Here is a 115,343-nt window from a genome sequence, read left to right on the forward strand (position 1 = left end):
TGTTACTGTTTTATGCCAAAACTTTTTATTAATACCTCGTAAAATTGTTCGCCATTTTTTATCATTATCTATTAAATAACGAATTGTATGCAACATGTTAGCACCTTTATAATACATATCTCCAGATCCTGTATTATTAACACCATAAACACCTATTATTGGTTTATCGTTTTTCACACTTTTTCTAGTACCTATTACATATTCTGAAGCTGCTTTTTTACCAAAATAATAGTTTAAATATAAACTTTCTGAATAAGCTGTAAAACTTTCATGAATCCACATATCTGCAGCATCTTTATAAGTAATATTGTTGGCAAACCACTCATGACCAGATTCGTGAATTATAATAAAATCGAACTTTAACCCCCAACCTGTACCTGATAAATCTCTACCTAAATAACCGTTTTTAAATTTATTACCATAAGTTACAGAACTTTGGTGCTCCATACCTAAATAAGGTACTTCTACCAATTTAAAACCATCTTCATAAAAAGGATATTTACCAAACCAATGCTCAAAAGCTTTCATCATTTTTGGTGCTTGTTTAAACTGCTTTTTGGCTTTGTCTAAATTATAAGAAAGCACATAATAATTCATATTTAATAGACCACCTTCTCCTTTAAATTCTTCATTAAAATGTACATAATCGCCTATATTTAAATTAACTCCATAATTATTAATAGGGTTTTTAACAGACCAATGATAAGTGGTTGTATTGTCTTTATGAATTTCAGTTTCTACTAACTCTCCATTAGAAATATTCATTAAGTTTGATGGAACTCGTACACTTATATCCATATTTTCAACCTCATCATACATATGGTCTTTGTTAGGCCACCAAACACTTGCACCTAAACCTTGACAAGATGTTGCTATAAAATCATTTCCGTTTTTATCTTTTTTCCATGAAAAACCACCATCCCAAGGTGCATTTTTTGCTTCTTGTGGTTTACCTTCATAATAAATATCAATAGAATTAACGCTACCTTTTTTTTGTTCATCAAGTAAATGAATATGATGCGCATTACCTTCTGAAACTACTTTTAACTGTTTATTGTTTTGTACAACTTTTGTGATTTTTAAAGGTGCTTGTAAATCAATTTGTAAAGTATTATAAGGCTTTAAAACCGTATATTTTACGGTATTTTTACCTTTAATAAATTTTGTTTTAGGAAAAACTTGAATGTCTAAATGATAGTATTTTAAATTCCACCAAACACGTTCTGGAGTTATAGATCCTCTAAGTGTATCCTGTTTTGTAAACTTATCATTTTGTGCAATTAATGAAATATTATTAAAAAATAACGCAAATAATAAAAGGTAAAAGAATTTATAAATCTTCATTTAAACAGGTTTATTAATTATAATTTCAAAAGTAATACTATTTATTTTTGATAGAAAATATTAACAAATTATTAGTAATTGTTTATTCTGAATTTTTCAATAATTTAGCCTTTTAATAAAGAAATCTATAAATGAAAAATATTGCATTACATAAAGTTCACGAAAATTTAGGCGCAAAAATGGTACCTTTTGCTGGTTATAACATGCCAGTTTCTTACGAAGGTGTTACAGCAGAACATCTTACAGTTAGAAATGGAGTTGGTGTTTTTGATGTAAGTCATATGGGTGAATTTCTAGTTTCTGGTGATAATGCTTTGGCACTAATTCAGAAAGTTACTTCTAATGATGCTTCTAAGTTAGCTATTGGAGATGCACAATATAGCTGTTTCCCAAACACAGAAAACGGAATTGTAGACGATTTAATTTGTTACAGAATTAAAGAAAACACCTATTTATTAGTTGTAAATGCTTCTAATATTGAAAAAGATTGGAACTGGATTAGTAAATATAATGAAGAGTTTGGTGCAGAATTAAGAGATTTATCAGAAGAATATTCATTATTAGCCATTCAAGGTCCAAAAGCAGTTGAAGCTATGCAATCTTTATCTTCTTTAGATTTAGCTGCAATTCCTTTTTATAAGTTTAAAGTTGGTGATTTTGCTGGAATTGAGCACGTTATTATTTCTGCAACTGGTTATACAGGTTCTGGTGGATTTGAAATTTACTGTAAAAACAACGAAGTTGAACAAATCTGGAAAAAAGTTTTTGAAGCGGGTGCCGATTTTGACATAAAACCAATTGGCTTAGCTGCTAGAGATACTTTACGTTTAGAAATGGGGTATTGTTTATATGGTAATGATATAGATGACAAAACCTCGCCAATTGAAGCTGGTTTAAGTTGGATTACAAAGTTTACCAAAGATTTTGTAAATGCAGGTTTCTTAGCCAAACAAAAAGAACAAAAACCTACAAAACGTTTGGTTGCTTTTGAGTTAAATGATAGAGGAATTCCAAGACAAGGTTATGATATTGTAGATGGTGAAGGAAATATTATTGGTAATGTAACTTCTGGTACAATGAGTCCTAGTTTAAGTAAAGGAATTGGTTTAGGGTATGTACCTACTCAATTTGCTAAATCTGGAACAGAAATAAATATTAAAGTTCGTAAAAAAGCAATACCAGCAACTATTGTAAAATTACCTTTTTATAAAAATTAACAACTATTTTGTAAGGAATATAATTATAAATCGATTACACAAAGATTGTATCATTCAACTAAACAAATAAAAAAATGAAAAAAATAATCATTACAATATTCGCTAGTTTATTATTTATAATTAGCTGTAAAAAAAACTCAGCAACAACTGAAACATCAGAAAAAACTGAAATAATTAAAACAGAGAAAACATTTGCTGAAAAAATTGAAATTGCACACAACAAAAAAGATTTCTTAAAACAAGAAGCAATACAATTTGATGCTTTAATAGAATTTGGTGGTAATGAAATTTTTGATGCAAATATTACTATTTCTACAACTTCTGATTTAGCTAAGATTGCTTACAAAAACGGAGATTTTATTTATGTAGATAAACAAAATGTATTTGTGTCTCCTAGTTTAAAAGACAACCCAGGAGTTCGTTTTCATGCCTATACTTGGAGTTATTTTTTCTTATATCCTTATAAATTAAGTGATAATGGAACAAAATGGGATGATAATTTTAAAACTCCTGAAGCAAATAATACCTTTAATACTGCAAAATTATCTTTTGAGGCTAATACAGGTGATGCACCTGATGATTGGTATATAATTTATGCTAATAAAAACAATAATATGTTAGATCATGTTGCTTATATTGTTACTGCTGGTAAAACTAAAGCAGAAGCAGAAGCAGATCCTCATGCTATAAAATATTTAGACTACAATCAAATAGATGGTATCCCTTTTGCTACAAATTGGGAGTTTTTAGAATGGGGATTAGAGAAAGGATTAACAAAGAAAATTGGTAGTGCTAAAATTACTAATATAAAATTTGTGAACGGTTTTAGAGATTCTTTTTCCATACCAAAAGATTTTATAAAAAAATAAAAATATACTTAAATTAAATAAAACCTCAGACTTTCTGGGGTTTTTGTTTTTTTATAAAGTAAATTCGTCCGCTATTATTTCAATGTAAAGATGTATATGAATTGTTTATTAACTGGAGGAACAGGAATTGTTGGTAGTCATATTATTTTTGAATGGTTGCACAAAGCAATTGTAGAAAAAAAAGTAAACCATCTTTTTGTTGTTATTAGAGACACAAACAGAACTGCAACACAACGTTTGCTAGATATTTTACAAGATGAATCTCGTCCTGATTTTTTAAATCAATTTTCTTTAGAAGAATGTTTAGAGAGAATTACAGTTATTTCTAGTGATTTATCAACCTTAAAAAAAGAAACTTTACATCAATATAATTTTACCACAGTTATACATTGTGCAGGCTCTACAAATTTGTTAAACACCAACGATTCTAAAGAGACTGTACATACTCAAAACTATTTAGTAACTAAACACCTTTTAGAGGTAATTCCTAATTTTGTAAATCGTTTTTTGTACATCAGCACAGCATATTCTTTCGGAATTCAAGATGATAAAGTAAATGATACTATTGCAGATTATAAGGTTACTAATTTTAGAAATCCTTATGAAAAATCAAAATATGAAAGCGAACGTTTTGTAAGAGAAACCTGTAATCTAAAAAATATTGAAGCTCAAATTTTAAGACCAAGTATAATTTGTGGGCGTTTAATTGATAAACCTTTTTTCGAAACTCCTAAATATGATGTTTTTTATTCTTGGGCCATATTTTTAGATAAATATGCAAAAAAAGCAAAAGATAATTTTAGGATTTGGGTTGATAAAAAAAGTGGATTAAATATAATACCTGTTGATTTTGCTGCCAAAGCAATTTTATACGCGTTTTTAACACCAAGTATAAAAGAAATGAATATTGTAAACCCCAAACAAATACTACATAATAATTATGTAGGTGATGTTTTAGAGGCTTTTAATATTCAATCTTATGAATATGTAGACCAGAAACCAGAAAACTTAAACGGTTTTGAACAATTGTATTATAAAAGTATTGGTAGTTTATTCGAAAAATATATTTCTATACCCGATTTACAATTTAAATCTGAACAAATATTAATTCTGATAAATCAGTTGCAATTAGATGTTACTTTAGGTGTACACGAAAACTTTATGAATTTGATTAATTTTTCCGTAGAAAAAAAGTTTAAGAAAAGTTATTAATTAATAAAAAATAAAAAAATTGGATTCGTTAACGCAAATTGTATTAGGTGCAGCAGTTGGAGAAGCCGTTTTAGGAAAAAAAATTGGCAATAAAGCTATGCTATATGGTGCTATTGCTGGTACAATTCCTGATTTAGATGTGCTTTCTTCTTTTTTTACTGATAAAGTAACTGCCTTAGAAATGCACAGAGGTTTTACACACTCTATCCTATTTTCTATACTCTTTGCTCCTATTTTTTCTCTTATAGTTAACAAATACGAAAAATATAAATCCTTTAAAAATTGGTCTTGGCTTTTCTTTTGGGCTTTTATTACTCATCCCATTTTAGATGCACAAACCACTTGGGGAACACAACTTTTTTGGCCTTTTGATATTCGATTGGCTTTTAAAAATGTTTTTGTTGTAGATCCTTTATACACGCTTCCGTTTTTAGTTTTTTTGATTTTAGCTATGATTCAAAAGAGAGCATCTAAAAAAAGAAGGTTATATAATAATTCAGGATTAATTATTAGCAGTACTTATTTAATAATTACATTGATTTTAAAAGGAGTTTCTTATCAAAAATTTACCAAAGAACTTGCATTACAAAACATAACCTATTCTGATATTAAAACAAAACCAACTCCATTAAACACAATTTTATGGACAGCAAATATTGATACCCAAAATGCTTTTTTAATTGGTAATTCATCATTTTTTGATAAAAACCCAATTCATTTTTCTAGCTATCCTAAAAATCATCATTTGTTAGGAGATTTAAAGCATCATGAAAAAGTAAAACGAATGATTGCTATTTCTAAAGGATGGTATACAATCAACAAAAAAGAAGGTGTTTTATATTTTAATGATCTTAGATTTGGCACATTAAGTATAAAACCAAACGCAACCAATTTTGTTTTTAAATATAAGATTATTGTTGATGAAAATGGAACTCCATTTTTTAAAGAAGTACCAAAAAATAAGAGTGATGCTAAAAAATTAGTATCTGAATTATGGCAAAGAATTAAAGGGAATTAACAAATTCTATAAAGACTAGGTTATAATTAATTTTAAATCTTTATAATCAAATAATTTTGTTAAAAAAGTATTAGTAGTTTATTCGAGAAATATGTTTCTATACCCGTTTTTCAATTTAAATCTGTATAAAACTATTAATAATTGTAAATCAATTAGAATTAGATGTTATACTGGTAGTTCAAGAAAACTTTATGAGCCTCAATAACTTCTGTAGAACATAAGTTTAAGGCAAGTTATTAATTTTATAATTTTGTTTTGTAAAATTAATCTTTTTTAGGATAACTATATTTTCACTTTTGCTAAAGCTCTTTGGCTTTCATTTATTTTTAATGCTCCTATTATGTTATTCATTAAGACAAAAAATGCAAAACAAGCAACAGTTAAAAGTGCATAATCTATAAATAAAGAAGTAAATGCTTTTAAAGAAACTAAGTTTAAGATTTGAGAAAACATAATATTTATTTTTAAGGTTACTCAAAAGTAATATTTATCTAAAAGGCAATATTATTTATTATACCAATGGTAATCTTTTATAGACGAATGGAAATATTTATGGGTTTGTTGAAAAGCTAAACTTTATAAAAACTCTGGTTCAACACATAAACTCAACAAAAATTTACTCAATAAACTACTATTAAAATGTCAAGAGACATCTAAAATCTAGTTAACTCTAGTTTTTGGTAAACTACAAGTTATTTAATCAAGATAGAAAAAAAACTATTAAAAATGAAGTTAACTATATTTTTACTTTTACTAAAGCTCTTTGACTTTCGTTAATTTTTATCGCTTTAATTATGTTATTCACTAACACAAAAAATGCAAAAAAAGCAACAGTTAAAAGTGTATAATCTATAAATAAAGAAGTAAATTCTTTTAAAGAAACTAAATTTAAGATTTGAGAAAACATAATATTTATTTTTTAAGGTTACTCAAAAATAATATTAATCTAAAAGGCATTATTTTTTATTATACGAATGGTATTTATTAATAGTTGAATGGAAATATTTAAAAGTTTAAAAAAATTAGTTTCAGTTAAAGTAGCCTACACATTAAATCTAAAGTGCATTACATCTCCATCTTTAACAATATACTCCTTACCCTCTACTCTCATTTTACCAGCTTCTTTTACTTTAGCTTCTCAATTAAAAATATAAGTAGTGCTTTAAAAAAAATCTATACCTGATTTACAATTTCAACTAGGTTTTATTTAAAATAACTTTATCTACCAATTAAACTACAAAAATTTTCTTGGTCAATTTTATCTTTCAAAAATTTAATCTCGTTACCTTTTATTGCTATTTGTTCTCCAGTTAATTCAAAAACTACATAACTTGTCTCATCTTCTAATAATGGTACTACACTTGTTAATCTTCCTTCGTTTATTAAACCATAAAGAAAAAGTCTTGATGGATTATTTGAATTTAATTTATAATAAAAAATAGAATGACTATCTAATGAATAACTTTCGTTTCTACATTCTAAATTCATATCTAAATCTACAAATTCAGATGGCTGATTTGGTAAAGTAACATCTATTTCTGTTTCATTTAAACTACAATTATTATAATTTTGATCTAACACAACTACAGAAGTTCCATCAATTAGCTGTGCAGTAATTTTTAACCTTGCCTCTGTTGGAAATTGTTGAAAAGAAAATTGACGATTAAATCCTGTAAAATTTTCATCTCCTAAAGCATCTCCTGTAATTTCAAAAAAATTATTATGAGCTATAAAAACTTCTTCATAATCTAGTAATCTTTCTGGTGCTAATGTACTTGCAACCTGTATTAAATATTTAGTAGCTATACTTGTGTTTTTAAACTTTACATTTAAATTACATGAAGGTATACTTACACCTAATACCCAAAAACTCGATGTTAAATTAGAACCTATGATAGAATCCCCTCCTTCAACAATAACTCTATTGGGTTTATTCGAATCAATATTAGGAATAAATTCTCCATGTAAATCAAATTCATCATTAAAAACAAACATACTAAGGTCTTCCTCTATTTGAGATTTTCTGTTTTCTGAAGATATTTTTGAAGAATTACTAATTTCTTCTGTAGGATTTGGAACTGAAATTTTAAAGGATTTGCTTAAAAACACATCTTCTCCATTTGCTTTTAAATCTATTTTAAAAGTTGAAAAAGGAACTAATTGTTCTCCTTTTTTAGGGTTTAAAAAAGGAGTTATTTCTGAAACAGCACTAAAATTATCATTTTCTAAACCTGAAGCATTAGTATCAAAAGTCTGTAAACTAATAGAAAGATTATTTGTTGAGATAGTATTACCTTCTTTATCTTTTATTAATGTACCCTTTTCTAAAGTAATTTCTAATAAATTTTCAATTTCATTTGGATTTTCTACTTCTATAAGTACTTCTTCTTTTATAACGCCGTTCTCTAAAACAATATCTTTCTCTATAATTTGAATACTTTCTGGAAGGTTTGCTTTTTCTAAAATAGGGATGATAATATTTTGTTCATCCTCTCCATTAAAAAGTAAAGGAATTTCTTTAGTTATAAAACCATCTGCTTCAATTTTCATAATAACAGATTCAGGATTATCAATACTAACTAAAATCCCTCTTTTTAAACCAATTATTACAGAATTATTTTCTAATGAAGATACTCTTTTACCTAAATTAGAAAAAATATCATCTTTTACATTTCCTGAAAAACTTAAATTTATGTTTTTGGGTGATGTCCCTTGAGAATTAGCATTTACAAAAAACAATTGCTTTTTATTTTGAACAACATCTAAGGATAATACAGTATTAAATTCCCCTAAATTTTCAGAGAAATTACAACTAATTGTTAAAACAAATATTACAGAAATAATTAATGAATAAAAAAAATATTTTGAATTCTTCATATTTTAAAATTTATAAGCAAGTTTTAAATTAAGATTAGGGATAAATTTAGCGTCTTGAAAAGTATCTCTAACTAATTGTGCGTTTTCTTCTCCAGATGGGGTTAGTAAACCTCTAGCTGTAAAATTAACCTCTGGGTCAGCTAGATAAAAAGCACCTAATTCTACAGAAATTCCCAATCTTTTTTTAGGGATAGCTCTACCAAAACCAATTCCTAAATACGGTGCTATTCCAGACCATTTTGCATCGGTTATAAAGCCACCTAATTCGTCTTTAGTAAAAGTAATCTCGCCTATAATAATTTCATCATCATAAGCAATATCTAAGTTGATATGTGTTTCAGAAATATAACCTAAACCACCAACTAGCTTAAATGAATATTTCTTAAAAGGGAAATATTCTACAACTACATCGAAAATTTGAGATTCAATATTTGTAGTGACATCAAAATTTTCATCATCTAGAGTAACATCATCAATAACAAAATCTGATATTTTTAAAAAATTACCACCAAATATTAACGTGAAATTTTCGGAGATATTTCTTGCATATTCCACACCATAACCAAGTGAACCAATTTGAATACCTACAGCGTTTTTACTTTCTTTTAAAGGTTCTTGAGCATAAAAAAAAGATGCTATTAAGATAAAAGTGGATAGTAGAAATGATTTTTTTATCATAAATGTAGTTTATAAAACACCAAAATAAAAAAAAACAATGAGATAGTTATATCAATTTCTTACAAAATTAAAAAGGAATTTAACCTACACATTAAACCTAAAGTGCATTACATCTCCATCTTTAACAATATACTCCTTACCTTCTACTCTCATTTTACCAGCTTCTTTTACTTTAGCTTCGCTACCAAAAGTTACATAATCTTCGTAAGCAATAGTTTCTGCTCTAATAAAACCTTTTTCAAAATCTGTATGTATAACTCCTGCAGCTTGTGGTGCAGTAGAACCTATAGGAATTGTCCATGCTCTTACTTCTTTTACACCAGCTGTAAAATAAGTTTGTAAGTTTAATAATTTATAAGCAGAACGTACTAATCTAGAAACACCAGCTTCTTCTAAACCAATATCTTCTAAAAACATTTGGCGTTCTTCATAGTCTTCTAATTCTGTAATATCTGCTTCTGTACCTACTGCTAAAACAATAACCTCGGCATTTTCATCTTTTACAGCTTCTTTTACTTTATCTACATAATCATTACCAGAAACTGCTGAATTTTCATCAACATTACAAACGTATAAAACAGGTTTTGCTGTAATAAATTGCAAAGATTGTACAAACTCAATCTCTTTTTCGTTAAAATCTAAAGCTCTTACAGAAATACCTTGTAATAAAGTTTCTTCTATTTTCAAGAGAACAACTAATTCAGCTTGTGCTTCTTTATTTCCTGTTTTGGCAGTTCTTTTTACTCTTTCTAAACGTTTTTGAACCGTTTCTAAATCTTTTAATTGTAGTTCAATATCAATCGTTTCTTTATCTCTAACAGGATCAATAGAATTATCTACGTGAATAATATTATCATTATCAAAACAACGTAAAACGTGTAAAATAGCATCTGTTTCACGAATATTTGCTAAAAACTGATTTCCTAAACCTTCTCCTTTACTTGCTCCTTTTACCAAACCAGCAATGTCTACAATCTCTACAGTTGCAGGCAATACTCTTTCTGGATTTACCAATTCTTCTAACTTTTCTAAACGTGTATCAGGTACATTCACAACACCTAAATTTGGTTCAATAGTACAAAAAGGAAAGTTTGCACTTTGCGCTTTTGCATTAGATAAACAGTTAAATAAAGTTGATTTTCCTACGTTTGGTAATCCTACAATTCCAGCTTTCATTTAATAATAATTTTGCGAGTGCAAATATAAACGAAGTTTCATAAAACAATGAGTATTAGAAAAAAAACTGATAAATGAATTTGATAAAAACGAAGCTCTGTAAATTACATTATATGTAACAAAATTCAAATATAAAGCAATTTACAATGTAGTTACCAAACAATCTATTACATAAAATTCATCGATTATCACTTTTTTGTAAAAAAAATTAAATTTTAAAGAGTATAATTTTAATCTACAAGTCTTATTAAAAATAAGAAAGGCTAAGTTTTATTTAAAATTTAGTTTAAAACAATTCATTTTCTAATTAAAGTTAATTTTTATGAAACAAAATCAAACATTAAAATTATTTACTATTTTCTTATTTATGATTCCTTTATCATTCTTAGCACAAAATATTAAAGGAAAGGTTACAGACATTTCTGGTGCTAGTTTACCTTTTATAAATATTATAGAAAAAGGCACGTCTAATGGTGTTGTTACAGATGATAATGGAGAATTCTCTATTACAGTAAAAAGTTTACCTACAACATTTGTAGTATCATCTATGGGGTTTGAAACTAAAAACATCAAGGTGAATAGCAATACTTTTTTATCTATTGTTATGAGTGAAGACAATGCTTTAGATGAAGTTGTAGTTGTTGGCTCTAGAAATTCTAAAAGAACTGCAGTAGATACTCCTGTACCTGTAGACATTATTGACGTTCAAGAATTAGCAACAAAAAATGGTAAAGTAGAAGTAAATGATATTTTACAATTTGCTGCTCCTTCTTTTAATGCTACAAAACAATCTGGTTCTGATGGTGCAGACCATATTGTACCAGCTTCATTAAGAGGTTTAGGTCCAGATCAAACTTTAGTTTTAATTAATGGTAAAAGAAGACATCAATCTTCTTTAGTTAATATTTTTGGTACAAGAGGTCGTGGTAATTCTGGTACAGATTTAAATGCAATACCTGCAGCTTCAATTAAAAGAATAGAAGTTTTAAGAGATGGTGCTTCTGCACAATATGGTTCTGATGCAATTGCAGGGGTTATTAATATTGTTTTAAATGATAATACTGATGGTATTTCTGCAGGTATTACATATGGAGCTTACAGTACTGCTGTAGGTGGTGATTATGCACAAGAAATATTTGACACACAAGATGGCTGGGAACCAGAACTTTATAATATAGAAGGAAAAAACAGATTAGATGGTAAAGACAAAAGTTTTGATGGTGAAACCGTTAAAATTGATTTAAACTATGGTGCAAAAATTAATGATTTAGGTGGTTTTGTAAACTTTACAACAGAGTTTTTAACTAAAAATAAAACTTTAAGACCTGGTTTTACTTGGCGTCAAGGTTATGGTAGTGCAGGTTTAGATGGTTTTAATTTTATGGTTAACTCTATTATTCCTGTTTCTGATAAAACTGAAGTTTATGTGTTTGGTGGTAGAAATTATAGAGATACAGACGCTTATGCTTTTTCTAGAAGTAGTTTTGATGATGGTGATAATAGATCTGTACCAAGTATTTATCCTGATGGATTTACACCTAGAATTACATCAATCATTGTAGATAATTCAATCTCTGGAGGTTTAAAACATACTTTAGATAATGGTTGGGAAGTTGATTTTAATAATACTTTTGGTATGAATAAGTTTCATTATTTTATTAAAGATTCTAATAATGCATCTTTAGGTGATGCTTCTCCTACAGATTTTGATGCTGGTGGACACAGTTTATCTCAAAATACAACAGGAGTAGATTTTAGTAAATATTTTGAAGATTATGCTGATGGTATAAACTTTGCATTTGGTTTAGAATACAGAACAGAAAACTTTCAAATTTTTGCAGGTGAAGAATCCTCTTATGGTTTATATGATGATAATGGGGTACTTTTAACAAACCCAGCTATACAAACTGTAGCTACAGATTCTAATGGCGATGTTTTATCTGGTGGTTCACAAGGTTTTCCTGGTTATAGTCCAGATAATGAAGTAGACAGAAGTAGAACAAATTTAGGTGTGTATTTTGATACAGAAATAAACCTAAGTGAAGCTTTTTTATTAAGTGCTGCTTTACGTTATGAAAATTATAGTGATTTTGGTAGTACATTTAACTACAAACTTGCAACAAGATACAAAGTAAATGACAATCTTTCTTTTAGAGGTTCTGTTTCTAGTGGTTTTAGAGCACCATCTTTAGCTCAAATTTATTACAACTTAAAATTCACAAATATTGTAGCAGGTACTTCTGTTCCTTCTTTATTATCAGCAAATAATAGTACAGTTACAAGAGCATTTGGTATTGGAGACTTACAAGAAGAAAAAGCAATTAATACTAGTATTGGTTTTACCTATAAGAAAAACGGTTTTACAGCAACAATAGATGCTTACTCTATTGCTGTTGATGATAGAATTATTTTAACAGATAACTTTACAGATCAAACTATATTAGGTCCTTTAAATGTAGATGCTGCCCAGTTTTTTGCAAATGGTGTAGATACTAAAACAAGCGGAGTTGATATTGTATTAAATTACAAAACTACTTTTGGTAATGACCATAAAATAAACATAGGTTTAATTGGTAATTTAAACGATTTAGAAATTAAAGAAATACATAATGGAGATTTGAATCCGTTTACTTTTTTTAGCGGATTTTCTCAAGCGTATTTAGAAGCTGCTGCACCAGATTATAAGTTTGGTTTAAACTTAGGATATTCTAAAAACAAATTCAATGCAAATGTTACTTTAACTAAATTTAGCGAAGTTCAATTACAAGATTTTCAATGGGTAGATGCTCCACCAACTACACAAGCAGAAGCAGATGCTTTGTATACAGTTGCAACAGATACTTATGAGTCTTTAATTACAACAGATTTAAGTTTAGGATACAAAATTTCTGATAAAGTGAACATTACATTAGGTGCAAATAACCTTTTTAACATCTACCCTACTTCTCAGTTTGATGGTTGGACAGATCAAGGTGGTTTAGCAGATTCTGTTCAAATGGGATCTGATGGAGCTTATTATTTTACAAGAATTAACTTTCGCCTATAAGCATTTAAATAGTCTCCCCAAAAAAGCCTGAACATAAAATGTTCAGGCTTTTTTATTTTAATACTTGCAAATTAAATTTTCAAGCAAGTTCTTTATTTAAAAGATAAATAGTGATAGCTATTTTGAATATATTATTTCATGTAAATCTAAATAAGAAGAAATAATAAAACTCAAGATAGAAAACCGCTTATTAAGATTAAGTTTTTAATTAGTTATAATGAAAACTTAATAGTCATAAAATAATACGTTTCTAATTTATGATTGCAATTTGAAAATCTAACAGTTGTTTTTTTATCAAGAAATAACCTCTAGAAACTAAGTATTGATATTGACTAACTGCTCTAAAAAGCAATTGTAAATTTTCATCAAAATAAGCTTGATTACCAAAATATGACCATTTTTTTGAAAGGTAATTTTCTAAATCATTTTTAATTTCTAACGTAATTACATATTCATAATGCGGATTTTTTAAAATTTCTTTAATTTGTTCTTTCAATATCTTTTCAAGAGGTTCAATACTCGCAAAATTGGATTTAATTTTATCATAAGGCATATTTTCTGAAACAAATTGTAACTTATCTATAATTTCATTACTAATTTCAGTTTTCTTATCAAATTTTTTATCGTACTCAAAGAAATCTCTATACTTGTTTCTAAGCATTAGCTTATCTATTTCTAATTTACAATTGTTATGAAAAAAATTAAAGATATTTATATCATGCTGTTTTTCTTGTGCTATTTTTTCTTTTAGTTCTAAATCTAAATTTGTTAATAATTGTTCTGCTTCTTTCTTTTTATATTTTATTCCATCATAATCGAAAGTCTTTATTTCTGACTCTTTAGTATTAATAAACTTTAAAGTTTCTATATCCGTTTTTAAAGCTAACAATTCATAATTTTTATTTACTTTTTCAATTGAAAACAACTCATCAAAAGTAAAATTAATCTCATTTTCATCTTCTCTTATATCAAATAATATTGGATTTTTATTATCATAAAATTTATTATACCTCTCAGAAAAAGACTCTTCAGAAAAATCTTTTAGCATATTTTCTTTGAACTTATCTAAGGTATTTACTGTTGGTTGTTGTGAATATGTGATAGCTCCAAATATTTTCTGTGTAATGCTTTCTTGCAATTGGTTAATATTATGAAACAAGTTAGATGCTGGATTGTTATTTTCTTCTTTATTTAAAGTATTTACAGTTTCTAAACGCTCTATTCTTTGTTCTATACTTGGGTGTGAAGCCCACTGATTTTCAACATTTAATTTTGACTTGTTGTATTTTGTATACTCTTCTAAAGTAATATCTGGTAGATCATTTTTTAATGGTACTTTATCGTGTTCAGCAATTAAACTCATCAAATAATGATGCTCAAGGTATATATTATTACTTCTAATACTTTCTACAATCTTACCATCATAAAAAGATAAGACATTGTTAAAAGCAACTTCGGCCAATTCTAACCTTAGTAAAGAAGTTTTTAAAGGTATATAACCCGTTATTTGAGCAGCAATTGAATCAGCATGAAACTCCATTTCTTTTGATAGTCCTAAATAATTCTTGTTAAGAAAATTATACAATTGTTTTAGTAGCCACTGAATGCCTTTAATTATTTGAATAGCTATCATTACAAAAATTACGAAATAACCACTAGTCTCCCCAAATTTTCTTACTGATGCATCATAACTATCATTATCATACAACAAGTTAAAAATAATTTGATTTAAGTTGTGAACATAACTACCAACTTTCATTGTTTTCTGACTAAAATGCCCCATTTCATGAGCAATAATTGCTTTTAATTCACTTTCTGTAGTAGCATTAACTAATCCTAGACCAATAAGTAGATTTTTTTTTACAGGAAAAAACATACTCCAAAAACTTGAATCATAAAACACTGCTGCAGTTACATCAGGAGCCAAGTAAACTTTTTTAGGAAAAGACGTATCTACTTCATTAACAAGTTTTTCTATTAACTCAAATAATTTAGGGTGTTGTTTTCTTGTGATTTCTGTAAGATTAGATTTATCTGTCTTATTAGACTTAAACATAAACTTTATTAAAAAAAACAAGACTAATAAGCCTAAACTCCCCAAGCCTAAACCTAAAGCTAAAGTTATTAGACTTGGCCTTAGCATTACAAGTCCTAAAGCTCCATATCCACATGCAATTGTTAGACCAATAGCAAATAAAAAAATAAGAGCATAAACAATTATGAAAATAATAATTGAAATTACAGCTTTTCGGGCATTTGATTTAAATTCTTGAGATAATTCGATTTCTTTATTCATCAATTTTTTTTTTGCAATATATTAAATGTAAATAAAATTTTAGAAAAGGAATCGTATAACTATAAATTTTAATCCATTAATAAATTAACAAAAGCAAACTTTTTGAGTTATAAATAAAAAAAATCCCGAGTTTTAAGCTCGGGATTAATAATTAAAAATAATAATTTAATTTATTCATTATGCATAAAAGCTTGTTTTTCTAATAAAAACTCTTCTGTTTCTACAACATCTTCATCTGGCACACAACAATCTACAGGACATACTGCTGCACATTGTGGCTCATCATGAAAACCTTTACACTCTGTACATTTATCTGGAACAATGTAGTAAATTTCATCCGAAACTGGTTCTTGATCTTCGTCTGCATTTGCTGCTTTTCCTCCTGGCAAAACAACATCACCACTTAAATCTGTACCATCAGAATATTTCCAATCGTCTGCACCTTCGTAAATTGCTGTATTAGGACATTCTGGTTCGCAAGCCCCACAATTTATGCATTCATCTGTTATTATAATTGCCATAATTTTCTTTTCTGTTTTTGTACCTTTGCTTTTGCAAAAATAAAGCCAAAATTATAGACAACCAAAATAAATGAATAGTATTCAAAATAGAATTACTGCATTTGCAAAATTAGGCCACTTTTTAAGTCAATTTTCTGTTGATAAAATAGAAAAACAAGATAATATTGAATATAATGAAATCTTTTTTGATGGATTTTTACATCAAATTAAATTAGCACAAGAAAAAAACTCTTGGTTTACTAAAGATAATATTTTATTCAGTTTAAATAGTTGGTCTAAAAGCTTAACAAAAAACAATTTAATTGATTTTTCTAAAAGCACAAATTTAGATAAAATTCAACCTAAAAAAGTAGCCATAATAATGGCAGGAAATATTCCCTTAGTTGGTTTTCACGATTTTTTATCTGTGTTAATTTCTGGGCATGCTGTGTTAGTTAAACAATCTTCAAATGACAAACATTTATTACCATTCTTAGCTAAGTATTTAGAATATGTAGATGAAACTTTTAAAGGTAAAATTACATTTACAGAAGAAAAATTATCCAATTTCGATGCTGTAATTGCAACAGGTAGTAACAATACTGCTCGTTATTTTGAGTATTATTTTAAAAATAAATCAAATATTATTCGAAAAAGCAGAAATTCTGTAGCTGTTATTACAGGCGATGAAACAATTGAGGATTTTACAAACTTATCTAATGATGTTTTTCAATACTTTGGTCTTGGTTGCAGAAGTGTTTCTAAATTATTTGTCCCTAAAAATTACAATTTTGAAACATTTTTTAACGGAATGTATGCAAAAAAAGAAATTATCAATAATGCAAAGTATGCTAATAATTACGACTATAACAAAGCTGTTTATTTAATGAGTGAATTTGATTTGTTAGAAAATGGTTTTTTAATGATAAAAGAAGATGAGAGTTACGCCTCACCTATTGCTACCATTTTTTATGAATATTATAACAATGAAATCGATCTTAAAATAAAATTACATCAAGATAGAGAAAAAATTCAGTGTATTGTTGCCAAAAACTTTATCGAAAATGAAGTTGGTTTTGGGCAAACTCAACATCCGCAGTTAACAGATTATGCAGATGGAGTGAATACTTTAGATTTTTTAGCTACCATTTAACAATGATAAATACAAAGTTGTAAGATCTTCAACTTTGAAAATTGAATATATAATATTGAACATAAGAGTATGAAAAAACATAATTTTAGTGCAGGACCTTGTATTTTACCACAAGAAGTATTACAAAAAGCATCTGAAGCTATACTAAATTTTAATGATGATAATTTATCGTTAATAGAAATATCTCATAGAAGTAAACCTTTTGTTGCTGTAATGGAAAAAGCGCGTTCTTTAGCTTTAGAATTATTAGGCTTAGAAAACAAAGGTTACAAAGCTTTGTTTTTACAAGGAGGAGCAAGTACTGAATTTTTAATGGTTGCTTACAACTTATTAAATAAAAAAGCTGCCTATTTAAACACAGGTGCATGGTCTGACAAATCTATAAAAGAAGCAAAATTATTTGGTGAGGTTGTAGAAGTTGCCTCATCTAAAGATAAAAAATTCTCATACATTCCTAAAGGGTTTAACATTCCAGAAGATGCAGATTATTTTCACTGTACAAGTAACAATACTGTAGCTGGTACTCAAATACACGAGTTTCCAGAAACGAATGTTCCTTTGGTTTGCGATATGAGTTCAGATATTTTTTCTCGTCAATTAGATTTTGAAAAGTTCGATTTAATTTATGCTGGTGCTCAAAAAAATATGGGTCCTGCAGGTACAACTTTAGTAATTATTAAAGAAGATATATTAGGTAAAGTAGAAAGAGAAATTCCTTCTATGTTAAACTACCAAATTCATATAGACAAAGACTCAATGTTTAATACACCTTCTGTTTTTGCTGTATACGTTTCTATGCTAACATTAGAATGGTTAAAAGATTTAGGTGGAATTAAATTTATAGAAGAAGTAAACAACAAAAAGGCAGCTTTATTATATTCTGAAATAGATAGAAACCCTTTGTTTAAAGGAATTGTAGCAAAAGAAGATCGTAGTACAATGAATGCTACTTTTAATTTAGTTGATGAAAGCCAGAAAGAAACTTTCGATAAACTTTGTGCAGAAGCTGGTATTAACGGAATTAATGGCCATAGAAGTGTAGGTGGTTACAGAGCAAGTATGTATAATGCTTTACCTCTTTATAGTGTACAAGCTTTGGTTGATGTAATGCAAGAGTTAGAAAGAATTTCTTAAGTATTACAAAACAAAAGAAGCTCTTGATTAAAACATAATAATAAAAACAATAAATAAAACTCCTTCCCTTTGGAAGGTTGGGATGGGCCAATGAAAATATTAGCAAATGATGGAATTTCTAAAAGCGGAATAGACGCTTTAGAAAAAGGAGGTTTTGAAGTAATAACAACAAAAGTAGCTCAAAGTCAGTTAGAAAATTATATAAACGATAATAATATAGATGCAATTTTAGTTAGAAGTGCAACACAAGTTCGTCAAGAATTAATAGAAGCTTGCCCTTCTTTAAAATTAATTGGAAGAGGTGGTGTTGGTATGGATAATATTGATGTAGAATATGCTATAGACAATGGTTTACATGTTATAAACACACCAGCTGCATCTTCTAGTTCTGTTGCAGAATTAGTTTTTTCTCACTTATTTGGTATGGTTCGTTTCTTACATTCATCTAACAGAGAAATGCCTTTAGAAGGCGATACTCGTTTTAAAGAATTAAAAAAGGCTTATGCTCAAGGTATTGAATTGAGAGGCAAAACTTTAGGTATTATAGGTTTTGGTAGAATTGGTCAAGAAGTAGCAAAAATTGGATTAGGTTTAGGTATGAATATTATTGCTACTGATGAGTTAGTAGAAAGTGCACCAATTACCTTAGATTTTTTTAACGGACAAAAAATTAGTTTTCAGATTGATACTATTGATAAAAATGAATTACTAAAAGAGGCAGATTTTATTACATTACACGTACCTGCTCAAGATGATTACATAATTACTGAAACAGAATTCGATAAAATGAAAGATGGAGTAGGTATTGTAAATGCTGCTAGAGGTGGAATTTTAAACGAAGTAGATTTAGTAAAAGCCATAGAAAGTGGCAAAGTACAATTTGCTGGTTTAGACGTTTTTGAAACAGAACCTACACCTGCAGTACAACTTTTAATGAATACAGAAATTTCTTTAACACCACATATTGGTGCAGCAACTAAAGAAGCACAAGACAGAATTGGTATAGAATTAGCCAAACAAATCATTGAATTATTAAGATAATTATAAAAATTCTCGATACAATTTTTGGATCAAATCATTATTTAAATGATAATATAAAATTGTATCGAGATTAATTTTAAAGTTTTAAATGATAAAAGAAAATTTAGAGAATATAAAAGCAACTTTACCAGAAAATGTAACTCTAGTTGCAGTTTCTAAAACCAAGCCTATAGAAGATTTACAAGAAGCTTATAACACTGGTCAGCGTATTTTTGGAGAAAATAAAATTCAAGAAATGGTTGATAAATATGATGCTTTGCCAAAAGACATTAAATGGCATATGATTGGCCATTTACAAAGTAATAAGGTAAAATATATGGCTCATTTTGTTGATTTAATTCACGGAGTTGATAAATTAAAGACGCTAAATGTAATTAACAAAGAAGCTAAAAAACACAATAGAATTATAAATTGTTTATTACAAGCTAAAATTGCCAAAGAAGACAGTAAATTCGGTTTATCATTTAATGAAATCGAAACAATTTTATCAGCAAAGGAAACAGAAGCACTAGAAAATATTAAGATTGTTGGTTTAATGGGTATGGCTACTTTTACTGATAACAAAAATCAATTAAAAGAAGAATTTTTATCACTCAAAAACTTATTTAATCAACTAAAAACCAAATACTCAAGTTTAGAAATTCTTTCTATGGGAATGAGTGGAGATTATAAACTAGCAATCGAAAATGGAAGCACGATGATAAGAGTTGGTAGCTCAATATTTGGTCATCGTAATTATAATCAGTAAATTTAAAAAAAATTAAAGAAAAAGAATTTGTACGCTATTTTAGATATTGAAACCACAGGTGGTAAATTTAATGAAGAAGGCATAACTGAAATTGCAATTTATAAATTTGATGGTCACGAAGTTGTAGACCAATTTATATCTTTAGTAAACCCAGAAAGAGAAATACAACAATTTGTAGTAAAACTTACAGGCATCAACAGTAAAATGTTGAAAAACGCTCCGAAATTTTTTGAAGTAGCTAAAAGAATCGTAGAAATTACAAAAGATTGTATTTTAGTTGCTCATAATTCTGCTTTTGATTACCGAATTTTAAAAACTGAATTTCAACGTTTAAGTTTCGACTATCAAAGAAACACTTTATGTACAGTAGAATTAAGTCAAGAATTAATTAAAGACCAACCTTCTTATAGTTTAGGTAAATTAACTAGGTCTTTAGGAATACCAATTGCTGACAGACACAGAGCAAATGGAGATGCTTTAGCTACAATTCAATTATTTAAATTATTATTAGAAAAAGATACTAAGAAAGAAATTATTCAAAACTCTATTAAATATTTTGATAAAAGAGTTGAGAAAGAAAAATTAAAAACTTTAATAGAAGAAATTCCAAGAGTTTTAGGTATTTATTTCATTCATGATACTAATGGAAAAGTAATTTTTATTGGTAGAGGAAAAAATATAAAATCAGAAATAAATAAACTTTTTCTAAAAACTACGAGACGTGCTGTAAAAATTCAAGAAAGAGCCACTTCTGTTTCTTACAATAAAACTGGTAACGAATTATTTACACGTTTAAAATACTACATAGCTTTAGAGTCTATATCTCCAAAATTTAATTTTAAAAAGAAGTTTAAGCTTACCCAAGATAACTTTAATAATGATAATTTTTTAATTATTGAAAAAGGTAGAGAGCTAGAAGAAAATGCTGTTATTCTTATTGAAGATAATACAATTTGTTGTTATGGCTATACAAATTTAGCTTATCAAGAGAATAATGTCGATATTTTAAAATCTGTACTTACAAATATCGATTATAAAGAAATTGCTAAAACTATTGTTAAAAATTACTTAGATAAAAATAAAGTTCAGAAAATTATCAGGCAATAAAAAATGAAAAAACTACCTCTAATTCTATTATTACTTGTTACAATAATAGTAAATGCGCAATCAGAAAAATCATCTAAAATGGGACAAACAACCATAGGTGAATTACAAATGAAGGTTTATGATAAAGATTCTACTGCAGCAGCTGTAGTTTTATATGAACATGCCAATGTTTATTTAGATCCAAAAAACGATTACAAAACAAGAACAGATTATTATTATAGAATAAAAATATTAGATAAATCTGCTTTTGATTTGGCTAACATTACTTTAGAACTCTACAAAGAAAAAAAAGTTTCAGATATAAAGGCAATTACATACAATAGTTCTGAAATTGGTTCTTTAAAAAGAACATATTTAGCTAAAGATAAAATTTTTAAGGTAAATGAAACCGAAAATTGGACTACACATCGTTTTACTTTACCAAACATAAAAGAAGGTTCAGTTATTGAATATTCTTACAGTATTATTTCTCCTTATTTTGGTATTTCTGATTGGAATTTTCAATCTGATATTCCAAAAATAAAAAGCGAATTTGATGCTGCAATTCTTGGAAACTATAAATATAACATTAGAATTATCGGTTTTTTAGAACTAGATAAAAACGATTCTTCTATCAAAAAAAATTGTGTAGATATAGAAGGTTTAGGTCCTGGTGCTTGTAGAGTTTATTCTTATGGTATTAACAACATACCTGCTTTTAAAGAAGAAGATTATATGTTAAGCAAAAAAAACTACGTATCTCGCTTATCATTTGATTTAGAATCTTATACTAGCCCAAGAGGAGTTATAGAAAAATACACAACCACTTGGAAAGAGGCTGACAAAAAATTAAAGAAAATATTTTTAAACAATCAAACTTCTAAAAAAAGTTTTTTTAAAAAGAGAATTCCAGAAGAAATTTTATCTATGAATAATAATTTAGATAAAGCAAAAGGTATTTATAAATTTATACAAAATCATTATACTTGGAATGAGAAATACTGGAATAATGAAGATGAAAAAGTAAAAAAAGCTTTTGATAATAAAATTGGTAGTGCAGGCGAAATTAATATGTCTTTATACAACGCTTTAAGTGCTGCAGAAATTCAAGCAGATTTAGTAATTTTATCAACGAGAGAAAACGGAATTCCTACAAAACTTTACCCTGTAATTTTTGATTACAATTATGTAATTGTTAAAGCAACCATAAATGAAAAAGAATATTTTTTAGATGCAACTGATCAATTTTTACCTTTTGGTGAGGTTCCTGTAAGAACTTTAAATGGAGAAGCAAGAGTTATCAATTATAAAAAAGAAAGCAGTTGGGTAACCTTAAAACCTAAATACAAATCTTATAAAAATGTAACTGCTAAATTAACTTTGAGTGAAGATGGTGAATTTTCAGGTAATCTTTTAATTAGAAAGCAAGGATATTCAGCAAAAAAACAAAGAGAAAAATTAAGTTCTTTAACAGAAGAAGATTATTTAGAAGAATTTGAAGACGACAACCCAGATGTAGAAGTAGATGATTATAAAGCTAGTTTTCTAGACGAATTAGATAAACCATTACAAGAAATTTACACTGTAAGTATTATGATGGATGAAGATTTAAGCAGAAAAACAAGAATAAACCCTTTCTTTTTTGAAAGAATGAAAGAGAATCCATTTACTTTAAAAGATAGATATTATCCTGTTGATTTTGGTTATGCAAGTAAAAATAATTTTGCATTGAGTTTAAAGATTCCTGAAACTTACAAAATTACTCAACTACCTAAAGAAGTTGCAATTTCTTTGCCAAATAAAGGTGGTATGTTTGTTTTAAAAATAGTTAAAAAAGAAAATATTATAACTATTTATACTCGCATTAACATCAGTAGAAGTTCTTTTAGCTCTAATGAATATTTTGCTTTAAAAGAATTTTTTAATCAAATAGTAATTGCAGAGAGCTCTTACATCATTCTAGAAAAAAAATAATTTTATTTTTATTAATATAATAAGGCTATTTCTATTTTTATAGTATTTTAGCTACATATAATTTATGAGTCAAGAACAATTAATCTTACAATTTCAGCAAAAGGACGTAAAGGCCTATGAAAAACTATACAATATGTATTGTGATAGTATTTCTGGAGTTGTAAATAATATTGTTAAAAATGATGATGTTACTCAAGAAATTACTCAAGATGTTTTTATAAAAGCCTGGAATAAAGCTGATACTTATTCTTCTAAAAAAGGCCGTTTTTTTACTTGGTTATTAAACATAGCAAGAAATGCAGCTATAGATTATACCCGTTCTAAAAAATTTAAACAATCTAAACAAAACCTTAATGCAGATTTTTTCGTAGATATATTAGAAACCAGTAGTAACTTAGATAAATCTACAAATACAATTGGTTTAAAAGAATTTGTAACAAAATTAGGTGAAAAATGTAAAGCTGTAATTGAGTTGATATACTTTAAAGGTTTTACACAAAAAGAAGCATCAGAAGAATTAGATATGCCTCTTGGTACCATAAAAACAAGAAATAGAACTTGCATTGGCGAATTACGTACAATGTTAGGAGAATAAAAATGGATAGTAAAGACTACATAGCATCTGGAATTTTGGAACTTTATGTTGCAGGATCACTTTCTGAAAAAGAAAATCAGGAAGTATACGAAGCTATGCAAAAATATCCTGAAGTTTTAGCAGAAGTACAATCCATAGAAAATGCGATTGTTAAATTAACTGCTTTTTCTAAAAAGGATAGTGCTTATTCATTTGATAGTATTAAAAATCAATTAAAAGTTGAACAACCTAAAGTAATTCCGATTTCGAAACCAAAAACAAATTGGTTACAATATTCTGGTTGGGCAGCATCTCTATTAATTGGTAGTATTTTAATTTTTACACTTTCTAAAAACAATCAATTAAAACAACAAGTTGCATCTGAAAAAGAAGTATTAGAAGCACAAATTGATAGTGCATCTACTAATTTAGCTGCTGCAGAAAAATTAATTGAAGTATTTAGAGACAAAGACATAATTTCTGTACCATTAGCTGGGCAAACAGTTTCACCTACGTCTTATGCTAAAGTATACTGGGACAAAAAAACAAACTCTATTTATTTAGATGCTAAAGGTTTACCAGAACCACCAAAAGGAAAAGTTTACCAAGTTTGGTCTTTAAAACTAAGTCCATTAACACCAACAAGTTTAGGTACTTTAGACAGTTTTACTGCGGATAATAATAAAATATTTACCATTACTAATGCAAACGAATCTGAAGCATTTGGTATTACTTTAGAGCCAGCAGGTGGTAGCCTCTCTCCTACTTTAGAGCAATTGTACACATTAGGTGCAGTTTCATCTTAAAACCTTTTTCACTTTTTTTATTGTTGATTATAGCTTCATCTTTAAAATGATTTTATAATACAAGTAAATCAATTATTATTTCTTAACATCTATATATCAAAAGATTCAATCTGTATTATTTAATATTTTAACTATAGATTTTATGATCTGATACATCACAAACCATTAACGCAACTTAGTTGCATTAAATAATTTTTAGATATATTTGTTCCTTAAAATTAGAATCAAATAAATTGAAAATAAATATGGAAAAAAGAAAAGTATTTGATGTTGTAATCATTGGGGGTAGTTATGCTGGTTTATCAGCTGCAATGGCTTTAGGTAGGTCTTTAAGAAATGTATTAATTATTGATAGTGGAAAACCTTGTAACAGACAAACACCTAACTCACATAATTTTATTACTCAAGATGGCGTAAAACCGATAGAAATATTTCAAAAAGCAAAAAGTCAGGTTTTAGAATATGATACAGTACAATTTTTAAATGATTTGGTAATTTCTACTACTAAAATTTCTGACGGATTTGAAATAGAAACCAAACTAAAAGAAAAAATTAAGGCAAAAAAAGTCCTTTTTTCTACTGGTGTTAAAGATATTATGCCAAATATTAAAGGCTTTTCAGATTGCTGGGGAATAAGTATTCTACACTGCCCTTATTGCCATGGTTATGAAGTAGCTAACAAAGATTTAGGAATTATCGCCAATGGTAAAACTGCATTTGAACTTTGTACACTTATCCAAAATTGGTCTAAGAATTTAACATTATTTACCAATGGAAAATCAGAATTAACAGAAAAACAAATCGAAATTATATCAAAATTAAAAATTACAATTGTTGAAAAAGAGATTGAAGAATTAATGCATTTAAATGGTAACATAGAAAAAATTTCTTTTAAAGATGGTGCTAAAACTAAAATAGATGCAATATTTTCTAGAGTCCCTTTTAATCAGCATTGTAAAATACCAACAGAAATAGGATGTAAAACTAATGATTCTGGACATTTTAAAGTTGATTTTTTTCAGAAAACAAATATTGAAGGTGTTTATGCTGCTGGTGATAATACATCTCCTTTTAGAGCAGTTTCTTTAGCTACATCTTCTGGCACAATTGCTGGTGCTGCAATAAATATGGAATTGATAAAAGAAAGTTTGCCTTTATAAAAAATAGATTTATAAATTAAAAATGCCTATTACAAATTGTAATAGGCATTTCATCTAAAATCAAACTAACCAAACTTAATTTAAATTTTTATAATTTAAAAAAATGCCCATTACAATGAAGTAACAGGCACTTCCATCCAACTAAACTAACCAAACAACAGGTTAACTTTTTTATAATATTTCACTATTTTTATTTTGATAACTTTTCAATTCTTGAGTTATTTATACTAAAATTGATATGTAATTGTTGCTTTTGCAAAAAATGGTGTACCAGGTGTAAAATGTATTTCTTCTACTGAATTTACTTCATTTTGTAATCTACTTTCTGTTGCAAATTGTGTCTCATTCCAAGCTACATCAAAAAGGTTTTCTACTGCAACACCAAAAGTTATATCATTTACTTTGTAATTAACATTTAAATCACTCACAAAATAACCTTCTGCAATTATACTATTGTCTTCATTTGCAGCTCTATCTCCTAAATATCTATATCTTAAACCTCCTGAAAAATTACCAAGATTCGAAAAAGATATTCCTCCAGACATCGTAAAATTCGGTGCTAGAGGAATGTAATCTTCTCCAACTATGTTTTCTAAGCTTTTTGCTTTTGTATAAGTTGCATCTGTATCAAAATAAATATTATTAGTTAACTGATATCTTATTCCTAAATCTACTCCAAAACGTTCAGATTTTCCTGATGGTTCTACAATACCAGCATCACCTACGTACACAAATTCTTCTTCAGAAAACAAATACCACAAAGCAGTATTTAAAACCAAATTTTTAGTAGGTTTCCATATATTACCTAAATCTACACCATAAGCTCTTGGTAAAACTTTATCTGCATTTTGCTGTAAAACAACTCTTGCATCATTAGAATGAAATCCAATTCCTGATTTTAAAAACCATTGTAAATTATCGTTTTGAGTGTATAAAAAATTTAACTTCGGATTTACAATTGCCTTGGTTTTACTCAATGTTTCGTAAGTTGTACTTAAATTATCATTGTATAAAAACTTAAAATAATCGAACCTTAATGCTGGTGATATTTTAAATTTACCAATTTCAAATTCTGAATTAAAAAAAGCATAAGCATTAGTTTGTTGTACATCTCCAAACTGAATTCTATTTAGTAATTCACTTCTATTTTTGGTATGTGATAATTCATTGTCTTTAATATTATCAAAACGTAAACCTAAACCTTTGGTAAATTTTGCATCTACATTTCCATATTTTTTTTCTGTGATGATTTTTGCATTCATTCCGTAGATATTTCTATCCTCAAATTGTTTTATTTGATCTCCATTTATAGGATCTTCCAAGAAAAATGTAAAGTTAGAATACAACTCAAAATTATAATTTGAATAAAATGCATTGGCTTTAAAAATTGATGTATCATCTAAAGTTTTTTGCAACTGTACATTTATATTAGATCTAGAAGTATAACCACCTTCAGTATCATCAATCGAACCAAAACGTGTAATGTTACCATTTGCAACTTCTCTTTCTGGTATTTGCCCAGAAGCATCCCAAGCACTTGTAAAATGAGATGCTGTTAAAGTCAGCTTGTCTTTTCCGTTTAAATACGTATTGTATTTTGCAAATAAATTTAGTCTGTTAAAATTTTGTGGCGATTCAAATGGGCCATCAAACTCAATATATTCTACAGCTACATAAGCATCATCATTTTTTGCATTTTCTAATAAATTGAACATTGCAACAGTTCTTAATGAGTTAAAATCTCCATAACCTACAGAAACCATATTTTTGTTGATGGCAGTTTTTGTAGTAAAATTTACATAACCTGCTGTATTAAAATCACCTTGATTTGCATAATAAGGTCCTTTACCAAAATCGATATTTTTAATGGTTTCTGGAATTACAAAATGCAAATCTGAATAACCTTGACCATGTGCATGCGAAACCATATTTATAGGCATACCATCTACAGAAAGGGTAATATCTGTTCCATGATCTATATCAAAACCTCTTAAAAAAATCTGTTCAGCTTTTCCTCCTCCTGCATGTTGCCCAATAAATAAACCTGGCACTTTTCTTAATATTTCTTGCGAATTATTTACAGGGTTTAGCTGTAAATCTACTCTTGCAATAGTTTGTAAAGCATTTATTTCTTTACGCAAAACCAATTCTTCTAATTGAAAAATTTTGGTTTTTAAAGTGATTGTTATTCCATTTTTTAAATGCTTTGGCATCACTTTAATTGTCATTTTTTCGTACCCAAGAATACTTACTTGAATGCTACTATTAATCTGTGTTTTGTCTAACGTAAAATTTCCATTTTCGTTGGTATGTGTATGTGTATTAGATGCTTCGTTTACCACATAAACATTTTCTAAAGGCTCATTAAACGGATTTATTATTTTTCCTTTTAAAGTTTGTCCTATAGTTTGCAAACTGAAGATAAAAACCACGAATAATATGAATCTATTTTTCATTTTTTATAAATTTTTCGCGAATTTAAATGTTTTTTACCTCAATTTCTGTTAAAGGACCTAACTCATAAACACTTTCTAATAACTCGTTTTTTATCTCTTTAGCTTCAAGTATTTTATCATTATGTTTTAAAATAAAAGCAGTGTGCAACAAAGCTTCTGGCTCATAAGTTTTACCAATTACATGTTTTTCTGAAATCTGTAATGCTTTTTTAGTTTCACCATTTTTATAATAAGCCCAAGCCAATAAATCGTAAGATTGTGCTGTAGGTCTTTCTTTAACCTCTTTTTTTGCAATTTCTATGGCTTCCTTCTTTTTATCATTACTATCTGCAAATAAAATAACGTTGTATTTGGCATACATTGCACCATATTTTTCGTTAGAAACAGCTTCTAAATATTTTTTGGTTTGCTTTTCTTTTTCAGCAATATTCCCCATAAAATCTGCAATTTCTAGCTTTAATAAAAAGTAATCTGGAGAAGTATTTTCTTTTTGAATTTCATTTAAAATTCTTAAAGCTTCTTCTGGATTTCTCTCATAAGAATACACAATCCATGCAATTCCTTTTTTTGCATAAGTATTGTTTGGGTTAATTTTTAATGCATTTATATAAGCATTATAAGAATCTTTAATTCTACCTGCATGACCATAATAATCTGCAAGATTTGTGTAGTTCCACTGAATTAAAGTTTTATTTTTAGTAGTCTTTGCAATCTTTAAAGCACTTTCTAAATATTTAATGGCATTATCTAAATTACCTAAATGATCATTGTATTTAGATAACCTTATTAAATAATCGAAATTATTAAAGTTTTTTACTTTGGATAAATATGCTGTAACTTCTTTGTAACTACCCAATTCTAAATAAACATCAACCAACATAAAATGGGTCTGCTTTAAGTTTTCTCCATTTTTTTCTGCTTTTAACAACAACTCTAAAGCTTCTTGAAAACGATGTTGAGAAATGTAATTTCTTGCTAAACTTCTTAAATAACCAGCGTTATTAAAATTAGTTTTTTTGTTTGCTACTAATAAATTTTCTTCGGCTTTTTTTAATTGAGTAATATTACCTGTTAATTTAAAAATTTGAGAATTTGCACTAGCTATTTTTGAATGATATGGATATTGATTAGGTGATTTTTCTAACTTGTTTGCCCAAAAATTTAATTCTTTATTTACACTTTCTAAAGCACTGTTTTTATTTAATTCTAAATACGCTTGATATTCGTATGGATTTGTTATTTGTTTGGTTTGTTCTTTATTGCAACTGATTGTTATAGAAAAAGTTACAAATACTAAAATAAGTTGGATGTATTTCATGATTTGTAGTTTAAAGTTGTTTTATAAATAACTGGCGTAGTAAAATACGCCAGTATTTTTTTTAGGGGTTGATTTTAAATATTACCGAATTTGGGGGGAATTCTTTTAGGTAAATTTTAGATTATTAATCTACCAAGGTGAAGCCAAATAAGGGAAAGAATCTGAAAATTCTTTATCATTTGCATCTACATTATCATTAGATAAACTAGGGTTTTCAGAAAAATCTTCTCCACCAAAAATCAATAATAATTCAACAGTAATTACATCATCTGCTAAAGCTCTACCTGTTAAAACGTTAGTACCATCATAAAAAGTTGTAGTACCATCTAAAGACACATTTAAAACGTCTGTAGCTAATAAACCTGTAAAAGTAGCAGCGTCTAAACCTAATGCATTTGCATCACCATCATTTGCATAAGCAGGACTTAAACCTGTTAAATTAGCCTGAAACATTGACTGAAACATTGCTCCTTGTTGAGAAGGTATTGTAGTATTAAAAGCATCTTTACTATCAGAAGAAACAAAAACTGTATTTACTGCTGGTCTACCCATTTGATCTTCTTGAACAAAAGTTCCAGAAAAATCAATTGAAGTTTCTTCCATCATGTTATCATCATTATTACAGCTTACCATAAGAAGTGATGCAACTGCTATTGCTATATATTTTATTTTAAAAATTTTCATAATTCTATATTTTAAATTGTTAGTTAGTTTATTATTGTTTTGATTTTGCCTCTACCCAAGTATTAATTGTACCAGAACCACCAATTTCACTTTTTGGCACTTCTACAACTATAGACATTACATTTGTACCCGCAAAAGTATCTGAACCAGGGCTGTTAAAACCAGATGCATTACCACCTATAATTTCTCCATATTGTGCAAAATCCATAAAGAAAGGATCATCTCTTGGTCCTGCAAAAAATTTCATTCCATTTTGATTAGCAACAATTGCAGAAGAAGATGAAATTGCTACTTCAGATTTTGTAGCCAATTCATTAATCATACTATTTAGTCCTGTTGTTGTTGGTGCATAAGGACCAAAGAAATACATTTTACCATCTCTTGGTATTGCTTGTATAACCAAATCTTCTACTTTGTCATCATTGGTATCAATATTAAATTCTACCATAACATTTTCACTAAAAGAAGCTGCAGTAGTTGCATCCGGACTTAATAATCCTTGTACGTTTGCTACAAATACTAAATTGTTTGTGTCTTCTCCTTGAAAAGCATAGAAGTCAGTAATGTCTGCTGATGTTCCACTTACTGCAGGAGCATCAATATGATCTGCTGCAATTGTAATTAAACCGATAATTGCTGCGAAAACAGTTGCAGCTAAAATTTTTGTTTTTTTCATTGTGTGAGTTTTTTAAGTTATTTTAATTGAATCTCACATATACTTACGAGGTAATTGTAAGTACGGTTTTAAAAAAGTTTGTTTTTTTTCAAAAAAAAATCAAATTCCTTATAAACAAAGAGAAAATGAGGTAAAAAAAATTATAAATCCACTAAATATTTGTAGTATTGTAATAGAAATTTAGACAAAATTTGAAGAATTCTACTAAAAAAACTTCTTGGAAATTTCGCCTTCATGAAATAATTTATGAAGCAGATACCCCAGAAGGAAAGTTATTTGATGTTATTTTATTGATTGCCATTATTGCTAGTATACTATTAGTAATGCTAGAAAGTGTTGTAAGTTTTGATGCAAAATACCATGATGCTTTATATATTGGTGAATGGATTATTACCATTTTATTTAGTATTGAGTATATTTTAAGAATTATTTCTATAAAAAAACCACTTAAATATGTTTTTAGTTTTTATGGAATTATAGATTTTTTATCAACTATACCAATTTACCTATCATTTATTTTTGTAGGCTCGCAAGGTTTAGTAGCTTTAAGAGCTTTACGTTTGCTTAGAGTTTTTAGAATTTTAAAATTAGCCAGATATATAGGTGCATCTAACAAATTGCTTTTAGCATTAAAAGCGAGTAGAGCTAAAATTGCTGTTTTTTTATTTTTTGTTTTAATTGTTTGTATCATTTTAGGAACAGTAATGTATATGATAGAAGGTGCTGAAAATGGTTTTACAAATATTCCGAAAAGTATTTATTGGGCAATTGTAACATTAACTACTGTTGGTTTTGGAGATATTGCTCCACAAACAGCTTTAGGACAATTAATTGCAAGTGTAATTATGATTTTAGGATATTCTATTATTGCAATACCAACAGGAATTGTAAGTTCTGAAATGACAAAAACGGCTAACGAACATCATACAAATACGCAATCTTGCCCAAATTGTTTAAAAGATAATCATAAAGAAAATGCCACTTTTTGTTATCATTGTGGTAGTATTTTAAACGAATGACACAACACAAAAACACCTTAATTACAATTGTTGGACCTACAGCAATTGGTAAAACTGCTTTAAGTATACAATTGGCAAATCATTTTAAAAGTGATATTATTTCTTGCGATTCTAGACAGTTTTATAAAGAAATGACCATAGGAACTGCTGTACCAGAACCAGAAGAACTAGCAGCAGCAAATCATCACTTTATACAAGACAGAAGTATTTTTGACGACTATAATGTTGGGCAATTTGAAAGAGATGCTTTAGCCAAGTTAAATGATTTATTTTCAGAGAACCATGTACAGATTATGGTTGGTGGTAGTGGTTTATATGTAGATGCTGTTTTAAAAGGGTTAGATTATTTTCCTGAAGTGGATAAACAAATCAGAATAGATTTAACCAAAGAACTAGAAGAAAAAGGAATTGAGTATCTACAAGAAAAACTAAAGAAATTAGACATAGAAACTTACAACACCATTGCAATCGATAATCCTCATAGAATAATGAGAGCTTTAGAAATTTGTATTGGTACAAATACACCCTACTCTACTTTTAGAAATAAGCCAAAAGTACCTAGAAATTTTAATAGTATTAAAGTAGGTTTAACTGCAGATAGAGAAATTATTTATAGCAGAATTAACCAAAGAGTAGATCTAATGATTAAAAATGGTTTATTAGAAGAAGCAAAAGCATTACATAAACATAAAAACCTAAATGCCTTGCAAACTGTTGGTTACAGAGAATTATTTTCTTATTTTGATGATGAGTTTACCAAAGAATTTGCAATTTCTGAAATCAAAAAAAATACAAGACGATTTGCAAAAAGACAAATAACTTGGTTTAAAAAAGATGAAAAAACTTTAAGGTTTGATTATAAAACGGACATCAACACTATTATTAAAACCATAGAAGACACCACTGTTTCAGAAAGTTAAATTTTTAACTTTTTTTATGAACAACTCACTTTCATAAATCATTCGCTTTTATATCTTTGTTACTCACAAAATTAAAATCATGAAATTAAAAATTACAATTCTTTTTATTGCTTTTATTAGTACATTATCTATTGCGCAAACAAAAACTGGTACCATAAATAGCGATTATATTATAAATATAATGCCAGAGGCAAAAATTGTTATTAAAAAAACGCAAGAATATGGAGTAAGATTAGATTCTTCTTTTTCAATTAAAATGAAAGAATATCAAGATAAAGTTGCTGATTATAAAGAAAAAGAGAAAGAAATGGGTGATTTAATGAAAAAAACAATCATTAAAGAATTAACTGAACTAGAGCAAAATCTTAATCAATATCAGGCAAATGGTAAAAAATTAATGCAGTTAAAACAAAACGAATTAATGAGACCATTGTATAAAAAATTAAGCGACGCAATTAAAGTAGTCGTAAAAGAAAATGGCTATACTCATATTTTAACAGTAGCAGGTAATGAATTTGCTTATGTAGATGAAAAGTATGATATCACTAAATTAGTTATGGCTAAATTAGGTGTTAAAGAACCAGAAGTAAAAGAATAATTTATTCTTTAAACAATATTTAAAAGTCTCATTTTTATGAGGCTTTTTTTTATTTTTATATATTACCTTCTAGTTTTAATTACACTCTAATTATATGAACCTTGATACATCTATACTATCACAAATTTTTAAAAATGTTTCTTTTTCTAAGGATGAAAAAATATGTATTGAAAATAAGCTAGAGAAACTTACCTTAAAAAAAGGAACTACAATTCTAAAAGCTGGTGATACAGTTTTTAATCAATATTATGTTTTTGATGGATGTTTAAGAACCTATTATATAGATAATTCTGGTAAAGAACATACTTTGCAATTTGCCATAAATGATTGGTGGATTAGTGATTACACTGCTTTTTTTACATCTTCAAAAGCAATAATGCATATAGAAACCATCCAAAATGCTACGCTATATAAAATATCAAAAGAAAATATGGAGATTCTTTACAAAGAGATTCCTCAATTAGAAACTTTTTTCAGAAAAAAAATGGAAAGAGCTTTTACTAGTTTTCAAAAAAGAATTTTGGCTAGTTTATCTCAATCTGCCAAAGAAAGATACCTTTCATTTATAACTACTTATCCTAATATAGAACAGAATGTAAAAAACTTTCATATAGCTTCATATTTAGGAATTACTACAGAAAGTTTAAGTAGAATTAGAAAAGAAATAGCGCAAAATTAATTTATTACCATACATCAATTTTTAGTGTTTCGTTTGTTAATAATTTTGTTGTCATAAAAACAAAACTACATTCACAAATGAAAAAAATATCAATAATTATTACAGCTATAGTTTTATTGTCTGCTTGTGCAAAAAGTATAAAAGAAAATAAATCTGTAGATAATAACTTAAATAATAACACAGAAAAAAACACTAAAATGAAAAACGTATTATTTGTACTAACAAGTCACGATAAATTAGGTACAACAGGAGAAAAAACAGGATTTTGGATTGAAGAATTTGCTGCACCTTATTATTTATTAAAAGATAAAGGTATAGCAATTACAATTGCATCTCCTAAAGGTAGTCAGCCTCCTATTGACCCTAAAAGTAATGAAGCAGATTTTCAAACTCCTGCAACTATAAGGTTTAATAATGATGCAGAAACGAAAGAAATTTTATCTAAAACCTTAAAATTAGAAACCATAAATCAAGAAGATTTTGATGCTATTTTTTATCCTGGTGGTCATGGTCCTTTATGGGATTTAGCTGAAGATAAAAATTCAATTAACTTAATAGAAAGCTTTTACAATAACAATAAACCTGTTGCAGCTGTTTGTCATGCTCCTGCAATTTTTAAAAACACTAAAAAAACTGATGGAACTTATTTAGTTGATGGTAAAAAAGTAACTGGTTTTACAAATACAGAAGAAGAAGCTGTACAATTAACAACTGTAGTTCCGTTTTTAGTAGAAGATATGCTAAAAGAAAATGGTGGAATTTACTCAAAAAAAGCAGATTGGACTTCTTATGCTGTGGAGGATGGATTGTTGATTACAGGTCAAAACCCAGCTTCTTCAGAATTAGTTGCAGAACTTTTATTGGAAAAATTAAAATAAGAATTATTAAATTTATTAAAAAAGCCTCATGCAATTATGAGGCTTTTTTATGCAATTATTTCTCTTTATTTCATTGAAGTTTATTAAGAAACCAAAAAAAAGAAAATTAAAATATTATTCAATAATTTTCTTTAAAATACTAAAAACCTTTTTTTCAATTACATCTACAGAACCATCAGCAAAAAACACATTTTTAATATCTCTAATTAAATCGTCTTTTTCGTTTTGACTAAATTTATTTTCTGATAAATATTGCTGAATTTTGTTTAAGTTTTGTTCATCAGAATCTACAACTACTTCTGTATGAATTTTATGATATGTAATTTTATCTACTCTAGATAAAATATATTTTTCTTCTTCTTCTGACTCAAAAAAATTACAATGTGCAGCATACAAAAGCACATAGGCTTCAAATTCCTTTTTTGTCCAATCTAATTTTTCCATTATTTTTCTATTGGTAAATTATTTGTAGAACCCCATTCTGTCCAAGAACCATCATAAACAGCACAATTTTTATTACCTGCAATTTCTGCACCTAAAGCCAAAACTGAAGCTGTTATTCCTGTTCCACAAGAAAATATTAACTCTTTATTTTCTGGGTTTATTTTTTTAAAAATTAATTTTAATTCCTTTTCAGATTTTAGTTTTCCACCAGTTAATATATCATTAAAAGGCAAACTCACTGAATTTGGTATATGCCCACCTTTTACATCTTCTCTTGGTTCTGGAGCAGTTGCGTAAAATCGTCCTTTAGATCTTGCATCAGCAATTAAAAGTTTATTATTGTTGATAGCAGCTAAAACATCATTAGTGAATTTTAATTTTTCAGGTTTAAAATTGGCTGTAAAATCACCTTTATCTCGCTGCTTTTCTTTTGGTTTTTCTATAGCATATTCTTTTGATACCCAATCTGGAAAACCACCATCTAAAACAGCAATGTTTGTAAAGCCCATCAATTGAAACAACCACCAAACTCTTGGTGATGAATAAATGCCTAAATCGTCATAAACAACAATACAGCTATCTTTATAAATACCTAAGTTTTGAGCTTTATGTTCAAATTCTTTAGCTGATAAAACTGTATTCGGAAAAGGAGCATTTACATCAGAAAACACCTTTTTAATATCAAAAAAAACAGCATTTTTAATTTGATATTTTTCTTGAATAACCTCTTTTTTTAGAGCAGTTACTTTTGGTAAAGTTGCATCTAAAACAATTAAGTTTTTATCTTCTAAATGATTAAATAACCATTCTGAAGAAACTACAGGTTTTTCTATTTTTAAAGACATTTTACTTTACAGCTTCGTAATTATCATCCCAATTTTTAGGTTTAGGATCGTGTAATTTATCTAGAGATTTTGCTACAATCATTGCTACAGTTGCATCTCCAGTAACATTTACTGTTGTTCTACACATATCTAAAGGTCTATCTACTGCAAAAATTAATGCAATACCAATTGGTAGTAATTCTGCAGGAAAACCAATCGTTTCTAAAACAATAACCAACATTACAATACCAGCACTTGGCACAGCAGCACTACCAATAGAAGCTAAAACTGAAGTTCCTATAATTACCAATTGATTGGTTAACGTTAATCCTTCTGGCCATAAAACCTGCATAATAAATACAGCTGCAATACCTTGATACAAACTAGTTCCATCCATATTTACGGTTGCTCCTACAGGTAAAACAAAGCCAGAAACTTCTTTATCTACACCTAAATGTTCTTCTACACGTTCCATAGTTACTGGTAAAGTTGCAGCACTTGAACTTGTAGAAAAGGCAAGTAATTGAGCAGGACTTATTTGTTTTAAAAACCAAGCTGGCGATTTTTTGGTATACACATAAACTAATAAAACATAGAAACCTATCATTATTGCTAAACCTCCAACCACACACAATGCATAAGCTAATAATTTTACTAAAATTTCTGTATCATCGAAAGCAATAATAACATTTGCTAGTAAAGCAAAAACAGCATATGGTGCAAAAAGCATAATTAAGTCTACCATTTTCATTACCACTTCATTTAAAGAATCAAAGAAGCTTGTTAATGGTTTTGCTTTTTCTTCTGGTATTAAGAGTAAACTAATCCCTACAAATAAGGCAAAAAAGATAATTTGCAACATACTTGCTTCTGTAAAAGCTTTAAAAATATTACTCGGAAAAATATCTACCAAAGCTTGTAATGGTCCAGAATCTTTTTGAACAGAAGCTTTTGCTAACTTATCAGAAACATCGCTAGAAGTTTCATACTTTGCTTTAATTTTTTCTATGGTATCTGCAGGCATTCCATTACCTGGTTTAACAGTATTTACAATACCTAAACCTATAATAACTGCAACTAAAGTTGTAAATATATAAATTGAAATGGTTCTAAATCCCATTGTTTTAATTTTAGAAATATCTTTTAAGTCAGATATTCCTTTAATTAAAGAAGCTAAAATAAGTGGTACTGCAATTAATTTTAAAAGATTGATAAAAATTGTTCCAAATGGTTTAATCCAATCTGTTACAAAATCTTTACCTCCATCAACAGTATTCATAATAAAACCAAAAATGATTCCTAGTACCATTCCTATTAAAATTTTCCAATGTAAAGCGAGTTTCTTCATTAAGTTGTTTAAAATTTAAAAAATAAGCTGAAAGATAAAAAAATATTTAAAATTAAAGTGACTTTATTGTTATATTGTGTCATATTTTTAGTGAACTTATATATTAATTATTAAAAACATAAAATGTCAGGAATATTAGATTTATTAAATAGCGATTTAGGTAAACAAATAGTATCAGGTGTAGCTGGTTCTACAGGTAACGATTCTAGCAAAACAAGTAGTGTTTTAACTATGGCTTTACCTCTGTTGATGAAAGGAATGGAAAGAAATGCAGCTACTCCAGAAGGTGCTGCAGGTTTAATGAATGCATTAAACAATAAACATGATGGTAGTATTTTAAATAACCTTAGTGGTTTATTTGATGGTGGAGTTGATGAAACAGTAAAACAAGATGGTGCAGGGATTTTAGGTCATATTCTAGGTGCTAAACAAAGTGGTGTAGAACAAGTAATTGGTCAAAAATCTGGATTGGATGCAAGTTCTGTTAGTAATATTTTAAAAATTGCAGCACCATTAGTAATGGGTTATTTAGGTAAAGAAAAACAATCTAAAGATTTATCTAATTCTGGTGGCTTAACAAGTCTTTTAGGAGGAATGTTAGGTGGTAATGATACTAAAAGCGAACAAAATTTCTTAGAACAAATTTTAGATTCTGATGGTGATGGAAGTGTTGTAGATGATGTTGCTGGTATGCTTTTAGGTGGCAGTAAAAATAGTTCTGGTAGTGGAATTGGTGGAATGATTGGTGGTCTTTTTGGAAAATAAGGAAACCATTTATTTTTTAAATAAAAAAAAACTCAAAATCTAAGATTTTGAGTTTTTTTTATGTTTTATTGAACTTCACTTTTATAACAAGACTTATAAATGTATTCATAAACTGGTAATATGTTTTGCAAAGAAAAACGTTTGGTAAATTCTCTTGCGTTTAACTTAAAACATTCTAACACATCATCATCTTTTAATATAGAAATGGCATTTTTAGCCATATCTTCTATATCACCTAAATTGCTTAAAAAACCAGTCTCTCCATGTAAATTTACTTCTGGTAAACCTCCTGTATTAGTAGAAATAACTGCATTTTTTGCAGCCATTGCTTCTAAAGCTGCTAAACCAAAACTTTCGGTTTCAGATGGTAATAAAAAGACATCTGAATAACATAAAATTTTATCGATTTCTGTACTATTCCCTAAAAAGAATACTTTGTTTTTTATGCCTAATTTTTTAGTTAAGAGTTCCGCTTTTTTTCTTTCTGGCCCTTCACCAATCATTAATAATTTAGCAGGGATTTCTTTTTGAACCTCATAAAAAACCTTAATTACATCTTCTACCCTTTTTACTGGTCTAAAATTACTAATGTGTGTTAAAATTCTTTCATTAGATGTTGCTAAAGCTCCTCTTTGACATTCATCTTCTTCTGCTTTACTATATTTTTCTACATCAATAAAATTATAAACAACTTGAATTTTTTTATTAATATTAAAAAGTTCATTGGTAGTTTTTTTTAAGTTATTTGATACTGCTGTAACAACATCAGAATTATTTATGCTAAACTCAACTGCAGCTTTATAAATAGGATGACTACCCACCAAAGTTATATCTGTACCATGTAAAGTAGTTACAACTTTAACATAAACACCTTTTTCTTTAAGCATTTGTTTAGCCATATAAGCTGCATATGCATGGGGTATTGCATAATGTACATGCAACACTTCTAAATCATACTTTTTTACAACCTCTACCATTTTGGTTGATAATGCCAACTCATAAGGCTGGTATTCAAATAAAGGGTATTCTTCTACTACAACCCTATGAAAATGTAATTTATGTGATAAATAATCTAAACGAACTGGCTGATTATAAGTTATAAAATGAACTTCATGACCTTTATCTGCCAAAGCCATTCCTAATTCTGTTGCTACTACTCCACTTCCTCCAAAGGTTGGATAACAAACAATACCTATTTTCATTTATTATATTTTATTAAGAAAGTCGTAAATATAAGTTTAATATTACATTTCGTTTCTAAATGAAATCACAAAAAAAGCTTCTCAAATAATTTGAAAAGCTTTTTAAATATTTAAAAAAAGTTTTTTTTTAATAATCGCCTAAAGTTGTAGGATTTTGAGCCAAAGCATTTTCTAATTGCTCATCACTTGGTGCTTTACCATGCCAAGCATGGGTGTGCATCATAAAATCTACTCCATTACCCATCATTGTTTCTAATAAGATACAAACTGGTTTTCCTTTACCTGTTAATGATTTTGCCTCGGCTAAACCTGCTAAAATAGCATCAATATCATTACCTTCTTTAACTTCAATTACATCCCAACCAAAAGCTTCGAATTTTGCTTTAATGCTTCCCATAGGTAAAACATCATCTGTAGCACCATCAATTTGTTTTCCATTTAAATCGATAGTTGCAATTAAATTATCTACTTTTTTTGCAGATGCATACATAATTGCTTCCCAGTTTTGCCCTTCTTGCAACTCACCATCTCCATGTAAAGAATAAATTAATTTATCATCTCCATTTAACTTTTTTGCTTCTGCAGCACCTAAAGCAACAGACATTCCTTGTCCTAAAGAACCAGAAGCAATTCTAATACCTTCTAAACCTTCATGCGTTGTTGGGTGCCCTTGTAAACGAGAATCAATTAATCTAAACGTATTTAATTCTTCTACAGGGAAAAAGCCACTATGTGCCAATACACTATAATAAACTGGAGAAATATGACCATTAGAAAGAAAAAACAAATCTTCGTTTTTTCCATCCATTGTAAAATCTGTAGAATAATCCATTACTTCTTGATACAAACAAGTAAAAAACTCTGCACAGCCCAAAGAACCTCCTGGATGACCAGAACTTACTTTATGAACCATTCTTAATATATCTCTACGTACTTGTTGTGTAAAATCTTGTAATTGTTGTGTTGTAGGCATTGTATTCTTTTAATTTAACGACAAAAATACAAAAGTGATTGAATTAGTAGAGGATTAAATTTAATATTTATTTAAAATTTATGAAATAGATATTATAAATGTAAATCTTGTTATTTTAATGAAACAAATTTTAAGTAAAGCCTCTGTTTTTTAAATAAAATAGAATCGTTTTTTAAATTTAAAACCTATTTGATTTATAAATCAAATAGGTTTTAAACATTTGCCTACTTTAATAGCTTTTCGGCTTTTTTTAATTAAAAATTAATGCAATATTTAAATAAGAATTTGATACTCTGCACAAACTCTACATTAAATAATGATAATTATAATTATCTTATTGAGGGATATTCTTTTTCACTTAACTTTCCCATTGTTTACATAAAATGTAAACATTTTCTGATAGCACGAAAGTAGAGTTCGTCTTTAGAAAACACTAATATATACACACGATATTTATGAAAATCGAGTGATTTAAGAAATTATTCTTTAATTTTGGAGTTCATAAATACTATATGAATAAGAAATATCTTTATCTGCAATTTATTTTTATATATTTTTTGTTAAATGGTCTAAATGCGCAAACTAAAAACACGTTAATAGACTCTAGTTTTAACTTTTTATCTAATAAATATTATGAATATAAATTCGTAGATTCTATAAAAGCAAAATCATTTGCAGATATTTATTTATACAAAGCTAAAAAAGAAAAAGACACTATAAATAGTATAGATGGATACTACTATTTAGGTGAGGTTTTTAAAAATGATTCAATTTATTTAAATTATTTAGATGATTTAATCTTAAAAACAGAAAAGAAACCTACAAAAATGTTTCCTGCATATGCTTATATGAATAAAGGTTGGTATTATATTGTAGCTAGAAAAAACAATAAATCTTTAAAAAATTATCTTTTAGCTCTAAAATATTCCAATAAAAACGATAGTCTTAAATTTATTATTAAACAAAGAATTGGAGTTTTAAAAATAAAAAATAAAGAATTATCGGCAGCTAAAAAACTTTTTTTAAAATCTTACAATTATTACAACCAAAACAAACAAAAAATTGATGATGATAACTATTTTTCTTTACTAGAGAATTTATCTACACTTTACATTAAAACAAAGCAGTATGATTCTGCTCTTTACTTCAATAAAAAGGTTCAAGAATTTGGGGCAAAAATTAATAATTCTATAATTATTGGTTACTCATATCGTACACAAGGACATATAAGTTATAAACAAAAGAATTATAAATCTGCTATTAACAGTTATAAAAAAGTCGCACCTTTATTTATAGACAATGAAGATTACCCAAACTTATCTTCCATTTATAATTTTATAGCTAAATCTTATTCAAAATTAAATCAGCCAGAAAATACTTTGTTATACAATCTAAAAATAGATTCTTTATATCAAAAAACAAATATTACACTATCATCTCAAAAAAACAGTTACAATTTTTTAATAAATTATTATAAGAATAAAAACGACTTAAAAAATCAATTAAAATACATAGAAAAATTAATAAAAGTTGATAGCATTCTGCATATTAGAAGTAAAAATCTTGCTAAAACATTTACAGAAGAATACGATAACCCCAAATTAATAGCTGAAAAAGAAGCGGCTATTAAAAAACTTAAAGCAGAAGCTCATACTTCTAACATTATTAAAATTATTTTAACAAGTATTGCTTTATTTGCTCTAATTTTAATGGTTTATCAATATCAAAAAAGAAAAGGCTTAAAAAAACGTTTTTACCAATTACAAAAAGAACTATCCATTAAAAAAGAAAATACAGCAGAGAAAATTATTAAAATAAAAAAAATAGCTGTTCCTGAAGAAGTTGTTACCAAAACTTTAAAACAATTAAAGATTTTTGAAACCAAAAAAGAGTTTACAAATATTTCGATTACCTTAAATTCTTTAGCTAAAGGTTTAGGAACTAATTCTAATTATCTATCAAAAATAATTAATCATTATAAAGGTAAAAGCTTTTCTGCTTATTTAAATGAGTTGAGAATTAATCATACTCTAGACATCTTACAAAGAGATTCAACCATACAAAAATATACGATTAAAGCAATTGCAAATGAAGTTGGTTTTAAAAATGCAGAGTCTTTTTCTAATGCTTTTCATAAAAAAACAGGTTTAAAACCTTCTTATTACATTAAAGAGTTGAATAAAAAAGAAGCTGTTTAAATCTTTTTCCTAGTTGCATATAAAAGTTGGCTTAAGTTTTTTGCTTCTTCTTTTTAGCTGCAGGAAATAATACATTGTTTAAAATTAAACGATAACCAGGTGATGTAGGATGCAAATCTAATTCCGTTTTTGGATCTCCTACTCTATGCGTATAATCTTCTGGATCATGACCTCCATAAAAGGTAAACATTCCTTTTCCTTTTGTACCATGAATGTATCTTGCCTCTCTATTTGTTTTATTTTCACCTAAAACCAAAACATTCGATTTTACAGTATTTCTATCAAAAGAAGTGGTTTGCCCCATAAAACCTTTTACCAATATTGTATGATTTTGTGTTAACATTGTTGGTACAGGATCCCATTTTGCAGAGAATTCTATCAAAGAAAAATAATCTGAAGTTTTTGGTATTCTGCGTTTACGTGTCATATCTATAGAAGAAAACTCGTATTTAGTTGGACTTCTTTCTAATTCGAAATTGGTAAAAGCAAAAGTTTTATTGTAATTTATTTTAGATTGATAATTAGGTGTTGTAGCATCACCATCAAACATAGCTTCTGCAATATCTACACCTTCTGCAGCCAAGGAAATATCAAAACTATCTGTTGCAGAACACATTGCAAACATAAAACCACCACCAACTACATAATCTCTAATTTTTTTTGCAACTGCTAATTTTTCTTCGGATACTTTATTGTAACCTAATTCTTTGGCTAATTTTTCTGCATTTTGTTTGCCTTTTACATACCAAGGTGCAACTCTAAAAGAACCATAAAATTTACCATATTGCCCTGTAAAATCTTCATGATGCAAATGGAGCCACTCATAAATCAATAACTTATCTGCCAAAACATCTTTATCATAAATAACATCAAAAGGAATTTCTGCGTAGGTTAACACCATTGTTACTGCATCATCCCAAGGCATTTTATCCAAAGGTGAATACACTGCAATTTTTGGTGCTTTTTCTAAAGAAACTGCTTCTTGGTTTGATGATGGTGAAGAAATTTCTTGCAAAATTAATTGTGCTTTCGCATCAGAAATAATTTGATAAGAAACTCCTCTAATTTTACATTCATTTTCTATGGCTTTGTTATTTTCTATCAAAAATGCACCTCCATCATAATTTAATAACCATTTCGATTTTAAACCTGCTTCTAAACCAAAATAAACAATTCCATAAGCTTTTAAATGATTTTTCTGATTATCATGATTCATAGGCACATAAATAAAAGATGCCCAAATAGAGTTTGTGATGATTAAGAAAAATAGTATAGTAAAAAGCTTCTTCATATTCCAAATGTAATGATATCCTTATAAAATTTATATTTTATGGATAGATATTTTTATCTTACAAACATAATAAAGTCTTTATCTTAGATTTTGTTAATGACTACTTAATTTTTAATCTTTTACTGTTATAAATGGATAAAATAAACTGGGGTATTATTGGTTGTGGAGATGTTGCAGAACTAAAAAGCGGACCTGCTTTTCAAAAAGTTAACAACTCTAATTTAGTAGCTGTTATGCGTAGAAATGCAGAAAAATCAAAAGATTTTGCAGAAAGACATCAAGTTGAATTTTGGTATAATTCTGTAGATGACTTATTAGCAAACACTAAAATTAATGCAGTTTATATTGCTACACCACCATCCACTCATTTAGAAATTATAAAAAAATGTTTAGACGCAAAAATGTTGGTGTATTTAGAAAAACCCATCACTATAAATTATAATGAAGCTTTAATTTTAAATAAAATTTTAAAACCTAATGATAAAGTGGTTGTTGCTCATTACAGAAGAGAATTGCCTAATTTTAAAAAAGTTAAAGAATTGATAGATACAAATAGTATTGGAAAAATTTTATTTGCTGATATCCAAATTCTACAATCTAAAAGCAACAAAGTTATAAATACTAGTAGTGATTGGAGGTTAAAACCCGAAATTTCTGGTGGTGGTTATTTTTATGATATTGCTCCTCATCAATTAGATTTGATGTATCATTATTTTGGTGATTTTAAAAATGCAAAAGGTTTTGCAACATCATCAGAAAAAAATGGTGTAAATGAAATTGTTAACGGAATTATCGAATTTAAAAACGGAATTCATTTTAGAGGAATCTGGAATTTTAACGCATCAGAGAAAAACACAAAAGACGAATGTAAAATTTACGGAGAAAAAGGTGTTATTACGTTTTCTTTTTATGGCGAAAATGTTTACTTAAAAACAGATGATTCTGAAAGTGAATTCTATTTTTCGAATCCTGTAAACATTCAAGAACCAATGATTCATAAAACTGTAAACTATTTTTTAGGTGAAGGAGAAAATCCATGTACTGTAAAAGAAGCTACTAAAGTGATAGAAATTATGGATATTTTTGCAGGTAAAAGATGAGCCAAGTAATTTCTAAAATACCTTTAATCAAAAAGTAGTTTTTATTAAAATTTCTTAAATAAATTTATTGTTTTTTTTCCAATTAATAAATTTTTTATTAATGTAGATAAACAACTAGAAAGGCACATCATCTCCATCATCACCAAAAGCATCTTTTGGCTCAATTCTTTGGTTTATAGTGTTATCATCATCAAAAGGATTGTTCATAGACGATTGAAATTCTGAACTAAAACCTTCTTCTAAATCAGAGAATTTTGCTAAATGCCCAGTAAATTTTAAACGTATATTATCTAAACCACCATTTCTGTGTTTTGCTACAATAAATTCTCCTTGACCTTCACAAGGTGTGTGTTCATCATCATCCCATTCTGTCATTCCATAATATTCTGGTCTAAAAATGAAACTTACAATATCTGCATCTTGCTCAATGGCTCCAGATTCACGTAAATCTGATAAAAGTGGTCTTTTAGATCCTCCACGAGTTTCTACTGCCCTAGATAACTGCGATAATGCAATTACAGGCACAGATAATTCTTTTGCTAAGGCTTTTAAGTTTCTAGAAATCATCGAAATTTCTTGCTCACGATTTCCTCCTGCTTTTCCTCCTGCTGTCATTAATTGTAAATAATCAATCACTAAAATTCTAACATTGTGTTGCGATACTAAACGTCTTGCTTTTGCACGTAAATCAAAAACAGAAAGAGATGGAGTATCATCTATAAAAATAGGCGCATCAGATAAACGTTTTACTTTAACATTTAATTGTTCCCATTCATGTGGTTCTAAATTACCTTTTCTTAATTTTTCTGATGTTAAACCTGTCTCTGAAGAAATCATACGAGTTATCAACTGAACAGAAGACATTTCCAACGAGAAAACAGCAACTCCATGATTAAAATCTATAGCCATATTTTTTGCCATAGAGATTACAAATGCAGTTTTTCCCATACCTGGTCTTGCTGCAATAATTACTAAATCTGAAGGTTGCCAACCAGAAGTTAAAGCATCTAATTTAGTAAAACCAGTTGCTAAACCAGACATACCTTCTTGATTACCAATTTCTTGAATTTTCTGTAATGCTTGTTTTACAAGTGAACCTGCATCTTCTGAACTTTTCTTTAAATTACCTTGAGTAACTTCAAAAAGTTTAGCTTCAGCTTCATCCAATAATTCAAAAACATCTGAACCTTCGTCATAAGCATTTTCAATAATTTCGCTAGAAATTGTAATTAATCTTCGCTGAATAAATTTTTGTAAAATAATTCTAGCATGGAACTCAATATGCGCAGAAGAGGCAACTTTTTGGGTTAATTTAATCAGATAAAAATCGCCACCTACAAATTCAAGTTTACCATTTTTTCTTAATAAATTAGAAACTGTTAAAATATCAATTGGTTCAGAATTTTGAAACAATTCATATATTGCAGCATATATTTCTTGATGTTTAGATTCATAAAAAGCTTCTGCACTTAGCACATCAATTACATCATCAATCCCTTTTTTATCAATCATCATTGCACCTAAAACAGCTTCTTCTAATTCTACTGCCTGTGGTGGAATTTTACCTTTTTCAAGGCTAATGATTTTGGACTTGTCAATCTTTTTCCCTGCTATCGTGTTCGTTTTTTCCATTATCACAAATGTACTTTTTTAGGTTGATGTTAACCATAAATATTAAACTTTAATTTGTTGACAATTATTGTAAACAAAATTGTTATTATCTTGTTAATAACCAGTCAACTTCTATTTTGATTCCCTATTTTTACACAAATGAAATGGAATAAAAGACACATTTTCTTAGCAATATTATTGCCTATTCAAATGCTTTTAATGCAAATTATAAGCAATAATCCTGCTATTATTGAAAGATATTATTCCAATGGAATTTATCCATACATTTCATCATTTTTCAGAATACTTTTAGGCTGGATTCCTTTTTCTGTGGGCGATTTATTAATAGCTTTTGCACTCTTTATTTTCGTCCGTTTTATTTTTATATTGATAAAATCTAAATTCAGAAATTTTATTCCAAAAATTGTTCACTTTCTAGCAGTTTTATCTGTAATTTATTTTTGTTTTTATCTTTTCTGGGGATTAAATTATTACAGAGAACCTTTGGCAAAAAACTTAAATTATCAGCAGCAAAAATATACTACAGATCAACTTACAAAAGTTACCAAACATATTATTGAAAAGCTTAATTATTATCAATTAAAAATTACAAAAAGCGATACTTTAAAAGTAGTTAACCCCTATCAACAAAAAGAAATGTATAAAATAGCAATTTCTGGTTATGATAATTTAGCAAAAGATTTTCCGCAATTAAAATATCAATTTTCATCGGTAAAGAGTTCTTCAATGAGTTTATTACAAACTTATAATGGTACTTCTGGTTATCTAAATCCGTTAACAGGAGAAGCTCAGATAAATGATAAAATACCTAAAACCAGTTATCCAACTACAACATGTCATGAAATGGCGCATCAAATTGGTTTTGCTGCAGAAAATGAAGCTAATTTTGTAGGTTTTTTAGCTGCCAATTATAATGATGATATTTATTTTAAATATGCAAGCTATAGAATGGCTTTTGGGTATTGTATTTCAGAAATTCGAAAACGAGACAGTAATTTATCAAAAGAGCTTTGGTTAACAGTAAATAAAGGTATTGCCAAAGATTTTAACAATAGTTATTTATTTTGGCAAGCCTATAAAAATCCTTTTGAGCCTCTTGTAAAAAAAGGCTACAATGCTTATTTAAAAGCAAATAAACAAACCAAAGGTGTAGCATCTTATAATTATGTGGTAGATTTATTAATCTCTTATTTTGAAGTTTCTAATAAATTCTAAGTTTAATATTGATACTAAGTAATTCAAAATTCTATTCCATTTATATATTATTAACTACTATTTTCAATCAGTTTTTATAGTATTTATTTCTTTGTTTAAAATACTGAATTTCAAAAACCTAGACTCCTTCGTATTTGTCAATTTTCTTAAAAATTTGTTAAAAATAACATCCTTTAACATTTTACAAAATGCTTATCAATAAATTTATAGTTAATTCAAATTATTAAAAACACATGAAAAAACTATTATCCTTACTCTTTTTCTTGTCGCTTTCGGTCATACATGCGCAAGATTATTTTCCTACGGATGCTGGAGTAAAAACAACTGAAAACACAACCTATGCATTTACCAATGCAACCATTTATGTAACTCCAACAGAAGTTATAAAAAAAGGTACTTTATTAATTAAAGATGGTAAAGTAGTTGATGTAGGTAAATCTGTAAAAATTCCTAATGGCACACAAACCACAGATTTAAAAGGTAAAACAATTTACCCTTCGTTTATTGATGTATATTCTGATTTTGGAATAACAAAACCTACTAGAGAAAGAGGTAGATTTGGTGGCTCTCAATATGCTTCTGAAAGAGAAGGCTATTATTGGAACGACCATATTAGACCAGAAACAAACCCAATTAATGGATTTAAATTCGATGCTAAAAAAGCAAAAGGTTTTATTGATGCTGGTTTTGGAGTTGTAAACACACACTTACAAGATGGTATTGTTCGTGGAAATGGTTTACTTGTAGCTTTAAACCCTAATTCTACAAATGCTTACAGAATTTTAGATACAAAATCTGCACAGTATTTATCTTTTCAAAAAAGTGCAAAATCTAAACAAATGTACCCAAGTTCTAGAATGGGTGCAATGGCTTTATTACGCCAAGTTTATAATGATGCAGATTGGTATGCAAAAGGTAATATGAAAAATAAAGATTTGGCTTTAGAAGCTTTTAATAGTAATAAAAAACTTGTACAAATCTTTGAAACTGATAACCATTTAGATGCTATAAGAGCAGATAAAGTTGGTGATGAATTCTCTGTACAATATACTATTGTTGGTTCTGGAGATGAGTACGAACGTGTTGCAGACATCAAAGCTACTAATGCAAATTTTATTATTCCCATAGATTTTAGTGTTGCTTATGATGTTTCTAATCCGCTTTTGGCAGAACAAATTTCTTTACAAGATATGCGTAAATGGAATCAAGAGCCATCAAATTTAAGTGTACTTGCTAAAAACGGAGTGAATTTTGCTTTAACAACGCATAAATTAAAATCAGTAAAATCTTTCCATAAAAATTTACAAAAAGCCATTAAATATGGTTTTGATAAAGAAAAAGCCTTAGCTGCATTAACAACAATTCCTGCAAGTATTATTGGTAATTCTTCTATTGGAAACTTAAAAACAGGTAGTTATGCAAACTTTATTATTACTTCTGGTGATGTTTTTGATGCAAAAACTACAATGTATGAAAACTGGGTACAAGGTGCTAAAAATGTAATTAATGATATGAATATCAAAGATATTACAGGTACTTATATGCTTTCTGTAAACGATAAGAATTACGATTTAACAATTTCTGGTAAAGGTGCTAAACAAACTGGAACCGTTAAAATGGGTGACGAAAAAGTAAAAGCTAAATTTTCTTTTAAAGATGATTGGGTAGCTATCACCTTAACCGAAAAAAATAGTTATACTAGAATGATGGGTAAAATTGTAAATCCATCTAACGTAATGCAAGGTATTGCTTACGATACTAAAGGAAATGAAACTACTTGGTCTGCAAGTAAAAAAGTGGTAAAAGTAGATAAGAAAAAAAGTGGCAAGAAAAAGAAAGCTGATGAAGCTGTTGCAGTAATGCCTGTAAGTTATCCTAATATTGGTTTTGGAAATTTCGCCCAACCAAAATCAGAAATACTTTTAATTAAAAACACTACTGTTTGGACTAGTGAAGCTGATGGAATTCTAGAAAACACAGATGTTCTTTTAGTTGATGGTAAAATATCTAAAATTGGTAAAAACTTAAAATCAAGCAAAGCAACTGTTATTGATGGTACAGGTAAACACTTAACAGCTGGTATTGTAGATGAACATTCTCATATTGCAGCATCTGCTATTAATGAAGGTGCACAAAACTCATCAGCAGAAGTTACTATAGAAGATGTTGTAGATCCTACAGACATTAACATTTACAGAAATATTTCTGGAGGTACAACATCTGCTCAAATTTTACACGGTTCTGCAAATCCTATTGGTGGTCGCTCTGCAATCATCAAACTAAAATGGGGAGAAAATGCTGAGTCTATGATTTATGATGATTCGCCTAAGTTTATAAAATTTGCTTTGGGTGAAAACGTAAAACAATCTAGAAGTAGAAATGGTACTCGTTTTCCACAAACAAGAATGGGTGTTGAGCAAATGTTTATCGATTATTTTACAAGAGCAAAAGAATATGATGCTTTAAAGAAAAGTGGTAAACCTTATAGAAAAGATGACGAAATGGAAACTTTAGCCGAAATTTTAAACGGAGAACGTTTTATTTCTTGTCATTCTTATGTACAATCAGAAATTAATATGTTAATGAAAGTTGCAGATAAATTCGATTTTACTATAAACACTTTCACACATATTTTAGAAGGATATAAAGTTGCAGATAAAATGGCAGAACATGGAGTTGGTGGTTCAACTTTTTCTGATTGGTGGGCTTACAAATACGAAGTTAATGATGCAATACCTTACAATGCTGCAATTATGCACAATGCTGGTGTTACAGTTGCTATAAATTCTGATGATAGAGAAATGTCTAGACGTTTAAATCAAGAAGCTGCCAAAACTATTAAATATGGTGGAATGTCTGAATTAGAAGCTTGGAAAACAGTAACTATTAATCCTGCAAAATTATTACATATAGATAATAAAGTAGGTAGTATTAAAGTAGGTAAAGATGCTGATGTAGTTTTATGGAACAATCATCCAATGTCTATTTATGCTAAAGTAGAAAAAACAATTATCGACGGAAAAGTATTTTTTGATAGAGCTATAGATGCTAAAAAACGTGAAGCGATTAAAGAAGAAAAAAGTACTTTAATAAAGATGATGTTAAAAGAAAAAACAAGTGGTGGACAAACTAAGGCCCCAATGAAAAGAGGTGATAGAGATTTTCACTGTGATACTTTAGAAGAACATAAAAGCTAGAAATGATGAAAAAAATAATATATAGTTTACTGTTATTCTTAGCATTAGGAAACATAAACGCACAACAAACACCTGCAGATAAACAAAGTACAGCTATTTCTATAGAAGGTGCAACTGCACATTTAGGTAATGGTAAAGTAATAGAAAACTCATTAATTATCTTTAATGATGGTAAAATTACTTTTGTAGGTTCTGCAATGATGAAAATTGCAAGACAAGGAACAGTAATAAAAGCAGAAGGTAAACACGTTTACCCTGGGTTTATTGCTGCAAACTCAACTTTAGGTTTAGTAGAAATTGATGCTGTAAAAGCAAGTGATGATCAAAGAGAAATTGGTATTTCTAATCCACATATTAGAAGTTTAATCGCTTACAATGCCGAAAGTAAAGTTGTTGAGTCTATGAGACCAAATGGAGTTTTAATGGCACAAATTACACCAAGAGGTGGTACAATTTCTGGTACTTCTTCTATTGTACAATTAGATGCTTGGAATTGGGAAGATGCTGCTCTTAAAGTAGATGATGCAATTCATATGAATTGGCCAGGTAGTTTTACAAGTGGTAGATGGTGGTTAGGAGAAGACCCAGCATTAAAACCTAATCCTAAATATGCAGCTAGTACTACTGAAATTAAAGATTATTTTACAGATGCTAAAACTTATTTAGCTAGTAAAAAAGAGAAAATGCATTTACCATACCAAGCAATGGAAGGTCTTTTTAATGGTTCTCAAAAATTGTTTATCCACGTTAGTGGAGCAAGAGAAATTACAGATGCTGTAACAATTGCAAAAGCATCAGGAATTGATAATATTGTTATTGTTCGTGGTGAAGGTTCTGAAAGTGTTACAGATTTGTTAGTTAATAATAATATTCCTGTGGTATTGAATAGACCTCACAGAAACCCGAATTCAGAAGATGATGCTTACGATTATACGTATACTATTGCAAAAACTTTAACAGATAAAGGTGTTGTGGTTAGTATTGGTATGGAAGGGCAAATGGAACGTATGAATACTAGAAACCTTCCTTTTTATGCAGGTACTTTTTCTGCACATGGTTTAGATAAAGAAGTTGCTTTGCAATTAATTACATCTAACTCAGCTAAAGTTTTAGGTATAGATGATACTACTGGAACTTTAGAAGTTGGTAAAGACGCAACATTATTTATTTCTGAAGGTGATGCTTTAGATATGAGAACTAACCAATTAACAAAAGCTTATATACAAGGTAGAGATATTAGCTTAGAATCTCATCAAACAAAACTTTGGAAACGCTATTCTAATAAATACAAAACTGAATAATAGTTTTATTAAATTTGATAAAAAGCTCTGATGAAAATCAGGGCTTTTTTAATATGTATTACATTTAATAATCAAACATTTATCTTATTTCACACATTTTATTAAGAAAAGAAAAACTATTCTATTAAATTCTTATAAATTAAGAATAAAAAAGACTCGAAAAATTCGAGCCTCTTTTATCAAAACAAATTAAAATTTTCTTTTTCTTTATAACAACCTTCCTTTAAAATTATGCAAACATTAACTTGGTTCCTATGCATCAAATATTATATTTATTTTGCTTTAGAACAATACCTACATATAGGTATTTTACAATAATAAAAGAATCATAATTTATTTTAATATCGTGTTAAAAGGTATATTTGCAACAATGAAAGAAATTACTAGCATTCATAATTCTTATATTAAAAACCTTATAAAACTTCAAGAGAAATCTAGAGAACGTAAAAAACAAGGTTTATTTATTATTGAAGGCAAACGTGAAATTAGCTTGGCAATTGAGTCTAATTATAATTTTGAAACTATCCTTTTTGATGAAGATCTCATATCAGAAAAAGAAATTTTAACACTATTTAATTCAAATATTAATCGAATAAGAATATCAAAAGAAGTTTATCAAAAATTAGCCTATAGAGAATCTACAGAAGGTATTATTGCTGTTACTAAATCTAAAAGTTTTTCTTTGGATAATATTGAATTTAAAAATGAAAAACCTTTAATTCTAGTTGCAGAAAGTATAGAAAAACCAGGCAATATTGGTGCTTTGTTAAGAACTGCTGATGCAGCTAATATTGATGCTGTTTTTATTGCAGATCCAAAAAGCGATTTATACAACTCAAATATAATTAGATCTAGTGTTGGCTGTTTGTTTACAAATCAAATTGCAACAGCAACATCCGAAGAAATTATAAGTTATTTAAAGAATAATAAAATTGATATTTATGCTGCTACCTTGCAGAATTCTAATGAATATCATAAAGAAAATTACACAAAAGGATCAGCAATTGTTGTGGGTACAGAAGCAACAGGTTTATCAGAAATATGGAGAGAAAAAGCGACTCAAAATATAAACATACCAATGCAAGGTAAAATCGATTCTATGAATGTTTCTGTTGCAGCTGCAATTGTTATATTTGAAGCTAAAAGACAAAGAAAATTTAAATAAAACCTAACAATTCAGCTTTTATATTACTTTAATTTTAAAAAAATAATATATTTTAGAAGGATAAAACAATAAGTAATATTCACAAATTCGCTGGATAATAAATCATAAATTTAAAATATTAAGAATGAAAATATTAGGATTTGATATTGGAGGATCAGGAATAAAAGCAGCAATTGTAGATACTAAAACAGGAGAATTAATTTCTGAAAGACATAGAATAGATACACCAAAACCTGCTACTCCAGAGGCTGTTGCAAAGGTTGTTAAAGAAATGGTAGAACATTTTAATTGGAAAAAAGGTGTAGGTTGTAGTTTTCCTACCACAATTGTAGATGGGCAATGTATTCATTCTGGTAATTTAAGCGAAAAATGGTTAAATGTTAAAGTAGATAAACTTTTTAAAAAAGCTACTAAACTTCCTTTTTATGTAAGTAATGATGCTGATTTAGCAGGGTTAGCAGAGGTGAGTTTAGGAGCTGGTAAAGACCAAAAAGGTGTTACAATTGTAATTACAATTGGTACAGGTATTGGCTCTGGTTTGTTTTATAACGGAACTTTAATTCCTAATTTAGAATTAGGTAAAATGCTACATACTAATGGAAAAATCATTGAATTTTACACTGCAGATTCTATCAGAAAAAAAGAAGATTTAACGCTAAAACAATGGGCTTTACGTTTTGATGAATTACTAAATTATGTTAGAATTGTTTATTCGCCAAGTTTAATAATTTTAGGAGGTGGAATTAGTAAAAAATACGACCAGTTTAAAGAATATTTAGAAACTGATGTTAAAATAAAAGTTGCTGAATTTAGAAACAATGCAGGTATTATTGGTGCTGCAATGCATGCGCATAAAAATCTAAAAGATTAATGCAACCCACTACTCTATTTTATGTACTTATTTCGATAATTATCATCAGTTTTATTATTGATAAAATTTTAGATGCCTTAAATGCTAAACATTTTGATGATAAAATACCAGAAAAATTAGCTGATGTTTATGATGATGACGAATATAAAAAATCGCAAGCCTACAAAAAAGAAAACGAAAGATTCTCTAACTTAACATCATCATTTTCAATAATTTTAACTTTAGTATTCTTTTTTGCTGATGGTTTTAAATTAGTAGATGATTTTGCAAGAAGTTATACAAATCATCCAATTTTGGTGGCTTTAATTTTCTTCGGCATAATAATGTTAGGTTCAGATATTTTAACAACACCTTTTTCGTATTACAAAACATTTGTAATCGAAGAAAAATTCGGATTTAACAAATCAACCAAAAAAACATTTTGGTTAGATAAAATCAAAGGTTGGTTAATGTCTTCGATAATTGGAGGAGGAATTTTAGCACTCATCATTTGGTTTTATCAATTTTCAGGAGAAAATTTCTGGATTTACGCCTGGGTTTTAGTAGCCGTTTTTTCTTTGTTTATGAATATGTTTTATGCAAAATTGATTGTTCCTTTATTTAACAAACAAACTCCTTTAGAAGATGGAGAATTAAAATCAGCCATAGAAAAATACGCAGCAAAAGTTGGTTTTACACTTAATAATATCTTTGTAATTGATGGTTCTAAAAGATCTACAAAAGCAAACGCTTATTTTTCTGGTTTTGGTGCACAAAAAAGAATAACACTTTTTGATACCTTAATTAATGATTTAGAAACTGATGAAATTGTGGCTGTATTAGCACACGAAGTTGGGCATTACAAAAAAAAACATATCATTTTCAATTTAGTTTCTTCTATCCTACTAACAGGATTCACTTTATTTATTTTATCTCTTTTTATAAATTCATCTGTTTTATCAGAAGCATTAGGTGTTTCAATTCCTAGTTTTCATATTGGTTTAATTGCTTTCGGAATTTTATATTCGCCAATATCAGAAATTACAGGTTTATTCATGAATTATATGTCGCGTAAATTCGAATATCAAGCAGATAATTATGCTAAAGAAACTTTTGCTGGCTTACCATTAATTACATCTCTTAAAAAATTATCAAAAAATAGTTTGAGTAATTTAACGCCTCATCCTGCTTATGTTTTTATGCATTATTCACATCCAACTTTGTTGCAAAGAATTATAAATTTAGAAAAGTAATTCTTTGGCTGTTAAAATTAATTTGCTAACTTCACTTAAGTTTTAAACTAAGCCTTTAATTGAGTTTATGGAGTATAACGCAACACCAGAAGAAGAAAATAAGGAAATAGCAAATCGTTACAAAGATTTGCTAAAAGGTACTTATGAGGTGTTATCTAAAGAAGATAAGGAACTCATAAGAAAAGCCTTTGAAATTGCAGTAGATGCACATTCTAGTCAGCGAAGAAAAACAGGAGAACCTTATATTTTCCATCCAATTGCAGTAGCAAAAATTGTTGCTATGGAAATTGGTTTGGGTGCAACTTCTATTGCAGCAGCTTTATTGCATGATGTTGTAGAAGACACAGATTATACCTTAAATGATATGGAGCAGTTGTTTGGAGAAACAATTGCAAGAATTGTAAACGGACTCACAAAAATTTCTCGTTTAAATAAAGAACAAGACGCTTCTATACAAGCAGAAAATTTTAGAAAAATGCTCTTAACATTACATGATGATGTTAGAGTTATTTTGATAAAAATTGCAGACAGATTGCATAATATGCAAACTATGGACGCAATGCCAGCTCATAAACAAGTAAAAATTGCATCAGAAACTATTTACATCTATGCTCCTTTAGCACACAGATTAGGTTTATATAATATTAAACAAGAATTAGAAGATTTAGGCTTAAAATATACTGAACCAGAAGTTTACAATAGTATAATAACAAAAATAAAAGAAAGTAAAGAAGAACAACAAGGTTACTTAAATCGTTTTGCTGAAACATTAGAAAATGGATTAGATAAAGAAAACTTTACCTATGAAATAAAAGGTAGATTTAAATCTATTTTTTCTATCCGTAGAAAAATGCACAAGCAAAATGTTACTTTTGATGAAGTTTTTGATAAATATGCAATTAGAATTGTATTTAAACCTATTTCTGAGGATGAAAAACACGATGCTTGGAAAATCTATTCTATTGTTACTGATAATTTTAGACCAAACCCTGCACGATTACGAGATTGGATTTCGCAACCAAAAACTACAGGTTATGAAGCCTTACATATAACAGTTATTGGTCCTAATGCAAAATGGGTAGAAGTTCAAATTCGTTCTGAAAGAATGAACGAAATTGCAGAAAAAGGTTATGCTGCACATTTTAAATACAAACAAAACCTAAAAAACGAAAGTGGTTTAGAAAGTTGGCTAAATAAATTAAAAGAAACTTTAGAAAACCATAACTTAAATGCAGTTGATTTTGTAGAAGATTTTAAACTAAATTTATATGCAAAAGAAATTTATGTTTTTACACCTAAAGGTGATTTAAAATCCCTACCAAAAGATGCTTCTGCTTTAGATTTTGCATTTTCTATACATACAGATATTGGTTTAAAATGTAGAGGAGCAAAAGTAAATGGAAAATTAGTACCATTAAGCCATATTTTAAAAAGTGGAGATCAGATAGAAGTAATAACTAGTTCTACAAACAAACCTAATGCAAGATGGTTAGATTTTGTAATAACTGCCAGAGCAAAAACAAAAATTAGAGCTGCATTAAAAGATGAAGAAAAAGGAATTGCAGAAGAAGGTAAAGCTATTTTAACCAGAAAACTACGTCATTTAAAAATACCTTTTAACGATAAAACTATTAATGAATTAGTTGTTTATTTTAAATTAAGAACAAGTTTCGATTTGTTTTATAGAATTGGTAATGGTGCTTTAGACAACACACAATTAAAAGCATTTGTAAACCAAAGAAATAGTACAATTTTAAATTTCTTTAAAACAAAATTAAGAAGAGTTCCAAATACTCACGAAGAAATAAAAGAGAATTTAGACGAAGTTACTAACAAATACGATGCATTAGTTTTTGGTAAAGAAGAAGAGAAATTAGATTACACTTTGTCTAAATGTTGCAGCCCAATTCCTGGTGATCAAGTTTTTGGTTTTTTAACAATTAATGATGGTATAAAGGTTCATAAAAAAAACTGTCCCAATGCAATTTCTCTACAATCTAATTATGCATATAGAATTATGCTAGCAAAATGGATAGACTCTACTAAACAAGATTTTAAAGCAGTTTTACAAATGAGTGGTGTAGATCATTCAGGTATTGTTAACAGCGTAACTCGAATTATAACAAATAGTAATGGAGTTAATTTACAGAGAATAAACATCTCTGGAGATGAAGGTATTTTTGATGGAAAAATATCATTAAGCGTTAAAAATAGTTCGCAATTAAACAACTTAATTAAGCGCATTTTAAAAGTAGAAGGCGTTAAAAAAGTAGAACGTGTTAATAGAATGTAAATATCATTCTTAGAAAAGTGTATTTTAATTAAGAAATAACTGTAAATTTGTTTTTTTGTAAAAGTTAATATAATGAGTAATTCTCTTGAAAATCAAGACGTAGTTAAAAAAGTTTTTACCACCTATTTACAAGAGCATAAGCACAGAAAAACTCCTGAACGCTATGCTATACTTCAAGAAATATATGATGCTGAAGAGCATTTTGATATAGAATCTTTATATATCAAAATGAAAAATAAAAACTATAGAGTTAGTAGAGCAACATTATATAACACAATAGATTTGTTGTTAGATTGTGGTTTGGTGCGTAAACACCAATTTGATGGGCAATCTATGGCTCGTTATGAAAAAAGTTATTTTGATAAGAACCATGATCACGTAATTTTTACTGACACAGGTGATGTTAAAGAGTTTTGTGACCCAAGAATTCAAATTATCAAAAAAACGATCGAAGAAATTTTTGAGATTGATATTCATAATCATTCCCTTTATTTTTACGGAACAAAAAAGAAATAAACAGTTTTCAACACACAAATAAAAGATTAAAAATTACACAACTAAATAATTACACAAAAATATAATGGCTGTAGATTTATTACTAGGATTGCAATGGGGAGATGAAGGAAAAGGTAAAATTGTAGATGTTTTAACCACAAACTACGACATCATTGCTCGTTTTCAAGGAGGTCCAAATGCTGGGCATACTTTAATTTTTGATGGTTATAAACACGTTTTACACACAATTCCTTCTGGTATTTTTCATAAAACTGCCTTAAACGTTGTAGGTAATGGAGTAGTTATAGACCCTGTTATCTTTAAAAAAGAACTAGAAAATTTAGACAAACATAATATAGATTATACTTCTAAATTATTAATTTCTAGAAAAGCACATTTAATTTTACCTACGCATAGATTATTAGATGCAGCTTCAGAAACATCTAAAGGTAAAGCAAAAATAGGTTCTACTTTAAAAGGAATTGGCCCAACTTATATGGACAAAACTGGTAGAAATGGAATGCGTGTTGGCGATTTAGAATTAGAAAACTGGAAAGAAAAATACGATGCTTTAACAGAAAAGCACATTAAAATGTTAGAATTCTTTGATGTTCAAATAGAATATAATTTAGAAGAATTAGAAGCAGAGTTTTGTAGAGGAATTGATAAATTAAAAACTTTAGAATTTATTGATAGTGAAGCCTTTTTAAACCAAGCTATAAAAGACAAAAAAACAATCTTAGCAGAAGGTGCTCAAGGATCTTTATTAGATATCGATTTTGGTACTTACCCATTTGTAACATCATCTAACACAACTGCAGCAGGTGCTTGTACAGGTTTAGGTGTTGCTCCAAATAGAATTGGCGATGTTTTTGGTATTTTTAAAGCATACACTACAAGAGTTGGTTCTGGCCCCTTTCCTACAGAATTGTTTGATGAAGATGGAGCAACAATGGCTAAAGTTGGTCATGAATTTGGTGCAACAACTGGTAGACCAAGAAGATGTGGTTGGTTAGATTTAGTAGCTTTAAAATATGCAGTAGATGTAAATGGAGTTACTCAATTAATGATGATGAAAGGAGATGTACTTTCTGGTTTCGATACTTTAAAAGTATGTACTTCTTACAACTATAAAGGCGAAGAAATTACGCATTTACCATACAATATAGAACCAGAAAATGTTTCTGTAAATTATACTGAATTTAAAGGTTGGGAAGATGATTTAACTAAAATGACTTCTGCTGATGAATTACCACAGAACTTAATGGACTATATTTCTTTTATTGAAAAAGAAACAGGTGTACCAGTAAAAATTGTTTCTGTTGGACCTGATAGAAAACAAACTATTAACAGATAGTTTAATCAAATCATAAAATAAAAAAAGCATCTTTAATTTCTTAAAGATGCTTTTTTGTTTCGTTAAATTATAAATTTATTTTAATTTATTAATTTCTTCACCAATTAAAATTAATTTAGATTCTTCAAATTTTAGTGCATTATATAAAACTTCTTTCTGACTGATAAAAGATTCTTTACGCTCTAAAAGAACCTCATTATAATACTGAATTCCTTTGTCTAAATTATTTTTAAACTTAACTAAATAACGAAGTTGCTTTTTATCAAAAGATAATTTTAAATCATTCAATTTTTCTTGTAAATTAGATGTATAAAGAGATAATTCTTTGATAAATACATTAGGTCTATCAATTCTAGAAACCATATTTTTTCTTCCATAAATATGATCTGTAATTCCACCTAAACTCATTATTTTATTAAAATAAGCCATATTAGGACCTGGACATACAGAAACCCCATCTCCTGTTTTATTAGTATCCAATTTATTTAATATTAAAGTAGAAGTACCTAAACCAACACATATACAAGATTTCTCTACAATTTTATCAAATTCTTTCTTTTTATCATCAGCATTTAAATCCAAACTATCTAATTGTTTTAATTTTAAATGTTGATATTCTCTTGATGCAACACACAATCCAGAATCTTTAAACTCTTTATTCAATTGAATAAATTTATTTGGGCAAGATGTACCTGGTCTGTTTTTTTCAATAAGAGCTTGTTTCTGTATATCTTTAGTATTACCTCTAAGTGTATTAAAAGGCACTCCTAAAGGAGAAGTATTGCTTAAATACAAATCCTTTTCTTTAGCATTTGCTAGTTTTTCTATTGTTTTATTGTCTACACTTGTAGCTTCTGGCACTAATAAAAAAGGACTTCCCCAACCAATAGAATCTAAATTATATTCTTCTAATAAAAAAGAATGTTCTTCCTCATTACCTACACCTCCTTGTGCAGTGATTTTTAAATCCAAATTAGTTATTGGTAACACTTTGTTAGCTTCTTTTAAAGCCGCTAACAATAAAGTTTTGGTTTGTTCAACTAAAGTATTTTTATTCTCTTTAAACTCATTTAAAACAGGGCCAATTAAAAAACCATCTGTGGCAAAAGCATGACCACCACAATTTAAACCAGATTCTATTCTGTATTCTGATACCCACAAACCTTTTTTTGCTAAAAATTTACCTTGTATAAATGCAGATCTAAAATCACTAACTTTTAGAATAATTTTCTTTTTAATATATCCTTTTTCATCAGGAAAAAAATCGTTAAACTTACTGATATAAGTATATAATTTAGGATTCATTCCTGCAGAAAGTACTAATGAAGATGCCAATTTACTTTCAGCAAAACCACGCAAAGCAGCATGAGCATCATTATATTCTACAGGTAACATTTCTTTATTTAGGTAGTTCTCTTTATCAACTTTTGTCATGATGTTTACATCAATACTCCCCTTTTTTAAATTTTTATTAGCCCATTCTTTTAATTTGTTAAAATCAACACCATCTTCAGTAAGTTTAAAAAAATCTTTTTTAACTGTAGAATATTCTGGTAACATATTGATGTAAGTTCTTAAAGCTGAACTTTTTTCTGAAGTTATATTTTTTAACTGATTAAATTTTTGCTCAGTTTGCTCATGTAATAAGTTTAAATAAGATGTAATTCTTTTTGCTCTAAAATCATCAACTTTATCCGATATTTCTTGATAAGGAATCTGAAACTTTTCGCTATAAAGTTTACGCATTTTTTCTACTAAAATATCATCAACCAAAGAAATTACAGAGTCAATACCATATTGCGCTACTTTTAAGGGTGAATCTATTGTAAAACCTATTCCCATAACAGGTATGTGAAATGAATGTACGTTTTTCATTTTTTAATTTAATTGTTTAATTAATTTGCAATATATTTCTATTATACACTGTAAAAGATGACTATTATCATAAGAAAATGAAAAATTGGAGTTCATAAAAGGCTTACTTATTAAAATTTAACTTTTACTTTTCTTTAGTAATCAACTATATTCTTTTCATTATTTTTGTGGCAAAACAAATCATTTGAAAAAAATATTTTTTTTATACCTTATCTTTTCTTCTTTAACTTCTATTTCTCAAGAAAAAATTGATGGAAAAGAAAAACCAAAAAGAAAAATTCAATACAAGGCTGAAATTCAAGAAGCTGACGAAGAAAAATACCCTGGAGCTACAGTACTTATAGGTAATGTAGAAATGAATCACGAAGGTATAGATTTAACTTGTCAGCAAGCATTATACTACAGAAAACAGAATTTTTTTAAAGCTATAGGTAATGTATTTATAAAACAAGGAGATACCATTACACAAACTAGTGATTATGCTGATTATGATGCTAATTCTAAACAAGCACTTTCTTGGGGAAATGTAGTGTTAACAGACCCTACAATGACTTTAACTACGGATACTTTACAGTTTGACAGAATAAATCAGAAGTTGTATTACCAAAGTTATGGTACTATTAAAGACGAAACAAATACACTAAAAAGTAAAAATGGAAATTACTATTTAGAAAACAAAAAATTTACTGCCACAACTAGAGTAACAGTTGTAAACCCAGAACATAATTTAGAATCGAACCATTTAGATTATTATACCAATTCTGGTGTAGCTTATTTATATGGACCATCAACCATAACAAATATTCAAAACGAAAATAAATTATATTCAGAAAAAGGTTTTTACAATACTAAAACAGATATTTCTCATTTTACAAAAAATGCAAAACTCTTTTTAAAAGAAAGAACTGTAGAAGGCGATAGTTTGTATTATGATAAAAAAAGAGGCTTTGCTTCTGCAACCAATAATATTCAAGTAATAGACACTGTTCAGAATTTTATTTCTAGAGGACATTATGCTGAATTATTTGAGAAAAAAGATTCACTTTACATTATAAAAAGAGCAGTAGCCATTTCAATTATAGAAAAAGATTCTATGTTTATACATGGAGATACTTTATTAATAACAGGTAAACCAGAAAAGCGAATTGTAAGAACATATCATAATGTAAAAATCTTTAAATCTGATTTACAAGGCAAATGCGATTCTATACATACAAATCAAGTAACTGGTTATACAAAAATGTATAGAAGCCCAGTAATCTGGTCTGAAAAAAATCAAATTACTGGAGACAGTATTTACTTACAATCTAACCTAGAAACTAAAAAATTAGATTCTTTAAAAGTGTTTAACAATGCCTTTATTATTTCTAAAGATTCTTTAGCAGAAGATATTTTTAACCAAATAAAAGGTAGAAATATGTATGGTAAATTTTTAGACGGTAAGCTAAAAACTTTATTAGTAAAAGGGAATGCAGAGTCTGTTTATTATAATAGAAATGAAGAAACTCAAGTTTTAGAAACTATTACAAAAGAAATTTCTAGTAATATTGATTTTATGTTTGAAGATAGTGAAGTTGTATCTATTAAATACCTTAAAGAATCTGATGGAAAAACATATCCGCCATCAAAATTACCAGAAGACATAAAAAAATTAAAAGGTTTTATTTGGAGAGAAGATGAGCAACCCAAAACTAAAAATGATATCTTTATTATAGATAAAAACACACCTAAAAGAGATCCTCTAGGAAAAAAATCTAAAGAAAAATCGAAAGCTATTTTAAAAGATAAAAAGGATAAGAAAAAAAGAAAATCTCCAAATGCATTAAAACAGCAATAAAATGAAAGAAGATTTTTTTAAATATCAAGCACAAACCTCTCCTCACCCACTTGCAATAGAAATTTCTCACGCAAATGGATCATATATTTACGATACTACTAATAAAAAATATTTGGATTTTGTTGCTGGAGTTTCTGCAAATAGTTTGGGTCATAATCATCCAAAAGTATCAGAAGCAATTAAAAATCAGGTTGATACTTACACACACGTAATGGTTTATGGAGAGTTTATTCAAAAACCACAAGTGGGTTTATGTAAACTTTTAGCATCTACTTTACCTAATGAATTACAATCAGTTTATATTACAAACTCAGGTACAGAAGCTACAGAAGGAGCTTTAAAATTAGCAAAAAGAGTTACAAATAGAGCAGAAATTATTGCAGCAAAAAAATCTTATCATGGTAATACTCAAGGATCAATGAGTGTTTCTGGAGTAGAAAAACAAAATGCTGCTTTTAGACCCTTAATACCTGGTATTAAATTTATTGAGTTTAATAATTCTATAGAATTAAATAAAATATCAGAAAAAACTGCAGCCGTAATTTTAGAAACCATTCAAGGTGGAGCTGGTTTTATAGAACCAAAAAATGATTATTTATTAAAAGTTAAACAACGTTGTAAAGAAGTTGGAGCATTATTAATTTTAGATGAAATACAAACTGGAATTGGAAGAACTGGAAAGTTTTGGGGTTTTGAAAATTATAACATAATTCCAGATATTATAATAACTGGTAAAGGTTTAGGTGGTGGAATGCCAATTGGTGCTTTTATTGCTTCTTATGAGCATATGAACTTACTTAAGGACAATCCAAAATTAGGTCATATTTCTACGTTTGCTGGGCATCCTGTAATTGCAGCTGCTGCAAATGCTACTGTTACTGAAATTTTAGATAAAAATTTAATATCAGAAAGTAAAAGAAAAGAAAATATCATCAGAAAAAAACTACAACATTCTGCTATTAAGGAAATTAGAGGTAAAGGTTTAATGTTGGCTGCAATTGTAGAAACTCCGGAATTAGCTTCTAAAATTATTTTTAAATGTTTAGAAAAAGGCTTAATTCTTTTCTTTCTTTTGTTTGAAGGAAAAGCAATTAGAATTACACCTCCTTTAACAATTTCTGATGAAGAACTTGACGCTGGTTGCAATATTTTTTTAGAAGCTATAGAAGAAGTTCTTTAAAAACAAAATTATACTTTTTAATACACCAAACCTTATTTTTACAAATATGGAATCTATAAAACAGACAACAAAAAAATTACAGAAAGCTACAGCACAAGCTATACAACAATTTACAATGATTGCTGAAGGAGATAAAATAATGGTGTGTTTATCTGGTGGTAAAGACAGTTATACTTTGTTAGATATGTTATTATATTTTCAGAAAGTTGCACCTATTTCTTTTGATATAATCGCAGTAAATCTAGATCAAAAACAACCCAATTTTCCAGAAGAAGTATTACCTAATTATCTAACCAATTTACAAGTAGATTACAAAATTATTGAAAAAAATACTTATAAAATTGTGATGGATAAAACTCCAGAAGGCAAAACTACATGTAGCTTATGTTCTCGTTTACGAAGAGGAACTTTATATGAGGCCGCAAAAGATTTAGGTTGTAATAAATTGGCTTTAGGTCATCATAGAAATGATATTTTAGAAACCTTTTTCTTAAACTTCTTTTTTGCAGGTAAAATGGAAACAATGCCACCAAAATTTAAAAATGATGCTGGTGATTTAATCGTTTTAAGACCTTTAGCTTTTTGTAAAGAAAGTGATATAGAAACATACTCAAATCATCAAAATTTTCCTATAATACCTTGTAATTTATGTGGCTCTCAAGAAAATTTACAGCGTAAAAAAGTTAAACAAATGATTACAGATTGGGAGTCTGAATTCCCTAACAGAAATGCAATTATGATGAATGCCTTGCAAAATGTTTTCCCTTCGCATTTGTTAGACCAGAATTTGTATGATTTTGATAATTTAGAGAGTAAAGTTTCTGAAAAATTTTCTATTATTGATTAATTTACTTCTAAAAAGTTTAAATGAATTCGTTAAAAAAGGTATTAAATTGGTTAAAATCGAACAAAAAAGATTCAAGAAGATTAGTTAAAAATGAGGTTTTTGAAATTAAATATAATACTGAATTAACTACGGATGTTTTAGTTCCAAATATTCAAAATAAAAGTTTTAAAATCTCTAAATGGTTTGTAAATGTTGGAGATTTAATCAAAGAAGGGCAAATAATTTGTGAATTAGAAAACAATTCTATGTCTATAGAATTTGAAAGTTTAACAACAGGAAAACTTGTTTACATTACAAAACCTAAAAACAAATTACAGCCTAATGACTTGATTTGCAAGATTGAAGAATTACAATAAAATTAACATAGAGTTTAAATATAAACTCTTAAATTAGCAAAATACTCTAGATTTTTAGAGTAAAAAAGTTCTATTATTAACTTATTCCCCCAAATATGCTTCTAAAAGATTTCAAAAAACTAGGAAATTACTATAAAGTAAATAATAACAATGTCTTTGTTATTGATTTAGGAAATCATAAAAATACTGTAGTTATAATTAGTGGTTATCCTTTAATTTCTTACGATTTTCATAAAATTATCCTTCAATTATCAGAATTTTACAGAGTTGTTATTCACGATCATTTTGGTTTTGGCCTCACAGAGCTGCCTAATTCTTATTGCTATTCAATTATAGATCAAGCAGATGTTTGCATAAAAATTTGGAAAAAATTAAATTTAAAAGAATTTCAAATCATTGCATCTAATTATGGTGATAAAGTTGCAAAAGAAATTTTATATAGAAGCAATGTAAACCTACTACCCTTTAAAATAACAGGAATAACAATATCTAATAGTAGTAACAAAGATTACTTTGTAAAGCTAAAAACAATCAGCAAATTAATTAATAATAGCAAAATTTCTAAATACAAAGAAGTACTTAGAAATTATTCAACTAAAAATTTCTTTAATAATAAACTACTTGAACAAAAAGAAAATGAAAAAATAGAACGCATTTGGCAGAAGTTTAATGAGATGGAAGGCCAAAAAGAAACTTTAGTTTTAAGCAGTTTTAATGAAGAAAACTTTTTGTATTGGCACAGATGGGTTAAAGCTTTGAAAGACTCAAAAATACCGATAAAAATATTTTGGAGAAAAGATGATATAGCAAACATAAAAGACTTACTACTAAATTTAGCAACTACTCAACCTAAAAATGTAGAAATTATTGAAAATAAAAAGTGTTTAGTAATTGAAAACAATCCTCTTAGATGGTTGCTGATGATATTGAAAGAAATAGATTTAAGAAATTATAATTCTTTGAAAACACTGTATATTAACTATTAATTAATTTTTAAAATGATTAATTTAAAAGAGTGGGAAGAGAAACACAAATCTATTATTTTAAGTAACGAAAAATTATCTTTTATAGATACCGAAATTAAAAAAAATACACTTCTAATTATTCATGGTTTTGGATCTAGTTCTTTTGAATTTTATAAAATAATTTCTGATTTAGAAAAACATTACAGAATAGTTATTGTAGATTTAATTGGCTTTGGGTTATCTTCTAAACCAAAGAATTATTACAATTCTATTCTAGATCATGCACAAAATATTTTAGAATTAATTAAATATCTAAACATTACAACTTTTTCGGTTTTATCTCATGGTTTTGGTACATCTATTTTTTGTGAACTATTAAATATCGTAGAATCTTACGCATTAAAAATAAAAATTGAAGAGATCTTTTTACTGAATGGTAGCTTAACAGTTGAAGCTACCAAGAATAAAACTGCTCAAGATATTATTGAGAATGAAATAACAAATAAGTTTATAAAAATTACGATTTCTTATGAGTTCTTTAAAAAATATTATAAAGAATCTTTAGGTAAAGATGATGCTATTTCTGATGAAGATTTTAAAATTTTATGGCTATTGCAAAATAAAAATAATGGTGGTAAAGTTATAAGTTTTATTGATTATAGCATTAAAGAAAGAAAACTTTACAGCGAAAAATGGATTAATATTCTAAAATTACATCATAATAATATTCATATTATTTGGGGAAATAATGATGTTTTAAGCCCTGTTTTATCTGCACAAAAGCTTCAAAAATATTTAAATGTAAATAAAATTAATTTTATTGAAGATTGTGGGCATTTTCCGATGTTAGAAAAACCAAAACAACTCTCCGAATTTATTTTAAGTTTAAAAAAATAATTAAAAAGAGAATTTGTAATTTTTAAACTCTGATAATTCGAAAATCTAAAAATAAGCAAACAAGTCTAGCCCTGATTGTAGCATTTGTTTGAGCTCTTTTTATTCTTTTTCAGAATAAAAAAGCGAGTGCGTAAAGCAGGAAATAGCTTCTAAAAAAATACTCGATAAATCTAAATGACTAAAATTTTGGTTTGTTAACTTGCTTTGGTTTACTCTTCTTCTTCTGAATTGCTTTTTCTTGGCTTAAACTTACGAGTACCTTCGTACAATTCGTACTTTACAAACTTACAATCTAAATCTCCATTTTTTAAGGCAATTCGTTTAGATGTTCTTAACCCAACAGATTTTAAAGCATCTGTATCTGAAGTAATTAACCAAGCTGTAGAACCTGGATAATTGTGCTTTAGAGTATCACCTATTTTTTTATAAAACTCGTGTGTGTCTATGTTTAAACGTTCTCCATAAGGTGGATTGAACAAAATTGTTGTGTTACCAAAAACTTCTTTTGTTGAGTTAAAAAAGTTTACATGATGTACGCCAATAAACTCATCTAAATTTGCATTTTCTACATTGGCTTTTGCTTTTTGTACGGCAGATGGTGCTTTATCAAAACCCATTATTTTAAAATGAGAAGAACGAATTTTCTTTAACAATGAATCTTGAATAGTAAAATATAAATCTTCATCATAATCTTTCCAATGCTCAAAAGCAAAAAGTTTTCTGTTGATGTTGGCAGGAATATTATTGGCAATCATTGCAGCCTCTATTAAAATTGTACCTGAACCACACATTGGATCTATAAAATTTTCATCGCCAGTGTAACCTGATAACAAAATCATACCTGCAGCTAAAACTTCGTTTATAGGTGCAATGTTTGTTGCAGTTCTATAACCTCTTTTATGCAAAGAATCTCCAGAAGAATCTAAAGAAACTGTTAACCAATCTTTTTGAATATGAATGTGTACTTTAACATCTGGGTATTTTAAATCTACATTTGGCCTTTTATGATATTTGTGTCTAAAATAATCTGCAATTGCATCTTTAGATTTTAAAGAAATATAATGCGAGTTGCTTGTAAAATTCTTAGAATTTACAACTGCACCTATAGCAAAAGTACCATCAGCATCTAAATAATTTTCCCATTTTATTTTCTGAATAGCTTCGTATAAATCTTCTTCATCATAAACTTTACACGTTTTTATGGGTTTTAAAATTCTTACAGCAGTTCTTAAAGCAATATTTGCTTTGTACATAAAACCTTTATCACCTCTAAAAGAAACGCTTCTTACTGCTTCTTTAACATCTTGCGCTCCTAATTTCTTCAGTTCATCTGCCAAAACACCTTCTAAACCAAAAAGTGTTGTTGCTGTCATTTTAAAATCTCTATTCATACTGCAAAGTTAAATATTTAAAGTGGGATGTTTAAGGTTTGAAGTTGGAAGTTTAGAGAATATCTATTGTTATTAATTAGCTCTAATAAGTTATCAAAAAAGATTATATAAAAGACAACTCCTTACTCAATATTAAAAACTTGATACTTATATTTTAACATTTCGTTTTATGACTAGTAAGATTTAGTTACTTTTGCAGACTTAACAAAAAGATGAAACAAAAAGATTGGTTTACAGATTGGTTTAACACACCTTATTATTTTATTTTATACAAAAATAGAAATGATAAGGATGCACAGTTATTTATGAAAAATATAACTGAATTTTTAGCTTTGCCAAAATCGACTCATATTCTTGATTTACCTTGTGGTAAAGGACGACATTCTGTTTATTTAAATTCTTTAGGATATAAAGTTACTGGTGGTGATTTGGCTGCCAATAGTATAAAAATTGCTAAAGAATTTGAAAATGAATCATTAAATTTTAAGGTGCATGATATGCGTGAACCTTTTAATAATAAATATGATTCAGTTTTTAATTTGTTTACCAGTTTTGGTTATTTTGAAGATGATAATGAAGATCTTTTAATTTTACAAAATATTAAAAACGGAATTAAAAACAACGGTTATTTTGTTTTTGATTTTTTAAATGCAGATTTAGTAAAAGCTACTTTAGTACCTAAAGAAACTAAGGTTGTAGATGATATTACTTTTCATATAACAAGAGAAATTAAAGATGGTTTTATTTTAAAGAACATCTCTTTTTTTGCTGATAATGCCCAACATTCTTACACTGAAAGAGTAAAATATTTAGATGTAAATAAAATGAAAACCTATTTTGAAAAAGTAGGTTTTACCATTACAAATATTTTTGGAGATTATCATTTAAATGATTTTAATAGCCAAACTTCTAATAGGTTAATTTTAGTTGCCAAGTGAATTACATCTTATTAATTTTATCTGTTTTTGTTGGTTCTTCATTAATATTGATTAAAAAGCCAAGTAAATTAGTTGTTAGATTATTATTAGCATTTAGTGGTGCTTATTTATTATCAGTAACCATTTTACACCTATTACCTGAGGTGTATAAAAACAATACTGATGTAAAAATAGTTGGTATTTTTATTTTAATTGGTATTATTTTACAATCTGTTTTAGAGTCTTTTTCTAAAGGTGCAGAACATGGACATATTCATATTCATTCTGATAGCAAAGAATTCCCAACATTATTATTTGTTAGCTTGTGTTTACATGCTTTTTCTGAAGGGTTACCTATACATCATTCAGGAGACAATTTATTGTGGGCAATTGTTGTGCATAAAATTCCGATAGCAATTGTATTAACTACATTTTTAATCAACACAAAATATTCTAAAAAAATAGTTTTTTCTTTTCTTTTTTTCTTTGGATTAATGAGTCCTTTAGGAGTTTTATTAGGTGATAAAATTCATTTTTTTACAGAATATCAAACAGAAATAACAGCTTTAATAATAGGAGTTTTCTTACATATTTCTACCATCATTCTTTTTGAAAGTACCGAAAATCATAAATTTAACTTACAAAAGTTTATTGCCATTCTTTTAGGGATAATTCTGACTATAATTACTTTGTAGCTTTTTAAATATTATTTAGTAGCCTAAAAATACCTAGCTATAGGTATGCTGATTGATAAACTAAATGTTTAAATTTATGCGAAATTAAATTACTGAAAAATGAAATTATTAAAAATTCTATTTCTAACGCTTTTGTTTTGTTCATGTACTGTAAGCAAACAGAATAGTAATGACGAAGATCCTAAAAAACTTATTGAATATTTTAACACTAGTATTCATTCTAAAAAAAATCAAGTAGTTCATCTTGGTACAATTACAGACAAAACAAATAACGAAATTCCGCATGCATTATTAATTAAGTTTGATGCCAATAGAAATGGTATGTTTTCTAGCCAATTTACGTTAAAAGACATTGAATTTAATCTTGTTAACTTTACTACAAAAGACCCTAAATTAATTATAGAAAAAATAAGGTATTTTAAAGACGAGAAAAAATTTGAACTTGATGTAAAAATCGATGATAAAAAAAGTATGCTAGAAAATAGTCCTATAGATAAAAACTCTGATGATTATTTTTTAAATAACAAAGATTACAAAACTTTCTTTTCGGGTAATATTGTAATTAAAAAAGGAACTGTTTTGGATTTTCATATAAATTTTACAAATGAACTTGCTACAGATTTTGATAAAGAAACTCCAGAAATTGAATGCAAACTCAAGGTGAACTAATTAAAAAATATTTATTTTTAATATTTATCTTATTCATAAACGGTTACTCTTTCTCTCAAAAAAAAGAGGATGACAATCTGTATTATAAACAAGTCTATAACAATTTAAACTATTATAATTTTCTTAAAGCTTCAGATGCTTTATCAAAAATTAATAGTAAAGATTCAATTTATTTAGCTAATTATTATATTACAGATTTTTATCTTAAAGGCTTAAAAAATAAAATTTTAGACAATAAATTTTTAAAAACTACCAAAGATTTAAATCTAAAACTTAATTATACAGATTATCTAAATTATTCTACCAAAAACAACGATTCTATAATCTACAATAATTATTTAGAAGTTTTAAATGTTGCAAAACAACGGAAAGATACTCTACAAATAAATGAATCTTTAAGAAGAATATTATATTATTTTTTTAAAAGAAACAACTCGTTAAACTATAATAAAGTAGACAAATATTTAAGTGAATTTAAAGCATTAAAAAATTCTGATTGGGACAATTTTTGGTACGAATATTTAAACAACGGATTTGAAATTTCTAAAGCCTATTTTAACAAAACTGCATATCCTAAAGCCAAACATTTTAAAAATTGCTTAAGCTTTGCAGAAAAAACTCAAAATAAGTTTGCAAAAATAAAAGCAAATCAAATAATTGGAGCTACCTATACATTACCTGGTAATAAAAATAGTGATAGTGCTTTCTATTATTTTAATAAAAGTAAATTGTTGCTATTAAAAGAAAATAGCTTTTTTTTTAAGGAAATTCTAAGTCAGATTTATTTTAATTTTGGTAGAATTGAATATGATAAAAAGAATTTTGCAAAAGCTGTAAATCTTTTTAAAAAAGCAAAAGAAAATAAACAATATGCAAACCAAAGCAAACTAAAATACTACTTATATATCTCTAAAGGTTTTGAAGAAAACCAACAAAAAGATAGTGCTTTTTACTACTTAAAAATTCATAATAAATTAAAAGATAGTCTTAATTTATTAAATCAATCTATTGCTATATCAGATATTAAAGAAAAGTACAATACTTTAGAAAACGAAAAGCAAATTCTACAATTAGAAAAAGAAAATTTACAAATAGAATCTAAAAGAAAACAAAATTTTAATCTTTTAATAATTGCCTTATTAACTATAATTACTGGTAGTTTTATATATATTCTTTCTTATAAAAACTCGCAACGTAAACGAAAACTGGCAGAACAAGAAAAAGAATTAGAAACAATAAAAAACCTAACACTTTTAAAAGAACAAGAAATTACTACCATAAATGCTATGGTAGATGGTCAAGAAAAAGAACGCAAACGAATTGCAGAAGATTTACACGACAATTTAGGTTCTGTTTTAGCTACTTTAAAATTGCATTTCGAAAACTTAAAAATCAATAGAGAAAAAAAGAAAATTGATCAAAAAGAACTTTTTAATAAAACAGAAAATTTAATTGATGAAGCTTATTTAAAAGTTCGAAGAATTGCACACGCTAAAAACGCAGGTGTTATTGCAAACCAAGGTTTGTTATTAGCTATACAAATGATGGCTGAAAAAATTTCATCTGCAGATAAAATTCAAATTGAAGTTATACATTTTGGTCTAGACAAACGTTTAGAAAATACTTTAGAAATTACACTTTTTAGAATCATTCAAGAGTTGATAACCAATATAATAAAACATGCTGATGCAAAAAATGCAACTATAAATATTTCTTTGTATGATAAAAATCTGAACATAATTATTGAAGATGATGGAAAAGGTTTTGATATTAAAAAAGTGAATTTAAATAACGGAATGGGTATAAGTTCTATAAAAACGAGGGTAGAACATTTAAATGGTAATTTTAAAGTAGATTCCACTTTAGGAAAAGGAAGCTCTATTATTTTAGATATTCCTGTTTCTTAAATCTTTACCTAATATTTTTTGATTATATTTAGCTAACTTAGATATACCTAATTATATGTATGAAATTGCTACAAATATTTTTGATATTTGGAAAATAACTAACCAAATAAAACTTAAAGAATGGAAAATTTAGAAAATTACACAACTACTATTGATTTAACTGGAACTAGAGCAAAACAATTTGTTTTTGCAGGACAACTATATGGAACCTTTTTTGCAATTTTTGCAACTTTTAATTTAAATAAAGAAAAAAGTTCTGACACAAAAAAAATTATCGATTCAATTTTATTGGATATTATCAATTACAAAGGTTTGGTAAATATCGGAATTGTAGGCGCAAAATTAGATACAAGTACTAAATCTTATTCTTCTGTATTACCAAATTCGAATACCATTTCTATTAATTTACAAGCACTCTGTAATAATAAAAAAGATGTAAATGTAACCGGGGTTAAAGATTTGGACTTAACTAAAGGTTCTTGGTTAATCTTTGATAGAAAACTAACTAAAATCGATAGAACAATAAATCCAGATGTTTGGGATCAAGAATTTGATTACAGAGATGGAATTTTTGAGAAAAAAAATATAAAGCGATATGATGATGAAGCTAGAAATTTATACATACAGCAAACTTTATCTTCTCAACAAATAATTGAGTCTAAAACCTCTGGAGGATTAATTGATAAAGGTGAAAATATGATAGATGATGTAAACGGATTAATAGGAAAAGACGAAAACTTAGGTCAAATCAATTCAACAAAAGGTGTAACACAAATTTGTGTTGTAGGTCAATCTAAAATTCTATTTTAATTTGTGATAAGAATAAATATTCTCATCTTTTTATTCAGCATATCTTTATTTTCTCAAAAAAAGAATTTAGACAACACATCTTTACTAAATTCTTTTTTTGATGAAATAGAACAATTAAATATTTCGTCTGCAGCAGGTAAAATGTTTTTTATAAAAGATAGCATTTTACAAAAAAAAGTATCAATCTATTTCGATTTAAAAAAAAATAATGGTTTTAAATTTCATTCTTCCGTAGATTATATTAACAATATAAAACTAGATCGTAGAAAAAAAGATATTTATTATTTATTAGATCTACTCATTATAACAGAAAACGAACGCGTTTATAATAAAAATAGAATTAAAGCATTTGATATTGCCCAAAAAGGATATCATTTATCAGAAGAATTAAACTATAATTTTTTAAAAAGAATTTTCACTTTACAGATATTAAAAATTTATAAATCAGGAATAATTAATCCCGATGATAATGTCAATTTTTATATCGATGAACTTTTTTCGCTTAGTAAAAATAATAACATTTACTTGTTTAAATATTATTTATACAAGATTTACTTGAATGAAATGGGCGTTTTAAAAGGTGATGACAATACTAAAATTGAAACTGTAAATACAATTTCTAACAAACTAATTTTAAAATTAGACAGTTTATCAAATACATTTAATTCTTACAATAAATTAAGAATAGAATATTATCATATTAAAGGTTTAAAATCAATTCTGAAAATAGGTGGAAATTCTATCTATTGTTTTCAAAAGGAATTAGACCTCTTAGAAAAAGAATCTCATGTTTTTTACAACAAATACAAATACGAGTTATATAAAGAGATTGCAAGAAATTATACTATAAATCAACAATATGAATTAGCTGTTGCTAACATAGAAGAAAGTAAAAAATACGAAAGTAAAATTACTCCCTTAAGAAATGACTTTGTATATCATTTATATAAAAGTGATATGTATTATGGTTTAAATAATAAAGACTCAGCCTTTATAGCGTTAAAAAAAGCATTTCAAAACAGTTTCTTAATCAATTTTAAAAATCAAAATAATCTAATTTCTTCATTAGAAATTAAGAATAAAACAGTAGAAAAAGAGAAGCAAATTTTTGAACTAGATTCTAAAAGAAAACAAAATTTAAGCTTTTTAATTGTCACTCTTTCTTCACTTATTTTAATAAGTATTATTGCAGCCCTATCACTAAAAAACTCCAAAAGAAAAAGAAAACTAGCAGAAAAAGAAAAAGAACTAGAAACTATAAAAAACCTTACACTTTTAAAAGAGCAAGAAATTACTACCATAAATGCTATGGTAGATGGTCAAGAAAAAGAACGCAAACGAATTGCAGAAGATTTACACGACAATTTAGGTTCTGTTTTAGCTACTTTAAAATTACATTTCGAAAACTTAAAAATTAACAGAGAAAAAAAGAAAATAGATCAAAAAGAACTTTTTAATAAAACAGAAAATTTAATTGATGAAGCGTATTTAAAAGTACGCAGAATTGCACACGCTAAAAATGCAGGTGTAATTGCAAATCAAGGTTTATTGTTAGCCATTCAAATGATGGCTGAAAAAATTTCATCTGCAGATAAAATACAAATAGATGTTATACATTTTGGTCTAGACAAACGTTTAGAAAACACTTTAGAAATTACACTTTTTAGAATAATTCAAGAGTTGGTAACCAATATTATAAAACATGCTGATGCAAAAAATGCAACCATAAATATTTCTTTATATGATAAAAACCTAAATATAATTATAGAGGATGATGGAAAAGGTTTTGATATTAAAAAAGTGAATTTAAATAACGGAATGGGTATAAACTCTATAAAAACAAGAATAGAACATTTAAATGGTAGTTTTAAAGTAGATTCTACTTTAGGAAAAGGAAGTTCTATTATTTTAGATATTCCTATTTTATAAATCATTACTTGTAGGTATTTTTAAACGTATTAAAAATTGTATTTTTAATAAAAAAAATAAAACTATGATAACAATAATAATGGCAGAAGATCATCAAATGTTAATTGATGGAGTAAAATCGTTTTTTGAGTTTGATGAGAATATAGACATTATTGGTGCTGTAAATAATGGTGAAGAATTAGTAAATTTAGTTGGTTTAAAACAACCTAAACTAGTAATTACAGATATTAGAATGCCAATTATGGACGGTATTCAAGCCACAAGAATAATTAAAAAAAAAATGCCACATATTAATGTTTTAGCAATGACAATGTTCGATCAACCAGATGCTATAAAACAAATGTTAGATGCTGGTGCAACTGGTTATATCTTAAAAAACTCAGGAATAAAAATGTTGTCTAAAGCAATAGCTACAGTTGCAGAAGGTAAAACTTTTTTTGATCCAAATGTAGCCTTCAATTTTATGAATAATTATATTGAAGACAATGTAACCATTGGTAAATCTGATAAAGTTATATTATCTAACAGAGAAAAAGAAATACTTAGTTTAATTGCAAATGGTAAAACATCCAAAGAAATTTCTGAAATATTATTTATTGCTAAAACAACAGTAGATACTCATAGAAAAAACATGATTCGAAAATTAGATTTAGCTTCTGGTAATGAATTGGTTAAATATGCAATTGATATGAAATATCAGTTTTAATTTCCTACTTCATTAATAAACTTAATACGCATTAAACGTAATTCATCATCATCATAATCACCATCAAACTCGTCTAAGGCATCTTGAATTTTATCAGTTTCTGCTTCCATAAAATATTCATGAATTTCTTCTTGCTGATCTTCATCTAACAAATCATCTAAAGCATAATTAATATTTATTTTTGTACCAGAAAAAATAATTCTTTCCATTTCCTTTATCAAATCACTCATTTCCAAACCCTTAGATTTCGCTATATCTTCTAAAGGTAATTTTTTATCAGTATTTTGAATAATAAACAACTTTAATCCGGAGTTAACACCAGTACTTTTTACAATTAAATCATCTGGTCTTAAAACATCATTTTCATCTACATAAGTAGCAATTAATTTTACAAAATCTTTACCAAATTTTCTAGCTTTTCCTTCTCCTACTCCATGTACTTTCGATAATTCTTCTAAAGTAATTGGGTATTTTAAAGCCATATCATCTAAAGACGGGTCTTGAAAAACTGCAAAAGGTGGTACTCCTTGTTTTACTGCTACTCTTTTCCTTAAATCTTTAAGTAACTTCACTAACTTATCATCAGAAACACCTCCAGAAGATTTTGAATTGGTAATAATAGAATTATCATTTCCTTCATGATAAGAATGGTCTTCTGTCATCATAAAAGTGGTTGGTTTTTCTAAATATTTTTCACCATGTTTAGTTAATTTAATAACTCCATATTGTTCAATTTCTTTTTTGATAAAATTAACCACCAATATTTGACGAATTAAAGCCATCCAATAAGAAGGTGCTTTTTCTTTACCAATACCAAAAAATGGCTGTAAGTGAGTTTTATGAGAAGTAAGTAAAGCATTTTCTTTACCTACAATTGTATTTACAACTTCTTTAGCTTTGTATTTTTGTAATGTATCTTTTACAACTTGTAAAACAATAGCAACATGTTCTTTAGCTTCGTGCTTTTTCTTCGGATTTCGAGAATTATCATCCATATCTGCACCTTCTCCATTTACTTCATCAAATTCCTCACCAAAATAATGCAATAAATATTTACGCCTATTCATAGAAGTTTCTGCATAACCAACAACTTCTTGTAATAATGCATGTCCAATTTCTTGTTCTGCAACTGGTTTACTAGACATAAATTTTTCTAATTTTTCTATGTCTTTATATGCGTAAAAAGCCAAACAATATCCTTCTCCATCATCTCTACCAGCTCTTCCTGTTTCTTGGTAATAACTTTCTAAACTTTTAGGAATATCATGATGAATTACAAAACGCACATCAGGTTTGTCTATTCCCATACCAAAAGCAATAGTTGCCACTACAACATCACAATCTTCCATTAAGAACATATCTTGATGTTTAACTCTAGTTTTTGCATCTAAACCTGCATGATAAGGCACAGCTTTTAAACCATTAACTTGTAAAATCTGAGCTACTTCTTCTACTTTTTTTCTACTTAAACAGTAAATAATTCCAGACTTACCTTCTCTTTGCTTAACAAATCTTATAATATCTTTTTCTACTTCTTTAGTTTTAGGTCTAACTTCATAAAATAAATTAGCTCTATTAAAAGAAGCCTTAAAACGATTTGCATCTGTAATACCAAGCGTTTTTAAAATATCTTCTTGTACTTTTTCTGTTGCTGTAGCTGTTAAACAGATTACTGGCACACTATCAATAGCTTTAATAATGTGTTTTAAATTTCTATATTCTGGTCTAAAATCATGACCCCATTCAGAAATACAATGTGCTTCATCTATGGCTACAAAAGATATTTTTTGAGTTCTTAAAAAAGTAACATACTCTTCTTTTATTAAAGATTCTGGTGCAACATATAACAATTTTGTAATTCCGTTTGCAATATCGTCTTTAACTTGTGCTACTTCAGTTTTATTTAATGACGAGTTTAATACATGTGCAACTCCATTATGTTCAGAAATACCTCTAATAGCATCTACCTGATTTTTCATTAAGGCAATTAAAGGCGAAACTACTATTGCAGTACCTTCTGCCATTAAAGCTGGTAGTTGATAACAAAGAGATTTCCCTCCTCCTGTTGGCATTATTACAAAAGTATTATGATTGTTAACAATACTCTTTATTACTTCTTCTTGTAATCCTTTAAATTTATTAAAACCAAAGAATTTTTTAAGAGGACTATGTAAATCCATATAAATATTAAATTATCATTTTAGAAAATGCAAACCAATTACTATATTGTTTGTTGAAACTTATTTTTATAGTAAATTTGCCTGTTTCGTATATCTAAAGATATAACTTTTTTTTATTCTGATAAAAACATAAAGCTTGAAAGATAATACCACCATAATTGCAAATGCAAAAAACACAATTATTGCAGAAAGTAAAGCTATTGCTAACTTAGCGAATTTTATAGATAGTAGTTTTGAAAATGCTGTGAAATATATTCACAATTTTAAAGGTAGAGTTATAATAACTGGCGTAGGTAAAAGCGCCAATATTGCAGCAAAAATTGTTGCTACATTTAACTCTACAGGTACTCCTGCTGTTTTTATGCATGCTGCAGATGCCATTCATGGAGATTTAGGTAATGTTTTAGATGATGATGTAGTAATATGTATTTCCAAAAGTGGAAATACACCAGAAATAAAAGTTTTAATTCCGTTGATAAAAAATTATGGAAATAAAATTATTGCAATTACTGGTAATGTAGATTCATATTTAGGTAAAAATGCAGATTTTACTTTAAATACTTTTGTAGAAAAAGAAGCTTGCCCAAATAATTTAGCACCAACAACAAGTACAACTGCTCAATTAGTAATGGGTGATGCTCTTGCTGTTTGCTTGTTAGATTTAAAAGGATTTACAAGTAAAGACTTTGCAAAATATCATCCTGGAGGTGCTTTAGGCAAACGCCTATATTTAAGAGTTACTGATTTAATCAGTAATAATGAATTACCTCAAGTCACTAAAAATGATACGATTGCAAAAGTAATTATAGAAATGTCTGAAAAGCGTTTGGGAGTTACAGCTGTTGTAGAAGAAAATAAAGTTATAGGTATTATTACTGATGGTGATATTAGAAGAATGCTAAGTAAAACTACAAAAATTGATGATTTTGTAGCTAAAGACATTATGAGTAAAGACCCAAAAACGATTCATAAAGATGCAATGGCTATAGATGCTTTAGATACACTAGAAAATAATAGTATAACTCAAATTTTAGCTGTAGATGATTCAAATAATTATGCAGGAGTTGTACATTTACATGATTTAATTAAAGAAGGGATTTTTTAATGGCAGAACAACAAAAAGAAATGTCTTTTTTAGGACATTTAGAGGAATTAAGATGGCATTTAGTAAGAAGTGTAGCCGCAATTTTTATTTTGGCAATTACATTTTTTGCATTTGCTCAGCAAGTTTACGATCATTTTTTACTAGCACATATAAAGCCTGATTTTATCACCTATCAGTTATTTTGTGATTTATTTCAGTTATTTGGTATTGATAGTGCGTTTTGTAATGTTAGTTTTGCTGATAAAAAATTACAAAGTATAAAAGTAACATCGCAATTAATGAATTCTATTTGGTCTTCATTAATTTTAGGTTTAATCATTTCTTTCCCTTATTTATTATGGGAAATATGGCGATTTGTAGCTCCTGGATTAACAGATCAAGAAATTAAAAAATCTAGAGGTTTTATTTTTATAGCATCCTTTTTATTTTTTATTGGTGTACTGTTTAGCTTTTATGTAATTGCACCTATATCAATTCATTTTTTATACAATTACCAAATTACAGATGCTATTGAAAATAGTTTTACCCTAGAATCTCATATTGGTTTGGTTACAAATATGTTATTAGGTGTTTCTATTTTATTTGAATTACCTGTACTCATCTATTTTCTTACCAAAATTGGATTAATTACACCAGAATTTCTAAAAAAATATAGAAAACATGCTTTGGTTGTTGTATTAATTTTAGCAGCTATTATTACACCACCAGATGTTGCAAGCCAAGTTATAGTTGCAATTCCTATCTTAATATTATATGAAATAGGAATTAGCGTATCAAGAAGAGTTATTAAAAAACAAGAAAAGAATGCCAACAAAAGTTAAAGAATTTAATGATTATCGTGCAAAAATGAACGATAAAATCTTAGCTTCAGATAATAAAGTTATCAAAAGAATATTTAATTTAGACACTAATGCTTTTAAAGAAGGACATTTACCTGTTAAAACAAAAGAACTATTAGGTTTAGTAGCATCTATGGTTTTAAGATGTGATGATTGTGTACAATATCATTTAGAAGCCGCCATGAAAAATGGTGTTAGCAAAGAAGAAATGATGGAAACTATGTCTATTGCCAATTTAATTGGTGGTACAATTGTTATTCCACATTTAAGAAGAGCTGTAGAATATTGGGAAGCTCTAGAAGAAGAAAAAAGTTTAACTGAATAATGGTTTAAGAGTGTTTTAAGAACTTTCTAAATTAAGTTAAATACATTTACATAATTAAACAGTTCAAACAATTATATATTTTTGATAAAATGATTTTAAAAGCAGAAAATATTCAAAAACTTTATGGAAGTAGAAAAGTTGTAAAAGGCATTTCTTTAGAAGTTCAGCAAGGTGAAATTATTGGACTTTTAGGACCAAATGGAGCTGGTAAAACAACTTCTTTTTATATGATTGTTGGTATGGTTAAACCTAATGAAGGCCATATTTACTTAAATGATGAAGAAATAACCAAAGATGCCATGTACCAACGTGCACAAAAAGGTATTGGTTATTTAGCACAAGAAGCTTCTGTTTTTAGAAAATTGTCTGTAGAAGATAACATTATGTCTGTATTGCAATTTACAGGTTTGTCTAAAAAAGAACAGAAAATTAAGTTAGAATCTTTAATCGAAGAATTTAATATTGGTCATGTTCGTAAGAATAGAGGCGATTTACTTTCTGGTGGTGAAAGACGAAGAACAGAAATTGCACGTTGTTTAGCTTCTGATCCAAATTTTATTTTGTTAGATGAACCTTTTGCAGGTGTAGACCCAATTGCTGTAGAAGATATACAAAGTATTGTTGCACAATTAAAAAACAAAAATATAGGTATTTTAATTACAGATCATGATGTGCAAGCAACGTTAGCCATTACAGACAAAACCTATTTAATGTATAATGGTAGTATCTTAAAAGAAGGTACTCCAGAAGAATTAGCTGCAGATGAAATGGTTCGTAAAGTGTATTTAGGTAAAGACTTTGAGTTAAAAAAGAAGAAAATCTTTCAATAGAAATTCTTTTAAATTTGGTTTTTCTATTTATTGAAACATCCTATATGCCAAAGAATACCAGAAGGATCGTGTAAAAAAAATTCTTGTCCCCAATCATTTTTAACAATTTCAGAAAGTTTAACCTTTGGATACTTTTTTGTAAGATTTTTATTTTTTATTTCAGCTAAATAAAGCTCTAAATCCTCTACTTCTAAAAAGAGCATTGAATTATCTACCCAATCTTTTACATATGCTTTTTGTAAATAAAAACTTAACTTTTCATCAACCTTAAAAACAGATAAATTAGTAGATAATTTTATTTCTGAAAAACCTAAATCTTTATAGAAGTTACTAGAAGATTCAAAATCTTTAGCTCCAATAAATGTTCTTATAGATTTAAACATTATTTTTAAATAATATTATTGTTCAATTACTTCTTTTTTAGAAAAATGAAAAAAGAAACACACTCCTTTTTTACCATCTTCTCTATTTTGCAAGAAAATTTCTCCTCCTAGTCTTTTAATTATAGATTTTACTGTAGCCAAACCAATACCCGTATTTTGACTATTGGTGTTGTTTAAAGTTTCAAACATTTCAAAAACTTTACTCCAGTATTTTTGTGCTATACCTGGTCCATTATCTCTGTAAATAAAATGATAATGCTCTGCAGTTTCTTTAAAATCAATTTCTAGTTCTACTTTTTCTTCATCAGAATATTTTCTAGAATTTGATATTAAGTTCTGAAAAACTTGTACAAAACCAATTTTAGAACTTTTTATAGAAGTATCTAAAGCATTAGAATTTAAATATATTTTGTTTTCAAAATCTATATTTTTAATGATACTATCTAAATACATTTTAATATTAATATCTTCATAAACAATATTTTCTGTGTTAACTTTAGTATATTCTAAAATATCATCTATTAAAGTACCCATATAAACCATTCTATTAGAAATTAAACTTATATGTGATTCAGCTTCAGTATTTTTAAACAAATTTCCATGATCTTCATTTAAAACATCTAATAAAAAGTTAACTCCATTTATTGGCGATTTTAAATCATGTGTTAAACGATAAGCAAAATCATTTAAGCGTTCGTTTAGCTTTTCTGTTTTATTACTTGCTTTTTTAAGTTCGTTATTTTTTTTTCTTAACTCTAAAAGGCTAATTACTTGTTTTGCTAAAAGTTGTAAAGCTTCTTTTTGAGAATCATTTAAATTGTTGGGCTTATTATCAATTACACATAAAGTTCCTAAAGGATAACCTTCTGGCGATTTTAATGGTGCCCCAGCATAAAAAATTACATTCGGATCTTTAGTAGTTAAAGGATTATCATAAAAACGTTCATCTTTTGTAGCATCATTAACAATAAATAACTCATCTGGGTTTAAAATACTATGTGCACAAAATGCCAGTTCTCTTGGTGTTTCTGTTGCATCTACTCCATGATGAGATTTAAACCATTGTCTTTTTTCATCAATTAAAGAAATTAATGCTATTGGTGTATTACAAATACTAGATGCAATTTTAGAAAGTGCATCATAATCGTCTTCTGGTAAGGTATCTATTATTTTATAATCTTCTAAAGCTTGTAATCTATCTACTTCATTTTTAGGAATTTCTGCTGACTCCATAATATTAAATTTTGGGGGTTAAATTTTTTATTATTGATAAAAGAATGTACAAGGTAATAATAATAGGTATTGACAAGTAATTTATTAACAAAATTAACACTAAAGAAAATGTTAAAAATAAATAGGTTACCCAATTATTTTTTAAAGAATAGTCTTTAAATTTTAATGAAAATAGAGGTATATCTGCATTCATTAAATAAGTTAAAACCCATGTTATAGCAATTAAAAAATAATTATTATGAATTAAATTATTAATAAATTCTATATCAGAATATTCTTGAATTAAAGGTAATGATATTACAAATAAACACATTGCAGGTGTTGGTAAACCAATAAAGGAATCTGTTTGTCTAGTATCAATATTAAATTTACCAAGCCTATAACAGGCTCCTAAAGTTAATATTAAACCTATTAAAGAAACATCAAAAAACGAATTATCAATAGTATTAAAGTCTTTAAGCAAATTATTCTGAATTAATTTTAACATAATAATACCAGGTACAACACCACTTGTAACCATGTCTGCCAAAGAATCTAGTTGCTTACCTAACTCTCCTGTTACTTTTAATAAACGTGCAGCAAAACCATCAAAAAAATCAAATAAAATTCCAGTTAATACAAATATACTAGCGTTAACAAAATCTTCTTCTACAGCATAAATAGCTGCAACTGTACCACAAAAAAGATTACCTAGTGTTAATAAATTAGGTATATACTCTATAATTTTCATCTAAAAAAGCTTCAATTAAAAGCTAAAATAAGAAATCATAATTAGTCTATTTTCTAAATTGTTATTTATTTAAGATATTTGTAAGACTACAGAAAATATATGCCAATATTATCATCTAACTTTTTACCTACAATTCCTTTTAGAAATGGTCATTTTAACACAATGTACAGACCACTTTTTATGAAGGATAAAGCAATTTATACTAGAAAAAGAGTTGTTACTTGGGATAACGATTTTATAGATTTAGATTTTTCTTTTGTAGGTTCTAACACTTTAGTTTTACTAATACATGGTTTGGAAGGTAGTTCTGAATCAAAATATATTGCATCTAACACTAATAACCTAAATAATAATAAAATAGATACTGTTTGTTTTAATTTAAGAGGTTGTAGTGGAGAAGATAATTTACTATTAAGTACTTATCATAGTGGAAAAACGGAAGATGTAGATTTTGTAATTAATCATCTTTTAGAAAACTATAATTACAAAAATATAATAATTGTTGGTTTTAGTTTAGGTGGTAATTTAACGCTTAAATATATAGGAGAAAAAAGTGATGGAATATCTGCAAAAATTAAAGGCGGAATTGCAGTTTCTGTTCCTATTGATATTGAAAGTTCTGAAAAAGAGCTAGATAAATTAAAAAACAAGTTATATATGGAAGTGTTTTTTAAAACCATGAAAAATAAGATTTTAGAAAAATCTCATAAATTTCCAGATTATAAATTAGATAAGGACAAGTTATTTAAAGCAACAAAATTTAAAGATTTAGAATATTTATATACTGTGCCTGTTTTTGGTTTTGATAGTCCAGAAGATTATTGGCAAAAAGCAAGCTCAAAACCTTATTTACCCAAAATTAAAAAGCCAACTTTACTAATTAACGCTAAAGACGACACTTTTTTATCAACTGAATGTTATCCTTACCAAGAAGCAGAAAATTCTGATTATTTCTTTTTAGAAGAAACAAAATATGGTGGTCATTGTGGTTTTATGACATCATTTAAACCCAATGAAAATAATTGGTTAGAGCACAGAATTTATCGTTTTATAAAAGAAAATATACAGATTGATATTTAATAAACAATATCTACCAAAAACAATAGTTAATTTAATAGGATTTAAGATATTTGTTATTGATAAATTATAAGCTATTGAAATATAAATTTTTACTTATTTTAATTATTTTTCCACTGTTTTTAAATGCACAAGTATTTAGAAACTACTCCAATGAATTTTTAAATATTGGGGTTGATGCTGCTGCTCTAGGGATGAGTAAAGCTGTTGTTGCAACCACAAATAATGTAAACGCAACTTACTGGAACCCTGCTGGTTTGGTGGGTATAGAAGATTATCAAGGTTCATTAATGCACGCTTCTTATTTTGCAGGCATTGCTAATTACAATCACGCTGCTTTTGCAATGCCAATAGATTACGAAAGTGCTTTGGGAATTTCTGTAATTCGTTTTGGGGTTGATGATATTTTGAACACTACACAATTGATTGATAGTGAAGGTAATATCGATTTTAATAGAATTAGCCTTTTTTCTGCAGCAGATTATGCATTTAATATTGCTTATGCTAGAAATTTAATTTTTAAGGATGTAAAATTTGGAGTAAATGCTAAAATAGTTCGTAGAATTATTGGTGAATTTGCTAGTTCTTGGGGTTTTGGTTTTGATGCAGGTTTACAATTCGAAAGAAATTCTTGGAAATTTGGTTTAATGGCCAGAGATATTACCACAACTTTTAATAGTTGGGCTATTAATGAAGACGAATTTGATAAAATTAAAAATGCAATTCCTGGTCAAAATCAAGAATTACCAGAAACTACTGAAGTTACTAAACCAAAAATACAAGTTGGTGTTGCCAAAGAATGGAGAGTTGGTCGTTATTTAAACTTACTTTCAGAAGTAGACTTAAACATTCGTTTTGAACAATCTAATGATATTTTTTCATCAAAAATTGGTAGTATAGATCCTGCTGTTGGTTTTCAATTAGATTACGACAAGCTGGTTTATTTACGTTTAGGTGTAGGTAATTTTCAATACATTACAGAGTTTAACGATGGTAAATCACTTTCTGTACAGCCAAATTTTGGAGTTGGTTTTAACTACAAAGGCATTCAAGTAGATTATGCTTTAACCAATATTGGTAGTGTTGGTAATGCATTATTTTCTAATATTTTCTCTATTACTTTCGATTATAGTTTCTTTAGAAATTAAAACTGATGAAAAAAAAACACTTACTATTACTCTTTTTTTTATTGCTGATAAAACCTATAAATGCGCAAGTTAACCTTTCTGTATATTCTGAAGTAAGTATAATAACTGCTGGGCCAGGAACAGAATTATATGAAGCTTTTGGGCATTCTGCTATTCGAATTAAAGATCCTGTTTTGCAGTTGGATTTAATTTATAATTATGGAATGTTCGATTTTAATCAACCTAATTTTTATGCAAACTTTACAAAAGGTAAATTACTGTATAAATTGGCTCGATACAATTTTAAATACTTTTTGGCGAGTTATAAAAGAGATAAACGTTGGGTAAAACAACAAGTTTTAAATTTAACGCAACAAGAAAAACAAGCCTTTTTCAAATATTTAGAAAATAACGCATTACCTAAAAATGCAAATTATTATTATGACCCTTTTTATAATAACTGTGCTTCTAAATTAAGAGATATTACAACTTCTGTTTTAGGAGATCGAGTTGCTTTTAATGATGATAAAATTGAAAAAAACCTATCCTTTAGACAATTGATGAACAAAGAAATTTACTGGAACACTTGGGGTAATTTCGGAATTAATTTAGCTTTAGGTAGTAAATTAGATAAAAAAGCAACATCAGAAGAATATATGTATCTACCTGATTATATATATAAAATATTTAAAAACAGTTCTTTATTTATTGATAATCAACCAAAAAAACTAGTTAAAAAAGAAATTATATTATTAGATTACGAAGAAATAGAACAAAAAGTTTCCATATTAAATCCATTTGTAATTTTTAGTATTATTGCTTTTATTGGTCTTTTTATTACTTACAAAGATTTTAAAAATTATAAAAGAACTAGATTATTAGATTTCACCTTACTTTTTATATCAGGAATTGTTGGAGTATTAATTCTATTTTTATGGTTTTTTACAGATCATTCTACAACACCAAATAACTTTAATTTTTTATGGGCCTTTGCTCCTAATTTAATTATTGCTTTTCTATTATTCAAAAAAAATCAGCCTAAATGGATACATACTTACTTTAAAATATTGTTAGGTTTATTGCTTTTAATTCCATTTTTATGGGTAATAAAAATTCAATTATTTCCATTAGCTGTAATTCCTTTATTAGTTTTACTTTTTATTAGATATTTGTTTTTAACATCATTTTATAAAAAATAAAAAGTTTTTTTAGATGAATTATAAGTTAGAAATTATTCCTTTTGAAGAAAAATATGCCACTCATTTTTATGATTTAAATGTAGAATGGCTAAAGAAATATTTTTATGTAGAACCTTATGATGAAAAGGTTTTAAGCAATCCTAGAAAATATGTTTTAGACCCAGGAGGTTTTATCTTTTTTGCAAAATACAATAATAAAATTGTGGGTGTAGTTTCAATCATCAACCAAAGATCTTTTTATGAATTGAGTAAAATGGCAGTTGACCCTAAATTTCAAGGTTTAAAAATTGGCTTAAAACTAATGGAGTTTTCTATAGATTTTGCAAAAAAGCAAAACTGGAAAAACATTATATTATATTCACATAGAAGTTTAGTACCTGCAATTAATTTGTACAAAAAAATGGGTTTTAAAGAAATACCTGTAGAAGAAAACTCACATTACGAACGTTCTGACATTAAAATGATTTTAGAATTATAGTAAAAAAAATCAGTATTAAATAAAACTTTGTATCGCTAATTCATAGCCTTTTAAACCAAAACCAAACAAAACACCTTTTGCAGCAGATGCAATAAAACTTTTATGTCTAAATTCTTCGCGAGCGTGCGTATTAGAAATATGTAATTCTATAACAGGAGCATTTATTGCTTTTACAGCATCTCCTATTGCTACAGACGTATGAGTATAAGCAGCAGCGTTTAAAATAATTCCATCGTAATCGAAACCAACTTCATGTAATTTATCAATTAGTTTACCTTCTATATTAGATTGAAAATAAGACAATTCTACGTTTGTAAACTTTAATTGTAAGTCTCTAAAAAAATCTTCGAAAGTTTCAGATCCGTAAATTTCTGGTTCACGTTTTCCTAAAAGGTTTAAGTTTGGTCCGTTTATAATTATAAGTTTCATAAAAACACTTTAAGTTGTAAATATAAACTTTATTTTTAGCAAATGAAATGGCAAAACGCAATTAGAGATTATCAATTATTCTTAAAAATTGAGAGAGGTTTATCTCAAAATACAATTGATAGTTATACTAGAGATTTAGAAAAATTGACATTATTTTTAAATGATAATGAAATTGACTCCTCTCCTATTTCTGTAGATCAAAGCCTTGTACAACAATTTATTTATGAAGTTGCTAAAAAAGTAAATCCTAGAAGTCAGGCAAGAATTATTTCTGGTTTACGTAGTTTTTTTGATTATTTGATTTTTGAAGATTATAGAAAAACAAACCCAACTGATTTAATTGAAGCTCCTAAAATTGGTAGAAAATTACCAGATACTTTATCCGAAGATGAAATAAACCAACTAATTTCTGCAATAGATTTAAGTCATCCCCAAGGAGAAAGAAATAGAACAATTATAGAAACAATGTACAGTTGTGGTTTAAGAGTAAGCGAACTTATCACCTTAAAAATTTCTGATTTATTTTTTGAAGAGGGTTTTATAAAAGTTACTGGTAAAGGAAATAAAGAACGTTTTATACCCATACATTATAATGCACAAAAATATATTTCTTTTTATATAAACGATATTAGAAGTCATTTAAATCCTAAAAAAGGTTTTGAAGATACTTTATTTTTAAATAGAAGGGGAAATGGCTTAACCAGACAAATGATTTTTACAATTTTAAAAAACCTAGCTGTAGAAATCAATTTAAATAAAAAAATTAGTCCACATACTTTACGCCATTCTTTTGCGACTCATTTACTTAAAAACGGTGCAGATTTAAGAGCAATTCAGCAAATGTTAGGTCATGAAAGTATTACAACTACAGAAGTCTATGTGCATTTAGATAGAAGTTATTTAAGAGAAGTTGTAGAAACTTATCATCCTAGAAAATAAAAAAGCCCTTAAATAAACATCTTTCTTTTAATAAAATTGATTCTATTATACCATAAAATATTTTAGAACCCATTTAAGTGTTAAGTTACTTAACTGTTTTAAAATGTTTTACAACAGACCAATCACTCCAATTTAAAAACTGATCTCTATAACGAACTCTTACATAATATATAGTTTCGTTACTTAATTTTCTATCAATAATCTCATCTGTTAAATCATCATTTTTTTGTCTGTTTTCTTTATAATACCAGTTTTCATGTTGTTTCCAAGAATTGTAAATAATTTTAGAAAAATCTGCTGTTGTTGATACTTGCCAATTAGAAGCTGCATGAAAAGCATCTTTTTTATCACTTTTAAAATCATTGGCTTTAATAAACATTTTATGAATTGGATGATTTTTTAAATCTAAATCTACCAAAATTGGAGTTTTAGGCTGAATTGTTTTCTTAAAAACAGTTATGCTATCTCTTAATTCATTATCTCTAAATTTTACATTATTTCCTCTACTTATTCTTTTTAAAGTAAAAGAAGGGTTTTCTTTATCTGTATCTATAGTTGCTAAAACAAAACCATATTCATCTTGAGTAACTGTAAACTCATCATAATCTCTACCTTCAAACTCTCCCCAATTGTCAATGGCACCACCAGCAGAAGCTACATTTACCCAAAGATGTTTGTGTTCTTTAGATTGCCCTCTAGAATAACCATGTGTATGACCAAAAAAATGCAAACTTGGCTTGTTAGATACCTTGCTAAATGTTTCTAATAACTTTACTACTTTACCAGAAAAATCTTCTTCTCCAGGAATCCATAGTTCAGATTTATGAGGATGATGCAATTGTGCAAAAACAAAATCAATTTTATCATTTTTGGCAGTTTTATCTAGCAATTCTTTTAACCATTCTAGTTGTTCTTTAATATCTCTATAACCATTATTTGAATCTAAACCAATAATTCTTGTATTTGCGTAATCTTTAAACCACCAATGTTCTGCATATTCTGGGCTTCCGTTTTTTGGCAAACTGAAATATTTAAAATAAAAGTCTGAATTTCTTTCATGATTTCCTGGCACTGGATAAACTGGTACATTAGAAAATAATTTTTCTGATTGTTTAAAGAAATGTTCTTGCCATTGACTAAAAACAGAACCAGTAACCACCAAATCTCCAGGAATTACAACCATTGCTAAATTGTCTGAAATATCGCCTTTATAATTTTTATCAAAATAAGCCAATACTCCTTCTTCTACAATCTCTGTAAATTTAGTTGGATACTGCGAATCGTATTGCATATCACTCATTGCAACTAAATTTATTTTTTTAGATTCACCTGCAAATGGTGGAGTTTTAAATTGATAAATTTTTGATACAGCTTTGCCAGTTTGAACTTTATAATAATAAGTTGTAAATCTTTTTAAACCAGTAATAGTAACTTCATGTACTCTTTTATCAGTAAAATTTATATCGAAAGCAGTACCAATAGTTTTATTTTTTAATTTATTTTCTGTTAAACCCCAGTAAACAATAGATTCTTCACCAAAATCTGTTTGCCACATAATTTTGATTGATGTTGGTTCTGCATCTTGTAAATAAGGTCTTATTTCTATTTTTTGAGCTATTAAAAACTGAACTATAAATAAAAAGAAGAGACTTAAAACTCTATTTTTTTTCATCATTTTATAAAATTAAAAATAAGACTGCAATAAAATTACGGTCTTATAAATTATTATTTTAGCCACTAATTTCAGCTTCATAAATAATTATATTCTTTTCCTGTAATAATTTATTTACCTATATATCAATTGTAAAGAAATTTTACCAATGTTATAAAAGTAATAACTACAAAAGAAGAATTTAAAAGTGAAATCAATGTTTTTTAAAAGTTAACGAATTGGTTGTAAAACTTTATTATAGTCTTAATTTATTATTAGCAAAAAAAATATCTATTCTTTTTATATCATAAAATTAATCTAAAAACACAAAAAAACCTTGAGTATATACTCAAGGTTTTATATTTATAATGTAAATAAAAAAATTATTTAGCTACATTTACAGCTCTAGTTTCTCTAATTACAGTAACTTTTACTTGACCTGGATAAGTCATATCATTCTGTATTTTTTGCGAAATACTAAAAGATAATTCAGAGGCTTTTGCATCATTTACTTTGGTGCTTTCTACCATAACTCTTAATTCACGACCAGCTTGAATGGCATACGCTTTTTGTACTCCATTAAAACCAAAAGCAATTGCTTCTAAATCTTTTAAACGTTGTATATAAGAATCTAATACCTGACGTCTAGCACCTGGTCTTGCCCCAGAAATTGCATCACAAACTTGTACAATTGGTGATAATAAACTCTTCATTTCTATTTCATCATGGTGAGCACCAATAGCATTACAAACTTCACCTTTTTCACCATATTTCTCAGCCCATTGCATACCTAATAATGCGTGAGGTAATTCGCTTTCTGCATCTGGTACTTTACCAATATCATGCAATAAACCTGCTCTTTTAGCCAACTTAGCATTAATACCCATTTCAGAAGCCATAATTCCACAAAGATTGGATACTTCACGTGAGTGTTGTAATAAGTTCTGCCCATAAGAAGAACGATATTTCATTCTACCTACAGCTTTAATAAGCTCTGGATGCAAACCGTGAATACCTAAATCGATTACAGTTCTTTTACCAACTTCTATAATTTCTTGGTTAATTTGCTTTTCTGTTTTCTTTACAACTTCTTCAATTCTTGCTGGGTGTATTCTACCATCTGTCACCAATTTGTGCATTGCCAAACGTGCAATTTCTCTACGTACAGGATCAAAACAAGATAAAATAATTGCTTCAGGCGTATCATCAACAATAATTTCTACACCAGTTGCAGACTCTAAAGCTCTAATATTACGTCCTTCTCTACCAATAATTCTACCTTTAACATCATCAGACTCTAAGTTAAAAACAGATACACAATTTTCTACAGCTTGCTCTACACCTACTCTTTGTATAGTACCTAAAACAACTTTTCTTGCTTCTTGTTCTGCTGTTAATTTTGCTTCTTCTATAGAAGTTTGTACAAATGCCATTGCTTCTGTTTTAGCTTCATCTTTTAACGATGCAACCAATTCTTTTTTAGCTTCTTCTGCAGATAAACCAGAAATTTGCTCTAGCATGTCTACATGACGTTTATGCATTTTTTCTAAATCACCTTCTTTCTTTTCTAAGAAATCTAATTTAAAATTATAATCTTTTTCTTTACTTTCTAAAGATTGATTTAAACGCTTATTTTTATCTACCTCTGATGCTACTTTAGATTCTCTATCTCTAATTCTTTTTTCTACATCAGAAATCTTTTTCTCTCTTGTTAAGATTACTTTTTCATGCTCAGATTTTAACTCAATAAATTTTTCTTTAGCTTGTAAAATTTTATCTTTTTTTACTGATTCTGCATCAATTTTAGCTTCTTTTAAAATTGTTGCAGCTTCTTTTCTTGTACCATCAAGAATTTTCTTTCCTCTTGATTTTTCTAGGGCCTTAAAAATTAAAAAGCCTACTGCTATCCCTACTAAAACTCCCATAATAGTGGGTAGTACCATTCCATCCATAATTTAAAATTTATATATAAAAAAAGCCTACATTAGATTAGGTTTTTAAACTCCAAAATGACATTTATAGGACTAACTAACTGTTCAAGGATCCAACTTGGTACTGAAATAAATTCAGCAACTATGGCATGCTATAGTAGTTAAGACTCATCCTTCATAATAGAATAGTGTTGAGTTTAATAAACAATTACTAACGTAGGCAGTGTGTTGTTAATGTATTTTAAAGAACTTATTCTAAATGAGTATTTACCAAATTGGTAAGTTCATTTAGCTTTTGTATTTCTTCCTCTTTATTATCGGTCTTTTGCAAAGATAGCATTTCTAATTTTGATGCAAATTGTAATGCAGACATTGCTAAAACATCTTGTTTATCGCTAACTGCATAATTTTGCTCATACATAGAAATTAACTTATTAATTGCGTTAGCAGCTTTACGCATACCCTCTTCTTCTTTAATGTTATTTACACTTAAAGGATAAGTTCTACCAGCAATTACAATATTAATCTTTAGTTTATGACTCACAATAAAAAGAACTTTATTCTTGTAACTGAATTATACATTTATCAATTTCTCTAATCAATGAATTTATTTTCAGTTTTGTATCTTTTGTATTTGTACTACTGCCTTCAATAGTTTTTGCAATTTTAAGCAAATCGAATTCTTTGGTTTGATTAGTATAAACTTGCTTTAATTCTATTAGCTGATGTTGTAATTGTGTATTATTTTGAAGCAATATTTCATTTTCTTGTTTTAAAAACTCGTAATTAGAAAGTAAGTTTTTCAACGTTTTTTCTAGTAATTCAATTGCTTCTAATGTATTACTCATTTCACTTATTAGAATAAACTATTCTTACAAAGTTAACATTCTGTTTTAAATTTTACAACATTTTATTACTTTTTTACTAATACATTGAAGCTAAACAAATTACCAAAAGAATGTTTTTTATTATTTTTACGTAAAATTTTGCCTTTTGAAACAATTCATATTATTCTCATTTTTAGTATTTAATTTAATTACATTTTCTCAAGAGAAATATCCAACAGATTATTTTAGAAATCCTTTAGATATACCTATTTTTCTTTCTGGTTCTTTTGGTGAATTAAGAAGCAACCATTTTCACGCAGGTTTAGATATTAAAACCCAAGGTAAAGAAGGTTTAAAAGTTTTTGCAGCAGCAGATGGTTATGTGTCTAGAATTAAAGTACAACAATTTGGTTATGGCAAAGCTATTTATGTAACTCACCCAAATGGATTTACAACCGTTTATGGGCATTTAAGTAAATTTAATGATGAAATAGAAGCTTACGTTAAAAGTGTACAATACAAAAAAGAAGATTATAATACAGGAAACCTTTTTTTTAAAGAAGATAAATTTCCTTTACAAAAAGGAGATCTTTTAGCTTATTCTGGTGATACAGGTGGTTCTGGTGGACCGCATTTACATTTCGAAATTAGAGATACAGCATCAGAAAAAATTATAAACCCTTTGTTGTTTGGTATAAAAGTACAAGATACTAAAACACCTACCTTCCAGTCTTTAAAAGGATATACTTTAAGTACAGACGCTAGAATTAATCAACAAAAAAAGAGTTTTCAAATTCCCATAAAAAGTATTGGAAATGGAAATTATATTGCTGATAAAATTACAGCAAGTGGTTATATAAGTTTTGGTGTAAGCGTTTTTGATCGTTTTAATGGTGTGCCTAATAAAAACGGAATTTTCAGTTTAGAAATGTTCGTAAATGGCAAACGTTTTTATTATCATGATGTAGAAACTTTTTCTTTTGCAGAAAGCAAATACTTAAATTTACATATTGATTACGAGCATTATAAAAAATACAAAAGACGTTATCAAAAAACTCATAAAGAAACTGCTAATAAATTATCAACCTATGAAAAGTTGATTAATAATGGTAAAATAAACATACAAAAAGGTTTTAATTATACTATAGAAATTATTGCTAAAGATTTTGCAGGCAATAAAAGTTCTATAAAAATACCTGTTTCTGGTAAAGAGAGTAATGCTATTTTTAGTTCTAAAGCTGACACTACGAATTATAAAGTTGTAGCTAAAAACTTTCATAAATTTAGTAAAGATGATGTTACTATTGCATTTCCTAAAAACACTTTTTATAACGATTTGTACTTAGATTTTAAGGTTGATAAAAACATTGCCAAAATTCATAACCCAACTGTACCACTAAATAAAAGTTTTACGCTTACTTTTAACGTCTCTAAATATTCTAAAAAAGAAAAACAGCAAATGTATATTGCCAATTTAGAGTATCCTAAATATCCAAGATATAATTATACCAGAAAAAAAGATAGTACGTTTTATACAACAACTAAAATTTTAGGCAATTATACCTTAGCAATAGATTCTATAAAACCTAAAATTAAATTGCTATATTTTAAAGACCAACAATGGATAAGTAACTCTAAGACAATAAAAGTGAAAATTAGCGATATTGGTTCTGGTATTAAAAACTGGAGGGCTACTATTGATGGTGAATGGGTTTTAATGCAATACAATCATAAAAAAAGAATTTTAACCTATAATTTTAGTGATAAAAAATTGGTAGGTAGCAAACATATCTTTAAACTTGTAGTATCAGACAATGTTGGAAATACGAATGAGTTATCTGCAACGTTCTTTAAGAAACAAATAAACTAATTTTTGTGAAAAAAACATTCTTATTTCTACTCTTTATCCCAAGTTTTTTAATTGCTCAAAAAACTACTATTTTAAAAGGTACTATTAAAAACAGTAAAAAAGAACCTATAGAAAATGTATCAATAAAATTTAATAATACAGGAACATCAACAGATATAAATGGTAATTATTCTGTTAGAATTCCTTTAGATAAAGAAATAACAATTATTTACAGTCACGTTTCTTATAGAACAATCACAAAATTAATTACTGCAAAAAATAGAAATATAATTAGATACTCACCTACTCTAATTTTAAAAACAGAAAAATTAAACGAAATAGTTGTAAAAGATATTAGAAAAGAAGCATCAGGCATTGAATCTATAGACATAAAAACTGTTAAAAATACGATTGGACCAAATGCTGGTGTAGAAAATACTTTAATGACGTTTGCAGGTGTAAATAACAATAATGAGTTAAGTACGCAATACAATGTTAGAGGTGGTAATTTTGATGAAAATCTAGTTTACGTTAATGGTATTGAAGTTTACAGACCTTTTTTAATTAGATCTGGCCAACAAGAAGGTTTAAGTTTTATCAACACAAATATGGTGCAGAATATTAATTTTTCTGCTGGTGGCTTTCAAGCAAAATATGGTGATAAATTATCTTCTGTTTTAGACATTACTTACAGAAAACCAAAAGAAACTGCAACTACAATAGATGCAAGTTTATTAGGTGGAAGTGCTACTTTCGAAGGTCAGTTTTTAAACAAAAAACTAAGTACAATTACAGGAGTTCGTTATAGAGATAACAGTTTATTTGTAAATAGTAAACAAATTGAAACTAATTTTAGACCCAAATTTACAGACGTACAAACGTATTTAACCTATGATTTTTCTGATAAATTTGAATTAAGTTTTCTAGGTAATTTTTCTTTAAATGATTACAATTATCAACCTTTATCTAGAAGAACACGTTTTGGTACAGTTGCAGATCCTTTAGAATTAGTTGTTTTTTATTCTGGTCAAGAACAAGACAAATATTTAACTCTATTTGGTGCTTTATCCGCAGATTATAAAGTTAATGATAATTTTACTTTAAAAACTACAGCTTCTAGATACAACACTCAAGAAGAAGAACATTTTGACATTGCTGCACAATATAATTTAGGTGAAGTAGATTCTAATATCGGTTCTGAAAATTTTGGAGAAGTAGAATTTTCTCAGGGAATTGGTTCTCAATTAAATCACGCACGTAATGATTTAGATGCTTTAATTACAAATATTCAAGTTAGAGGAACAATAAAAAATAATGACAAACAATGGGATTTTGGAGTTAAATATCAAAAAGAAGATATACAAGATAGAATTAGAGAATGGGAAGTAATTGATTCTTTAGGGTTTTCTATTAGACCTCCACATCATACAGGAAACAATCAACCTTACGAAGCTTTTGAAGGTGAAATTACTCCTTATCAATCCATCAGAAAAGACAATAATGTTGCTATAACAAGATTCTCGGGTTTTGTACAATTTAACCAACGTTCTTTCTGGAATGATCATGAAGTGTTTTATAATTTAGGAATTAGAGCTCAAAGTTGGGCTGTTACTGGTAATGGTATTGATTCTAAAAATCAAACAATAATTAGTCCAAGATTACAATTTGCTATAAAACCTGATTGGGAAAAAGATATGCTATTTAGAATATCTGGAGGTTTATATGCACAACCACCTTCTTACAGAGAATTAAGAGATTTTAATGGTGATTTAAACGTTGATGTAAAAGCCCAAAAATCTATACATTTTGTAACAGGTATGGATTACAGTTTTGCAATGTGGGACAGACCTTTTAAGTTAACTACTGAAATGTATTACAAAGATTTATCTGATGTTAATGCTTACTCTATAGATAATGTAAGAATAAGATATAGAGCAGATAATGCTGCAACAGCTTATGCTTATGGATTAGATATGCGTTTAAATGGTGAGTTTGTTCCTGGAAGTGAAAGTTGGGTAAGTTTGGGATATTTAAAAACAGAAGAAAATATTAATAACCAAGGCAATATTGCAAGACCTTCTGATCAGCGAATTAAATTCGGAATTCTGTTTCAAGATTATGTACCTAATCTACCAGATTTAAAAGCATATTTAAATTTAGTTTATAATTCTGGAGTTCCTGGTGGATCTCCTGCATACTCAGATCCTTACGATTTTCAAAGTCGTTTAAGAGACTATAGACGTGCAGATTTAGGTGTTTCTTATGTTTTTGCTGATGCCAATAAACAATATACTACTGGTTGGTTATCTAAATTTAAAGAACTAACAGCTGGATTAGAGCTTTTTAACATGTTCGATATTCAGAATGCAATTACCAATACCTGGGTTAGAGATGTGTATTCTAAAACACAATATGGAATCCCTAATTATATGACTGGTAGAGTTTTAAATTTTAAAGTATCTATGAAGTTTTAAAGTATCTTCTTAGATTCTATTAAAGCACCAAATTCTTTTTTGTAAATTCTAACTACAACTAAAAATAAACTAATTAAAAGTGGTCCGAAAATAAGGCCAATAAAACCAAATAAAGGTACACCAACAATAACACCTATTAGTGTAATTAGTGGGTGAACATTATCTAATTTTTTTAACACAAAAAGTCTGATAATATTATCTGTAGAACCTACTACTACTAAACCATAAACTAAGATTCCCCAACCTGCAAAACTATTGCCTGTAGACATTGTTAAGATAAAAACTGGCAAAATACCAACTAAAGTACCTATAAAGGGAATCATAGAACCCACTGTTACAATTATAAACCAGAAAAAAGGATCTTTAATGCCGAATATTAAAAAACCTATAAGAGCAATAATACCCTGTGCAATAGCTACTAAAGGAATACCAATAGCATTAGAACGTACCATAGCTTGAGATTCTGAACCAATAATTTTTAAGTTTTTCTCACTAATAGGTATGTATTCATATAAAGAAACACGTAATTCTTTTCTATTCGTTAACATATAGTACAAAATAAAATACATTAAACCAATAGCTATAAAAATGTCGAAAGTACCACCAGCAAAAGTTTCCCAGTTATCAGAAATCCATGTGGAAATTTCTTTTGTGTTTATTCTTGAGCTTAAATCATAATTATACTTATCTTTTATTGTGTTCATTTGAGTTTGAACAACCTTTGCAATTTTTTCTGAATTATCTACTGCTTCACCAACTTTATTACCTAACATAAAAACGATTCCAGCAACTGGTAGCAGAATACAGATAAACGAAAAAATCATTAAAAAAATTGCGGCGAAATGCGGATTCCAATTTTTCTTTACTAAATAAACCATCCATCTTCTAAGAATAACGTAGATGGTTATAGCTCCTAAAACTCCTGATAAATAAGGTATAAGCTCTCTAAAAATTAGAAAAGCAAATAAAATTATTAATAATAAAACAAAAACTTGTCTTATGGTTTTTGGTGGAATTACATTTTCATCATTCATATAGCAAATTTATAAGTATTTAATACTAAATTTTATTGCTATCAATTTTAAAATTAATGCAAATACAATTTACAGAAAATTATTCCTCTTCCCTATTTACTAAATCAATAGAAAAAGCAGGTAAACAAATGGCCAAATATTCGCATTCTAAATCAAAAGGATTTGAATATTGTACTCTAGTGTTTTTTTCTATTTTTATAGATTGGCCAGCTTCTAAAACAACAATATCATCATCAATAATAAATTGTTTTTTACCTTTAATGATGTAAGTATATTCGTCAAATTTTGGAGTTTGAAAAGGTTCTTTCCAATTAGGAGGCGCAATCATGTGTGCAATACTAACATTAGAATTTTTATCTGTTGCGTTTCCAAAATGCTCTTCAATTAATTTGCCATCTGTTGTTGGTACAACAAATGGCACTTTTTGAATTGTATATTTTTTATTCATAAAGATTGGTTTTGCATAAGCGATTGAAATGGCATCCTTTTTTGAGGTACGAAAAAAAGATATAATGAAAAGCGCGGTTTTTTACCTTTCTTAAAAAAGGTAAAAAATATGCCCTAATTAAACCAAACTACAAAAGATTTCATTTTAGCCAAATCTGGTATTTGCTCTAAAGACACTTTTTGAGGTCTAAAATTTCTTAAACCTAATTCTTGTTTATCTATTGTAATCGTTACATTTAACTCATCTAAAAATAAAGTTACTGATTGTAATGTAGATTCTGGTCTTAAAATATTTGTTGAATTTATTTCTGAAAAAGTAGATTTTAGATTAATGCCATCGTTTGTTTTAAAACGCGGATCATGAATTTCGATACTTTTTATGGTTGATGTAGAATCTAACTGCTCTTGTGGTATAATTGTTAGTAAATGTTTACCTCCTTTTTCGTAAATTAAATACTCATCATCATCTTGAAAATAGTTGTCTCCTAAAGCACCTTCACTTAAATTTCTAACAATAGAGTCTTTTTTAAAAATTTCATTTAAGTCTTTAACAGTAGTGGTTTGATCTACTAAACCTACTTTACCTTTTTCTATTTTAAACTTATTATTATTACTACAACTTATTATAAATAATGATACTATAATTAATGGTAAGAAACTCTTTTTTATCATTTGGTTTGTTTTTTATAAAATATAAAACGTGCGTTTTTTAATTTTGTTATTTAATTACTTTTTTTAAAATTCCAAAAACGGCTCTTATAAATGTGGCACTTGTTAATACTTTTACTAAAGGGTCTTGTCTTGTGCTTCTTCTTCTAGTAGAAACTCTAGATTGCTTTTCTTTTTCTTTGGCTATTCTTTCTCTCTCCTTTTGGTCTGCTGCATCTTTAATAGCTTTTTCTTCTGCTTTATTTATCTTATCTATTTTTGTGTTTAATAATTCGTAAGCACTTTCTCTGTCTAAATTCTCATTGTATTTATAGAAAAGTATAGAATTATTTATCACATTTTTAAGTTCTTTATCTGATAAAATATCCATTCTGCTCATTGGTGCACGTAACATAGTTCTTGCTAAAGGTGTTGGAATTCCTTTTTCGTTTAAAACGGATACAAATGCTTCTCCAATTCCTAATTGCGTTAAAACTTCTTTTGTATCATAATACTCAGAATCAGGGTAATTTTCAGCCGCCAATTTAATGGCTTTTCTATCTTTTGCAGTAAATGCTCTTAAAGCGTGTTGAATTTTTAAACCCAATTGAGCTAAAATATCTTCTGGTACATCTTTAGGATTTTGAGTAACAAAATACAAACCAATTCCTTTAGAACGAATTAGTTTTACAATACTTTCTATTTGATTTAAAAGTGCTTTTGATGCTTCATCAAAAACCAAATGTGCTTCGTCTATAAATATTATAAGTTCTGGAGTACCAGAATCTCCTTGTTCTGGAAAAGTTTCGTAAACCTCTGCCAATAATTGCAACATAAATGTTGAAAACAGCTTTGGTTTATCTTGAATATCTGTTAAACGTAAAACAGAAATAATTCCTTTTCCATCTTCGTTTACTCTAGTTAAGTCTTCTACATCAAAAGATTTTTCTCCAAAAAACAGATCTCCTCCTTGTTGTTCTATTTCTATAATTTTACGAAGAATTGCACCTGTAGAAGCTGTAGAAATTCGCCCATATTCTGCTTTAATTTCTTCTTTACCTTCGTTTGTTACAAATTGTAAAACCTTTTTAAAGTCTTTAATATCTAAAAGCGGAAGTTTATTATCATCACAATATTTAAAAATGATGGCAACAATTCCGCTTTGTGTTTCTGTTAAATCTAAAATTCTTGATAAAAGAATTGGACCAAATTCTGACATTGTAGCACGTAATCTGGTACCATCTTGTTCAGAAATTGTTAGTACTTCTATAGGGAATTTTTTAGCCTCGAAAGGAAAACCTATTTTTTGATGACGTTCATCAATCTTTGCATGACCAGGACTTGCTTTTGCCAAACCAGAAAGATCTCCTTTAATGTCCATTAACAAAACAGGAATCCCTTTATCTGATAAATTTTCGGCTAAAACTTGTAATGTTTTTGTTTTACCTGTACCTGTAGCACCAGCAATTAATCCATGTCTATTTAAGGTTTTTAAAGGAACTTTTACAATTGCATTTGTTACAGTTTCTTCACCAAGCATTGCTGCTCCCAGCTCTATAAAATCTCCTTTAGTGGAGTATCCTGAATTTATATATTCAAAGAATTCCTCTTTTTGACTCATTATCTAAAATTTCCATAAAAATAAGTAAAATTGAGATTCTAAGAAGATATTAGTTAATCATTTTTAGTAAAATATTCTTGATTAGAAATTGAATTAGGACTTACATAGATTTTTGCTTTATTAAACCAAACCTCTGCATAGTTACCAGTTTCATACTGTTTTTTAAGATCGCCATCATAAGTATCTGCACCTGAGCACCAATTCTTATTTACTTCAGGAGATTTTCCATTTGTTTGATTATAACAACCTAATTTAAAAAAACAACCTTCATCAGCATAAGCATTTGCTCTTTCTACTCCATCTTGACCAACAGGAAAAAACATATCTTTAGTTTGTTGAGAAATGTCTGCTTTTGAAGCGTAATCTGTTTTTATTAAGTTTTTAGTAAATGTTTTCGTTTCATGACCTTCGCTTGTAAAAACTAATGTCATTATTCCTTCTTTTATATCTACTGAATAACTAAACTCTTCACCTAATTCAATACCTTCTGTTGGTTCTTCTGGATATGTATTTGCATCTGGACCTACAGTAGAAAAATCGTTACCCCAAACAGCAGAAGAATAATCCCATCTTTTAGAATTATCATCACCTAAAGTATTAATTTCATAATGCCAAAAAACAGAACCCTTTGTATGACCAGGAAATTTCTTATAAAAAATTTTTAAAGGTTCATTCTCATGCTTATCTGCACTATGAATTTGCCCAACAACTACAGCATATGATGCTGCAACTGTTGCATCTCCTGTTTTAGAAACACTCATTACCTTTAAATTAGCAGTTAGTTTAGCATCCGTCATTGGGTACCATTTTTTAGATTGTGCTAATTCTGTTCTTGTATTGTTAGAAGTACCATGTGTATCACCAGCATTTGGCGATTTAAAAACTACCCAAGTATCTTTTTCATCTTTTGTTGTATAAAAGTAATCTTTGTTTTCGAAGTTTATAGCTTGCCCAACATTAGATCCATCACCTAAAATTAAACTCCAATCGTTAAAAAAAGGAATTACATCACTTGCAAAAACAGGTTTTGGAGCTTCTTCTTTTTTAGTTGATTTTTTACAACTTATTGCAATAACAGAAAGTATTACAAATGCTAAAACTATTTTTATTGAACTTTTTTTCATTTTAAATATTTTTAAAAATTAGAACTTTTACATATTATAAACACCACCATTAATGTCTAGTGTTGCACCTGCAATAAAACCATCATATTCTGATGCTAAAAACAAAACAGCCCTTGCTACATCTGCAGCATTACCAGGTTTTTGAATTGGAATACCTGCAATAGTTTCTTTTGCAGATTCTTCTGTTGTGTGTGTATTATGGAAAGATGTTCCTAAAATAAGACCAGGAGCAACAGCATTTACTTTTATACCTTGTGCACCTAATTCTGTAGATAATGCTCTTGTAAATGTTAAAATTGCACCTTTACTTGTTGCATATACTAAAGAACCTGGATGCCCTCCTTTACGACCTGCTAATGATGCTAAATTTACAATACTACTACATTCATTTTTAGCTAAATGAGGTGCTGCAGCTCGTGTTACAAACATCATAGAAGTTAAATTGATATCCATTACTTTATGCCAGAAGTTAGTTTCCATTTCACCTAACAATCTTCTAGCTACTAAAGAGCCAGCATTATTTATTAAAATATCTAAACCTCCTAAAGCTTCTACAGTTTTATCAACTAAAATATTGGCATCTTCTTCTTTGGTTAAGTCACCATTTATTACAACTGCTTTCTGTCCTTTAGATTTTGCATATTCTTTTAACTCATTAGCTGTTGCATCACTAGAAAAGTAATGAATTGACACATTAGCCCCACTATCTATAAAATGTTTTGTAATTGATTCTCCAATTCCTTGAGCACCTGCAGTAATTAATACATTTTTATTTTTTAACTTATTATTCATTTGTTGTTGTTTTATATTTTTTAAATACTACTAATTATATTGTTTTATAAAATACTCTAAAAGTATTTTGTTATAAGACCTACTACTCCTGTATAAGATATAATACAAGAGAAAAATAAAGCCGCAAATAAACCTATATTAATACCTAAACTTGTTTTATAACCTTTCATTAATTTTTTATTATTTACTAAAAGAATAATACCGAGAACAACTAATGGTAATATAAATACATTAAAAACTTGCGATAAAATTTGAACTAAAATTGGTTTACCTCCAAAAAATGCAGGACCAATTAACGCTACTAAAGAAGCAATTGCTGTTATTATTCTAAATTGTTTTGAGTTAGTATCTAAAGTTCCTGATTGGTAATCTGCTATTAAAAGAGGTGCTATTAATAAACACGGAAAAATTGATGACAAACCAGCACTCAGTGTACCAAAAAAGAAAATGGCTACTGCAAAACTTCCTGCAATTGGCTCTAAAGGCTTTGCCATATCTAAGACATTATTTACAGGATTACCTTGATGATATAAAGCTCCACTAGCAACTGCCATAATTGCACCACTAATTATAAAAACTAAAATTGCTGCTGTAATTGCATCTTTACGTTGTCTTCCTAAATCTTTTAGGCTCCAATTTTTTCCTTTAACAAATAAAGGTCTAGATAAAAAAGTTGCTGCAGCCATTGTAGTACCTACAAATGCTGCAACCATCATTCTTCCTGAAACCATTGGGTCTTTAGAATCTGGTATATTAGGTATTAATCCTTCTAAAACTTCTGATGGATGTGGATAAACAAAAAATAAAGAAATTATAAAAGATAGCCCCATAAACGACACAAATATGACCAGTATCTTTTCGAAAAAAGTATATTTACCTACCAACATAACTGCATAAAATACACTAACTATGATAATAGAAATAATTAAAACGGTTTCATATTCATAGGCTTTTAGGCTTTCGAAATTTATTGCAAAAATCTCATAAAGCATATTAGAAGAAATTGTTAATATCCCCATAAGTGAACCCCATTGCCCAACAGAAACTCCGATAATAATTAAAATAGCAAGAAATTTACCTCCTTTTAAATATTTTTTAAAGCTATATAATGCTGTTTCTCCAGTAATTAATGTGTAATTACCATAAACAAACATTAGAATTCCAGAAAATAAACAACTTAATAAAAGCACCCAAGTCAATTGCATGCCATATGCACTACCTGCTTTAATCATAGATGTTACACTACCTGTTCCAATTGTATAACCGATTGCAAAAATACCTGGTCCAAAACTTAAAATTAAGGCAAGTATTCTTTTAAAAAGAGTTTTTTTCTGTTTTGTATTTTCCATGTATATCTTTAAATTTTACTTATTCTTGCCAGTTTGTGTGATAGAATTTCCCAGAAGCATCATCATTTCTTTGATAAGTGTGGGCTCCAAAATAATCTCTTTGTGCTTGTATAATATTTGCTGTAGAAGCTGCTTTAGAAAAGCTATTTAAAAAACTAATTGCGTCTGTTAATGCAGGAACTGGTTGTTCTTTTAAAATACTTTCTGCAACTACGTTTTTAATATTAGGTTTTAAAACATTTAATTCTTCTACTATTTTTTTACTTAATAATAAGTTATCTGTAGTTTTAAATTCTTCGACTAAATCTTCCATTAAATCAGATCTAATAATGCAACCATTTGTCCAAATTCTAGCAAGTTCGCTTAAATTCAAATTCCAAGAATGTTTTTTAGAAGCTTCATTTATTAACTTAAAACCTTGGTAATGATTTACCATTCTTGCAAATTGATATGCTTTATGAATATCATCTTCATTTAAAGCTAGCACATCAAAATTATTAGTATCAAAACTTTTGCTGGTTGTTACTCTTTCATCCTTAAAAAAGGAAGCATATCTAGCGAATAAAGATGTAGTTATCATAGAACTTGGTATACCCAATTCTGCAGTTGCAATAGTTGTCCAGTTTCCTGTACCTTTATTACCAGCTTTATCCATAATTTTATGAATTAACCAATCATCACCTTCTTTTTTTCTTAGAATATCAACAGTAATTTCTAATAAATAACTGTTTGTCGTAATTTTCCATGATTCTAAAATAGCAGCTATTTCATCAGGATTTTTACCTAGATTTTTCAATAATATATATGCTTCTGCCAATAATTGCATTTCTACATATTCAATACCATTATGCACCATTTTCACAAAATGACCACTACCTTCTGTACCAATATATGTACAACAAGCGTTTCCGTTTTTATCTTTGGCAGCTATGGCTTCTAAATAATCTTTTATTTTATCATAAGAATCTTTGCTACCTCCAGGCATAATAGAAGGTCCTTTTAAGGCTCCTTCTTCTCCACCAGAAACTCCAGTTCCTATAAATTCGATTTCTTTGGATTTTAAATAATCGAAACGTTCTAAAGTTTTTTTGTAGTTCGAGTTTCCTCCATCAATTAAAATATCTCCTTTAGATAAATAGGGTAACAAATCGTTAATAACGTAATCTGTAGTTTTACCAGCATTTACCATTAACATGATCTTTCTTGGTTTTTGCAAGGAATTTACAAAAGCACCTAAATCATCAAAAGCTTGTGCTTCTGATAATTCTGAAAACTGGTTTTTAAAATTCTTAGCAACATCTACTTCTAAACCATCTACATGTCTATTAAACAATGACATTTTAAAACCGTTATTCGCTAAATTTCTACTTAAGCTTTTACCCATTACTCCTAAGCCAAAAAGACCAAATTCTGACTTGTTTTCTAAATTTTCTTTTATGCTTTTCACAATATCTTTTTGTGTTGATTTTACATCTATATGCAGTGCATTCTTTGGTTCTTCTAAAGTATTAAACTGAGATTCTAAAAGCTTAGACCCCATAAAATGCCCTTTTCTATTATCTAGCCTTTCTTTAATTAATTTAAAAGTACCTTTAAGAAAAACCCATTCAGAGTTTTCTTCTATTGTATTTTCTAATATGTTTCTATAAGATTGTTTTAATGCAGAACAAACAATAACACAATCTTTGTTATCATCAATTTGTGTTTTTGCTAATTTGTTTAAATTTTGAAGCCAACTATATCTATCCTCATCAACCAAAGAAATACCATTAGACATTTTTTTAACGTTGCTTTCTGGGTGAAAATCATCACCATCAAAAAAAGAAATTTTTAGTTCTTCTGATAAAAGTTTACCAATGGTACTTTTACCCACTCCTGAAACTCCGATAACAAAAATTACTCTTGGATGCATCTTAAAATATTTGGACAGCCAGATTGGTTTACCAGTTTGGCTGTCCAAATATAAATTAATTTATTCAATTAATTGTATTAATAATAATTCAATTTAATAAAAAAATGATAATTGATAATAAAAGTTAATAAAATGTCTGAAATAGTCAATAATATAGACTAATTAATAATCAATCCAATTTTTAAAATCTTTAACTCTTTCTCTACTTACAATTATTTCTGAGTCTTTGTAAGCATGTAAAATCAATTTTAAACGACTATTTGAATAAGTAATAATATCTTTTACAGCATTAATGTGCACTATAAACGTTCTATTAACTCTAAAAAAATGTGCTGGATTCAAATCTTGCTCTAAGCGTGTTAAAGATTGATTTATAACGTAATTATTTTCTTTAGAGTTTAAAAAAGTTGCATTATCAAAACTGTAAAAACAAGTTATATCATCAGATTTAAATATTTTAATTTTTTTGCCAATTTTTACCGTAAAAGATTCTTTGTAATGTACAGCTTTATAATTACTCACTAATTTTTTAAATTCTTTTAAATCAGTTTCTTTTTGATACACTTCTTTTGCTTTACGAATAGCATTAGTAAGTTTGTTTTTATTAATGGGTTTTAACAAATACGAAATGCTGTTATAGTCAAATGCTTTAATACTGTAATTACTAAATGCGGTTGTAAAAATTATTTTTGATGTTATTTCTACTCGATCAAAAATATCAAAACATAATCCGTCTGAAAGCTGAATATCTAAAAAAATTAAATCGGGTTGTTGGTTTTTCTGAAACCATAAAATAGTTGATTTTACAGAAGTCAATTTATCTAAAACTTCTATTTCAAAATCGTACAACAAACGCTCTAATCTTCTTGCTGATGGTAACTCGTCTTCTATAATTAATACCTTCATTAAACAGTTTCTAAAGTTGGCAATTTAATTATATAATGGGTTGCAGTGTCTTCTATAATTACATTTTTATCTGTAAAAAAAGCAATTCTTTGTTTAATATTTTCTATTCCTTTTTTAGATTCTGAAGTTGTATTTTGTTTTAAATTCTTATTATTCTTTATCACTAAATAATTTTCTTCGGATGAAATTTTTACGCTAACAATCGTATTGCTACTAATTTCATTATGTTTTACAACATTCTCTAAAACTTGCTGTAAAATAGTTGACACAATATATTTTTCTTTGGTTTTTTCATCAACAGAAATTGTAAAATTTAAACCGACTTCAAATCTATCTTTTAATAATTCTAGATAACTCTTAGCGAATTCAATTTCATTTTTTACTAAAACTACATCTTGCTTTTCTTGTTCTAAAAAATAACGATAAATATGTGATAAATTCTCAGAAAACAAAACTGCTTTTTTAGAGTTTTCTTCAATTAAACTAGTTAAAACGTTAATATTATTGAACAAAAAATGCGGACTGATTTGATTTTTTAATTGTTGATAGTTTAGTTGAGATTCTAGTGATTGTTGGGTTAAGAAAGTTTTCTCTTGTTTATTTAAAAGTTGAATAAAATACAAGTGAGTTACTATTAAAACATAAATAAAAAAAGGGGCATACAATAATATACTTGAAATTAAAAATACTTCATCAAAAGTTATATTGAATCCACTTTTTACAATTCTGAAATTATTTACTGAAATAATAATCCAAAATACCAATATAGATATTGATACCATATAATAAATTGCAACATAAATCTTTCTTTTTGAAAAATGAAACTGTTGATAAACATAGTTAAAAAAATGAATACTAATTAATGAAAAAATGAAACCTACAGGTAAAAAATTATAAATGATTTGAACAGATTCACTAAATGAAAATTTCTCAAATGCAATAATTAATATATATAATAAGACTCCAGAAAATGATATTAAAAATAACTGTAAATAAGAAAATTTCACCTCCCTAGATAGAAATTCAGTTTTAGTTTCTTTAATTTTATGAAAAAACGCAAAAAACATACAGATTAAAGATGAAATGAATGCAGATGTAAAGTTTTCATAACTTAATACACTATGGCTCTCACGTATTATAATGAATTTAAAAAAGCAATAAGTAAAGAAGAAAATGATAACAAAATTATACAAAAAAACCTTTAACAATAATTTTGTGAATTTTTGATTTACATCATAAAAATAAAATAATAAAAAACAAGGGGTAAATAATATCGGTATTGTTAAGCTTATAATCTCTAATAACAAATTATAATTAAACGTATTAATTACCAATAAAATTATAATTGCTATTGAATGAATTAAAGTTGTAATTATAAATGACTGTAAAAATGATTTATAGATTTTCTTCATAATTTCTAATTTTCATCAAAAATGAAATTTATCACTTTTAATAAAAAAAGAAATATAGTGAATTGTTAATTTATCTAAGTGAATTGTATTAAAATAAGTTTTAATACAAAAAAAGAAATTTAAAATCCGATTACGTTAGTCAATCCAATTTTTAAAATCTTTAACACGCTCTCTACTTACAATAATTTCTGAGCCTTTATAAGAATGCAAAACTAATTTTAAACGAGAATTTGAATACGCAATAATATCTTTTATAGCATTAATATGCACTATAAACGTTCTGTTTACTCTAAAAAAATGTTCTGGATCTAATTGTTCTTGCCAGTTTTCTAGAGAATTATCTAACAAAAAATTTCTATTTTCTTTGGTATGAATATAGGTAGATTTGTTTTCGCTATAAAAACATTCAATTTCATCTATATGAATAATTTTTATGTGTTGCCCCACTTTTATAGACAATCGTTTTTTGAATTTACGATCTACAGGGTTTATCAATAATTTTCGAATATCATCTAAATTTACTTGAACATCTGATTGCTTTGGCTGTTGTTCTTTAAATTGATTTACTGCGGATGTTAACTCATCATCATCTATTGGTTTTAAAAGATAATCGATGCTATTTAGCTTAAATGCTTTAAGTGCATATTCATCATAAGCTGTTGTAAAAATAATGGCTGATTTTACTTCAATTTCTTCGAAAATTTCGAAAGATAATCCGTCTGATAATTGAATATCTAAAAATATTAAATCTGGGTGTTTATTGTTTTGCAACCAATTTAAAGATTCTTCTACAGAATGCAACATTTGCTGAACTTCGATATCTAATTCTGATAACATTCTGTTTAGCCTTCTTGCTGCTGGCTTTTCATCTTCAATTATTAATACGTTCATAAAATTATAATTCGTTTTAAGTTGTTGGTTTTTGTTGAAAATTTTAAGGTTTTTAGAAATTTTACTTGTAAACTATTCCATAAATTCTTTAATTTTTCTTTCTTCCCAGTTTTTATCAAAAAAAGTAAAAAAACCGAATGTTCTTAAGGCATCAAAAAGTAAGAAAATTCCACCTACTAACCAAAAAGGAATGTGTTTAAATCCTTCTGAATTGTATTGATTGCTAAATATTAAATCACCAAAAATTTTAAATTTAAAAGACCAAACAAACGTTAAAAATAAATTGACTAGTACATAGGTTATTACATGTTTGTAAAAATTCTTAATAGCTTCTACTTTCTGTTTTGCTTTTTGTAGTTTTATTTTTTGTGAATTATCCATAATTAAAACTTATTTCTTCTTTTATCGTCTTTATCCATCAGTTCTTTTATCTTCTTTTCTTCCCAATCTTTACTAAAACCTAAAGATTTAAAACCAAAAACCCCCATCCAATGAAAAAACATTCCAATCCCCCAAAAAAGCCAAGTAGAATAGACTCCGAAATTTGTAATTGCTTCTATAAAAGAATAACCACTTGTCATTAATCCGAAGATTATTACACCACTTATAAATAGGTTTACAATTACATACACTACTAAATGAATGTAAAATGCTTTAATGTCTTTTACCCTTTTCTTAGCTCTAATATAATTCTGTTCTTGTGTAAAATCTCTTTCCATTTTTATTTAAAATTCTTTATAATTTCTTTTGTTTTTCTTTCTTCCCAATTTTTGCCTAATCCTAGAAAATTAAATCCAAAAACACCAAACCAATGCAAAAATATGGCAATACACATTCCACCAACTGCAAACCAAAAAAAGTGAAATTGAGGTACAAATTTTAAGTTTACAAAAACTATAATTGGCAAAGTAAAAAGGGTTACAATTAAGTGCATATAAAACCCTTTAATTTCTTCTGTTTGTTTTTTTGCTTTTAAATAATACTTCTCATTTATATAAGTAATATCTTCTTCTATTTCTTTTTTATGGACGCTATTTGCAATAATTTCTTTTAATTTTTTGTCTTCCCAATCCTTTTTAAAACTTAGTTTAGAAAAAGCAAAAACACTTATATAATGGACCACTAAACCCAAACACCAAGCTAAAATTGCATACCAATACCATTCAAATTGTGGAAACGTTTTTAGGTTGATAAACACTAGAAAAGGCAATATTAAAAAGGTGGCAGAAAAGTGCGTATAAAACCCTTTAATATCTTTTATTCTTTTCTGTGCTATTAATTTTAGTTGATAATTTACTTGCTCTTGCTGGTTCATCTTACTGATTCTCGTTCATAAATTCTTTTATTTTTCTTTCTTCCCAGTTGTTACCTAAGCCTAATAACTTAAAACCAAAAACGCCTAACCAATGAAAAAACAAACCTAAACCCCAACCTAAAACTGAAAACCAAAACCAATGAAAATGTGGTACAAATTTTAAATTAACAAAAATAATTACGGGAATAATTGTACAATAAACGGTTAAATGCGTGTAAAACCCTTTTATTTCTTTCACTTTTTTTTGAGCTTTATAATAACGTTGCTGATTGCTAAATTCTGTTTCCATTTTTATCTTCTATAATTTTGTTCTTCCATGTATTTTTTAATCTTTCTTTTTTCCCAATCTTTGTTAAAAAAGAAACTTACACCAAATGTATTTAATGCTTGAAAAGCAATACCAATTCCCCAAAACAACCATATTTTATAATTGTTGTTATAAAAAACAGCTTGTGTAAAAGAATCTCCATCATTCATATCCCCAGTAATAAAAATGATACTTAAAAAGGTATTTACTACAACATAAACAGCTAAATGCTTATAAAACTTGCTAATTTTTTCTACTCTTTTACGAGCTAAAATATATTTCTGTTCCTCTGTAAATTCCCTTTCCATTATCTGTATTCTTTATGTTTATTTTCTTTATCCATTAACTCTTTTATCTTTTTATCTTCCCAATTACTACCTAAGAAAATATTGTAATTATTTACTTCTAAAAAGTGGAAAGCTAAGCCCATTCCCCACCCGAAAATCGGGAACCAAAACCAGTGAAACCCTGGAGAGAATCTTAAATTGATAAATATTAAAAAAGGAATTACAATACAGTATGATGCTAAATTCTGATAAAATTCTTTCAGTTTTTCTACTCTTTCTACTGCTTTTACATATTTGTTATTTTCTAAATCGTCTGTGTACATAATGTCGTTCATTTTATATAAGAGAGGTAAACTCACCTTAAAAGTTTTGTTATTATTTTCTATTTTCACTCCTCTTTGAGTGATTAATCCATATCTATCAGCAATATTTTGCAGCCCCACTTTTGTGCTTTTACCTATTGCTTCTTTAGGATTGATGTTGTTTTCTATTATTAAATAATTATTCTCCTCATAAATATTAATAGTTAGTGGTTTAGAGGATGACACCACATTGTGTTTCACTGCATTTTCTAATAATAATTGCAAAGAAAGTGGCACAACTTTTAAATCTTTGTTACTAACAGTATCTGGTATATTAAATTCTACAGCATCTTCAAAACGCATTCCTAAAAGTTGCATATAGGTTTTAGCAAAAGTCAATTCTTCTAAAATTGGTACTAAATCTTTATTTCTTTGCTCTAAAACATATCTATATACTTTAGATAATTTTGTCGTAAATTTTTCTGCCTGGTTTGGGTTTTCGCCAATTAAACTGGTTAATACATTTAAACTATTAAACAAAAAATGCGGGTCTAACTGACTTTTTAAGGATTCAAATTTTGCAGTTTCTGTTTTTGCTACTATTTCTTGTTTTGTGGTTTCTTGGGTCATTGCAGATTTCCAATTGATCATAAAACCTCTTGCATGAAAAAACGCTGCAACTCCTAAAGAAAAAATAATTGCAAATAAATGCACCCAAATTAAATAACCACTAAAAAAATCTTCGAAAGAATTATTAAAAATTACAATATATTGTACATAATGTATAATTAAAACTGCTATAACAGTGTAAATTGTAGTGGTAATTATACCTGCCCAGACTCTTTCGTTTGTTTCTTTAACCCAATCCCATTTTGTATTTAAAAACTCATTTATTAACCCATTACCTAACCCTAAAGTAAAAGAATACATAGCAGAGATTAAAAATACTAACGCCATTCCTTTTAAAGTAAATTGCTGATTTGCAACTACAAATATTACAGCCATTATTACAGTTAACTTTAAGCAAGCAATAATATCTTTTTTAAGCTTTGTAAAAAATGTTGGGTCAGATTTTGTCATTTTCTAAGTTTAATAGGGTAATTAAGTTGATTAAAATTTGATATCTAAAGATACATCTTTATCAGTAACCACAAACTTTGCACTCTCGTAATTAGGTGGTCCAAAATTCATCACATTATTAGAAGCACCATAATCTTCTTTTGGCATTCCATTTGGATGAAAATCCATTGAATCATTTTCATTTTTATCATGATAACAAATAATAGCATATTCACCTGCATCTAAATTATCAAAAGTTATTGTGCTTTTACCGTCTACAATTTTTGCGTTTTTAGCTTGAATTGGTGCTTTCATAAAAGTTACTTTATTATATAAAGCAAAACTTACTTTGCCAGAATCTGATGTTACATTTACAACTGTTGCAGTAATTTTTTTATTTTGAGCAGTTATTGTTGTTGAAATAAAGAAAGCTGTTGCTACTAAAAGTGATACTATAAGTTTCATAATGTTATTTTTTATTGATTAATTATGGTACAAATATGCAACTGAACAGTAGTTTTTAAAAGTAAACTATACCCAACTGTATTTTTTTTAGGACGAATTGTATTTTTTAATATCAAAATTTGATTTAAACCTAAAATATAGCTTACACAAAACAAGCTTTTACTTATATAATGATTATTGAATAATTATATTTTTAGAAATTGGATATTGAAATCTTAACGAAAATAAAGAATTGGTTAATTTTTAATAAAAATTACTAAAAAGTATTCTTATACTATTCAGAAAAATAAAAAATACATACATTTACACCAATGATTACTTCAAGAGAAAATAAAACATGTACTACAATAGCTCCCAGTTTGCGCTTTCGCAATATTCGTCGCTAAGATTTTGTATTAGTAAAAGACAAATCTATATAAGTACCTAACCATTTTTTATTTTTTTTATCGTGAAACTTTCTAAACAACCATATTTTAAAACACAAGTTATTTTAAAAAATAACCAAAACAATATGCGTCGCAGTTTTCCTTTTCGCCCTTTGGGGTAATTAATCATTTTCAGAATTTAGGTGTGTCCAATTCTACATCAAAAAAAACAAAACAAATAACATTTTATTAAATTAAAAACAATGCAATGGAAATTGTAATTGCAAATGAATCACATAAGGTATATGCAGAAATTATCTGTAAAACCATAGAGGATGCTGCTCAAGTTAGAGGTACAGGTATTGCCAAAAGAAAACCTGAATATATTGCCACCAAAATGGATAATGGTAATGCAGTAATTGCTTTAGATGGAGGTATGTTTGCCGGCTTTTGTTATATAGAACAATGGGGTCATGGTAA

At 27.6% G+C, this 115,343-nt stretch carries 104 protein-coding genes and 1 pseudogene (2 of these 105 only partly in view); 56 read left to right on the forward strand and 49 right to left on the reverse strand.

Annotated features, from left to right (window positions below):
- Nucleotides 1–1,344, reverse strand: partial view of a M1 family metallopeptidase gene (locus KO506_RS13830; protein ID WP_215995509.1) — the 5' portion only. It extends 300 nt beyond the left edge of the window; 1,344 of the gene's 1,644 nt are visible here — the first part of the coding sequence; the start codon lies at nucleotides 1,342–1,344; the stop codon falls past the left edge of the window.
- Between the two features lie 131 nt (nucleotides 1,345–1,475).
- Here KO506_RS13830 and gcvT point away from each other — a divergent pair, with 131 nt between their 5' ends.
- From gcvT to KO506_RS13850, 4 genes are all read left to right on the forward strand, one after another.
- Complete coding sequence (gene gcvT / locus KO506_RS13835) at nucleotides 1,476–2,561, forward strand: glycine cleavage system aminomethyltransferase GcvT (RefSeq protein WP_215995510.1); 1,086 nt, start codon at nucleotides 1,476–1,478, stop codon at nucleotides 2,559–2,561.
- Between the two features lie 74 nt (nucleotides 2,562–2,635).
- Nucleotides 2,636–3,430 (forward strand): hypothetical protein, encoded by a 795-nt coding sequence (locus tag KO506_RS13840; protein ID WP_215995511.1) that lies wholly within the window; start codon nucleotides 2,636–2,638, stop codon nucleotides 3,428–3,430.
- 96 nt (nucleotides 3,431–3,526) lie between these two features.
- Complete coding sequence (locus tag KO506_RS13845) at nucleotides 3,527–4,642, forward strand: SDR family oxidoreductase (protein WP_215995512.1); 1,116 nt, start codon at nucleotides 3,527–3,529, stop codon at nucleotides 4,640–4,642.
- A 19-nt stretch (nucleotides 4,643–4,661) separates the two neighbouring features.
- Complete coding sequence (locus tag KO506_RS13850; protein WP_215995513.1) at nucleotides 4,662–5,660, forward strand: metal-dependent hydrolase; 999 nt, start codon at nucleotides 4,662–4,664, stop codon at nucleotides 5,658–5,660.
- Nucleotides 5,661–5,942: 282 nt separating this feature from the next.
- On the opposite strand, the gene KO506_RS13855 is transcribed toward KO506_RS13850, so the two are convergent.
- The 6 genes and pseudogenes from KO506_RS13855 to ychF form a co-directional block, all read right to left on the reverse strand.
- Complete coding sequence (locus KO506_RS13855; RefSeq protein ID WP_215995514.1) at nucleotides 5,943–6,113, reverse strand: hypothetical protein; 171 nt, start codon at nucleotides 6,111–6,113, stop codon at nucleotides 5,943–5,945.
- Nucleotides 6,114–6,396: 283 nt separating this feature from the next.
- A complete protein-coding gene (locus KO506_RS13860) occupies nucleotides 6,397–6,567 on the reverse strand; it encodes a hypothetical protein (protein WP_215995515.1) in 171 nt (56 codons plus the stop codon).
- Between the two features lie 135 nt (nucleotides 6,568–6,702).
- Nucleotides 6,703–6,798, reverse strand: a pseudogene (locus KO506_RS13865) (DUF933 domain-containing protein); the annotation flags it as partial.
- Between the two features lie 80 nt (nucleotides 6,799–6,878).
- The gene (locus tag KO506_RS13870; RefSeq protein WP_215995516.1) at nucleotides 6,879–8,537 is read right to left on the reverse strand and encodes a hypothetical protein; all 1,659 of its coding nucleotides are present in this window, start codon (nucleotides 8,535–8,537) and stop codon (nucleotides 6,879–6,881) included.
- Between the two features lie 3 nt (nucleotides 8,538–8,540).
- Nucleotides 8,541–9,215, reverse strand: coding sequence for a hypothetical protein (locus KO506_RS13875; RefSeq protein WP_215995517.1), 675 nt, complete (start codon nucleotides 9,213–9,215; stop codon nucleotides 8,541–8,543).
- Between the two features lie 84 nt (nucleotides 9,216–9,299).
- Nucleotides 9,300–10,391, reverse strand: a complete 1,092-nt coding sequence (ychF, locus tag KO506_RS13880) for a redox-regulated ATPase YchF (RefSeq protein ID WP_215995518.1) — start codon at nucleotides 10,389–10,391, stop codon at nucleotides 9,300–9,302.
- A gap of 322 nt (nucleotides 10,392–10,713) precedes the next feature.
- Between ychF and KO506_RS13885 the strand changes: the two genes are divergently transcribed.
- A complete protein-coding gene (locus KO506_RS13885; RefSeq protein WP_215995519.1) occupies nucleotides 10,714–13,437 on the forward strand; it encodes a TonB-dependent receptor in 2,724 nt (907 codons plus the stop codon).
- Between the two features lie 250 nt (nucleotides 13,438–13,687).
- Here KO506_RS13885 and KO506_RS13890 read toward each other — a convergent pair whose 3' ends face one another.
- Both KO506_RS13890 and KO506_RS13895 read right to left on the reverse strand, forming a co-directional pair.
- On the reverse strand, nucleotides 13,688–15,733 hold the full coding sequence (locus KO506_RS13890; protein WP_215995520.1) for a M48 family metallopeptidase: 2,046 nt from the start codon (nucleotides 15,731–15,733) through the stop codon (nucleotides 13,688–13,690).
- Nucleotides 15,734–15,903: 170 nt separating this feature from the next.
- Nucleotides 15,904–16,254, reverse strand: coding sequence for a 4Fe-4S dicluster domain-containing protein (locus KO506_RS13895; protein WP_215995521.1), 351 nt, complete (start codon nucleotides 16,252–16,254; stop codon nucleotides 15,904–15,906).
- 70 nt (nucleotides 16,255–16,324) lie between these two features.
- On the opposite strand from KO506_RS13895, the gene KO506_RS13900 reads away from it, so the two are divergent.
- The 9 genes from KO506_RS13900 (at nucleotide 16,325) to KO506_RS13940 (ending at nucleotide 25,909) form a co-directional block, all read left to right on the forward strand.
- The gene (locus KO506_RS13900; RefSeq protein WP_215995522.1) at nucleotides 16,325–17,386 is read left to right on the forward strand and encodes an acyl-CoA reductase; all 1,062 of its coding nucleotides are present in this window, start codon (nucleotides 16,325–16,327) and stop codon (nucleotides 17,384–17,386) included.
- 69 nt (nucleotides 17,387–17,455) lie between these two features.
- Nucleotides 17,456–18,520, forward strand: a complete 1,065-nt coding sequence (gene serC / locus KO506_RS13905; RefSeq protein ID WP_215995523.1) for a 3-phosphoserine/phosphohydroxythreonine transaminase — start codon at nucleotides 17,456–17,458, stop codon at nucleotides 18,518–18,520.
- A 90-nt stretch (nucleotides 18,521–18,610) separates the two neighbouring features.
- Nucleotides 18,611–19,561, forward strand: a complete 951-nt coding sequence (locus KO506_RS13910) for a D-2-hydroxyacid dehydrogenase (protein WP_215995691.1) — start codon at nucleotides 18,611–18,613, stop codon at nucleotides 19,559–19,561.
- Nucleotides 19,562–19,649: 88 nt separating this feature from the next.
- Nucleotides 19,650–20,309 (forward strand): YggS family pyridoxal phosphate-dependent enzyme, encoded by a 660-nt coding sequence (locus KO506_RS13915; RefSeq protein WP_215995524.1) that lies wholly within the window; start codon nucleotides 19,650–19,652, stop codon nucleotides 20,307–20,309.
- Between the two features lie 27 nt (nucleotides 20,310–20,336).
- Nucleotides 20,337–21,416 (forward strand): exonuclease domain-containing protein, encoded by a 1,080-nt coding sequence (locus KO506_RS13920; RefSeq protein ID WP_215995525.1) that lies wholly within the window; start codon nucleotides 20,337–20,339, stop codon nucleotides 21,414–21,416.
- Nucleotides 21,417–21,419: 3 nt separating this feature from the next.
- Nucleotides 21,420–23,369, forward strand: a complete 1,950-nt coding sequence (locus tag KO506_RS13925; RefSeq protein ID WP_215995526.1) for a hypothetical protein — start codon at nucleotides 21,420–21,422, stop codon at nucleotides 23,367–23,369.
- 64 nt (nucleotides 23,370–23,433) lie between these two features.
- On the forward strand, nucleotides 23,434–23,964 hold the full coding sequence (locus KO506_RS13930; RefSeq protein WP_215995527.1) for an RNA polymerase sigma factor: 531 nt from the start codon (nucleotides 23,434–23,436) through the stop codon (nucleotides 23,962–23,964).
- Between the two features lie 2 nt (nucleotides 23,965–23,966).
- Complete coding sequence (locus tag KO506_RS13935) at nucleotides 23,967–24,749, forward strand: anti-sigma factor (RefSeq protein ID WP_215995528.1); 783 nt, start codon at nucleotides 23,967–23,969, stop codon at nucleotides 24,747–24,749.
- Nucleotides 24,750–24,994: 245 nt separating this feature from the next.
- Nucleotides 24,995–25,909, forward strand: coding sequence for an NAD(P)/FAD-dependent oxidoreductase (locus tag KO506_RS13940; RefSeq protein ID WP_215995529.1), 915 nt, complete (start codon nucleotides 24,995–24,997; stop codon nucleotides 25,907–25,909).
- Between the two features lie 227 nt (nucleotides 25,910–26,136).
- On the opposite strand, the gene KO506_RS13945 is transcribed toward KO506_RS13940, so the two are convergent.
- From KO506_RS13945 to KO506_RS13960, 4 genes are all read right to left on the reverse strand, one after another.
- Complete coding sequence (locus KO506_RS13945; RefSeq protein ID WP_215995530.1) at nucleotides 26,137–28,365, reverse strand: TonB-dependent receptor; 2,229 nt, start codon at nucleotides 28,363–28,365, stop codon at nucleotides 26,137–26,139.
- A gap of 22 nt (nucleotides 28,366–28,387) precedes the next feature.
- Nucleotides 28,388–29,683, reverse strand: coding sequence for a tetratricopeptide repeat protein (locus KO506_RS13950; protein ID WP_215995531.1), 1,296 nt, complete (start codon nucleotides 29,681–29,683; stop codon nucleotides 28,388–28,390).
- Between the two features lie 129 nt (nucleotides 29,684–29,812).
- Nucleotides 29,813–30,367 carry a DUF4331 family protein gene (locus tag KO506_RS13955; protein WP_215995532.1) on the reverse strand — a complete coding sequence of 185 codons (555 nt, stop codon included), beginning with the start codon at nucleotides 30,365–30,367 and terminating at the stop codon, nucleotides 29,813–29,815.
- A gap of 31 nt (nucleotides 30,368–30,398) precedes the next feature.
- Nucleotides 30,399–31,043 carry a DUF4331 family protein gene (locus tag KO506_RS13960; protein WP_215995533.1) on the reverse strand — a complete coding sequence of 215 codons (645 nt, stop codon included), beginning with the start codon at nucleotides 31,041–31,043 and terminating at the stop codon, nucleotides 30,399–30,401.
- 191 nt (nucleotides 31,044–31,234) lie between these two features.
- Between KO506_RS13960 and KO506_RS13965 the strand changes: the two genes are divergently transcribed.
- From KO506_RS13965 to KO506_RS13985, 5 genes are all read left to right on the forward strand, one after another.
- Entirely contained in the window at nucleotides 31,235–32,062 is an 828-nt protein-coding gene (locus KO506_RS13965) for an ion transporter (protein WP_215995534.1), read from the forward strand.
- Nucleotides 32,059–32,982 carry a tRNA (adenosine(37)-N6)-dimethylallyltransferase MiaA gene (gene miaA / locus KO506_RS13970; protein ID WP_215995535.1) on the forward strand — a complete coding sequence of 308 codons (924 nt, stop codon included), beginning with the start codon at nucleotides 32,059–32,061 and terminating at the stop codon, nucleotides 32,980–32,982. Before KO506_RS13965 ends, miaA begins: the two co-directional genes overlap by 4 nt.
- A 79-nt stretch (nucleotides 32,983–33,061) precedes the next feature.
- Nucleotides 33,062–33,580 (forward strand): OmpH family outer membrane protein, encoded by a 519-nt coding sequence (locus KO506_RS13975; RefSeq protein ID WP_215995536.1) that lies wholly within the window; start codon nucleotides 33,062–33,064, stop codon nucleotides 33,578–33,580.
- A gap of 94 nt (nucleotides 33,581–33,674) precedes the next feature.
- Nucleotides 33,675–34,259 carry a Crp/Fnr family transcriptional regulator gene (locus tag KO506_RS13980; RefSeq protein ID WP_215995537.1) on the forward strand — a complete coding sequence of 195 codons (585 nt, stop codon included), beginning with the start codon at nucleotides 33,675–33,677 and terminating at the stop codon, nucleotides 34,257–34,259.
- Nucleotides 34,260–34,336: 77 nt separating this feature from the next.
- A complete protein-coding gene (locus KO506_RS13985) occupies nucleotides 34,337–35,137 on the forward strand; it encodes a type 1 glutamine amidotransferase domain-containing protein (RefSeq protein WP_215995538.1) in 801 nt (266 codons plus the stop codon).
- A gap of 114 nt (nucleotides 35,138–35,251) precedes the next feature.
- On the opposite strand, the gene KO506_RS13990 is transcribed toward KO506_RS13985, so the two are convergent.
- Genes KO506_RS13990 through KO506_RS14000 form a run of 3 tightly spaced genes read right to left on the reverse strand, consistent with a single transcriptional unit; the run spans nucleotide 35,252 to nucleotide 37,753 of the window.
- Complete coding sequence (locus tag KO506_RS13990; RefSeq protein ID WP_215995539.1) at nucleotides 35,252–35,581, reverse strand: hypothetical protein; 330 nt, start codon at nucleotides 35,579–35,581, stop codon at nucleotides 35,252–35,254.
- Nucleotides 35,581–36,426: a sulfurtransferase gene (locus tag KO506_RS13995; protein WP_215995540.1), complete on the reverse strand. Its 846-nt coding sequence runs from the start codon at nucleotides 36,424–36,426 to the stop codon at nucleotides 35,581–35,583. The genes KO506_RS13990 and KO506_RS13995 overlap by 1 nt, the downstream gene beginning before the upstream one ends.
- A 1-nt stretch (nucleotide 36,427) precedes the next feature.
- Nucleotides 36,428–37,753 (reverse strand): dicarboxylate/amino acid:cation symporter, encoded by a 1,326-nt coding sequence (locus tag KO506_RS14000; RefSeq protein ID WP_215995541.1) that lies wholly within the window; start codon nucleotides 37,751–37,753, stop codon nucleotides 36,428–36,430.
- Between the two features lie 123 nt (nucleotides 37,754–37,876).
- Here KO506_RS14000 and KO506_RS14005 point away from each other — a divergent pair, with 123 nt between their 5' ends.
- Entirely contained in the window at nucleotides 37,877–38,518 is a 642-nt protein-coding gene (locus KO506_RS14005; protein ID WP_215995542.1) for a DUF937 domain-containing protein, read from the forward strand.
- 65 nt (nucleotides 38,519–38,583) lie between these two features.
- Here the strand turns inward: KO506_RS14005 and bshA are convergent, their stop codons facing one another.
- Nucleotides 38,584–39,720 carry an N-acetyl-alpha-D-glucosaminyl L-malate synthase BshA gene (gene bshA, locus KO506_RS14010; RefSeq protein ID WP_215995543.1) on the reverse strand — a complete coding sequence of 379 codons (1,137 nt, stop codon included), beginning with the start codon at nucleotides 39,718–39,720 and terminating at the stop codon, nucleotides 38,584–38,586.
- Nucleotides 39,721–39,847: 127 nt separating this feature from the next.
- Nucleotides 39,848–40,693, reverse strand: coding sequence for a transketolase (locus KO506_RS14015; RefSeq protein WP_215995544.1), 846 nt, complete (start codon nucleotides 40,691–40,693; stop codon nucleotides 39,848–39,850).
- Between the two features lie 512 nt (nucleotides 40,694–41,205).
- Here KO506_RS14015 and KO506_RS14020 point away from each other — a divergent pair.
- A complete protein-coding gene (locus KO506_RS14020; protein ID WP_215995545.1) occupies nucleotides 41,206–42,891 on the forward strand; it encodes a helix-turn-helix domain-containing protein in 1,686 nt (561 codons plus the stop codon).
- 31 nt (nucleotides 42,892–42,922) lie between these two features.
- Here KO506_RS14020 and KO506_RS14025 read toward each other — a convergent pair whose 3' ends face one another.
- The gene (locus tag KO506_RS14025; RefSeq protein WP_215995546.1) at nucleotides 42,923–44,182 is read right to left on the reverse strand and encodes an asparagine synthetase B; all 1,260 of its coding nucleotides are present in this window, start codon (nucleotides 44,180–44,182) and stop codon (nucleotides 42,923–42,925) included.
- Nucleotides 44,183–44,313: 131 nt separating this feature from the next.
- Here KO506_RS14025 and KO506_RS14030 point away from each other — a divergent pair, with 131 nt between their 5' ends.
- The gene (locus KO506_RS14030; protein WP_215995547.1) at nucleotides 44,314–45,282 is read left to right on the forward strand and encodes a Gfo/Idh/MocA family protein; all 969 of its coding nucleotides are present in this window, start codon (nucleotides 44,314–44,316) and stop codon (nucleotides 45,280–45,282) included.
- A 114-nt stretch (nucleotides 45,283–45,396) separates the two neighbouring features.
- On the opposite strand, the gene dnaB is transcribed toward KO506_RS14030, so the two are convergent.
- A complete protein-coding gene (dnaB, locus tag KO506_RS14035; RefSeq protein WP_215995548.1) occupies nucleotides 45,397–46,914 on the reverse strand; it encodes a replicative DNA helicase in 1,518 nt (505 codons plus the stop codon).
- Between the two features lie 138 nt (nucleotides 46,915–47,052).
- On the opposite strand from dnaB, the gene KO506_RS14040 reads away from it, so the two are divergent.
- From KO506_RS14040 to KO506_RS14080, 9 genes are all read left to right on the forward strand, one after another.
- Nucleotides 47,053–48,129 carry a DUF3810 domain-containing protein gene (locus KO506_RS14040; RefSeq protein WP_215995549.1) on the forward strand — a complete coding sequence of 359 codons (1,077 nt, stop codon included), beginning with the start codon at nucleotides 47,053–47,055 and terminating at the stop codon, nucleotides 48,127–48,129.
- Nucleotides 48,130–48,362: 233 nt separating this feature from the next.
- Complete coding sequence (locus tag KO506_RS14045; RefSeq protein ID WP_215995550.1) at nucleotides 48,363–51,326, forward strand: amidohydrolase family protein; 2,964 nt, start codon at nucleotides 48,363–48,365, stop codon at nucleotides 51,324–51,326.
- 5 nt (nucleotides 51,327–51,331) lie between these two features.
- Nucleotides 51,332–52,627, forward strand: a complete 1,296-nt coding sequence (locus tag KO506_RS14050) for an amidohydrolase family protein (RefSeq protein ID WP_215995692.1) — start codon at nucleotides 51,332–51,334, stop codon at nucleotides 52,625–52,627.
- Between the two features lie 370 nt (nucleotides 52,628–52,997).
- Nucleotides 52,998–53,792, forward strand: coding sequence for a TrmH family RNA methyltransferase (locus KO506_RS14055; RefSeq protein WP_215995551.1), 795 nt, complete (start codon nucleotides 52,998–53,000; stop codon nucleotides 53,790–53,792).
- 124 nt (nucleotides 53,793–53,916) lie between these two features.
- Complete coding sequence (gene ppgK, locus KO506_RS14060; RefSeq protein ID WP_215995552.1) at nucleotides 53,917–54,663, forward strand: polyphosphate--glucose phosphotransferase; 747 nt, start codon at nucleotides 53,917–53,919, stop codon at nucleotides 54,661–54,663.
- Nucleotides 54,663–55,895, forward strand: a complete 1,233-nt coding sequence (locus tag KO506_RS14065) for a M48 family metallopeptidase (RefSeq protein WP_215995553.1) — start codon at nucleotides 54,663–54,665, stop codon at nucleotides 55,893–55,895. Before ppgK ends, KO506_RS14065 begins: the two co-directional genes overlap by 1 nt.
- A 67-nt stretch (nucleotides 55,896–55,962) precedes the next feature.
- Complete coding sequence (locus KO506_RS14070; protein WP_215995554.1) at nucleotides 55,963–58,188, forward strand: RelA/SpoT family protein; 2,226 nt, start codon at nucleotides 55,963–55,965, stop codon at nucleotides 58,186–58,188.
- 72 nt (nucleotides 58,189–58,260) lie between these two features.
- Nucleotides 58,261–58,704, forward strand: a complete 444-nt coding sequence (locus tag KO506_RS14075) for a Fur family transcriptional regulator (protein WP_215995555.1) — start codon at nucleotides 58,261–58,263, stop codon at nucleotides 58,702–58,704.
- A gap of 64 nt (nucleotides 58,705–58,768) precedes the next feature.
- Nucleotides 58,769–60,040, forward strand: coding sequence for an adenylosuccinate synthase (locus tag KO506_RS14080; RefSeq protein ID WP_215995556.1), 1,272 nt, complete (start codon nucleotides 58,769–58,771; stop codon nucleotides 60,038–60,040).
- A 75-nt stretch (nucleotides 60,041–60,115) separates the two neighbouring features.
- Here the strand turns inward: KO506_RS14080 and KO506_RS14085 are convergent, their stop codons facing one another.
- Complete coding sequence (locus tag KO506_RS14085) at nucleotides 60,116–61,915, reverse strand: hypothetical protein (RefSeq protein WP_215995557.1); 1,800 nt, start codon at nucleotides 61,913–61,915, stop codon at nucleotides 60,116–60,118.
- 184 nt (nucleotides 61,916–62,099) lie between these two features.
- Between KO506_RS14085 and KO506_RS14090 the strand changes: the two genes are divergently transcribed.
- The 6 genes from KO506_RS14090 to KO506_RS14115 all read left to right on the forward strand — a co-directional run bounded on the left by KO506_RS14090 (nucleotide 62,100) and on the right by KO506_RS14115 (nucleotide 67,997).
- A complete protein-coding gene (locus tag KO506_RS14090; protein ID WP_215995558.1) occupies nucleotides 62,100–63,752 on the forward strand; it encodes an OstA-like protein in 1,653 nt (550 codons plus the stop codon).
- 1 nt (nucleotide 63,753) lies between these two features.
- Nucleotides 63,754–64,932, forward strand: coding sequence for an aspartate aminotransferase family protein (locus KO506_RS14095; RefSeq protein WP_215995559.1), 1,179 nt, complete (start codon nucleotides 63,754–63,756; stop codon nucleotides 64,930–64,932).
- A gap of 46 nt (nucleotides 64,933–64,978) precedes the next feature.
- Nucleotides 64,979–65,779, forward strand: coding sequence for a tRNA 2-thiocytidine(32) synthetase TtcA (gene ttcA / locus KO506_RS14100; RefSeq protein ID WP_215995560.1), 801 nt, complete (start codon nucleotides 64,979–64,981; stop codon nucleotides 65,777–65,779).
- A gap of 20 nt (nucleotides 65,780–65,799) precedes the next feature.
- Nucleotides 65,800–66,135 (forward strand): biotin/lipoyl-containing protein, encoded by a 336-nt coding sequence (locus tag KO506_RS14105; RefSeq protein WP_215995561.1) that lies wholly within the window; start codon nucleotides 65,800–65,802, stop codon nucleotides 66,133–66,135.
- A 95-nt stretch (nucleotides 66,136–66,230) separates the two neighbouring features.
- Complete coding sequence (locus KO506_RS14110) at nucleotides 66,231–67,121, forward strand: alpha/beta hydrolase (RefSeq protein ID WP_215995562.1); 891 nt, start codon at nucleotides 66,231–66,233, stop codon at nucleotides 67,119–67,121.
- Between the two features lie 12 nt (nucleotides 67,122–67,133).
- Entirely contained in the window at nucleotides 67,134–67,997 is an 864-nt protein-coding gene (locus tag KO506_RS14115) for an alpha/beta fold hydrolase (RefSeq protein WP_215995563.1), read from the forward strand.
- Between the two features lie 209 nt (nucleotides 67,998–68,206).
- On the opposite strand, the gene KO506_RS14120 is transcribed toward KO506_RS14115, so the two are convergent.
- Nucleotides 68,207–69,388, reverse strand: coding sequence for a THUMP domain-containing class I SAM-dependent RNA methyltransferase (locus KO506_RS14120; RefSeq protein WP_215995564.1), 1,182 nt, complete (start codon nucleotides 69,386–69,388; stop codon nucleotides 68,207–68,209).
- A 212-nt stretch (nucleotides 69,389–69,600) separates the two neighbouring features.
- On the opposite strand from KO506_RS14120, the gene KO506_RS14125 reads away from it, so the two are divergent.
- From KO506_RS14125 to KO506_RS14155, 7 genes are all read left to right on the forward strand, one after another.
- The gene (locus KO506_RS14125; RefSeq protein WP_215995565.1) at nucleotides 69,601–70,326 is read left to right on the forward strand and encodes a class I SAM-dependent methyltransferase; all 726 of its coding nucleotides are present in this window, start codon (nucleotides 69,601–69,603) and stop codon (nucleotides 70,324–70,326) included.
- Nucleotides 70,323–71,000, forward strand: a complete 678-nt coding sequence (locus KO506_RS14130) for a ZIP family metal transporter (protein ID WP_215995566.1) — start codon at nucleotides 70,323–70,325, stop codon at nucleotides 70,998–71,000. Before KO506_RS14125 ends, KO506_RS14130 begins: the two co-directional genes overlap by 4 nt.
- A 99-nt stretch (nucleotides 71,001–71,099) precedes the next feature.
- Nucleotides 71,100–71,669, forward strand: a complete 570-nt coding sequence (locus KO506_RS14135; RefSeq protein WP_215995567.1) for a hypothetical protein — start codon at nucleotides 71,100–71,102, stop codon at nucleotides 71,667–71,669.
- Nucleotides 71,648–73,576 (forward strand): sensor histidine kinase, encoded by a 1,929-nt coding sequence (locus KO506_RS14140; RefSeq protein WP_215995568.1) that lies wholly within the window; start codon nucleotides 71,648–71,650, stop codon nucleotides 73,574–73,576. Before KO506_RS14135 ends, KO506_RS14140 begins: the two co-directional genes overlap by 22 nt.
- Before the next feature lie 120 nt (nucleotides 73,577–73,696).
- The gene (locus KO506_RS14145; RefSeq protein WP_215995569.1) at nucleotides 73,697–74,386 is read left to right on the forward strand and encodes a hypothetical protein; all 690 of its coding nucleotides are present in this window, start codon (nucleotides 73,697–73,699) and stop codon (nucleotides 74,384–74,386) included.
- 3 nt (nucleotides 74,387–74,389) lie between these two features.
- Nucleotides 74,390–76,315 carry a sensor histidine kinase gene (locus KO506_RS17210; protein ID WP_215995570.1) on the forward strand — a complete coding sequence of 642 codons (1,926 nt, stop codon included), beginning with the start codon at nucleotides 74,390–74,392 and terminating at the stop codon, nucleotides 76,313–76,315.
- Nucleotides 76,316–76,379: 64 nt separating this feature from the next.
- Nucleotides 76,380–77,021, forward strand: a complete 642-nt coding sequence (locus tag KO506_RS14155; RefSeq protein WP_215995571.1) for a response regulator — start codon at nucleotides 76,380–76,382, stop codon at nucleotides 77,019–77,021.
- On the opposite strand, the gene KO506_RS14160 is transcribed toward KO506_RS14155, so the two are convergent.
- Entirely contained in the window at nucleotides 77,018–79,201 is a 2,184-nt protein-coding gene (locus KO506_RS14160; RefSeq protein WP_215995572.1) for a RecQ family ATP-dependent DNA helicase, read from the reverse strand. The two genes, KO506_RS14155 and KO506_RS14160, sit on opposite strands and share 4 nt — an antisense overlap.
- Before the next feature lie 136 nt (nucleotides 79,202–79,337).
- Here KO506_RS14160 and KO506_RS14165 point away from each other — a divergent pair, with 136 nt between their 5' ends.
- The 4 genes from KO506_RS14165 to lptB all read left to right on the forward strand — a co-directional run bounded on the left by KO506_RS14165 (nucleotide 79,338) and on the right by lptB (nucleotide 82,300).
- Complete coding sequence (locus tag KO506_RS14165; RefSeq protein ID WP_215995573.1) at nucleotides 79,338–80,306, forward strand: KpsF/GutQ family sugar-phosphate isomerase; 969 nt, start codon at nucleotides 79,338–79,340, stop codon at nucleotides 80,304–80,306.
- Nucleotides 80,306–81,127: a twin-arginine translocase subunit TatC gene (tatC, locus tag KO506_RS14170; protein WP_215995574.1), complete on the forward strand. Its 822-nt coding sequence runs from the start codon at nucleotides 80,306–80,308 to the stop codon at nucleotides 81,125–81,127. The genes KO506_RS14165 and tatC overlap by 1 nt, the downstream gene beginning before the upstream one ends.
- A complete protein-coding gene (locus KO506_RS14175; RefSeq protein WP_068360321.1) occupies nucleotides 81,111–81,470 on the forward strand; it encodes a carboxymuconolactone decarboxylase family protein in 360 nt (119 codons plus the stop codon). The genes tatC and KO506_RS14175 overlap by 17 nt, the downstream gene beginning before the upstream one ends.
- A gap of 89 nt (nucleotides 81,471–81,559) precedes the next feature.
- A complete protein-coding gene (lptB, locus tag KO506_RS14180) occupies nucleotides 81,560–82,300 on the forward strand; it encodes an LPS export ABC transporter ATP-binding protein (protein ID WP_215995575.1) in 741 nt (246 codons plus the stop codon).
- A 23-nt stretch (nucleotides 82,301–82,323) separates the two neighbouring features.
- Here lptB and KO506_RS14185 read toward each other — a convergent pair whose 3' ends face one another.
- The 3 genes from KO506_RS14185 to KO506_RS14195 are packed head-to-tail and all read right to left on the reverse strand — an operon-like array spanning nucleotide 82,324 to nucleotide 84,646.
- Nucleotides 82,324–82,683: a glyoxalase gene (locus tag KO506_RS14185; RefSeq protein WP_215995576.1), complete on the reverse strand. Its 360-nt coding sequence runs from the start codon at nucleotides 82,681–82,683 to the stop codon at nucleotides 82,324–82,326.
- Nucleotides 82,684–82,698: 15 nt separating this feature from the next.
- Nucleotides 82,699–83,916: a GAF domain-containing sensor histidine kinase gene (locus tag KO506_RS14190; RefSeq protein WP_215995577.1), complete on the reverse strand. Its 1,218-nt coding sequence runs from the start codon at nucleotides 83,914–83,916 to the stop codon at nucleotides 82,699–82,701.
- Between the two features lie 4 nt (nucleotides 83,917–83,920).
- Nucleotides 83,921–84,646, reverse strand: a complete 726-nt coding sequence (locus tag KO506_RS14195; RefSeq protein WP_215995578.1) for a CDP-alcohol phosphatidyltransferase family protein — start codon at nucleotides 84,644–84,646, stop codon at nucleotides 83,921–83,923.
- A 99-nt stretch (nucleotides 84,647–84,745) separates the two neighbouring features.
- Here KO506_RS14195 and KO506_RS14200 point away from each other — a divergent pair, with 99 nt between their 5' ends.
- The 4 genes from KO506_RS14200 to KO506_RS14215 all read left to right on the forward strand — a co-directional run bounded on the left by KO506_RS14200 (nucleotide 84,746) and on the right by KO506_RS14215 (nucleotide 88,527).
- The gene (locus tag KO506_RS14200; protein ID WP_215995579.1) at nucleotides 84,746–85,726 is read left to right on the forward strand and encodes a YheT family hydrolase; all 981 of its coding nucleotides are present in this window, start codon (nucleotides 84,746–84,748) and stop codon (nucleotides 85,724–85,726) included.
- A 74-nt stretch (nucleotides 85,727–85,800) separates the two neighbouring features.
- Nucleotides 85,801–86,871 (forward strand): PorV/PorQ family protein, encoded by a 1,071-nt coding sequence (locus tag KO506_RS14205; RefSeq protein WP_215995580.1) that lies wholly within the window; start codon nucleotides 85,801–85,803, stop codon nucleotides 86,869–86,871.
- Nucleotides 86,872–86,876: 5 nt separating this feature from the next.
- Nucleotides 86,877–88,049: a lipoprotein N-acyltransferase Lnb domain-containing protein gene (locus tag KO506_RS14210; protein WP_215995581.1), complete on the forward strand. Its 1,173-nt coding sequence runs from the start codon at nucleotides 86,877–86,879 to the stop codon at nucleotides 88,047–88,049.
- A gap of 13 nt (nucleotides 88,050–88,062) precedes the next feature.
- The gene (locus KO506_RS14215; RefSeq protein ID WP_215995582.1) at nucleotides 88,063–88,527 is read left to right on the forward strand and encodes a GNAT family N-acetyltransferase; all 465 of its coding nucleotides are present in this window, start codon (nucleotides 88,063–88,065) and stop codon (nucleotides 88,525–88,527) included.
- Between the two features lie 15 nt (nucleotides 88,528–88,542).
- On the opposite strand, the gene aroQ is transcribed toward KO506_RS14215, so the two are convergent.
- Entirely contained in the window at nucleotides 88,543–88,956 is a 414-nt protein-coding gene (gene aroQ, locus KO506_RS14220) for a type II 3-dehydroquinate dehydratase (protein ID WP_215995583.1), read from the reverse strand.
- A gap of 42 nt (nucleotides 88,957–88,998) precedes the next feature.
- Here aroQ and xerD point away from each other — a divergent pair, with 42 nt between their 5' ends.
- The gene (xerD, locus tag KO506_RS14225; protein WP_215995584.1) at nucleotides 88,999–89,895 is read left to right on the forward strand and encodes a site-specific tyrosine recombinase XerD; all 897 of its coding nucleotides are present in this window, start codon (nucleotides 88,999–89,001) and stop codon (nucleotides 89,893–89,895) included.
- Between the two features lie 85 nt (nucleotides 89,896–89,980).
- Here the strand turns inward: xerD and KO506_RS14230 are convergent, their stop codons facing one another.
- From KO506_RS14230 to KO506_RS14245, 4 genes are all read right to left on the reverse strand, one after another.
- The gene (locus tag KO506_RS14230) at nucleotides 89,981–91,570 is read right to left on the reverse strand and encodes a purple acid phosphatase family protein (protein WP_215995585.1); all 1,590 of its coding nucleotides are present in this window, start codon (nucleotides 91,568–91,570) and stop codon (nucleotides 89,981–89,983) included.
- A gap of 359 nt (nucleotides 91,571–91,929) precedes the next feature.
- The gene (rny, locus tag KO506_RS14235; protein ID WP_215995586.1) at nucleotides 91,930–93,498 is read right to left on the reverse strand and encodes a ribonuclease Y; all 1,569 of its coding nucleotides are present in this window, start codon (nucleotides 93,496–93,498) and stop codon (nucleotides 91,930–91,932) included.
- Nucleotides 93,499–93,727: 229 nt separating this feature from the next.
- Nucleotides 93,728–94,021 (reverse strand): cell division protein ZapA, encoded by a 294-nt coding sequence (locus KO506_RS14240; RefSeq protein WP_215995587.1) that lies wholly within the window; start codon nucleotides 94,019–94,021, stop codon nucleotides 93,728–93,730.
- A gap of 13 nt (nucleotides 94,022–94,034) precedes the next feature.
- Entirely contained in the window at nucleotides 94,035–94,325 is a 291-nt protein-coding gene (locus KO506_RS14245) for a hypothetical protein (protein ID WP_215995588.1), read from the reverse strand.
- A gap of 145 nt (nucleotides 94,326–94,470) precedes the next feature.
- On the opposite strand from KO506_RS14245, the gene KO506_RS14250 reads away from it, so the two are divergent.
- Together KO506_RS14250 and KO506_RS14255 are read left to right on the forward strand one after the other, a co-directional pair.
- On the forward strand, nucleotides 94,471–96,174 hold the full coding sequence (locus KO506_RS14250) for a M23 family metallopeptidase (protein WP_215995589.1): 1,704 nt from the start codon (nucleotides 94,471–94,473) through the stop codon (nucleotides 96,172–96,174).
- A 5-nt stretch (nucleotides 96,175–96,179) separates the two neighbouring features.
- Nucleotides 96,180–98,627 (forward strand): TonB-dependent receptor, encoded by a 2,448-nt coding sequence (locus KO506_RS14255; protein WP_215995590.1) that lies wholly within the window; start codon nucleotides 96,180–96,182, stop codon nucleotides 98,625–98,627.
- Here KO506_RS14255 and KO506_RS14260 read toward each other — a convergent pair.
- The 18 genes from KO506_RS14260 to KO506_RS14345 form a co-directional block, all read right to left on the reverse strand.
- Nucleotides 98,624–99,661 carry an AI-2E family transporter gene (locus tag KO506_RS14260; RefSeq protein ID WP_215995591.1) on the reverse strand — a complete coding sequence of 346 codons (1,038 nt, stop codon included), beginning with the start codon at nucleotides 99,659–99,661 and terminating at the stop codon, nucleotides 98,624–98,626. The genes KO506_RS14255 and KO506_RS14260 overlap by 4 nt on opposite strands.
- 79 nt (nucleotides 99,662–99,740) lie before the next feature.
- Nucleotides 99,741–100,109 carry a cupin domain-containing protein gene (locus KO506_RS14265; protein ID WP_215995592.1) on the reverse strand — a complete coding sequence of 123 codons (369 nt, stop codon included), beginning with the start codon at nucleotides 100,107–100,109 and terminating at the stop codon, nucleotides 99,741–99,743.
- Nucleotides 100,110–100,222: 113 nt separating this feature from the next.
- The gene (locus tag KO506_RS14270) at nucleotides 100,223–100,780 is read right to left on the reverse strand and encodes a hypothetical protein (RefSeq protein WP_215995593.1); all 558 of its coding nucleotides are present in this window, start codon (nucleotides 100,778–100,780) and stop codon (nucleotides 100,223–100,225) included.
- Between the two features lie 46 nt (nucleotides 100,781–100,826).
- Entirely contained in the window at nucleotides 100,827–102,377 is a 1,551-nt protein-coding gene (locus tag KO506_RS14275; protein ID WP_215995594.1) for a helicase HerA-like domain-containing protein, read from the reverse strand.
- Nucleotides 102,378–102,430: 53 nt separating this feature from the next.
- Complete coding sequence (locus tag KO506_RS14280; protein WP_215995595.1) at nucleotides 102,431–103,501, reverse strand: polysaccharide lyase family 7 protein; 1,071 nt, start codon at nucleotides 103,499–103,501, stop codon at nucleotides 102,431–102,433.
- A gap of 27 nt (nucleotides 103,502–103,528) precedes the next feature.
- Entirely contained in the window at nucleotides 103,529–104,293 is a 765-nt protein-coding gene (locus KO506_RS14285; protein WP_215995596.1) for an SDR family NAD(P)-dependent oxidoreductase, read from the reverse strand.
- 56 nt (nucleotides 104,294–104,349) lie between these two features.
- The gene (locus KO506_RS14290) at nucleotides 104,350–105,642 is read right to left on the reverse strand and encodes an Nramp family divalent metal transporter (protein WP_215995597.1); all 1,293 of its coding nucleotides are present in this window, start codon (nucleotides 105,640–105,642) and stop codon (nucleotides 104,350–104,352) included.
- Between the two features lie 19 nt (nucleotides 105,643–105,661).
- Nucleotides 105,662–107,554: an NADP-dependent phosphogluconate dehydrogenase gene (gndA, locus tag KO506_RS14295; RefSeq protein WP_215995598.1), complete on the reverse strand. Its 1,893-nt coding sequence runs from the start codon at nucleotides 107,552–107,554 to the stop codon at nucleotides 105,662–105,664.
- Between the two features lie 162 nt (nucleotides 107,555–107,716).
- Nucleotides 107,717–108,460, reverse strand: coding sequence for a LytR/AlgR family response regulator transcription factor (locus KO506_RS14300; RefSeq protein WP_215995599.1), 744 nt, complete (start codon nucleotides 108,458–108,460; stop codon nucleotides 107,717–107,719).
- Nucleotides 108,460–109,242 carry a sensor histidine kinase gene (locus KO506_RS14305; RefSeq protein WP_215995600.1) on the reverse strand — a complete coding sequence of 261 codons (783 nt, stop codon included), beginning with the start codon at nucleotides 109,240–109,242 and terminating at the stop codon, nucleotides 108,460–108,462. The genes KO506_RS14300 and KO506_RS14305 overlap by 1 nt, the downstream gene beginning before the upstream one ends.
- A 765-nt stretch (nucleotides 109,243–110,007) precedes the next feature.
- Nucleotides 110,008–110,763: a LytR/AlgR family response regulator transcription factor gene (locus tag KO506_RS14310; RefSeq protein WP_215995601.1), complete on the reverse strand. Its 756-nt coding sequence runs from the start codon at nucleotides 110,761–110,763 to the stop codon at nucleotides 110,008–110,010.
- A 72-nt stretch (nucleotides 110,764–110,835) separates the two neighbouring features.
- Nucleotides 110,836–111,144 carry a 2TM domain-containing protein gene (locus KO506_RS14315; RefSeq protein ID WP_215995602.1) on the reverse strand — a complete coding sequence of 103 codons (309 nt, stop codon included), beginning with the start codon at nucleotides 111,142–111,144 and terminating at the stop codon, nucleotides 110,836–110,838.
- 2 nt (nucleotides 111,145–111,146) lie between these two features.
- Nucleotides 111,147–111,482 carry a 2TM domain-containing protein gene (locus KO506_RS14320; RefSeq protein ID WP_215995603.1) on the reverse strand — a complete coding sequence of 112 codons (336 nt, stop codon included), beginning with the start codon at nucleotides 111,480–111,482 and terminating at the stop codon, nucleotides 111,147–111,149.
- 2 nt (nucleotides 111,483–111,484) lie between these two features.
- Complete coding sequence (locus KO506_RS14325; RefSeq protein WP_215995604.1) at nucleotides 111,485–112,078, reverse strand: 2TM domain-containing protein; 594 nt, start codon at nucleotides 112,076–112,078, stop codon at nucleotides 111,485–111,487.
- 1 nt (nucleotide 112,079) lies between these two features.
- A complete protein-coding gene (locus tag KO506_RS14330; RefSeq protein ID WP_215995605.1) occupies nucleotides 112,080–112,367 on the reverse strand; it encodes a 2TM domain-containing protein in 288 nt (95 codons plus the stop codon).
- Between the two features lie 2 nt (nucleotides 112,368–112,369).
- A complete protein-coding gene (locus KO506_RS14335; protein ID WP_215995606.1) occupies nucleotides 112,370–112,693 on the reverse strand; it encodes a 2TM domain-containing protein in 324 nt (107 codons plus the stop codon).
- Nucleotides 112,693–114,054, reverse strand: a complete 1,362-nt coding sequence (locus KO506_RS14340) for a 2TM domain-containing protein (RefSeq protein WP_215995607.1) — start codon at nucleotides 114,052–114,054, stop codon at nucleotides 112,693–112,695. Before KO506_RS14340 ends, KO506_RS14335 begins: the two co-directional genes overlap by 1 nt.
- Nucleotides 114,055–114,084: 30 nt before the next feature.
- The gene (locus KO506_RS14345; protein WP_215995608.1) at nucleotides 114,085–114,498 is read right to left on the reverse strand and encodes a DUF2141 domain-containing protein; all 414 of its coding nucleotides are present in this window, start codon (nucleotides 114,496–114,498) and stop codon (nucleotides 114,085–114,087) included.
- Between the two features lie 633 nt (nucleotides 114,499–115,131).
- Here KO506_RS14345 and KO506_RS14350 point away from each other — a divergent pair.
- Nucleotides 115,132–115,343, forward strand: partial view of a GNAT family N-acetyltransferase gene (locus KO506_RS14350; protein ID WP_215995609.1) — the 5' portion only. 406 nt of this gene lie beyond the right edge of the window; the window shows 212 of its 618 coding nt (coding positions 1–212); the start codon lies at nucleotides 115,132–115,134; its stop codon lies beyond the right edge, outside the window.

The organism is Polaribacter vadi, from assembly GCF_018861005.1.
Classification (GTDB): Bacteria; Bacteroidota; Bacteroidia; order Flavobacteriales; family Flavobacteriaceae; genus Polaribacter; species Polaribacter vadi_A.

Coding starts and splice junctions, on each gene's coding strand:
- gcvT (WP_215995510.1), top strand. CDS start 1,476: ATGAAAAATATTGCATTACATAAAGTTCACGAAAATTTAGGCGCAAAA.
- KO506_RS13840 (WP_215995511.1), top strand. CDS start 2,636: ATGAAAAAAATAATCATTACAATATTCGCTAGTTTATTATTTATAATT.
- KO506_RS13845 (WP_215995512.1), top strand. CDS start 3,527: ATGAATTGTTTATTAACTGGAGGAACAGGAATTGTTGGTAGTCATATT.
- KO506_RS13855 (WP_215995514.1), bottom strand. CDS start 6,113: ATGTTTTCTCAAATCTTAAACTTAGTTTCTTTAAAAGCATTTACTTCT.
- KO506_RS13860 (WP_215995515.1), bottom strand. CDS start 6,567: ATGTTTTCTCAAATCTTAAATTTAGTTTCTTTAAAAGAATTTACTTCT.
- KO506_RS13870 (WP_215995516.1), bottom strand. CDS start 8,537: ATGAAGAATTCAAAATATTTTTTTTATTCATTAATTATTTCTGTAATA.
- KO506_RS13875 (WP_215995517.1), bottom strand. CDS start 9,215: ATGATAAAAAAATCATTTCTACTATCCACTTTTATCTTAATAGCATCT.
- ychF (WP_215995518.1), bottom strand. CDS start 10,391: ATGAAAGCTGGAATTGTAGGATTACCAAACGTAGGAAAATCAACTTTA.
- KO506_RS13885 (WP_215995519.1), top strand. CDS start 10,714: ATGAAACAAAATCAAACATTAAAATTATTTACTATTTTCTTATTTATG.
- KO506_RS13890 (WP_215995520.1), bottom strand. CDS start 15,733: ATGAATAAAGAAATCGAATTATCTCAAGAATTTAAATCAAATGCCCGA.
- KO506_RS13895 (WP_215995521.1), bottom strand. CDS start 16,254: ATGGCAATTATAATAACAGATGAATGCATAAATTGTGGGGCTTGCGAA.
- KO506_RS13900 (WP_215995522.1), top strand. CDS start 16,325: ATGAATAGTATTCAAAATAGAATTACTGCATTTGCAAAATTAGGCCAC.
- serC (WP_215995523.1), top strand. CDS start 17,456: ATGAAAAAACATAATTTTAGTGCAGGACCTTGTATTTTACCACAAGAA.
- KO506_RS13910 (WP_215995691.1), top strand. CDS start 18,611: ATGAAAATATTAGCAAATGATGGAATTTCTAAAAGCGGAATAGACGCT.
- KO506_RS13915 (WP_215995524.1), top strand. CDS start 19,650: ATGATAAAAGAAAATTTAGAGAATATAAAAGCAACTTTACCAGAAAAT.
- KO506_RS13925 (WP_215995526.1), top strand. CDS start 21,420: ATGAAAAAACTACCTCTAATTCTATTATTACTTGTTACAATAATAGTA.
- KO506_RS13930 (WP_215995527.1), top strand. CDS start 23,434: ATGAGTCAAGAACAATTAATCTTACAATTTCAGCAAAAGGACGTAAAG.
- KO506_RS13935 (WP_215995528.1), top strand. CDS start 23,967: ATGGATAGTAAAGACTACATAGCATCTGGAATTTTGGAACTTTATGTT.
- KO506_RS13940 (WP_215995529.1), top strand. CDS start 24,995: ATGGAAAAAAGAAAAGTATTTGATGTTGTAATCATTGGGGGTAGTTAT.
- KO506_RS13945 (WP_215995530.1), bottom strand. CDS start 28,365: ATGAAAAATAGATTCATATTATTCGTGGTTTTTATCTTCAGTTTGCAA.
- KO506_RS13950 (WP_215995531.1), bottom strand. CDS start 29,683: ATGAAATACATCCAACTTATTTTAGTATTTGTAACTTTTTCTATAACA.
- KO506_RS13955 (WP_215995532.1), bottom strand. CDS start 30,367: ATGAAAATTTTTAAAATAAAATATATAGCAATAGCAGTTGCATCACTT.
- KO506_RS13960 (WP_215995533.1), bottom strand. CDS start 31,043: ATGAAAAAAACAAAAATTTTAGCTGCAACTGTTTTCGCAGCAATTATC.
- miaA (WP_215995535.1), top strand. CDS start 32,059: ATGACACAACACAAAAACACCTTAATTACAATTGTTGGACCTACAGCA.
- KO506_RS13975 (WP_215995536.1), top strand. CDS start 33,062: ATGAAATTAAAAATTACAATTCTTTTTATTGCTTTTATTAGTACATTA.
- KO506_RS13980 (WP_215995537.1), top strand. CDS start 33,675: ATGAACCTTGATACATCTATACTATCACAAATTTTTAAAAATGTTTCT.
- KO506_RS13985 (WP_215995538.1), top strand. CDS start 34,337: ATGAAAAAAATATCAATAATTATTACAGCTATAGTTTTATTGTCTGCT.
- KO506_RS13990 (WP_215995539.1), bottom strand. CDS start 35,581: ATGGAAAAATTAGATTGGACAAAAAAGGAATTTGAAGCCTATGTGCTT.
- KO506_RS13995 (WP_215995540.1), bottom strand. CDS start 36,426: ATGTCTTTAAAAATAGAAAAACCTGTAGTTTCTTCAGAATGGTTATTT.
- KO506_RS14000 (WP_215995541.1), bottom strand. CDS start 37,753: ATGAAGAAACTCGCTTTACATTGGAAAATTTTAATAGGAATGGTACTA.
- KO506_RS14005 (WP_215995542.1), top strand. CDS start 37,877: ATGTCAGGAATATTAGATTTATTAAATAGCGATTTAGGTAAACAAATA.
- bshA (WP_215995543.1), bottom strand. CDS start 39,720: ATGAAAATAGGTATTGTTTGTTATCCAACCTTTGGAGGAAGTGGAGTA.
- KO506_RS14015 (WP_215995544.1), bottom strand. CDS start 40,693: ATGCCTACAACACAACAATTACAAGATTTTACACAACAAGTACGTAGA.
- KO506_RS14020 (WP_215995545.1), top strand. CDS start 41,206: ATGAATAAGAAATATCTTTATCTGCAATTTATTTTTATATATTTTTTG.
- KO506_RS14025 (WP_215995546.1), bottom strand. CDS start 44,182: ATGAAGAAGCTTTTTACTATACTATTTTTCTTAATCATCACAAACTCT.
- KO506_RS14030 (WP_215995547.1), top strand. CDS start 44,314: ATGGATAAAATAAACTGGGGTATTATTGGTTGTGGAGATGTTGCAGAA.
- dnaB (WP_215995548.1), bottom strand. CDS start 46,914: ATGGAAAAAACGAACACGATAGCAGGGAAAAAGATTGACAAGTCCAAA.
- KO506_RS14040 (WP_215995549.1), top strand. CDS start 47,053: ATGAAATGGAATAAAAGACACATTTTCTTAGCAATATTATTGCCTATT.
- KO506_RS14045 (WP_215995550.1), top strand. CDS start 48,363: ATGAAAAAACTATTATCCTTACTCTTTTTCTTGTCGCTTTCGGTCATA.
- KO506_RS14050 (WP_215995692.1), top strand. CDS start 51,332: ATGAAAAAAATAATATATAGTTTACTGTTATTCTTAGCATTAGGAAAC.
- KO506_RS14055 (WP_215995551.1), top strand. CDS start 52,998: ATGAAAGAAATTACTAGCATTCATAATTCTTATATTAAAAACCTTATA.
- ppgK (WP_215995552.1), top strand. CDS start 53,917: ATGAAAATATTAGGATTTGATATTGGAGGATCAGGAATAAAAGCAGCA.
- KO506_RS14065 (WP_215995553.1), top strand. CDS start 54,663: ATGCAACCCACTACTCTATTTTATGTACTTATTTCGATAATTATCATC.
- KO506_RS14070 (WP_215995554.1), top strand. CDS start 55,963: ATGGAGTATAACGCAACACCAGAAGAAGAAAATAAGGAAATAGCAAAT.
- KO506_RS14075 (WP_215995555.1), top strand. CDS start 58,261: ATGAGTAATTCTCTTGAAAATCAAGACGTAGTTAAAAAAGTTTTTACC.
- KO506_RS14080 (WP_215995556.1), top strand. CDS start 58,769: ATGGCTGTAGATTTATTACTAGGATTGCAATGGGGAGATGAAGGAAAA.
- KO506_RS14085 (WP_215995557.1), bottom strand. CDS start 61,915: ATGAAAAACGTACATTCATTTCACATACCTGTTATGGGAATAGGTTTT.
- KO506_RS14095 (WP_215995559.1), top strand. CDS start 63,754: ATGAAAGAAGATTTTTTTAAATATCAAGCACAAACCTCTCCTCACCCA.
- ttcA (WP_215995560.1), top strand. CDS start 64,979: ATGGAATCTATAAAACAGACAACAAAAAAATTACAGAAAGCTACAGCA.
- KO506_RS14105 (WP_215995561.1), top strand. CDS start 65,800: ATGAATTCGTTAAAAAAGGTATTAAATTGGTTAAAATCGAACAAAAAA.
- KO506_RS14110 (WP_215995562.1), top strand. CDS start 66,231: ATGCTTCTAAAAGATTTCAAAAAACTAGGAAATTACTATAAAGTAAAT.
- KO506_RS14115 (WP_215995563.1), top strand. CDS start 67,134: ATGATTAATTTAAAAGAGTGGGAAGAGAAACACAAATCTATTATTTTA.
- KO506_RS14120 (WP_215995564.1), bottom strand. CDS start 69,388: ATGAATAGAGATTTTAAAATGACAGCAACAACACTTTTTGGTTTAGAA.
- KO506_RS14125 (WP_215995565.1), top strand. CDS start 69,601: ATGAAACAAAAAGATTGGTTTACAGATTGGTTTAACACACCTTATTAT.
- KO506_RS14135 (WP_215995567.1), top strand. CDS start 71,100: ATGAAATTATTAAAAATTCTATTTCTAACGCTTTTGTTTTGTTCATGT.
- KO506_RS14140 (WP_215995568.1), top strand. CDS start 71,648: ATGCAAACTCAAGGTGAACTAATTAAAAAATATTTATTTTTAATATTT.
- KO506_RS14145 (WP_215995569.1), top strand. CDS start 73,697: ATGGAAAATTTAGAAAATTACACAACTACTATTGATTTAACTGGAACT.
- KO506_RS14155 (WP_215995571.1), top strand. CDS start 76,380: ATGATAACAATAATAATGGCAGAAGATCATCAAATGTTAATTGATGGA.
- KO506_RS14160 (WP_215995572.1), bottom strand. CDS start 79,201: ATGGATTTACATAGTCCTCTTAAAAAATTCTTTGGTTTTAATAAATTT.
- tatC (WP_215995574.1), top strand. CDS start 80,306: ATGGCAGAACAACAAAAAGAAATGTCTTTTTTAGGACATTTAGAGGAA.
- KO506_RS14175 (WP_068360321.1), top strand. CDS start 81,111: ATGCCAACAAAAGTTAAAGAATTTAATGATTATCGTGCAAAAATGAAC.
- lptB (WP_215995575.1), top strand. CDS start 81,560: ATGATTTTAAAAGCAGAAAATATTCAAAAACTTTATGGAAGTAGAAAA.
- KO506_RS14185 (WP_215995576.1), bottom strand. CDS start 82,683: ATGTTTAAATCTATAAGAACATTTATTGGAGCTAAAGATTTTGAATCT.
- KO506_RS14190 (WP_215995577.1), bottom strand. CDS start 83,916: ATGGAGTCAGCAGAAATTCCTAAAAATGAAGTAGATAGATTACAAGCT.
- KO506_RS14195 (WP_215995578.1), bottom strand. CDS start 84,646: ATGAAAATTATAGAGTATATACCTAATTTATTAACACTAGGTAATCTT.
- KO506_RS14200 (WP_215995579.1), top strand. CDS start 84,746: ATGCCAATATTATCATCTAACTTTTTACCTACAATTCCTTTTAGAAAT.
- KO506_RS14210 (WP_215995581.1), top strand. CDS start 86,877: ATGAAAAAAAAACACTTACTATTACTCTTTTTTTTATTGCTGATAAAA.
- KO506_RS14215 (WP_215995582.1), top strand. CDS start 88,063: ATGAATTATAAGTTAGAAATTATTCCTTTTGAAGAAAAATATGCCACT.
- aroQ (WP_215995583.1), bottom strand. CDS start 88,956: ATGAAACTTATAATTATAAACGGACCAAACTTAAACCTTTTAGGAAAA.
- xerD (WP_215995584.1), top strand. CDS start 88,999: ATGAAATGGCAAAACGCAATTAGAGATTATCAATTATTCTTAAAAATT.
- KO506_RS14230 (WP_215995585.1), bottom strand. CDS start 91,570: ATGATGAAAAAAAATAGAGTTTTAAGTCTCTTCTTTTTATTTATAGTT.
- rny (WP_215995586.1), bottom strand. CDS start 93,498: ATGGATGGAATGGTACTACCCACTATTATGGGAGTTTTAGTAGGGATA.
- KO506_RS14245 (WP_215995588.1), bottom strand. CDS start 94,325: ATGAGTAATACATTAGAAGCAATTGAATTACTAGAAAAAACGTTGAAA.
- KO506_RS14260 (WP_215995591.1), bottom strand. CDS start 99,661: ATGAATGATGAAAATGTAATTCCACCAAAAACCATAAGACAAGTTTTT.
- KO506_RS14265 (WP_215995592.1), bottom strand. CDS start 100,109: ATGAATAAAAAATATACAATTCAAAAAGTGCCATTTGTTGTACCAACA.
- KO506_RS14270 (WP_215995593.1), bottom strand. CDS start 100,780: ATGATAAAAAAGAGTTTCTTACCATTAATTATAGTATCATTATTTATA.
- KO506_RS14275 (WP_215995594.1), bottom strand. CDS start 102,377: ATGAGTCAAAAAGAGGAATTCTTTGAATATATAAATTCAGGATACTCC.
- KO506_RS14280 (WP_215995595.1), bottom strand. CDS start 103,501: ATGAAAAAAAGTTCAATAAAAATAGTTTTAGCATTTGTAATACTTTCT.
- KO506_RS14285 (WP_215995596.1), bottom strand. CDS start 104,293: ATGAATAATAAGTTAAAAAATAAAAATGTATTAATTACTGCAGGTGCT.
- KO506_RS14290 (WP_215995597.1), bottom strand. CDS start 105,642: ATGGAAAATACAAAACAGAAAAAAACTCTTTTTAAAAGAATACTTGCC.
- gndA (WP_215995598.1), bottom strand. CDS start 107,554: ATGCATCCAAGAGTAATTTTTGTTATCGGAGTTTCAGGAGTGGGTAAA.
- KO506_RS14300 (WP_215995599.1), bottom strand. CDS start 108,460: ATGAAGGTATTAATTATAGAAGACGAGTTACCATCAGCAAGAAGATTA.
- KO506_RS14305 (WP_215995600.1), bottom strand. CDS start 109,242: ATGGTATCAATATCTATATTGGTATTTTGGATTATTATTTCAGTAAAT.
- KO506_RS14310 (WP_215995601.1), bottom strand. CDS start 110,763: ATGAACGTATTAATAATTGAAGATGAAAAGCCAGCAGCAAGAAGGCTA.
- KO506_RS14315 (WP_215995602.1), bottom strand. CDS start 111,144: ATGGATAATTCACAAAAAATAAAACTACAAAAAGCAAAACAGAAAGTA.
- KO506_RS14320 (WP_215995603.1), bottom strand. CDS start 111,482: ATGGAAAGAGATTTTACACAAGAACAGAATTATATTAGAGCTAAGAAA.
- KO506_RS14325 (WP_215995604.1), bottom strand. CDS start 112,078: ATGAACCAGCAAGAGCAAGTAAATTATCAACTAAAATTAATAGCACAG.
- KO506_RS14330 (WP_215995605.1), bottom strand. CDS start 112,367: ATGGAAACAGAATTTAGCAATCAGCAACGTTATTATAAAGCTCAAAAA.
- KO506_RS14335 (WP_215995606.1), bottom strand. CDS start 112,693: ATGGAAAGGGAATTTACAGAGGAACAGAAATATATTTTAGCTCGTAAA.
- KO506_RS14340 (WP_215995607.1), bottom strand. CDS start 114,054: ATGACAAAATCTGACCCAACATTTTTTACAAAGCTTAAAAAAGATATT.
- KO506_RS14345 (WP_215995608.1), bottom strand. CDS start 114,498: ATGAAACTTATAGTATCACTTTTAGTAGCAACAGCTTTCTTTATTTCA.